Origin of the sequence: Cellulomonas sp. C5510, from assembly GCF_019797765.1 — a bacterium.
Classification (GTDB): Bacteria; Actinomycetota; Actinomycetes; order Actinomycetales; family Cellulomonadaceae; genus Cellulomonas.
This window is the reverse complement of the sequence record NZ_CP081862.1, coordinates 3,089,495-3,202,996: the sequence shown is the minus strand read 5'-3', so window position 1 is coordinate 3,202,996 and position 113,502 is coordinate 3,089,495. Positions and strand designations below refer to the sequence as shown.

At 76.0% G+C, this 113,502-nt stretch carries 100 protein-coding genes and 2 riboswitches (2 of these 102 only partly in view); of the genes, 55 read left to right on the top strand and 45 right to left on the bottom strand.

The genetic code is table 11. The features are described from left to right. Window positions 1-964: the 5' portion of an LLM class F420-dependent oxidoreductase gene (locus K5O09_RS14700; protein ID WP_222170219.1), read on the bottom strand. Its footprint begins 23 nt before the window's first position; 964 of the gene's 987 nt are visible here — the first part of the coding sequence; the start codon lies at window positions 962-964; its stop codon lies beyond the left edge, outside the window. A gap of 63 nt (window positions 965-1,027) precedes the next feature. Between K5O09_RS14700 and K5O09_RS14695 the strand changes: the two genes are divergently transcribed. From K5O09_RS14695 to rimI, 6 genes are all read left to right on the top strand, one after another. After that, on the top strand, window positions 1,028-2,668 hold the full coding sequence (locus K5O09_RS14695; protein WP_222170218.1) for a bifunctional ADP-dependent NAD(P)H-hydrate dehydratase/NAD(P)H-hydrate epimerase: 1,641 nt from the start codon (window positions 1,028-1,030) through the stop codon (window positions 2,666-2,668). A gap of 76 nt (window positions 2,669-2,744) precedes the next feature. Continuing rightward, the gene (locus tag K5O09_RS14690) at window positions 2,745-3,365 is read left to right on the top strand and encodes a nucleoside/nucleotide kinase family protein (protein WP_255596384.1); all 621 of its coding nucleotides are present in this window, start codon (window positions 2,745-2,747) and stop codon (window positions 3,363-3,365) included. Between the two features lie 83 nt (window positions 3,366-3,448). Further along, the gene (gene alr / locus K5O09_RS14685; protein ID WP_222170217.1) at window positions 3,449-4,627 is read left to right on the top strand and encodes an alanine racemase; all 1,179 of its coding nucleotides are present in this window, start codon (window positions 3,449-3,451) and stop codon (window positions 4,625-4,627) included. Continuing rightward, on the top strand, window positions 4,624-5,157 hold the full coding sequence (gene tsaE / locus K5O09_RS14680; protein ID WP_255595665.1) for a tRNA (adenosine(37)-N6)-threonylcarbamoyltransferase complex ATPase subunit type 1 TsaE: 534 nt from the start codon (window positions 4,624-4,626) through the stop codon (window positions 5,155-5,157). The genes alr and tsaE overlap by 4 nt, the downstream gene beginning before the upstream one ends. Window positions 5,158-5,270: 113 nt before the next feature. Then, complete coding sequence (gene tsaB, locus K5O09_RS14675; protein ID WP_222170216.1) at window positions 5,271-5,972, top strand: tRNA (adenosine(37)-N6)-threonylcarbamoyltransferase complex dimerization subunit type 1 TsaB; 702 nt, start codon at window positions 5,271-5,273, stop codon at window positions 5,970-5,972. Continuing rightward, a complete protein-coding gene (gene rimI, locus K5O09_RS14670) occupies window positions 5,969-6,484 on the top strand; it encodes a ribosomal protein S18-alanine N-acetyltransferase (protein ID WP_370635464.1) in 516 nt (171 codons plus the stop codon). Before tsaB ends, rimI begins: the two co-directional genes overlap by 4 nt. 34 nt (window positions 6,485-6,518) lie before the next feature. Here the strand turns inward: rimI and K5O09_RS14665 are convergent, their stop codons facing one another. Further along, complete coding sequence (locus K5O09_RS14665; protein WP_222170215.1) at window positions 6,519-7,154, bottom strand: malonic semialdehyde reductase; 636 nt, start codon at window positions 7,152-7,154, stop codon at window positions 6,519-6,521. Window positions 7,155-7,259: 105 nt separating this feature from the next. On the opposite strand from K5O09_RS14665, the gene tsaD reads away from it, so the two are divergent. After that, the gene (gene tsaD / locus K5O09_RS14660) at window positions 7,260-8,318 is read left to right on the top strand and encodes a tRNA (adenosine(37)-N6)-threonylcarbamoyltransferase complex transferase subunit TsaD (protein WP_222170214.1); all 1,059 of its coding nucleotides are present in this window, start codon (window positions 7,260-7,262) and stop codon (window positions 8,316-8,318) included. Between the two features lie 19 nt (window positions 8,319-8,337). Here tsaD and K5O09_RS14655 read toward each other — a convergent pair whose 3' ends face one another. Then, window positions 8,338-9,486: a glutamate--cysteine ligase gene (locus tag K5O09_RS14655; RefSeq protein ID WP_222170213.1), complete on the bottom strand. Its 1,149-nt coding sequence runs from the start codon at window positions 9,484-9,486 to the stop codon at window positions 8,338-8,340. Next, the gene (locus K5O09_RS14650) at window positions 9,483-10,682 is read right to left on the bottom strand and encodes a class I SAM-dependent methyltransferase (protein WP_222170212.1); all 1,200 of its coding nucleotides are present in this window, start codon (window positions 10,680-10,682) and stop codon (window positions 9,483-9,485) included. The genes K5O09_RS14655 and K5O09_RS14650 overlap by 4 nt, the downstream gene beginning before the upstream one ends. A gap of 224 nt (window positions 10,683-10,906) precedes the next feature. On the opposite strand from K5O09_RS14650, the gene groES reads away from it, so the two are divergent. Next, window positions 10,907-11,203, top strand: coding sequence for a co-chaperone GroES (groES, locus tag K5O09_RS14645; protein ID WP_222170211.1), 297 nt, complete (start codon window positions 10,907-10,909; stop codon window positions 11,201-11,203). 262 nt (window positions 11,204-11,465) lie between these two features. Here the strand turns inward: groES and K5O09_RS14640 are convergent, their stop codons facing one another. Then, on the bottom strand, window positions 11,466-11,762 hold the full coding sequence (locus K5O09_RS14640; protein WP_222170210.1) for a WhiB family transcriptional regulator: 297 nt from the start codon (window positions 11,760-11,762) through the stop codon (window positions 11,466-11,468). 325 nt (window positions 11,763-12,087) lie between these two features. Between K5O09_RS14640 and K5O09_RS14635 the strand changes: the two genes are divergently transcribed. From K5O09_RS14635 to guaB, 3 genes are all read left to right on the top strand, one after another. Beyond that, on the top strand, window positions 12,088-13,299 hold the full coding sequence (locus K5O09_RS14635) for a MerR family transcriptional regulator (RefSeq protein ID WP_255595660.1): 1,212 nt from the start codon (window positions 12,088-12,090) through the stop codon (window positions 13,297-13,299). Window positions 13,300-13,399: 100 nt separating this feature from the next. Beyond that, window positions 13,400-14,077 (top strand): response regulator transcription factor, encoded by a 678-nt coding sequence (locus K5O09_RS14630; RefSeq protein ID WP_222170209.1) that lies wholly within the window; start codon window positions 13,400-13,402, stop codon window positions 14,075-14,077. Between the two features lie 71 nt (window positions 14,078-14,148). Further along, window positions 14,149-15,678 (top strand): IMP dehydrogenase, encoded by a 1,530-nt coding sequence (gene guaB / locus K5O09_RS14625; protein ID WP_222170208.1) that lies wholly within the window; start codon window positions 14,149-14,151, stop codon window positions 15,676-15,678. Between the two features lie 109 nt (window positions 15,679-15,787). Here guaB and K5O09_RS14620 read toward each other — a convergent pair whose 3' ends face one another. Together K5O09_RS14620 and K5O09_RS14615 are read right to left on the bottom strand one after the other, a co-directional pair. Continuing rightward, the gene (locus K5O09_RS14620) at window positions 15,788-17,323 is read right to left on the bottom strand and encodes a UDP-N-acetylglucosamine 1-carboxyvinyltransferase (protein ID WP_255596383.1); all 1,536 of its coding nucleotides are present in this window, start codon (window positions 17,321-17,323) and stop codon (window positions 15,788-15,790) included. Window positions 17,324-17,499: 176 nt separating this feature from the next. Further along, window positions 17,500-18,285: an exonuclease domain-containing protein gene (locus K5O09_RS14615; protein ID WP_222170206.1), complete on the bottom strand. Its 786-nt coding sequence runs from the start codon at window positions 18,283-18,285 to the stop codon at window positions 17,500-17,502. Between the two features lie 190 nt (window positions 18,286-18,475). Between K5O09_RS14615 and K5O09_RS14610 the strand changes: the two genes are divergently transcribed. The 6 genes from K5O09_RS14610 to K5O09_RS14585 all read left to right on the top strand — a co-directional run bounded on the left by K5O09_RS14610 (window position 18,476) and on the right by K5O09_RS14585 (window position 25,736). Then, a complete protein-coding gene (locus K5O09_RS14610; protein ID WP_222170205.1) occupies window positions 18,476-19,030 on the top strand; it encodes a type 1 glutamine amidotransferase domain-containing protein in 555 nt (184 codons plus the stop codon). A 94-nt stretch (window positions 19,031-19,124) separates the two neighbouring features. Further along, window positions 19,125-20,249: a GuaB3 family IMP dehydrogenase-related protein gene (locus K5O09_RS14605; protein WP_222170204.1), complete on the top strand. Its 1,125-nt coding sequence runs from the start codon at window positions 19,125-19,127 to the stop codon at window positions 20,247-20,249. 164 nt (window positions 20,250-20,413) lie between these two features. Beyond that, window positions 20,414-21,175, top strand: coding sequence for a DeoR/GlpR family DNA-binding transcription regulator (locus tag K5O09_RS14600; RefSeq protein ID WP_222170203.1), 762 nt, complete (start codon window positions 20,414-20,416; stop codon window positions 21,173-21,175). Then, window positions 21,172-22,149 (top strand): 1-phosphofructokinase family hexose kinase, encoded by a 978-nt coding sequence (locus K5O09_RS14595; protein ID WP_255595638.1) that lies wholly within the window; start codon window positions 21,172-21,174, stop codon window positions 22,147-22,149. Before K5O09_RS14600 ends, K5O09_RS14595 begins: the two co-directional genes overlap by 4 nt. Before the next feature lie 65 nt (window positions 22,150-22,214). Beyond that, entirely contained in the window at window positions 22,215-23,948 is a 1,734-nt protein-coding gene (gene ptsP, locus K5O09_RS14590) for a phosphoenolpyruvate--protein phosphotransferase (protein WP_222170202.1), read from the top strand. Between the two features lie 150 nt (window positions 23,949-24,098). Further along, entirely contained in the window at window positions 24,099-25,736 is a 1,638-nt protein-coding gene (locus tag K5O09_RS14585) for a succinic semialdehyde dehydrogenase (RefSeq protein WP_222170201.1), read from the top strand. Between the two features lie 10 nt (window positions 25,737-25,746). Here the strand turns inward: K5O09_RS14585 and K5O09_RS14580 are convergent, their stop codons facing one another. From K5O09_RS14580 to K5O09_RS14565, 4 genes are all read right to left on the bottom strand, one after another. After that, the gene (locus tag K5O09_RS14580) at window positions 25,747-27,444 is read right to left on the bottom strand and encodes a diguanylate cyclase (RefSeq protein ID WP_222170200.1); all 1,698 of its coding nucleotides are present in this window, start codon (window positions 27,442-27,444) and stop codon (window positions 25,747-25,749) included. Window positions 27,445-27,607: 163 nt separating this feature from the next. Next, window positions 27,608-28,795 (bottom strand): acetate/propionate family kinase, encoded by a 1,188-nt coding sequence (locus K5O09_RS14575; RefSeq protein ID WP_222170199.1) that lies wholly within the window; start codon window positions 28,793-28,795, stop codon window positions 27,608-27,610. After that, entirely contained in the window at window positions 28,792-30,873 is a 2,082-nt protein-coding gene (gene pta / locus K5O09_RS14570; RefSeq protein ID WP_222170198.1) for a phosphate acetyltransferase, read from the bottom strand. Before pta ends, K5O09_RS14575 begins: the two co-directional genes overlap by 4 nt. Window positions 30,874-31,082: 209 nt before the next feature. Further along, window positions 31,083-33,569: a phosphoketolase gene (locus tag K5O09_RS14565; protein ID WP_222170197.1), complete on the bottom strand. Its 2,487-nt coding sequence runs from the start codon at window positions 33,567-33,569 to the stop codon at window positions 31,083-31,085. A gap of 261 nt (window positions 33,570-33,830) precedes the next feature. On the opposite strand from K5O09_RS14565, the gene K5O09_RS14560 reads away from it, so the two are divergent. Further along, a complete protein-coding gene (locus K5O09_RS14560; protein WP_255595633.1) occupies window positions 33,831-34,694 on the top strand; it encodes an SURF1 family protein in 864 nt (287 codons plus the stop codon). A 22-nt stretch (window positions 34,695-34,716) separates the two neighbouring features. Here K5O09_RS14560 and K5O09_RS14555 read toward each other — a convergent pair whose 3' ends face one another. Together K5O09_RS14555 and K5O09_RS14550 are read right to left on the bottom strand one after the other, a co-directional pair. After that, a complete protein-coding gene (locus K5O09_RS14555) occupies window positions 34,717-36,450 on the bottom strand; it encodes an ABC transporter ATP-binding protein (protein WP_222170196.1) in 1,734 nt (577 codons plus the stop codon). Continuing rightward, on the bottom strand, window positions 36,431-38,296 hold the full coding sequence (locus tag K5O09_RS14550) for an ABC transporter ATP-binding protein (RefSeq protein WP_222170195.1): 1,866 nt from the start codon (window positions 38,294-38,296) through the stop codon (window positions 36,431-36,433). The genes K5O09_RS14555 and K5O09_RS14550 overlap by 20 nt, the downstream gene beginning before the upstream one ends. Before the next feature lie 125 nt (window positions 38,297-38,421). Between K5O09_RS14550 and K5O09_RS14545 the strand changes: the two genes are divergently transcribed. Beyond that, entirely contained in the window at window positions 38,422-38,835 is a 414-nt protein-coding gene (locus K5O09_RS14545; protein ID WP_222170194.1) for a DUF3817 domain-containing protein, read from the top strand. Here K5O09_RS14545 and K5O09_RS14540 read toward each other — a convergent pair. Continuing rightward, entirely contained in the window at window positions 38,750-39,880 is a 1,131-nt protein-coding gene (locus K5O09_RS14540; protein WP_222170193.1) for an acyltransferase, read from the bottom strand. The genes K5O09_RS14545 and K5O09_RS14540 overlap by 86 nt on opposite strands. A gap of 213 nt (window positions 39,881-40,093) precedes the next feature. On the opposite strand from K5O09_RS14540, the gene K5O09_RS14535 reads away from it, so the two are divergent. Continuing rightward, window positions 40,094-40,513 carry a MerR family transcriptional regulator gene (locus tag K5O09_RS14535; protein WP_255595628.1) on the top strand — a complete coding sequence of 140 codons (420 nt, stop codon included), beginning with the start codon at window positions 40,094-40,096 and terminating at the stop codon, window positions 40,511-40,513. Between the two features lie 66 nt (window positions 40,514-40,579). Further along, window positions 40,580-42,172 (top strand): glutamine-hydrolyzing GMP synthase, encoded by a 1,593-nt coding sequence (gene guaA, locus K5O09_RS14530; RefSeq protein WP_222172818.1) that lies wholly within the window; start codon window positions 40,580-40,582, stop codon window positions 42,170-42,172. A gap of 78 nt (window positions 42,173-42,250) precedes the next feature. On the opposite strand, the gene aroD is transcribed toward guaA, so the two are convergent. Beyond that, window positions 42,251-43,096, bottom strand: a complete 846-nt coding sequence (gene aroD / locus K5O09_RS14525) for a type I 3-dehydroquinate dehydratase (protein WP_222170192.1) — start codon at window positions 43,094-43,096, stop codon at window positions 42,251-42,253. Window positions 43,097-43,377: 281 nt separating this feature from the next. On the opposite strand from aroD, the gene K5O09_RS14520 reads away from it, so the two are divergent. Then, a complete protein-coding gene (locus K5O09_RS14520) occupies window positions 43,378-43,869 on the top strand; it encodes an aromatic ring-opening dioxygenase LigA (RefSeq protein WP_222170191.1) in 492 nt (163 codons plus the stop codon). Between the two features lie 79 nt (window positions 43,870-43,948). Here K5O09_RS14520 and K5O09_RS14515 read toward each other — a convergent pair whose 3' ends face one another. After that, window positions 43,949-44,548 (bottom strand): hypothetical protein, encoded by a 600-nt coding sequence (locus tag K5O09_RS14515; protein ID WP_222170190.1) that lies wholly within the window; start codon window positions 44,546-44,548, stop codon window positions 43,949-43,951. Beyond that, window positions 44,548-45,954, bottom strand: a complete 1,407-nt coding sequence (locus tag K5O09_RS14510) for a PspC domain-containing protein (protein ID WP_222170189.1) — start codon at window positions 45,952-45,954, stop codon at window positions 44,548-44,550. Before K5O09_RS14510 ends, K5O09_RS14515 begins: the two co-directional genes overlap by 1 nt. Before the next feature lie 135 nt (window positions 45,955-46,089). On the opposite strand from K5O09_RS14510, the gene K5O09_RS14505 reads away from it, so the two are divergent. From K5O09_RS14505 to K5O09_RS14480, 6 genes are all read left to right on the top strand, one after another. Further along, window positions 46,090-47,430: an ATP-binding protein gene (locus K5O09_RS14505; protein ID WP_222170188.1), complete on the top strand. Its 1,341-nt coding sequence runs from the start codon at window positions 46,090-46,092 to the stop codon at window positions 47,428-47,430. Further along, entirely contained in the window at window positions 47,427-48,086 is a 660-nt protein-coding gene (locus K5O09_RS14500; RefSeq protein ID WP_222170187.1) for a response regulator transcription factor, read from the top strand. The genes K5O09_RS14505 and K5O09_RS14500 overlap by 4 nt, the downstream gene beginning before the upstream one ends. A 102-nt stretch (window positions 48,087-48,188) precedes the next feature. Continuing rightward, a complete protein-coding gene (locus K5O09_RS14495) occupies window positions 48,189-48,539 on the top strand; it encodes a hypothetical protein (protein ID WP_222170186.1) in 351 nt (116 codons plus the stop codon). A gap of 28 nt (window positions 48,540-48,567) precedes the next feature. Continuing rightward, complete coding sequence (locus K5O09_RS14490) at window positions 48,568-49,053, top strand: DUF456 domain-containing protein (RefSeq protein WP_222170185.1); 486 nt, start codon at window positions 48,568-48,570, stop codon at window positions 49,051-49,053. A 72-nt stretch (window positions 49,054-49,125) separates the two neighbouring features. Continuing rightward, window positions 49,126-51,654 carry a DNA helicase PcrA gene (pcrA, locus tag K5O09_RS14485; protein ID WP_222170184.1) on the top strand — a complete coding sequence of 843 codons (2,529 nt, stop codon included), beginning with the start codon at window positions 49,126-49,128 and terminating at the stop codon, window positions 51,652-51,654. 67 nt (window positions 51,655-51,721) lie between these two features. Beyond that, a complete protein-coding gene (locus K5O09_RS14480) occupies window positions 51,722-52,387 on the top strand; it encodes an AIM24 family protein (RefSeq protein WP_222170183.1) in 666 nt (221 codons plus the stop codon). Between the two features lie 46 nt (window positions 52,388-52,433). Here the strand turns inward: K5O09_RS14480 and K5O09_RS14475 are convergent, their stop codons facing one another. The 6 genes from K5O09_RS14475 to K5O09_RS14450 form a co-directional block, all read right to left on the bottom strand. After that, window positions 52,434-52,853 carry a hypothetical protein gene (locus K5O09_RS14475; RefSeq protein ID WP_222170182.1) on the bottom strand — a complete coding sequence of 140 codons (420 nt, stop codon included), beginning with the start codon at window positions 52,851-52,853 and terminating at the stop codon, window positions 52,434-52,436. Then, window positions 52,850-53,587, bottom strand: a complete 738-nt coding sequence (locus tag K5O09_RS14470) for a hypothetical protein (RefSeq protein WP_222170181.1) — start codon at window positions 53,585-53,587, stop codon at window positions 52,850-52,852. Before K5O09_RS14470 ends, K5O09_RS14475 begins: the two co-directional genes overlap by 4 nt. A gap of 12 nt (window positions 53,588-53,599) precedes the next feature. Then, on the bottom strand, window positions 53,600-53,899 hold the full coding sequence (locus K5O09_RS14465) for a type VII secretion target (RefSeq protein ID WP_222170180.1): 300 nt from the start codon (window positions 53,897-53,899) through the stop codon (window positions 53,600-53,602). Continuing rightward, window positions 53,896-54,591 (bottom strand): hypothetical protein, encoded by a 696-nt coding sequence (locus K5O09_RS14460; protein ID WP_222170179.1) that lies wholly within the window; start codon window positions 54,589-54,591, stop codon window positions 53,896-53,898. The genes K5O09_RS14465 and K5O09_RS14460 overlap by 4 nt, the downstream gene beginning before the upstream one ends. A gap of 89 nt (window positions 54,592-54,680) precedes the next feature. Continuing rightward, window positions 54,681-55,220, bottom strand: a complete 540-nt coding sequence (locus tag K5O09_RS14455) for a Clp protease N-terminal domain-containing protein (protein WP_222170178.1) — start codon at window positions 55,218-55,220, stop codon at window positions 54,681-54,683. Between the two features lie 22 nt (window positions 55,221-55,242). After that, entirely contained in the window at window positions 55,243-55,467 is a 225-nt protein-coding gene (locus K5O09_RS14450) for a helix-turn-helix domain-containing protein (RefSeq protein WP_222170177.1), read from the bottom strand. Between the two features lie 184 nt (window positions 55,468-55,651). Between K5O09_RS14450 and sucC the strand changes: the two genes are divergently transcribed. The 3 genes from sucC to K5O09_RS14435 all read left to right on the top strand — a co-directional run bounded on the left by sucC (window position 55,652) and on the right by K5O09_RS14435 (window position 59,266). After that, complete coding sequence (gene sucC, locus K5O09_RS14445) at window positions 55,652-56,836, top strand: ADP-forming succinate--CoA ligase subunit beta (RefSeq protein WP_222170176.1); 1,185 nt, start codon at window positions 55,652-55,654, stop codon at window positions 56,834-56,836. 44 nt (window positions 56,837-56,880) lie between these two features. Then, window positions 56,881-57,777 (top strand): succinate--CoA ligase subunit alpha, encoded by an 897-nt coding sequence (sucD, locus tag K5O09_RS14440; RefSeq protein ID WP_222170175.1) that lies wholly within the window; start codon window positions 56,881-56,883, stop codon window positions 57,775-57,777. A gap of 100 nt (window positions 57,778-57,877) precedes the next feature. Then, a complete protein-coding gene (locus K5O09_RS14435) occupies window positions 57,878-59,266 on the top strand; it encodes a DUF6350 family protein (protein ID WP_222170174.1) in 1,389 nt (462 codons plus the stop codon). A gap of 37 nt (window positions 59,267-59,303) precedes the next feature. On the opposite strand, the gene K5O09_RS14430 is transcribed toward K5O09_RS14435, so the two are convergent. After that, entirely contained in the window at window positions 59,304-59,711 is a 408-nt protein-coding gene (locus K5O09_RS14430) for a hypothetical protein (protein ID WP_222170173.1), read from the bottom strand. Between the two features lie 273 nt (window positions 59,712-59,984). Between K5O09_RS14430 and purN the strand changes: the two genes are divergently transcribed. From purN to K5O09_RS14415, 3 genes are all read left to right on the top strand, one after another. Then, complete coding sequence (purN, locus tag K5O09_RS14425) at window positions 59,985-60,677, top strand: phosphoribosylglycinamide formyltransferase (RefSeq protein WP_222170172.1); 693 nt, start codon at window positions 59,985-59,987, stop codon at window positions 60,675-60,677. A 3-nt stretch (window positions 60,678-60,680) separates the two neighbouring features. Further along, a riboswitch (ZMP/ZTP riboswitch) is annotated at window positions 60,681-60,769 on the top strand. A gap of 50 nt (window positions 60,770-60,819) precedes the next feature. After that, window positions 60,820-62,454, top strand: a complete 1,635-nt coding sequence (gene purH, locus K5O09_RS14420; RefSeq protein ID WP_222170171.1) for a bifunctional phosphoribosylaminoimidazolecarboxamide formyltransferase/IMP cyclohydrolase — start codon at window positions 60,820-60,822, stop codon at window positions 62,452-62,454. 153 nt (window positions 62,455-62,607) lie between these two features. After that, window positions 62,608-63,837: an ROK family protein gene (locus K5O09_RS14415; RefSeq protein WP_222170170.1), complete on the top strand. Its 1,230-nt coding sequence runs from the start codon at window positions 62,608-62,610 to the stop codon at window positions 63,835-63,837. Here K5O09_RS14415 and K5O09_RS14410 read toward each other — a convergent pair. From K5O09_RS14410 to K5O09_RS14400, 3 genes are read right to left on the bottom strand one after another with little or no spacing between them, the layout of a single operon-like run. Beyond that, window positions 63,800-64,798, bottom strand: a complete 999-nt coding sequence (locus K5O09_RS14410) for an NAD(P)-dependent alcohol dehydrogenase (protein ID WP_222170169.1) — start codon at window positions 64,796-64,798, stop codon at window positions 63,800-63,802. The two genes, K5O09_RS14415 and K5O09_RS14410, sit on opposite strands and share 38 nt — an antisense overlap. After that, window positions 64,795-65,022: a helix-turn-helix transcriptional regulator gene (locus K5O09_RS14405; RefSeq protein ID WP_222170168.1), complete on the bottom strand. Its 228-nt coding sequence runs from the start codon at window positions 65,020-65,022 to the stop codon at window positions 64,795-64,797. Before K5O09_RS14405 ends, K5O09_RS14410 begins: the two co-directional genes overlap by 4 nt. Next, window positions 65,016-65,441 carry a hypothetical protein gene (locus K5O09_RS14400; protein WP_222170167.1) on the bottom strand — a complete coding sequence of 142 codons (426 nt, stop codon included), beginning with the start codon at window positions 65,439-65,441 and terminating at the stop codon, window positions 65,016-65,018. The genes K5O09_RS14405 and K5O09_RS14400 overlap by 7 nt, the downstream gene beginning before the upstream one ends. A gap of 210 nt (window positions 65,442-65,651) precedes the next feature. On the opposite strand from K5O09_RS14400, the gene K5O09_RS14395 reads away from it, so the two are divergent. From K5O09_RS14395 to K5O09_RS14375, 5 genes are all read left to right on the top strand, one after another. Continuing rightward, window positions 65,652-67,010: an extracellular solute-binding protein gene (locus tag K5O09_RS14395; protein WP_222170166.1), complete on the top strand. Its 1,359-nt coding sequence runs from the start codon at window positions 65,652-65,654 to the stop codon at window positions 67,008-67,010. Then, a complete protein-coding gene (locus K5O09_RS14390) occupies window positions 67,010-67,942 on the top strand; it encodes a carbohydrate ABC transporter permease (protein WP_222170165.1) in 933 nt (310 codons plus the stop codon). The genes K5O09_RS14395 and K5O09_RS14390 overlap by 1 nt, the downstream gene beginning before the upstream one ends. After that, entirely contained in the window at window positions 67,942-68,847 is a 906-nt protein-coding gene (locus tag K5O09_RS14385; protein ID WP_222170164.1) for a carbohydrate ABC transporter permease, read from the top strand. The genes K5O09_RS14390 and K5O09_RS14385 overlap by 1 nt, the downstream gene beginning before the upstream one ends. 56 nt (window positions 68,848-68,903) lie before the next feature. Beyond that, window positions 68,904-72,008 (top strand): glycoside hydrolase family 38 C-terminal domain-containing protein, encoded by a 3,105-nt coding sequence (locus tag K5O09_RS14380; RefSeq protein WP_222170163.1) that lies wholly within the window; start codon window positions 68,904-68,906, stop codon window positions 72,006-72,008. Window positions 72,009-72,133: 125 nt separating this feature from the next. Further along, window positions 72,134-73,153, top strand: coding sequence for a thioredoxin domain-containing protein (locus tag K5O09_RS14375; RefSeq protein ID WP_222170162.1), 1,020 nt, complete (start codon window positions 72,134-72,136; stop codon window positions 73,151-73,153). 32 nt (window positions 73,154-73,185) lie between these two features. Here the strand turns inward: K5O09_RS14375 and K5O09_RS14370 are convergent, their stop codons facing one another. After that, window positions 73,186-74,511, bottom strand: coding sequence for an FAD-dependent oxidoreductase (locus tag K5O09_RS14370; protein WP_222170161.1), 1,326 nt, complete (start codon window positions 74,509-74,511; stop codon window positions 73,186-73,188). 98 nt (window positions 74,512-74,609) lie between these two features. Here K5O09_RS14370 and K5O09_RS14365 point away from each other — a divergent pair, with 98 nt between their 5' ends. Next, a complete protein-coding gene (locus tag K5O09_RS14365; protein ID WP_222170160.1) occupies window positions 74,610-75,245 on the top strand; it encodes a hypothetical protein in 636 nt (211 codons plus the stop codon). A 116-nt stretch (window positions 75,246-75,361) separates the two neighbouring features. Here the strand turns inward: K5O09_RS14365 and K5O09_RS14360 are convergent, their stop codons facing one another. Then, on the bottom strand, window positions 75,362-76,459 hold the full coding sequence (locus K5O09_RS14360; protein WP_255595607.1) for an aquaporin: 1,098 nt from the start codon (window positions 76,457-76,459) through the stop codon (window positions 75,362-75,364). 178 nt (window positions 76,460-76,637) lie between these two features. Here K5O09_RS14360 and K5O09_RS14355 point away from each other — a divergent pair, with 178 nt between their 5' ends. The 3 genes from K5O09_RS14355 (at window position 76,638) to K5O09_RS14345 (ending at window position 80,152) form a co-directional block, all read left to right on the top strand. Further along, window positions 76,638-77,855, top strand: a complete 1,218-nt coding sequence (locus K5O09_RS14355; RefSeq protein ID WP_222170159.1) for an NADP-dependent isocitrate dehydrogenase — start codon at window positions 76,638-76,640, stop codon at window positions 77,853-77,855. Window positions 77,856-78,210: 355 nt separating this feature from the next. After that, a complete protein-coding gene (locus tag K5O09_RS14350) occupies window positions 78,211-79,329 on the top strand; it encodes an ROK family transcriptional regulator (RefSeq protein WP_255595605.1) in 1,119 nt (372 codons plus the stop codon). Window positions 79,330-79,378: 49 nt separating this feature from the next. Continuing rightward, entirely contained in the window at window positions 79,379-80,152 is a 774-nt protein-coding gene (locus tag K5O09_RS14345; protein ID WP_222170157.1) for an ATP-binding cassette domain-containing protein, read from the top strand. Window positions 80,153-80,180: 28 nt separating this feature from the next. Here K5O09_RS14345 and purU read toward each other — a convergent pair whose 3' ends face one another. Next, a complete protein-coding gene (purU, locus tag K5O09_RS14340; protein WP_255595603.1) occupies window positions 80,181-81,035 on the bottom strand; it encodes a formyltetrahydrofolate deformylase in 855 nt (284 codons plus the stop codon). Window positions 81,036-81,156: 121 nt separating this feature from the next. On the opposite strand from purU, the gene K5O09_RS14335 reads away from it, so the two are divergent. Further along, on the top strand, window positions 81,157-81,663 hold the full coding sequence (locus tag K5O09_RS14335; protein ID WP_222170155.1) for a GNAT family N-acetyltransferase: 507 nt from the start codon (window positions 81,157-81,159) through the stop codon (window positions 81,661-81,663). A gap of 42 nt (window positions 81,664-81,705) precedes the next feature. Here K5O09_RS14335 and K5O09_RS14330 read toward each other — a convergent pair whose 3' ends face one another. Continuing rightward, complete coding sequence (locus K5O09_RS14330) at window positions 81,706-82,422, bottom strand: DUF1345 domain-containing protein (protein WP_222170154.1); 717 nt, start codon at window positions 82,420-82,422, stop codon at window positions 81,706-81,708. Between the two features lie 118 nt (window positions 82,423-82,540). Then, window positions 82,541-82,627: riboswitch (ZMP/ZTP riboswitch) on the top strand. 60 nt (window positions 82,628-82,687) lie between these two features. Here K5O09_RS14330 and glyA point away from each other — a divergent pair. After that, window positions 82,688-83,977 carry a serine hydroxymethyltransferase gene (glyA, locus tag K5O09_RS14325; protein ID WP_222170153.1) on the top strand — a complete coding sequence of 430 codons (1,290 nt, stop codon included), beginning with the start codon at window positions 82,688-82,690 and terminating at the stop codon, window positions 83,975-83,977. Window positions 83,978-83,990: 13 nt separating this feature from the next. Further along, entirely contained in the window at window positions 83,991-84,869 is an 879-nt protein-coding gene (locus tag K5O09_RS14320; protein ID WP_222170152.1) for a bifunctional methylenetetrahydrofolate dehydrogenase/methenyltetrahydrofolate cyclohydrolase, read from the top strand. A 210-nt stretch (window positions 84,870-85,079) separates the two neighbouring features. On the opposite strand, the gene K5O09_RS14315 is transcribed toward K5O09_RS14320, so the two are convergent. Genes K5O09_RS14315 through K5O09_RS14305 form a run of 3 tightly spaced genes read right to left on the bottom strand, consistent with a single transcriptional unit; the run spans window position 85,080 to window position 88,620 of the window. Beyond that, entirely contained in the window at window positions 85,080-85,853 is a 774-nt protein-coding gene (locus K5O09_RS14315; protein ID WP_370635460.1) for an isochorismatase family protein, read from the bottom strand. After that, window positions 85,850-87,403, bottom strand: a complete 1,554-nt coding sequence (locus K5O09_RS14310) for a cytosine permease (RefSeq protein ID WP_222170151.1) — start codon at window positions 87,401-87,403, stop codon at window positions 85,850-85,852. The genes K5O09_RS14315 and K5O09_RS14310 overlap by 4 nt, the downstream gene beginning before the upstream one ends. A 35-nt stretch (window positions 87,404-87,438) precedes the next feature. Next, window positions 87,439-88,620: a MalY/PatB family protein gene (locus tag K5O09_RS14305; protein ID WP_222170150.1), complete on the bottom strand. Its 1,182-nt coding sequence runs from the start codon at window positions 88,618-88,620 to the stop codon at window positions 87,439-87,441. Window positions 88,621-88,786: 166 nt separating this feature from the next. Here K5O09_RS14305 and K5O09_RS14300 point away from each other — a divergent pair, with 166 nt between their 5' ends. Further along, window positions 88,787-89,584: an exodeoxyribonuclease III gene (locus K5O09_RS14300; RefSeq protein WP_222170149.1), complete on the top strand. Its 798-nt coding sequence runs from the start codon at window positions 88,787-88,789 to the stop codon at window positions 89,582-89,584. Between the two features lie 153 nt (window positions 89,585-89,737). Here K5O09_RS14300 and galK read toward each other — a convergent pair whose 3' ends face one another. From galK to K5O09_RS14270, 6 genes are all read right to left on the bottom strand, one after another. Further along, window positions 89,738-90,985 (bottom strand): galactokinase, encoded by a 1,248-nt coding sequence (galK, locus tag K5O09_RS14295; protein ID WP_222170148.1) that lies wholly within the window; start codon window positions 90,983-90,985, stop codon window positions 89,738-89,740. Next, window positions 90,982-92,136 carry a galactose-1-phosphate uridylyltransferase gene (gene galT, locus K5O09_RS14290; protein ID WP_222172815.1) on the bottom strand — a complete coding sequence of 385 codons (1,155 nt, stop codon included), beginning with the start codon at window positions 92,134-92,136 and terminating at the stop codon, window positions 90,982-90,984. The genes galK and galT overlap by 4 nt, the downstream gene beginning before the upstream one ends. A 78-nt stretch (window positions 92,137-92,214) precedes the next feature. Beyond that, complete coding sequence (locus tag K5O09_RS14285) at window positions 92,215-93,024, bottom strand: DeoR/GlpR family DNA-binding transcription regulator (RefSeq protein WP_222170147.1); 810 nt, start codon at window positions 93,022-93,024, stop codon at window positions 92,215-92,217. A 70-nt stretch (window positions 93,025-93,094) separates the two neighbouring features. Then, window positions 93,095-94,261 carry an Mrp/NBP35 family ATP-binding protein gene (locus K5O09_RS14280; RefSeq protein ID WP_222170146.1) on the bottom strand — a complete coding sequence of 389 codons (1,167 nt, stop codon included), beginning with the start codon at window positions 94,259-94,261 and terminating at the stop codon, window positions 93,095-93,097. Between the two features lie 35 nt (window positions 94,262-94,296). Continuing rightward, window positions 94,297-94,848: a DUF1003 domain-containing protein gene (locus K5O09_RS14275; RefSeq protein WP_222170145.1), complete on the bottom strand. Its 552-nt coding sequence runs from the start codon at window positions 94,846-94,848 to the stop codon at window positions 94,297-94,299. Further along, window positions 94,841-96,175 carry a magnesium transporter MgtE N-terminal domain-containing protein gene (locus K5O09_RS14270; protein WP_222170144.1) on the bottom strand — a complete coding sequence of 445 codons (1,335 nt, stop codon included), beginning with the start codon at window positions 96,173-96,175 and terminating at the stop codon, window positions 94,841-94,843. The genes K5O09_RS14275 and K5O09_RS14270 overlap by 8 nt, the downstream gene beginning before the upstream one ends. Window positions 96,176-96,324: 149 nt before the next feature. On the opposite strand from K5O09_RS14270, the gene K5O09_RS14265 reads away from it, so the two are divergent. Then, window positions 96,325-97,134, top strand: coding sequence for a general stress protein (locus K5O09_RS14265; RefSeq protein WP_222170143.1), 810 nt, complete (start codon window positions 96,325-96,327; stop codon window positions 97,132-97,134). A gap of 59 nt (window positions 97,135-97,193) precedes the next feature. Here K5O09_RS14265 and K5O09_RS14260 read toward each other — a convergent pair whose 3' ends face one another. Next, window positions 97,194-98,750: an aminopeptidase P family protein gene (locus K5O09_RS14260; RefSeq protein ID WP_222170142.1), complete on the bottom strand. Its 1,557-nt coding sequence runs from the start codon at window positions 98,748-98,750 to the stop codon at window positions 97,194-97,196. 82 nt (window positions 98,751-98,832) lie between these two features. Here K5O09_RS14260 and K5O09_RS14255 point away from each other — a divergent pair, with 82 nt between their 5' ends. The 3 genes from K5O09_RS14255 (at window position 98,833) to K5O09_RS14245 (ending at window position 101,336) form a co-directional block, all read left to right on the top strand. Then, window positions 98,833-99,675, top strand: coding sequence for a PHP domain-containing protein (locus tag K5O09_RS14255; RefSeq protein WP_222170141.1), 843 nt, complete (start codon window positions 98,833-98,835; stop codon window positions 99,673-99,675). Beyond that, window positions 99,672-100,295: a MarC family protein gene (locus K5O09_RS14250; RefSeq protein ID WP_222170140.1), complete on the top strand. Its 624-nt coding sequence runs from the start codon at window positions 99,672-99,674 to the stop codon at window positions 100,293-100,295. The genes K5O09_RS14255 and K5O09_RS14250 overlap by 4 nt, the downstream gene beginning before the upstream one ends. 159 nt (window positions 100,296-100,454) lie before the next feature. After that, window positions 100,455-101,336 carry an oxygenase MpaB family protein gene (locus tag K5O09_RS14245; RefSeq protein WP_222170139.1) on the top strand — a complete coding sequence of 294 codons (882 nt, stop codon included), beginning with the start codon at window positions 100,455-100,457 and terminating at the stop codon, window positions 101,334-101,336. 166 nt (window positions 101,337-101,502) lie between these two features. Here the strand turns inward: K5O09_RS14245 and K5O09_RS14240 are convergent, their stop codons facing one another. Beyond that, entirely contained in the window at window positions 101,503-103,191 is a 1,689-nt protein-coding gene (locus K5O09_RS14240) for a DEAD/DEAH box helicase (RefSeq protein ID WP_222170138.1), read from the bottom strand. 266 nt (window positions 103,192-103,457) lie between these two features. After that, entirely contained in the window at window positions 103,458-104,789 is a 1,332-nt protein-coding gene (locus K5O09_RS14235) for an MFS transporter (protein ID WP_255595585.1), read from the bottom strand. Between the two features lie 102 nt (window positions 104,790-104,891). Between K5O09_RS14235 and K5O09_RS14230 the strand changes: the two genes are divergently transcribed. Further along, on the top strand, window positions 104,892-105,632 hold the full coding sequence (locus K5O09_RS14230) for a ferritin-like fold-containing protein (RefSeq protein ID WP_222170136.1): 741 nt from the start codon (window positions 104,892-104,894) through the stop codon (window positions 105,630-105,632). Window positions 105,633-105,728: 96 nt separating this feature from the next. Here K5O09_RS14230 and K5O09_RS14225 read toward each other — a convergent pair whose 3' ends face one another. Both K5O09_RS14225 and K5O09_RS14220 read right to left on the bottom strand, forming a co-directional pair. Beyond that, a complete protein-coding gene (locus K5O09_RS14225) occupies window positions 105,729-105,953 on the bottom strand; it encodes a DUF3107 domain-containing protein (RefSeq protein WP_222170135.1) in 225 nt (74 codons plus the stop codon). Between the two features lie 43 nt (window positions 105,954-105,996). Next, window positions 105,997-106,692, bottom strand: coding sequence for a TetR/AcrR family transcriptional regulator (locus K5O09_RS14220; protein ID WP_222170134.1), 696 nt, complete (start codon window positions 106,690-106,692; stop codon window positions 105,997-105,999). Between the two features lie 140 nt (window positions 106,693-106,832). Between K5O09_RS14220 and K5O09_RS19595 the strand changes: the two genes are divergently transcribed. The 3 genes in view from K5O09_RS19595 to K5O09_RS14205 are tightly spaced (each overlapping or abutting the next) and all read left to right on the top strand, a layout consistent with a single transcriptional unit that may run on beyond the window. Then, a complete protein-coding gene (locus K5O09_RS19595) occupies window positions 106,833-108,995 on the top strand; it encodes a UvrD-helicase domain-containing protein (RefSeq protein ID WP_370635459.1) in 2,163 nt (720 codons plus the stop codon). Then, a complete protein-coding gene (locus K5O09_RS19590; RefSeq protein WP_222170133.1) occupies window positions 108,890-110,326 on the top strand; it encodes a PD-(D/E)XK nuclease family protein in 1,437 nt (478 codons plus the stop codon). The genes K5O09_RS19595 and K5O09_RS19590 overlap by 106 nt, the downstream gene beginning before the upstream one ends. Further along, window positions 110,323-113,502 carry the 5' portion of an ATP-dependent DNA helicase gene (locus K5O09_RS14205; RefSeq protein WP_222170132.1) on the top strand. 303 nt of this gene lie beyond the right edge of the window, so only the first 3,180 of its 3,483 coding nucleotides appear in the window; its start codon is at window positions 110,323-110,325; the stop codon falls past the right edge of the window. Before K5O09_RS19590 ends, K5O09_RS14205 begins: the two co-directional genes overlap by 4 nt.

Here is a 113,502-nt window from a genome sequence, read left to right as displayed (position 1 = left end):
CTCGCTCGAACAGCTCGATGCCCGAGCGGTCGTAGGCCGCCTCGGCGAAGTACGTGATCGCGTACGTCATGCCCAGGGCCTCGAGCTCGCGCAGCTTCTCGACGATCTGCTCCGGCGTCCCGACCAGCGGGCCGTTGCGGAACTCCTCGGCGACGCCCGGGGCCTTGTCCGGGACCGTGCGGGCGTAGTGCTCCTCGACCCACGCGATGCGGTCGTCCACCTCGGCCTCGGTCGCCCCGATGACCACGTTGTAGTTGGCCGAGCGCGTGATCTCGTCGTAGTTGCGGCCGATCGCCGCGCAGTGCTCCTGCAGGACCTGCGACTTGTGGGCGAACCCGGCGGGCGTGCCGTCGAAGTTCGTGTACTGCGCGTGCTCGGCCGCGATGCGCAGCGTCTTGCGCTCGCCGCCGCCGGCGATCCACAGCGGCGGGCCGTCGACCTGCAGCGGGAGCGGCGAGAGCTGCGCGCCCTCGACCTGGTAGTGCGCGCCGTCGAGGGTCGCGACCCCGTTCGTCCAGAGCTGCTTCATGATCTGCACGCCCTCGTCCAGCATCGCGATCCGCTCACCGGCGCGCGGGAAGCCGTAGCCGTACGCGCGCCACTCGTGCTCGTACCAGCCGGCGCCGATGCCCATCTGGACGCGTCCGCCGGAGATGACGTCCGCCGTGGTCGCGACCTTCGCGAGGTAGGCGGGGTTCCGGTACGCCATGCAGGTGCACATCTGCCCGAGCTTCACGCGTCTCGTCGTGGCGGCGTACGCGTTCATGAGGCTCCAGGCCTCGTGCGTCGCCTCGCCGTTCGGCTCGGGGACGGCGTGGAAGTGGTCGTAGACCCAGATCGAGTCGAAGACGTCGCCGTCGTCGGCGTGCTGGGCGAGCCCGTTCATGACGGACCAGTGCTCGGCCGGCTCGATGCCGGTGAGGTCCTGCCGCCAGCCCTGGGGGATGAAGAGTCCGAAGCGCATGGGCCCGAACCTATCGCCGCTGGACCGTGAGCGCCGCGCGGCGCCGTCGGTCAGGATGGATGCATGATCCTCGGGTACCCGGCGGCCCAGGTGCGCGCGGCGGAGCAGCCGCTGCTCGCGCGTGGTGTGCCGCTCATGCAGCAGGCGGCGGGTGGGCTCGCGACGCGGGTCCTGGCGGAGCTGGCGGCGCGCCGGGGCGCGGTCCGCGGGGCGACCGTGGTGGCGCTGGTCGGCCTCGGGAACAACGGGGGTGACGCGCTGCACGCGGGCGCGGTGCTCGCGCGGCGGGGTGTGCGGGTGGTGGCGCTGTGCGCGACGGGGGCGCCGCACGTCGAGGGGCTGGCGGCGCTGCGACGCGCCGGCGGGCGGGCGGTGCGCGTCGAGGACCCGGGCGGCGGGGACGCGGCTCCGGGCGCGGGCGTGGACGCACCGGCGGGAGCGCCCGCGGACGCGCGACCGCCAGGCCCGCCGTCCGGATCCGCGACGGCGGCCGCGGACCTGCCGGTGGTCTGGGTCGGTGACGCGGTCGCCGAGGCGTACGTCGCGGACGTCGTGCTCGACGGTCTGCTGGGCATCGGGGGACGAGACGCGCCACGGGGCGTCGCGGGCCTGCTGACGGCGTTGCTCGGGGAGCTGCTCGCCGACGAGGGTGCACCGGACGCTCCCGGGCCGCTGGTCGTGGCGGTCGACGTCCCGAGCGGGATCGGGGTGGACGACGGATCCTTGCCGGACGGTCCGGTGCTCCCCGCGGGACTCACCGTCACGTTCGGGACGGCGAAGCCCGGCCTGCTGCTGCCTCCGGCGTCGCGGCTGGCGGGGCGCCTCGCCGTCGTCGACCTCGGGCTGCCGCTGCCGGCCGCTCCGGCCGTCGCGCGGCTGGAGCCAGCGGACGTCGCCGCGCTGTGGCCGGTGCCCGGGCCGGACGACCACAAGTACAGCCGCGGTGTGCTGGGCGTGGTGGCGGGGACCCCGACGTACCCCGGGGCGGCGGTGCTCTCGGTGTCCGCCGCGGTGCGCGCGGGCGTCGGGATGGTCCGGTACGTCGGGCCGGCCGCGGTGCGGCGCGCGGTCCTGGCGGCACGCCCCGAGGTCGTCGCCGGTGAGGGGCGGGTGCAGGCCTGGCTGCTCGGCCCCGGGGTCGACCCCGCGCACGCGAAGCAGGCCCGCCGGGTCGGGGACGCGCTCGAGCGCGCGCTGACCGAGGGGCAGCCGGCGGTGCTCGACGCCGGTGCCCTGGCCCTGGCTCCCGAGACGCTCGCCCCGTGGTGCGTCCTCACCCCTCACGCCGGGGAGCTGGCGGCGCTGCTCACCCGCCTCGGCGAGGACGTCGACCGCGCGGCGGTGACGGCGGAGCCGCTGCGGTGGGCCCGCCGCGCGCACGAGCACACCGGGGCGACCGTCCTGCTCAAGGGCAGCACCACCGTGGTCGCCGGGGCCGGCGGGGCGGTGTTCGCGCAGGCGGATGCGCCGGGGTGGCTCGCGACCGCCGGGTCGGGGGACGTGCTCTCCGGGCTGCTGGGCGCGCTGCTGGCGGGCCGGGCGGGCGACGTGCTCGCCGACCCGCCGCTCGCGGCGGCGCTCGCGGCGGCGGCCGCGCTCGTGCACGGTCGCGCCGCCTCTGCCGCGGTCCCGGGCGGCCCGGTCGCGGCGCTGGACGTCGCACACGCCCTGCCCGCGGTCGTGGCAGGGTTGCTCCGTGGCTGAGGACATCGACGTCGACCCGACCGGCACCAGCGGCACGACCCGCGCGACCCCCGCGCTCCCGCCCCTGCGCGAGGACCTGCACCGCCGGGTCGCCGCGCTGCTCGCCCCGGCACCGGGTGCCGACCGGCCGGTGCGCCGGCTGCTCGGCATCACGGGGCCGCCCGGAGCGGGCAAGTCGACGCTGTCGGCCCAGATCCTCGCTGCGTTCGCGGGCTCGTGCGTCGTCGCCCCGATGGACGGGTTCCACCTGGCGCAGACCGAGCTGGAGCGGCTCGGCCGGCAGGACCGCAAGGGCGCCCCGGACACGTTCGACGCGGCCGGCTACGTCGCGCTGCTCCGGCGGCTGCGCGCGGCGGTGCCCGGGGAGACGGTGTACGCGCCCGAGTACCGGCGCGACCTGCGCAACGGGATCGCCGGGGCGATCGCCGTGCCGGCCGACGTGCCGCTCGTCATCACCGAGGGCAACTACCTGCTGCTGGACGACCACGGGTTCGGTCCGGTCCGGGGTCTGCTCGACGAGTGCTGGTTCGCCGAGCTGCCGGAGTCCGTGCGGGCGGAGCGGCTCGTGGCACGCCACCGGCTGTTCGGCAAGGCCCCGGAGGCCGCGTACGCCTGGACCCACGGCCCGGACCAGCGCAACGCCGACCTCGTCGCGGGCACCCGCGACCGCGCGGACGTGGTGGTGACGGTCGACTGAGCGCCGGGCACGTCGCGCCGGGGCGAGCGACCGGGGCACGGGGTCGCACCGGCCGGCGCGCCCGCCGGTGCGAGACTGGGGGTGTGAGCCTGTTCCCCGCCCGCGCCGTGGTCGACCTCTCCGCGATCCGTGACAACGCCCGCACCCTCGGGGACCTCGCGCCGACCGCCCAGGTGATGGCGGTCGTCAAGGCCGACGCGTACGGGCACGGCCTGGTGCCGGTCGCGCGCGCGGCGGTCCAGGGCGGCGCGACCTGGCTGGGGGTGGCCCAGCTCGGCGAGGCCCTCGCGCTGCGCGAGGCGGGGATCACCGCCCGCGTCCTCACCTGGTTGTACGCCCCGGGCGCGCCGCTGACCGACGCGGTGGCGGCGGACGTGGACCTGTCGGTGGCCGCGCCGTGGGCGCTGCAGGAGGTCGCCGCGTCCGCCCGCGTCACCGGCAGGACGGCGCGCGTGCACCTCAAGCTCGACACCGGGCTGGGGCGCAACGGGCTGACCCCGGCGGACCTGCCCGAGGTGCTCGACGCGGCCCTGCGGATGGAGGCCGAGGGCGTGCTGCGGGTGGTCGGCCTGTGGTCGCACCTCGCGTTCGCCGACGAGCCGGGGCACCCGACGCTGCACCGCCAGGCGGAGGCGCTGCGGGCGGCGGCCGCGGACGCCGAGGCGCGCGGTGCTCGGCTCGAGGTGCGCCACATCGCTGCGTCGGCGTCGACGCTGACCGACCCCGACCTCCACCTGGACCTGGTCCGGCCCGGCATCGCGCTGTACGGGCTCACGCCCGTGCCGCAGCTCGGCGGGCCGGAGCGGTTCGGGCTGCGGCCGGCGATGACGGTCGAGGCCGAGCTGGCGACGGTGAAGCGGGTCCCCGCCGGGCACGGCGTCTCGTACGGGCACCACTACGTGACGGACCGCGAGACGACGCTCGGCGTGGTGCCGCTCGGGTACGCGGACGGCGTGCCGCGGCACGCCTCCGGCACCGACGGTGCGCCCGGGGCCCCGCTGGGCGTGCACGGGCGGCGGCTCGCGATCGCCGGCCGGGTCTGCATGGACCAGGTCGTGGTGGACCTGGGACCCGACGCCACCGAGTCCGCGGGCGACGTGGTCGAGCTGTTCGGCACGGGCGCCGACGGCGGGCCCACCGCGCAGGACTGGGCGGAGGCGTGCGGCACCATCTCGTACGAGATCGTGACGCGGCTCGGCGCCCGCGTCCCGCGCGTGCACGTGGACCCCGAGGCGCCGGGCGGCACGGGAGGAGAACGGTGAGCGGGCAGGACGGGACGACGACGGTGGCCGAGGTCGCGGTGGAGCTCGCGGACGCGGACGCGACGCGCGCGTACGGCGCGGCGCTCGCGGGGCTGCTGCGGCCGGGCGACCTGGTGGTGCTGACCGGCGACCTCGGCGCCGGCAAGACGACCCTCACGCAGGGGATCGGGCAGGGGCTGCACGTGCGGGGCGCGGTCGCGTCGCCGACGTTCGTCATCGCCCGGGTGCACCCGCCGCTGCCGCGCGACGACGGCACGACCGGGCCGGCCCTGGTGCACGTCGACGCGTACCGGCTCGGCTCGCTCGACGAGGTCGACGCGCTCGACCTGGACGCCTCCCTGGACGAGTCCGTGACCGTCGTGGAGTGGGGGGCGGGCCTCGTGGAGTCGCTGGCCGCCGACCGGCTCGAGGTCGCGCTGCGGCGCCCCCGCGGTGCGGTGGGGGACGCCGAGGACGCCGCCGCCGGGGTCCGGACCGTGACGGTCCGCGCCCACGGCGACCGCTGGCGCGGCGTGCCGCTGCCCGGCTGACGGCCGCCCCCGCCCGGCCGCCGCCGCCCGGCCGCCCGCCCCTCGCCGCCCCCGAACCCCCGACCACGCCCCGGGCCGACCCGCCCGGACCCCACCCGGAAGGAACCCCACCGGTGCCCGTCCTCGCGCTCGACACCTCCGCCGCCGCGTCCGCCGCCGTCGTCGACGACGCGGGCCGCACCCTCGCGACCCGCTCGTCCGGGGAGACGCGCCGGCACGCCGAGGCCCTCACCCCGCTGCTCGACGCGGTGCTGGCCGAGGCCGGCGTGGCGCGCACGGAGCTCACGGCGGTCGTCGCCGGGACCGGGCCGGCTCCCTTCACGGGGCTGCGCGTCGGGCTCGTCACGGCCCGGACGCTGGGGCTGGCGCTGGGGATCCCGGTGCACGGCGTGTCCTCCCTCGACGCCCTGGCGCTCGCGACGGTCCGCGCGCTGCAGCCGGCGGGGGAGGTGCTCGTGGTCACCGACGCGCGGCGCCGCGAGGTGTACTGGGCGCGCTACCGGGCGGCGGTGGGCGCAGGCACGGACGCGACCGTCGAGGTGGTCGACGGCCCGGGCGTGGACACGCCGGCGGACGTCGCGGCCCGGGGCGTCGAGGGGCTCGTGGTGGCGGGCGCCGGCACCGCGCTGTACCCGGAGCTGCTGCCGGCCACGCCCGGCACACCGGTGGGCGTCGACCCGGCGGACCTCGCGCGCGTCGCCCTGGCCCGGCTGGCGGTCGCGGGCCGGGGCACCGTCCTGCCGACGGAGCCGCTGTACCTGCGCCGGCCGGACGCGGTGCCGCCGGCCCCGGGCAAGCGGGTGCTGGGGTCGTGACCGTGCGGGTGCGGCCGCTGGTGCCCGCCGACCTGGACGACATGGAGGCGATGGAGCGCGCGCTGTTCGGCGCGGGCGCGTGGTCGCGGACGTCGCTCGCGGAGGAGCTGGACGGGCCGGGGCGCTGGTACGTGGGGGCCGAGGACGACGCGGGTCGGCTCGTCGGGTACGCGGGCCTGTGGTTCGACGGCTGGGACGCCCAGGTCATGACGATCGGCACCCGGCCGGACGCGCAGGGCCGCGGCGTGGGGCGCGCTCTGCTGGACGCGCTGCTGGGCCGGGCACGCGAGCTGCGCGCCGGGGACGTGCTGCTGGAGGTGCGGGTGGACAACGAGCCGGCGCTGCGGCTGTACGAGCGTGCGGGGTTCGAGCGGTTCGGCCGGCGCCGCGGCTACTACCAGCCGGAGAACGTGGACGCCTGGACGATGCGGCTGCGCCTGGCGGGCGCCGCGCCGGTCGGCGGGGACCACGCGGGCGGCGGCGACGCGGGCGGGCAGCCGGCGTCGGTGTGACGCGGCTGCCCGCCCGGTGCGGCGCGGGACCGGCTCAGACGGTGCGGGCGACGTCCTCGAAGTCGAGGCGCGCCTGGCGCGGGTGCGACGCGGGGACGCCGAGGCCCTCGCGGTCGGCGGGCTCGGTGCCGACGTTCATGACGATGATCGAGCGCCACGACGTGCCGGCGAACAGGTCGGCGTCGAGCCCGGGGGCGTCGAAGCCGGTCATCGGGCCGACGTGCAGCCCGGCGGCGCGCAGGCCGACGACGAGGTAGCCGGCCTGCAGGAACGCGTTGTCACGGGACATGCGCTCGCGGACCTCCTCGGCCCCGGCGAGCGTGTCGCGCGCGCCGGCCATGTGCGGCGCGAGCCGGGGCAGGTGCTCGTGGAAGTCGAGGTCGGCGGCCACGACGATGCTCAGCGGCGCGAGCTGGGTCTTGGCCTTGTTGCCGTCGGCCATGTGCGTCACGAGGCGCTCGCGGGCCTCCGGGGAGCGCACGAGGAGCAGCCGCAGCGGCAGGGTGTTCATCGCGGTGGGCCCCCAGCGGACGACGTCCCACACGGCGCGGACCTGCTCGTCGGTGACCTCGCCGTCCGCGAAGCTGTTGACGGTGCGGGCGGACCGGAACACGAGGTCGGCGATCTCGGCGGGGACGCGGAGCTCGCTCGGGGCGGTGTCGATGCTCATAACTGGTTGAATTCGCAACCAAACCGGAGCATTCCGGTTGCCTGGGTGAACCGTGTCACACGGCGCCCGCGGAACGCTCCGGCGGCCCGACCTAGGATGGTCCCCATGCCCGAAGCGCCGCTCGTCCTGGGGATCGAGACGTCCTGCGACGAGACCGGGGTCGCCCTGGTCCGCGCCCACCCCGACCGCAGCGAGCTGCTGGTCGACGCCGTCGCGTCGTCGATGGACGAGCACGCGCGGTTCGGCGGGATCATCCCCGAGATCGCCTCCCGCGCCCACCTCGAGGCGATGGTGCCGACCGTCGAGAGCGCCCTCGGCGAGGCAGGCGTCACGCTCGCGGACGTCGACGCGGTCGCCGTGACCGCCGGCCCGGGTCTCGTCGGGTCGCTGACCGTCGGCACCGCTGCCGCCAAGGCGCTCGCCTACGGCCTCGGCAAGCCGCTGTACGGCGTCAACCACGTCATCGGCCACGCCGCCGTCGACGAGCTCGTGCACGGCCTGTTCCCCGACCGGGTCATGGCGCTGGTCGTGTCCGGCGGGCACTCCAGCCTGCTGCTGGTCGACGACGTCGTCACCGGCGTGCACGAGCTGGGCTCCACGCTCGACGACGCCGCGGGCGAGGCGTTCGACAAGGTGGGGCGCCTGCTCGGCCTGCCGTACCCCGGCGGCCCCCACATCGACCACCTGGCGCGCGAGGGCGACCCGACGGCGATCCGGTTCCCGCGCGGGCTGACCGCCGCGAAGGACCAGGAGAAGCACGCGTACGACTTCTCGTTCTCCGGGCTGAAGACCGCCGTGGCCCGCTGGGTCGAGGCCCGGCAGGACGCCGGCGAGGAGATCCCGCTGGAGGACGTGTCCGCGTCGTTCGCGGCCGCGGTGGCCGACGTGCTCACCGCGAAGACCATCGCGGCGTGCCGGCGGCACGGTGTGGACACGCTCGTCGTCGGCGGCGGGTTCTCCGCCAACTCCCAGCTGCGCGGGATGGCGGCCGAGCGCTGCGCCGAGGCCGGCATCGAGCTGCGCATCCCGCCGATCCGGTACTGCACCGACAACGGCGCGATGATCGCCGCGCTCGGGGCGGCCGTGGTCCGTCGCGGGCTGCCCGCCTCGGACTTCGGCATCGGCGTGGACTCGACCATGCCGCTGGAGACCGTGACGGTCTGAGACCGGCGTCCCGGCCGGGCTACAGCGGCCGGCCGGCCCGCATCTCGGCCACCAGCGAGGCGACCACCGCGTCGAGCTCGCCGGCGTTCCGACGCGCCACCGCCCGCTGCCGCTGGTAGGACGCGCCCTTGCGGAGGATCACGCGCACGGCGTCCAGCTCGGCCGCGCAGCCCAGCCGGTCGGCCACCGGCTCCAGGTCGCGCAGCAGCCGGGCGACGGCGTCGGTGACGAGCTCCTCCTCGCCGGCGGCGTCCGTGATGATGATGGCGTCCATGCCGTAGCGGGCGGAGCGCCACTTGTTCTCCTGGGCGAACCACGGCGGGATCGTCGGCAGCTCCTCGCCGCCGTCCAGCAGCGTCGAGAAGTGCTCGACCAGGCAGTGCGTGAGGGCGGCGAGCGCCGTGACCTCCAGCAGGGTGGGGGAGCCGTCGCAGATGCGGGTCTCGACCGTCCCGAACCGCGGCGAGGGGCGCACGTCCCAGCGCACCTCGTCGAACGCGTCGATCACGCCGGTGTGCAGCATGTCGCCCACGTACGCCTCGAGCTGCTCCCACTGCTCGAACTGGAACGGCAGCCCTGCCGTGGGCAGCTGCTGGAACATCAGCGCCCGGTTGGACGCGTACCCGGTGTCCTTGCCGCCCCAGAACGGGCTGGAGGCCGACAGGGACTGCAGGTGCGCGAAGCAGGTCAGCAGCGCCCGGGAGATCGGCAGCACCTTGGCGCGGTCCTCGACGCCGACGTGCACGTGCACGCCGTAGATGAGCATCTGGCGGCCCCACCACTGCGTGCGGTCGATGAGCGTGGCGTAGCGCTCCTTGTCGGTGACCTTCTGCTGGGTCCAGCGGGCGAAGGGGTGCGTGCCGGCGCTCATCAGCTCGACGCGCAGCGGGTCCGTCACGGTGCGGACCTCGTCGATCGCGCGCTGCAGGTCGGCCCCCGCCTCGCCGACCGTGCGGCAGACGCCGGAGACGACCTCGACCGTGTTGAGCAGGAGCTCCTGCTTGATGGCGGGGTGCTCGTCGCCGTCGGCCGGTCGCACGGCGTCGAGCACGGTGCTGGCGACCTGTCGGAGGTCACCGGAGTCCGCGTCGACGAGCGCGAGCTCCCACTCGATGCCGACGGTGGACCGCTCCGACCGCGCGAACGGCAGCCGCGCCGGCGTCGTCATGCGCCGACCGGCTCGACGAGGAGCACCCGCTGCTGGCCGGCGACCCGCGTCAGCACGATCGTCGCCGGGACGGAGCCCCGCAGGTCGAGCTGCCGCCGGAGCTGCTCGGGCACCACCGCCGTGCCGCGCTTCTTGACGGTCAGCGCGCCGACGTCCCGTTCGCGCAGGTACGCCCGCAGTCGCTTCAGCCCGAACGGCAGGTCGTCCAGCACGCGGTACGCCGTGGCGGACGGCGTGGTGTGCAGCGCGTCCGAGGTCACGTACGCGATGGTGCGGTCCAGCAGGCGGCCCTGCACGTCGGCGACGACCTCGGCCACGAGCCCCGCGCGGATCACCGCACCGTCCGGTTCGTACAGGTAGGCGCCGACGGGCCCGACGGGCGGGTGCGGGTCGGTGGTCGCGGCACCGCCGCGCAGCAGCACCGACCCGCCGGAGCCCCCGAGCAGGAGCGCGGACCGTCCCGGCCCCTCCGGGGCGAGCGGGCCGAACCAGAGCCCGAGCTCGACCACGTCGCCGTCCACGGACACCCACTGCGCCTCGGCGTCGTCCGGCAGGGCGCTGTGCGGCACGCCGGGGCCGAGCTTGAGGCCCAGCGCGGGCACGCGCCCGCGCAGCGCCAGGACGGCGTCCAGCGGCGGGGCGTACGCCGACGGGTCGAACACGCGGCTGCCGCCCGCCGTGCGTCGGGCGGGGTCGGCGTACACGCCGTCGACGCCCTCGGCCTCCAGGTCGGTCGCCAGGCCGTCGCCGTGGCGCACCTCGGCCTCCGGGAAGTGGCGCAGGTTGACGGTCGCGAGCGCGGCGGTGGTCTCGTCCGCGTCGACGGCCAGCACCCGCAGCCCGACGCCCGCGAACGCCATCGCGTCCGCGCCGATCCCGGCCGTGAGGTCCGCGACGCGCTGCACGCCTGCGGCCTGGTACCGACGGGCGTGCTGCGCCGCGACGACCAGACGCGTGGCCTGCTCCAGGCCGGCGGGGGTGAACAGCATGCCGTCGGCGAACTCCCCGAGCTTGGCGTGCGCCCGCGCGCGCAGCCGGGACTGGGTGAGGGCGGCCGCGACGAGGTCGGCGGCGAACCCGTCACGCCGCAACCGCTCCGACAGCGCCATCGCGTGGTGCTCGTCGTACGGGGGCAGCGCCGACAGCAGGGCCCAGCCCTCGGGGCTGAGCAGCTTGGCGAGGCCGGACGCGTCCATGCCGCGATCCTCGCACGGCGCGCCCCCGCGGACCCGGCGCGGCCGGTCGGCGCTGGCACTCGCCTTGACCGAGTGCTAACGGGTTCCTAGAGTGCTGATCGGCACTCTCGTACCGGGAGTGCCAACCGCCCCGCACGGCCGCCGGCACCCGCGACGACGTCGGCCGTGAGCACGGTGCGGCAACGGACATCAGGCAGCACTCACACGCGAAGGGGAGGTCCGCTGTGTCGGTCTCCATCAAGCCGCTCGAGGACCGCATCGTCGTCAAGACGCTCGAGGCGGAGCAGACGACCGCCTCCGGTCTGGTCATCCCGGACAGCGCCAAGGAGAAGCCCCAGGAGGGCGAGGTCCTGGCGGTCGGCCCGGGCCGCGTCGACGACAACGGCAACCGCGTCCCGCTCGACGTGGCCGTCGGTGACAAGGTCATCTACAGCAAGTACGGCGGCACCGAGGTGAAGTACGACGGCGAGGAGTACCTGATCCTCTCCGCCCGCGACATCCTCGCGATCGTCACCAAGTGACACCGCGCCGGCCCTGAGCGGCCGGCCCGGTGACCAGGCCCCCCTCCGTCCGCGGAGGGGGGCCTCGTCGTGCACGGGCCGGTGGGCCGGCCGCGGCCGGCCCACCTCCCGGGCCGTGCGGTCGGCGTCCCGCCGTCGGCGGACGCGCGCGTCGGTCCCACGCGCACGACGAGGCCCCCTCCGCACGCGGATGGGGGCCTCGTCGTCGTGATCGGCGACCGGGCGGTATCGCACCGCGGCGGTCGCCACGTCAGGGGTGGGGTCAGACCACCTGGGTCCGGGTGCGCCCGGCGGCGAGGACGGCGGCGCGCTCGTCCTCGGACAGGCCGCCCCACACGCCGTACGGCTCGCGGACCGTGAGGGACTGCTCGCGGCACTCGTTGATGACCGGGCAGGTGGCGCAGATGGCCTTGGCCGCCTCGGCGCGGCGCCGACGGGCCGCCCCGCGCTCGCCCTCGGGGTGGAAGAACAGGTCCTGGTCGGCGTCCCGGCAGGCCCCCTCGTACTGCCACTCCCAGAGCTCCATCACGGGTCCCGGGAGGCGGGAGATCTCGGCCATGTGCTCCTCCATACCTCCGGCGGCGAGCCGCCGGGCTGATCGTGCGAGTGAGGCGGTTCGCCCGCCTCCTGGGACCTCGGTCCCTGGCGCGGCGTCGAACTGCACTGATGGAGACAGTACAACCGCGCCAGGAGTTGTTCAAGACCGTGTCGAGATCTCACGTGAAGCGATTTGTGGCTCACCTCACCTGCGATGACGCGATCCGGGCGCGAATCTCCCCGGGTGGGGCGCCTGCCGAACGCGTCAGCCGCCGGTGGAAACCGCGCCACATCCCCGGCACAATCGGCGGGGCGCGAAGACGACGGGCGCGGACGAGACGGACGAGATGCACAGCGACGACGGCGGCACGGCGGGGCAGGGACCGGTGGTGGGCCCGCACGCCACCGACGCGACGGATGCGGCCGACCCGTCCCACCCGGCCGAGCCGACCCACCCGGCCGAGCCGACCCACCCGGCCGAGCCGGCCGACCCGAGCCACCCGGCCGACGCGTCGCGACCGCCCGACCCGGCGGGGACGCCTGCCCCGACGCCGCCGACCGGGCTCCCGACCCCGGACGCCGGCGACGTCGCACCGACGCTGACCGTGGCCGCGGTCGCGGGTCGGCTCGGCGTCGCGCCCGCGACGCTGCGCACGTGGGACCGCCGGTACGGCCTCGGTCCGTCCGAGCACACCGCGGGCGCGCACCGCCGCTACAGCGCGGCCGACGTGGCCCGGCTGATGAGGATGCGGGCCCTCACGCTGGACGGCGTGCCGCCGTCGGACGCAGCGCGCCTCGCCCGGGAGGGCGTCGCCGCGGTGGAGCCTGCCGGGCGGCACCTGACCGCCGTGCCCGACGTCGGCGACGCCCCGGAGGGCACCCCGCCGGTCGCGGGCCTCGCCGGCGTGACGGCACTCGGCACCGTGCGGGTGCCGCCACGCGCCGGACGGCCCGCCACGCCCACCGCCGTGATCGACGCCGCGCTGCGGGCCGACGCCGGCGAGGTCGCCCGCCTGCTCGCCGTGCCCGCCGGCACCGACCTGACGCGGTGGTGGTCGGAGCTGGTCGCCCCGGCGCGCGCCGGGATCGCCTCCCGCACCGTGCTGGCGCGCCCCGGCGACGAGCCCGACGCGCTCGTGGTCGCCGCCGCGCTCGCGGTGCTCCGCGACCGGTCCGGGCGGGTGCCGGGGCACCCGTCCCGTCGGCGGATCGCGCTGCTGCTGGCCGCTCCCGGGGAGCCGAGGCCGCTGTCGCTGCACGTGCTGGCGGGGGCGCTGGCGGACGCGGGCGTGGACGCGCGCGTCGTCGCCGGGCCGACCGGGCGGCACCGGCTGCTGGAGATCACCGCGATGACGTCGCCGTCGGCGGTGGTGCTCACGAGCGAGCAGCCGGCCCCGGACCTCGCCACGCTGGCGGCGCTCGTGGAGCAGCACCCCGACCTGCCGGTCTTCGCGATGGTGCCCGACGAGGCGTCCCCGGCCGTCCCCCGCGGGCCGGAGGTGTACCGCGTCCGCACGGTCCCCGGTCTCGTGCACGAGGTGCTCGCGGTCTGCCGGTGACCGATCCGTGACCCGTTCGCGCTAACGTCGCGCCTGATCCGGCCGATACACCTAGAAGCCGGGTCCGTCAGGACCGGGCACAGGCGGAAGGCGGAGGTCGATGGCTGGCGTCGTGGTGTGCCACGGGTCGACGGCGGTGCGCGAGCGCATCGTCCTGACGGCACTGGGGGTCCCCGCGCTCGCTCCTGTCCGCGCCGCCGCCACGGTCGAGGAGCTCGTGACGCTCGCTCGCCGGGTGCCACCGACGATCGTGCTGCTCGACGCGCACCTGCCGTCGCCCGGCCCGGTCGAGGCGATCCGGCGGCTGCGCGCCGTGCCGTCCCAGTCGACGGTCGTCATGCTCGCGGTGCCGGGCGACGAGATCGCCCTGGACCGGGCGATCGCCCTCGGCGCGCGCGGCTACCTCGCCCCGGACGTCGGCCGGGCGGAGCTCGCCGCCGTCGCCGCCCACATCCTCGCCAGCCCGGCACTGCCCGCCGGCGTCCCGGACGCCGTGCCCGCGCACGGCGCCGTCGCCAGCGCACCCACGCCCGCCGTCGCCCGGGCGGACCTGCCGGTGCAGGCCGGCACCTCCCGGGACGAGGTCTCGCTCACCAAGCGCGAGGTCGAGGTGCTCGTCGGCATGAGCAACGGCAGGTCGAACGCGCAGATCGGCCAGGAGCTGTTCCTGTCCGAGGACACCATCAAGACCCACGCCCGCCGGCTGTTCCGCAAGCTCGGGGCGGCGGACCGGGCGCAGGCGGTCGCGATCGGGCTGCGGCGGGGCCTCATCCGCTGACCTGCCGGGGTCGCGCAGGTCCCGCCGGGAGGGCGTCGGGGTGCCGTCGCGAACCGCCGTATCATCGGGGGATGACCGACCTGGGTACCCCTGGATCCGCCGCGCCTGCCGACCCGTTCGGCTTCATCGGTCTCACCTACGACGACGTCCTGCTCCTCCCGGGCGAGACCGACGTCATCCCGAGCGAGGTCGACACCACGACCCGTCTCACGCGTGAGATCTCCCTGTCGATCCCGCTCGTGTCCGCCGCGATGGACACCGTCACCGAGTCGCGCATGGCCATCGCGCTCGCCCGCCAGGGCGGCATCGGCGTGCTGCACCGCAACCTGTCGATCGAGGCGCAGGCCCACCAGGTCGACCTGGTGAAGCGTTCCGAGTCCGGCATGGTGTCCGACCCCGTGACCGTGGGCCCCGACGCCACGCTCGCCGAGCTCGACGCCCTGTGCGCGAAGTACCGCGTGTCCGGGCTGCCGGTCGTGGACGAGGACCGCCGCCTGCTGGGCATCATCACCAACCGCGACCTGCGCTTCGTGCCGCCGGCCGAGTTCGCCACCCGCAGGGTGCGCGACACGATGACGTCGATGCCGCTGGTCACCGGACCGGTCGGCATCTCGAACGACGACGCCGCGGCGCTGCTCGGCAAGCACAAGGTCGAGAAGCTGCCGCTCGTGGACGCCGACGGGCGCCTCCAGGGCCTCATCACCGTCAAGGACTTCGTGAAGTCCGAGCAGTACCCGCTGGCCACCAAGGACGCGTCCGGCCGCCTGGTCGTCGCCGCGGCCGTCGGGTTCTTCGGTGACGCCTGGGACCGCGTGAGCGCCCTGGTCGAGGCCGGCGTGGACGCGCTCGTCGTCGACACCGCCAACGGCCACGCCCGGCTCATGCTCGACATGGTGCGCCGCATCAAGTCCGACCCGGCCACGAAGCACGTCCAGGTCATCGGCGGCAACATCGCGACCCGCGAGGGCGCGCAGGCGCTGGTCGACGCGGGTGTGGACGCGGTGAAGGTCGGTGTCGGACCGGGCTCCATCTGCACCACGCGCGTGGTCGCCGGCGTCGGCGTCCCGCAGGTCACCGCGGTCTACGAGGCCTCGCTGGCCGCGAAGCCCGCGGGCGTCCCGGTCATCGCCGACGGCGGCCTCCAGTACTCCGGCGACATCGCGAAGGCCCTCGTGGCGGGCGCGGACAGCGTCATGGTCGGTGGCCTCATCGCCGGCTGCGACGAGTCGCCCGGTGACCTGGTGTTCGTCAACGGCAAGCAGTTCAAGCGCTACCGCGGCATGGCGTCGCTCGGTGCGATGCAGAGCCGCGGCGACCGCCGGTCGTACTCCAAGGACCGCTACTTCCAGGGCGACCTCACCGACGACGAGATCATCACCGAGGGCATCGAGGGCCAGGTCCCGTACCGCGGCCCGCTCGCGGCCGTCGCGCACCAGCTGGTGGGCGGCCTGCACCAGTCGATGTTCTACGTCGGCGCGCGGACGGTTCCGGAGCTCCAGGCGCGCGGGAAGTTCGTCCGCATCACGCCGGCGGGCCTCAAGGAGAGCCACCCGCACGACGTCCAGATGATCTCGGAGTCCCCGAACTACACGGTCCGCTGACGGCACGGTCCGTTGACGGCACGGTCCGCCGACGGCGCCGTCCGCCGTCGGCGCGGACGTGCGGACGGGGGCCGGGTGCACGCGCACCCGGCCCCCGTCGCGTCGGCGGTCAGTCGCGGAACGTCTCGATCTGGGCGCCGAGCTCGACCAGCCGCTCCTGCAGCTGCTCGTACCCGCGGGCGATGATGTCGACGTTGCGCAGCACGCTCGTGCCCTTGGCGGCGAGCATCGCCAGCAGGATCACCACCGCGGGCCGGAGCGCCGGCGGGCAGGACACCTCGGCGCCGGACCAGTGGGTCGGGCCGGACACCTGCAGCCGGTGCGCGTCGAGCAGCCGCACGTCGGCGCCGAGCCGGGTGAGGTCCGTGAGGTGGATCGCGCGGCCCTCGTAGACCCAGTCGTGCACGAGCGTCGACCCGGTCGCGCATGCCGCGATGACCGCGAAGAACGGCAGGTTGTCGATGTTGAGGCCGGGGAACGGCATCGGGTGGATCTTGTCGAGCGGCGCGCGCAGGTCGCTCGGGTGCACGGTGATGTCCACGAGCCGGGTGCGGCCGTTGTGCGCGGTGTACTCCGGCGACAGCGTGTACCGCAGGCCCATCTCGGACAGCGTCGCGAGCTCGATCTCCATGAACTCGATCGGCACCCGGCCGACGGTGATCTCCGAGCCGGTGACGATGCCGGCGGTCAGCAGGCTCATCGCCTCGACCGGGTCCTCGGACACCGCGTACTCCACGTCCGCGTCGATCTCCGCCTTGCCGTGCACGGTGAGCGTGGTGGTCCCGATGCCGTCGACCCGCACGCCCAGCAGCTCCAGGTAGAAGCACAGGTCCTGGACCATGTAGTTGGGGCTGGCGTTCCGGATGGTCGTGACGCCGTCGCGGCGGGCGGCGGCCATGAGGGCGTTCTCGGTGACGGTGTCGCCGCGCTCGGTGAGCACGATCGACAGGTCGCGGCGGCCGGGGTCGGTGACGCGGGCGTGGTAGCGCCCTGCCGTGGCCGTCACGGACAGCCCGAACGGGCGCAGGGCGATCATGTGCGGCTCGACGGTGCGCGAGCCGAGGTCGCAGCCGCCGGCGTACGGCAGGTGGAACTCGTCGAGCTGGCCGAGCAGCGGGCCGAAGAACATGATGATCGACCGGGTCCGGCGTGCCGCGTCCACGTCGATGGCCTCGAGGTCGAGGTCCTTCGGCACGACGATCTCGAGGTCGTGGCCGTCGTTCGACCAGGTGGCGCGGACGCCGACGGACCGCAGCACGTCGACGATGCGGTCCACCTCGACGATCCGGGCGACGTTGCGCAGGCGCGTGGTGCCGCGGTTGAGCAGCGACGCGCACAGCAGCGCGACGGCGCCGTTCTTGGAGGTGTTGACGTCGAGCCGGCCCTCGAGGCGGACGCCGCCCTGCACGCGCAGGTGGGTGTGCTGGGGGCCGCCGAGGGTCACGATGGGGGCGTCGAGCGCCGCGCCGATGCGCGTGAGCATGTCGAGGCTGAGGTTCTGGGAGCCCTGCTCGATGCGGTGGACGGCGGACTGGCTGGTGCCGAGCAGCTCGGCGAGCTGGGTCTGCGTGAGGCCGCGGTGGCGGCGGGCGGACCGGACGAGCGAGCCCACGTGGGCGAGCTGCTCGGGGAGCGTGGGGGTCACGGGGGAGTTCGGCGCGTTGACGGCGGGGATCGTGCCGGTCGCGGTCTCGGAGGTCGTGGTCACCGAGCGAACGTATCTCATGGATGAGATATCTGCGCGGCGCAGAATGAGGAGATCCTGTGCGCGGGGCGTTCACGGGGTCGTCCCGACCTCACCGGTGAGGTCGGCGCCGCAGGTCAGGCGATCAGCGTGTCCTGGACGGGGTGCCCCGCGAACCGCAGGTCGCGCGCCGGGTCGTGGACGGGCGGGGCCGGCTGCCGGCGCCCGCGGCTGGGCCACGTGTGCTCCGCCCCGGGGCCGGGCAGGCCGCGCTCGTCGCGCCAGGCGTTGAACGCCTCCGCCCACGCCCGGTGCGCGGTCACCTGGTAGTCGTGCAGGGACACGAGGTCGAGGTCACCGAGGTGCGGGAACCGCCCGACGATCCGCTCGAGCACGTCGAGCGTGGCCACCACGTCGACGTCGGCGGTGTGCAGGCTGCCGGTGTCGACCACCTGGTACACGCCGCAGAGGTCGACGAGCTTGCGCTTGCCCCTGCGGTACCGGTCCTCCGCGCGGTCCAGCACCAGCGGGTCGATCACCGGGCGCAGCTCGCCGTCCAGGCGGTCCTCGACCGTGGGCAGGTGGTGGCGGCGCAGCTCGGCCTCCAGCAGGCACAGGTCGAACGACGCGTTGTAGGCGACCACCGGCACGCCGTCGCGGACGGCACCGGCGATGGCGTCCGCGATCTCGTCCAGCGCCGGCCGGGGCGCCCTGCCGTGGGCGCGCGCGTGCTCGGTGCTGATGCCGTGGATCGCGCTCGCGGCCTCCGGGATGGGCACGCCCGGGTCGATCAGCCACGTGCGGACGTGCGTGCCCGTGGCGTCCCTCCGCACCAGCGCCGCGGTGACGATGCGGTCGTGGTCCACGTCGACGCCGGTGGTCTCCGTGTCGAAGCCCAGCAGCGGCCCGTCCGTCCAGGTCATGCGTCGCACTCCTTCCTGCCCTGTCAGCATCGCACCGGCCACCCACGCGGCCGGGGAACCGGCCCCGGCCTGTCGCGGCCCGGACCGGCCGGCCGGCCCGCACCGCCCGGCGAGATGCGGCCGGGCACCGCCGGGGTGAGGGTGGGAGGAGCCCGCGGACAGCGGGGAGCACCCACCGAGAGGAGACGTCATGGCACGCCTGACCGGCCGGACCGTCGCGTTCCTGACCAGCAGCAAGGGGATCGAGGAGCCCGAGCTGACCGCGCCCTGGCAGGCCGTGGTCGACGAGGGCGGCACACCCGTGCTGGTGTCCGCGGAGGCGGGCACGGTGAGCGCCGTCAACAACGACCTCGACCCGGGCGGCGACTACCCGGTGGACCGCACGCTCGACCAGGTGTCGGCGGACGACGTCGACGCCCTCGTCATCCCGGGCGGCACCGTCAACGCCGACACCCTGCGCACGCAGGAGGGCGCGCAGGCGCTCGTGCGCGCGGTCGTCGGTGCGGGCAAGCCCGTCGCGGCGATCTGCCACGGCCCGTGGACGCTGATCGAGGCGGGCGTCGTGGACGGCGTCACGCTGACGTCCTACCCGAGCCTGGCGACCGACCTGCGCAACGCCGGTGCCGACTGGGTCGACCGGGAGGTCGTCGTGTCGCAGAGCGGCGCCAGCACGCTGATCACCTCGCGCAACCCCGACGACCTGCCCGCCTTCTGCGCGGCGGTCGTCGACGCGGTCGCGGGCTGAACCGCGGCCCGGCGCCGGCGGGTCGGCGCCGGGCCCGTCGCACCGGCGTGGGCGTCCCCGGCGACGGGGGCGTCCGCGCCGGTAGCCTGGGCCGGTGAGCAACGAGATCGAGATCGGCCGCGGCAAGCGGGGGCGGCGCGCGTACTCCTTCGACGACATCGCCGTGGTGCCCTCCCGGCGCACCCGGGACCCGGAGGAGGTCTCGGTCGGCTGGCAGATCGACGCCTACCACTTCGACCTGCCGGTGCTGGCGGCGCCGATGGACTCGGTCATGAGCCCGGCCACGGCCGTCGCGCTCGGCCGCGCGGGCGGCCTGGGCGTGCTCGACCTCGAGGGGCTGTGGACCCGCTACGAGGACCCCGAGCCGCTGCTCGCCCGGATCGCCGAGCTCCCGGCCGACGAGGCGACCGCCCGCATGCAGGAGATCTACGCGGCGCCGATCCAGCCGGAGCTCATCCGGCGCCGCATCGGCGAGATCCGCGACGCCGGCGTGACGGTCGCGGGCGCGCTGTCCCCGCAGCGCACGCAGGAGTTCTGGAAGGACGTCGTCGACGCCGGCGTCGACCTGTTCGTCATCCGCGGCACCACGGTGTCGGCCGAGCACGTCTCCGGCCGGGCCGAGCCGCTGAACCTCAAGCGCTTCATCTACGAGCTCGACGTGCCGGTGGTCGTCGGCGGCGCGTCCACGTACACCGCGGCGCTGCACCTCATGCGCACCGGGGCGGCGGGCGTGCTGGTCGGGTTCGGCGGCGGCGCGGCGCACACCACACGCGTCTCGCTCGGCATCCACGCCCCGATGGCCACGGCGGTCGCGGACGTCGCGGCCGCGCGCCGGGACTACCTGGACGAGTCCGGCGGCCGGTACGTGCACGTCATCGCGGACGGCGGGGTGGGCCGGTCGGGCGACCTGGTGAAGGCCGTCGCGTGCGGCGCGGACGCCGTCATGCTCGGGGCCGCGCTCGCCCGGGCGACGGACGCGCCGGGCGGCGGCTGGCACTGGGGCCCGGAGGCGCACCACCCGCACCTGCCGCGCGGGGAGCGCGTGCACGTCGGGCGGGCGGGGACGCTGCAGCAGGTGCTGTTCGGCCCCGGCTCGACCGCGGACGGCTCGCTCAACCTCATCGGGGCGCTCCGCCGGGCCATGGCGACCACCGGGTACTCGGACCTCAAGGAGTTCCAGCGCGTCGAGATCGTCGTCTCGCCGTACCAGCCGCGCTGAGCCCCACGGGAGCGCGGGGCCGCGATGCCCGTTCCTGCCCGGATCTGTGTGGATCTCGCCCCGGGTCGGTTTGTTTGCTTGCGTTTTGGGTCTGACCTGGGCCATGCTGGACCCGCACCGCCGCCGGGCGACACCCGGCGGCCCGGGACCTCGACGGAGCGGACGTGTACGCAACGGAGCGCCAGCAGCAGATCCTCGCCGCCGCGCGGCGGGACGGACGGGTCGACGTCGCGTCGCTGGCCACACGGCTCGACGTGACTCCCGAGACGGTGCGCCGCGACCTGACGGTGCTGGAGCGCCACGGCCTGGTCCGGCGGGTGCACGGCGGTGCCATCCCCGTCGAGCAGCTCGGGTTCGAGCCCGGGCTCGCCCAGCGCGAGGGGCTGCTCGCGGGGGAGAAGGACCGCATCGCGAAGGCCGCCCTCGACGAGCTGCCCGACGGCGGCTCGCTCATCCTCGACGCCGGCACCACCACCGTGCGGCTGGCGGAGCTGCTGCCGGCCGACCGCGAGCTCACCGTCGTGACGCACGCGCTGCCGGTCGCCACCGTGCTCGCCACCCGGCCCGGCGTCACGCTGCACCTGGTCGGCGGGACGGTCCGGGGCCGCACCCTCGCCGCGGTCGGCACCTGGGCGCTGCGCGAGCTCGCCGACATCCGCGCGGACGTGGCGTTCCTCGGCACCAACGGCCTGAGCGTCGAGCACGGCCTCACGACACCCGACCTCGCGGAGGCGGCGGTCAAGCGGGCGCTCGTGCAGGCCGCACGCCGGATCGTCGTGCTCGCCGACCACAGCAAGCTCGGCCGCGAGGACTTCGCGCACGTCGCGCCGCTGGCGGAGGTCGACACGCTGGTGACCGACGCCGGCGTGCAGCCCGAGGTCGCCGACGAGATCGAGGCCGCGGGCCCGCGGGTGGTGCGCGCGTGACCGGCTCGCGGGCGGCCGTGACGCCCCGGGTCGTCACCCTCACACCGAACCCCAGCCTGGACCGGGCGCTCGACCTCGACGTCCTGCTGCCCGGCGAGGTCAACCGGGCGGTCGGCACGCACCAGCACCCCGGCGGCAAGGCGATCAACGTGTCCCGGGCGCTCGCGGTGCACGGCGTCGCGACCTGCGCCGTGTTGCCGTCGGGCGGCGCGGACGGCGCCCAGCTCGTCGCGCTGCTGGCCGCCCAGGGGGTGACCGCCCGTCCCGTGCCGGTGGCGGGCGACACCCGGTCCAACATCACGCTCACGGAGTCGAGCGGTGCGACCACCAAGATCAACGCCCCCGGGCCGGCGCTGTCCGCCGCGGAGGTCGACGCCCTGCTCGCCGCCGTGGAGGCGGAGGTGCTCGCGGGGGCGACGGCGGTCGTCGCCGCCGGCAGCCTGCCCGCGGGGGTCGACGACGCGTTCTTCACCCGGGTCGCCGACCTCGGCGCGCGGCACGGCGTCCCGGTGGTGCTCGACACCTCCGGCGAGCCGTTGGCCGCCGCCGTGCGGCACGGGGGGCTCGCCCTGGTCAAGCCCAACGACGAGGAGCTCGCGGAGCTCGCCGGGCGGGACCTCGTGACGGTCGGGGACGTGCTGGCCGCCGCGGCGACCGTGCGGGCCGCGGGGACCGACGCGGTGCTCGTCAGCCTCGGGGCGCACGGCGCGCTGCTCGTGACCGGCGGCGGTTCCTGGTGGGCCGGCGGAGCGCCGCTGCAGCCCGTCTCCACGGTCGGCGCCGGGGACTCCACGCTCGCCGGGTACCTGGCCGCGCCGGGGGAACCGGCCGAGCGGCTGCGACGTGCCGTGGCCTGGGGGCGCGCCGCCGTCCTGCTGCCCGGCACCGAGGCCCCGTGCCCCGCCGACGTCCGCCCCGACGAGGTCGCCGTCGTCGCCGATCCCGACCCCGCCCTCGCGCTCCAGGAGCTCTGAGGGACCGCCCGGGCCCGCAGCCCCCGACACCCGCACCCGCTCGCCCCCACCTCGACGGAGAGACCATGAGCACGCGCACCGAGTCCGCCACCGCTCCCGCCCCCGGGACGCTCCTGCACGGCGTGGGGGTGGGCCGGCGTGTCGCCGTGGGCCCGGTCGTGCGGGTGCAGCCCGCCCCGGCCGTGCCCGGCGACGCGCCCGTGGTCCGGGACGGTGCACCCGTGCCGGAGGCCGACGTGCCCGACGCGGTCGTCGCGGCGTTCGCGGACGTCGCCGAGGCGCTGCGCGCGCAGGCCGACCGGGCGGGCGGGACCGTCGCCGAGGTGCTGGGCGCGACCGCGATGATGGCCGACGACCCGGCGCTGCGCGATCAGGTGCTCGCGCGCGTGCGCGGCGGCGAGCCGGCCGTCGGGGCCCTCGACGCGGTGGTCGGCCAGTTCGCCGCGATGTTCGAGCAGGCCGGCGGCTACCTCGCGGAGCGCGTGACCGACCTGCGCAGCGTCCGCGACCGCGTCGTCGCCCGCCTGGCCGGCCTGCCCGCCCCTGGCGTCCCCGAGCTGCGTGAACCGTCCGTCGTCGTGGCACGGGACCTGGCGCCGGCCGACACCGCCGCCCTGGACCTCGAGCGGGTGCTCGCGCTCGTCACCGAGGAGGGCGGCCCCACCGGGCACACGGCGATCATCGCGGGGCAGAACGGCATCCCGTGCGTGGTGCGCACCGCCGGTGCCGCGGGCCTGCCCGACGGGGTGGTGGTCGGGGTCGACGCCGCCGCCGGCACCGTCCTCGTGCAGCCCGACGACGACGCGCGCGCGGCGTTCGCGGCCCGCGCGGCGGCGGAGCGCGCGCTGGAGGAGGACACCGCCCCCGGCGCCACCGCCGACGGGCACGGGGTCGCGCTGCTCGCCAACATCGGCACCGCCGAGGACGCGGAGCGGCTGTCCGCGACCGCCGCGGAGGGCGTCGGGCTGTTCCGCACCGAGGTGCTGTTCCTGGGCCGGCAGCAGGCGCCGACGGTCGACGAGCAGGCCGAGGTCTACGCGCGGGTGCTCCGGGCCGTGGGGCCGGGACGCAAGGTCGTCGTGCGGACGCTCGACGCGGGCGCGGACAAGCCGCTGGCCTTCGCGAACCTCACGCCGGAGGAGAACCCGGCCCTCGGCGTCCGGGGCTACCGGCTCGTGCGGTCCGCCCCCGGGCTGCTCGCCGACCAGCTCACCGCGCTCGCGCGGGCGGGCCGCGAGACCGGCACGGACCCCTGGGTGATGGCCCCGATGATCGCGACCGCGGGGGAGGCGCGGGCGTTCGCCGCCGCCGCCCGGGACGCGGGCCTGCGCACGGTCGGGGTCATGGTCGAGGTCCCGGCCGCCGCCCTGCGCGCCGCCGGGGTGCTCGAGGAGGTGGACTTCGTCTCGCTCGGCACCAACGACCTGGCGCAGTACACGATGGCCGCCGACCGGCTGCGCGGCGAGCTCGTGGACCTGCTCGACGCGTGGCAGCCGGCCGTGCTGGAGCTGGTCGCCGCCACGGCGCGGGCGGGCGCCGGGCACGACCGGCCCGTGGGGGTGTGCGGGGAGTCGGCGTCGGACCCGCTCATGGCGCTCGTCCTCGCCGGGCTCGGCGTCACCAGCCTGTCGATGTCCCCGGCTGCGCTGCCCGCCGTGCGGTACGCGCTGCGCCGCCACACCCTCGCGCAGTGCCGGGAGATGGCGGACGCGGCGCTCGCGGCGGCGGACCCCGCGGCGGCGCGGGCGGCGGTCACCGCGCGGGTGACGCCCGAGGCCCGGGCGGCGCTCGGGCTCTGACGCGCCGGCCGCGCGGCGGGGCCCGGCGGCACCAGGGCGTGTCCCGACGTGGCCGGTGCGGCCCGGTGCGGCTCGGTGCGGCCGCGTGCGGCGGGTGCGGCCCGGTGCGGCCCGGCGACGCCCGCGGGGCGCGCGCGTACCCTGGCGCGCATGGTGCCCGACCACGGCGTCCTGGACCCGGAGACCGACCCGCTCGCCACCCTGGTGCTCGAGCCGGACGACCTGCGCGACCTCGCCCGGCGGGTGGTGACGTCGGCGGGCGCGGGCACGGTGACGCACCACGCGCCCTGGACCCGCGCGCCCCTCGCGACGCTGCCCGCGTCCACGCCCGCCGACGTGGCCCGCGCCGCCCGCGCCGCCCGGGCCGCGCAGCGCCGGTGGGCGGCGGTCCCGGCCCGGCGGCGGGCGGGGCTGCTGCTGCGCGTGCACGACCTGCTGCTGTCCCGGCAGAGCGACGTGCTGGACCTGGTGCAGCTGGAGAACGGCAAGGCGCGGGCCGCGGCGTTCGAGGAGGTCGCGGACGTCGCGCTCGTCGCCCGGCACCTGGGCCTGCGGGCGCCGGCGCTGCTCGCGCCCGAGCGGCGGCCGGGGCTCGTCCCGGGGCTGACGTCGGTGCGGGTCCGGCACGACCCGGTCGGGGTGGTCGGCGTCGTCGCACCGTGGAACTACCCGCTCAGCCTGACGCTCGGCGACGTGCTGCCGGCGCTCGCCGCCGGCGACGCCGTGCTGCTGCGTCCGGACCCCCAGACGCCGCTGACGGCGCTGTGGGCGGTGGAGCTGCTCGAGGACGCCGGGATGCCGCCCGGGCTGGTGCAGGTGGTGCTCGGCGACGGGCCGGTCGTGGGCGCCGCCGTCGCCGACCACGTCGACCACCTGGTCTTCACCGGCTCCACGGGCACCGGCCGGGTGGTCGCGGCGCGCGCGGGGGAGCGGCTGGTGCCCACCACGCTGGAGCTCGGCGGCAAGAACGCGCTGTACGTGGCGGACGACGTCGACGTGGAGGCAGCGGCGGAGGGGGCGGTGCGGGCGTGCTTCGGCGGGACGGGCCAGCTCTGCGTGTCGGTGGAGCGGCTGCTGGTGCACGAGGCCGTCGCGGACGCGTTCCTGGCGGCGTTCGTGCGGCGGACGCGCGCCCTGCGCGTCGGCGTGGGGCTGGACTACCGGTCGGACATCGGGTCCCTGACCTCCGCCGAGCAGCTCGCCCGCGTCGTGGAGCACGTCGAGGACGCGCTGTCGGGCGGGGCGCGGGTGCTGGCCGGGGGCCGGCACCGGACGGACCTGGGCCCGTACGTGTACGAGCCGACCGTGCTGGAGGGCGTCGGGGACGCGGCCCGCGCGTTCCGGGAGGAGACGTTCGGGCCGGTCGTGGCGGTGCAGCGGGTGGCGTCGGACGACGAGGCGGTCGCGGCGGCCGACGACTCGGCGTACGCGCTGCACGCGAGCATCTGGACGCGGTCCGCGCGCCGGGGGGAGGCGCTCGCGGCGCGGCTGCGGGCGGGCTCCGTCGCCGTCAACGACGGCTACCAGGCGTCGTGGGGCTCGGTCGCGGCTCCGCAGGGCGGCCGCGGGGACTCCGGCTGGGGCCGGCGGCACGGCCGCGAGGGCCTGCTGGCGCTGACAGCGACGCGCACGGTCGCGGTCCAGCGCGGCGTGCACGGCGTGCGCCTCGCGGGGCGCACCGTCGTGCCGCCGGCGGGTCCGGGACGGGTGCTCTCCGGGCCGCCCGAGCGGTGGACCGCCCAGGTGACGGCGGCGCTGCGTCTCGCGCGACGCCTCCGGCTGCGCTGACGCGGCGGGGTCAGCCGGCGCGCACCGCCTCCGGTGGCGGGGCGGGGGGCGTCGGCAGCGCGGTGGCCGGCTCCGGGTCCTCGGAGAAGTGCACGCGGTTGCGGCCCTGGCGCTTCGCGCGGTACAGCGCCGCGTCGGCGCGGGCGGCCAGGGCGTGGGCGGACTCGCCGGTCGCCGCCATCGCGCCGCCCAGGCTGAGCGTGACGCGCAGCTGCGGCGACAGCTCGTGCCACGGGTAGCCGGCGATGGTGCCGCGGATCCGCTCGCACACCGTCCGGGCCTGCTCGAGCGGCGAGTCGAGCAGCACCAGCGTGAACTCCTCGCCGCCGATCCGGGCCACGACGTCCCCGACCCGGACCGCCCCGGTCATGATCTGGGCGACGCGACGCAGCACCTCGTCGCCGACCGGGTGGGAGTGCTGGTCGTTGACGGACTTGAACAGGTCGATGTCCGCCACGACGTAGGCGACGCCCTCCTCCTGCCCGAGCCGCGCGGCGAGGATCGCGTCGAGGCCGCGGCGGTTGAGCAGCCCGGTCAGCGGGTCGTGAGCGGCGTCGTGCTGCAGGGTCTCGTTCAGCGCCGCGAGCTCCGCGAGCCGCTTGCGGGCCTGGTCCCGCGACCGGCGTACACGCTCCACCTCGAGCTGGGCGTTGACGACGATGCCGCGTCGCTCGGCGGCGGCGTCGCGCTGCAGCATCACGGCCTCGTGGTAGCGGCGGTGGGTCTGCAGCGCCGCGCGCAGGTCGCCGGTGTCCTCGTGCACCTGGACCAGCTCGAGCAGGAGGTCGGCGCGCTCCATCGGGCGCAGCGTCTGCTCGGTCAGCAGCAGGCCGGCGGAGAGCGTGGCGCGGGCCGCGGCGTGGTCCCCGCGCAGCCGCCGGAGACGTCCGTGGGCGGCGTGGTAGCGGATGGTCAGGTACCGGGCGGCGATCTCGGGGAGCACCACCGCGACGTCCTCGAGGGCCCGTTCGGCGGCGGCGAGGTCGCCGCGGGCCATGTGCGCTCGGGCGAGGCGGATCTGCGCCTCGGCGGCCATGCGCGGGTTGCCGTCCTGCGCGGCGAGCATGCCGCGGGTCGCGAGCGAGACGGCGCGGTCGGCCAGCACCCGGGCGCGCGCCGGGTCGGCCGACGCGAGGGCCTCGGACTCGTCGGTGTCGAGCTTGGCCAGGCCGGACAGCGTCGCGCACGTGCCGTCGGGGCGGTCGAGCAGCGGCCAGAGCGTCGCCGCCTCGTCCAGGAGCTCGCGGGCCTTCTCCGGGAACCGGCCCATGGAGATGTACGTGTCCGCGAGGTTGTTCAGCGCGGCGGCGAGGCCCTCGGTGTCGTCGAGCTCGCGGCGGATCGCCAGCGACCGCTCCAGGAACTCCAGGGCCGAGAGGTTGTCGCCGAAGCCGTTGTAGACCGCCGCGAGCCCCTGCAGCACCCGGCCCTCCCAGGAGCGCAGGCCGTGGGACGTCGCCAGCGCGAGGGCGCGCTCCATCGCGGCGAGTGCCAGCGCGTCGTCCCCTACGAGGTGGTGCGCCCAGCCGCCGTTGTACTCGAGCTCGACCTCCACCGGCACGGCGCCCTCCGCCTGCGCCCGGTCCAGCAGGTCGGGCAGGGCGGCGACGCAGAGTGCGGGGGCTGCGTCGCAGAGCCGGTCGATCCGGTCGAGCTCCGAGCGCCAGTCGGGCAGGCCACCCGGCTGCGCCGCTCGGGCAGTCGTCATACCGGAGGTATCGGGTACCCGGACGGGTGCCTGGAGGCATCGATCGGGTGAAGTCCGCACGGCGGACGGATGACGTCCGGAGTGCGGACGGCTTCGTGTCCCGACGCGCGAGGGCCCGGCACCGGACGGATCCGGTGCCGGGCCCTCGCGTCGGCGGGTGCCGTCAGGCGATCGTCGCGACCGCCTGCCGGGCGATCTCGAGCTCCTCGTTGGTGGGGATCACGAGCACGGTGACCTCCGCTCCGTCGGGGGAGATGACCGTCGGCTGCTTCTTGCGGCCCTCGTTGCGCTCCGGGTCGACCTGGATGCCCAGGCGCTCCAGGCCCTGCAGGGCGTTGAGGCGGACGATGTCGTCGTTCTCCCCGATGCCGGCGGTGAACGTGATGACGTCGACGTGGCCGAGCTCGGCGTAGTACTTGCCGACGTAGCCCTTGATGCGGTGGTAGTAGACGTCCAGGGCGGTCTTCACGCGCTCGTCGCCCGCCGCGACCGCGTCGTGCACGTCGCGCATGTCGGTGTAGCCGGACAGGCCGAGCATCCCGGACTTCCGGTTGAGCAGCTCGTCCAGGTCGTCGATGGTGTAGCCGCCGACACGGGCCAGGTGGAACAGCACGGCCGGGTCGATGTCCCCGGACCGCGTGCCCATGACCAGGCCCTCGAGCGGGGTCAGGCCCATCGAGGTGTCGATGCACTCCCCGCCGCGCACGGCCGACGCGGAGGCGCCGTTGCCGAGGTGCAGCACGATCGTGTTGAGCTCGGTGACGTCCTTGCCGAGGAACTCGGCGGTGGCACGGGACACGTACAGGTGCGACGTGCCGTGCGCCCCGTAGCGGCGGATCTTGTAGCGCTCGGCGACCTCCCGGTCGATGGCGTACGTGTACGCGGCCGGGGGCATGGTGCGGTGGAACGCCGTGTCGAAGACGGCCACGTGCGGGACGTTCGGGAACGCGTGCCGCGCCGCCTTGAGGCCCGCCACGTGCGCCGGGTTGTGCAGCGGGGCGAGGGGGGACAGGGCGTCGATCTGCGCGAGCACCTCGTCGTCCACGACGGCGGGGCCGTCGAAGACGTCGCCGCCCTGGACGACGCGGTGGCCGACGGCCGTCAGGTCCTCCTCGCGGAGCTGCGGCCCCTGCTGCTCGAACAGGTCCAGGACGACGCGCATGCCGGTCTCGTGGTCGGGCACCGGCTGCTCGAGCACCGTGGTGCCGGAGGGGCCCTCGTGCTTCACCTTGCCGACGTCGAGGCCGATGCGCTCCACGATCCCGGAGGCGAGGGCCTCGCCGCTGGTGACGTCGACCAGCTGGTACTTGATCGACGAGGAGCCGGAGTTGATGACGAGGACCGTGTTCACTTCGTGCCTTCCGAGGTCGCGCCCATGGCCTGGGCCTGGATCGCCGTGATGGCGACGGTGTTGACGATGTCCTGCACCAGGGCGCCCCGGGACAGGTCGTTCACGGGCTTGCGCAGGCCCTGGAGCACGGGCCCGACCGCGACGGCCCCGGCGGACCGCTGCACGGCCTTGTACGTGTTGTTGCCGGTGTTGAGGTCGGGGAACACGAACACGGTCGCCCGGCCGGCCACGTCGGAGTCGGGCATCTTCGTGCGGGCCACCGAGGCGTCCACCGCGGCGTCGTACTGGATCGGCCCCTCGACGTTGAGGTCGGGGCGGCGCTCGCGGACCAGCTCGGTCGCGGTGCGGACCTTGTCGACGTCGGCGCCCGAGCCGGACATGCCCGTGGAGTACGACAGCATCGCGATCCGCGGCTCGATCCCGAACTGCGCGGCGGTGGCGGCCGACGAGATCGCGATGTCCGCGAGCTGCTCGGCCGTCGGGTCCGGGTTCACGGCGCAGTCGCCGTAGACGAGCACGCGGTCCTCGAGGCACATGAGGAACACCGACGACACCACGGAGGTGCCGGGCACGGTCTTGATGATCTCGAAGGACGGCTTGATGGTGTGGGCCGTGGTGTGGGCGGCTCCGGACACCATGCCGTCCGCGAGGCCGAGCTGCACCATCATCGTGCCGAAGTACGACACCGAGGACACGATCTCCCGGGCGCGCTCCACCGTCATGCCCTTGTGCTTGCGCATCTCGGTGTACTCGGCGGCGAACCGCTCCAGCAGGTCGCCGGACTTCGGGTCGACGACCGTCGCGGCCGCGAGGTTGAGGCCGAGCTCGGTCGCGCGGGTCCGGATCGCGGTCTCGTCGCCGAGGATCGTCAGGTCCGCGACCTCGCGCTGGAGCAGCGTGGAGGCGGCCCGCAGGATGCGGTCGTCGTTGCCCTCGGGGAGCACGATGTGCTTGCGGTCCGACCGGGCCCGGTCGAGCAGCTCGTACTCGAACATCAGCGGCGTCACGACGTCGGGCGCCGGGACCTCGAGGGCCGCGAGCGCCTCCTCGGCGTCGGTGTACTTCTCGAACAGGGCGAGCGCGGTGTCGACCTTGCGCTGCGAGTCCGCGGAGAGGCGGCCGCGGGTGCCGGCTGCCTCGCTCGCCGAGCGGAACGTGCCCAGCTCGGTGCGGATCAGCGGCAGGCGGCTGCCCAGGCCGTCGACCAGGCGGGTGACGATGGCCGGCGGCTCGAACCCGCCGTTGAGGATGATGCCGGACAGCGACGGGAAGCCGTCGGCGGTGTGCGCCATGAGCAGGCCGAGCAGGATGTCCGAGCGGTCGCCGGGGACGATGACGACGACGCCGTCGGACAGGCGCTCCAGCAGGTGCTCGATGGACATCGCGCCGACGAGCACCTCGGTGGCCTCGCGGGACAGCAGCTGCTCGTCGCCGCCGACCAGGCGGCCGCCGACGGACTCCATGAGCTGGCGGACGGTCGGGGCCACGAGGAACGGGTCCTCCGGCAGCGCCCACGCGGTCGCGCGGGTGGCGAGCTCGGCGCGCACGGCGTCGACGTCCTCGGGGCGGCAGCGGTTCGCGACGATCGCGACCACCTGGGCGTGCCCGGCCTCGAGCTCCGCGGCGGCGACCTCGGCGACCTGGCGGACCTCCTCGGGGGTGCGGCCCTGGCCCTTGACGCACAGCAGCACCGGGGCGCCGAGGTTCGCGGCGATCCGGGCGTTGAACCCGAGCTCGGCGGGGCCGGCGATGTCGGTGTAGTCGGTGCCGACGATCACGACGACGTCGCAGGCCCGGGCGACCGCGTGGTACCGCTGGACGATGGTCGCGAGCGCGGCCTCCGGGTCGGCGTGCACGGACTCGTACGTGGTGCCGATGCAGTCCTCGTAGCTGAGGTCCACGCCGTCGTGGGCGAGCAGCAGCTCCAGCACGTAGTCGGGGGTCTCGGTGGACCGGGCGATGGGGCGGAACACGCCGACCCTCTGCACGGTGCGGGTCAGCAGGTCGACGAGGCCGAGTGCCACGGTCGACTTGCCGGTGTCCCCTTCCGGGGACGTGACGTAGATGCTGCGGGCCACGGGTGGGGCTTCTTCCTGGTCGGTGCGGTGTCGCCGGGTGGTGGGATGAATTCTGCCGGACGTCAGGGGCCGGGTGGGCCCGCAGGGCCGGTGACGGTCGCCACGGCGGGCCCTCCCGGGCCCGTGCGGGCCCCCGACGTGTGACCTAGGTCCCGGACGGCCGATGGCCCGCACCGAGGTGGTGCGGGCCATCGGCCGCGAGGGGGGTGCTACTCGTTGTCACCGCCGGTCGCGGCGGTGGCGTTCTGCTGGGGGCCGCCGACCTCGGTGCCGGTCTCGCCCGCGTCGGGCCAGACCCAGTCACGCACCTCCGGCAGGTCCTCGCCGTGCGCCCGCGTGTAGTCGTGGGCCCGGAGCCGGGCGTCCACCATGCGCTGGCGCAGGCCCGCGTACTTCGACCCCAGCGACGGCGTCTGGTCGATGACGTCGATGACCAGGTGGTACCGGTCGAGGTCGTTCAGCATCACCATGTCGAACGGCGTCGTGGTGGTGCCCTCCTCCTTGTACCCCCGCACGTGCAGGTTCTTGTGCCCCTTGCGGCGGTACGTCAGGCGGTGGATCAGCCACGGGTAGCCGTGGTACGCGAACACGATCGGCTTGTCCGTCGTGAACAGCGTGTTGAAGTCGCGGTCCGACAGGCCGTGCGGGTGCTCCCGCTCGTCCTGCAGGCGCATGAGGTCCACGACGTTGACCACCCGCACCTTGAGGTCGGGCAGCTCCTGGCGCAGGATGTGCGCCGCCGCCAGCACCTCCAGGGTCGGCACGTCGCCGGCGCAGCCCAGGACCACGTCCGGGTCCTCGCCCTCGACCTCGGTGCCGGCCCACTCCCAGATGCCCAGGCCGCGGGTGCAGTGCGCGACGGCCTCGTCCATCGTGAGGAAGTTCGGCGCAGGCTGCTTGCCGGACACCACGACGTTGACGTACTGCCGGCTGCGCAGGCAGTGGTCGTACGTCGACAGCAGGGTGTTCGCGTCCGGCGGCAGGTACACCCGGACGATCTCGGCCTTCTTGTTGACCACGTGGTCGATGAAGCCCGGGTCCTGGTGGCTGAACCCGTTGTGGTCCTGGCGCCAGACGTGGCTGGACAGCAGGTAGTTCAGCGACGCGATCGGCCGGCGCCACGGGATGTGGTTGGTGACCTTCAACCACTTCGCGTGCTGGTTGAACATCGAGTCGACGATGTGGATGAAGGCCTCGTAGCTGGTGATCAGGCCGTGCCGGCCCGTCAGCAGGTAGCCCTCGAGCCAGCCCTGGCACTGGTGCTCCGAGAGCATCTCGACCACGCGGCCCATCCGGGCCAGGTGGTCGTCGGCGTCCGTCGGCAGGTACTGGGCGTTCCACTGCTTGTCCGTCACGTCGAACACGGCCTGCAGCCGGTTGGACGCGGTCTCGTCCGGGCCGAAGATCCGGAAGTTGTCCGGGTTCCGCCGGATGACCTCGGTGAGGTACTTGCCGAGCTCGCGGGTGGCCTCGGAGATCGAACCGCCGGGCACCGGCACCTCGACGGCGAAGTCGCGGAAGTCCGGCAGCCGCAGGTCCTTGAGCAGCAGGCCGCCGTTGGCGTGCGGGTTGTCGCTCATCCGCAGCGTCCCGCCGGGCGCCAGGGCCGTGATGTCGGCCTTGACGGAGCCGTCCGCCTCGAACAGCTCCTCCGGCCGGTAGGACTTCAGCCAGTCCTCGAGGACGTGCAGGTGCTCGTCGGTGTCGCGGGCGCTGGCCAGCGGCACCTGGTGCGAGCGCCAGGAGTTCTCGACCTGCTTGCCGTCGATCACCGGCGGGCACGTCCAGCCCTTGGGCGTCTTGAAGATGATCATCGGCCACGCCGGGCGCGAGTCGTCGCCCGCGGCGGCGCGCGCCTTGATCTCGGAGATCTCGTCGAGCACGACGTCCAGCAGCTCCGCGAAGCGGGCGTGCACGGCCGCGTGGTCCTCGCCGTCGAAGCCGCCGACGAACAGGTGCGGCTTGTGGCCGTACCCGCGCATGAGGTCGAGCAGCTCCTCCTCCGGGATGCGCGCGAGGACGGTCGGGTTGGCGATCTTGTACCCGTTGAGGTGCAGGATCGGCAGCACCACGCCGTCCTTGGCCGGGTCGATGAACTTGTTGGAGTGCCAGGACGTCGCGAGCGGGCCGGTCTCGGCCTCGCCGTCGCCCACGACTGCCGCGACCAGCAGGTCGGGGTTGTCGAACGCCGCGCCGTACGCGTGGGACAGGGCGTAGCCCAGCTCGCCGCCCTCGTGGATGGAGCCGGGAGTCTCGGGGGCCACGTGGCTCGGGATGCCGCCGGGGAAGGAGAACTGCCGGAACAGCCGGCGCACGCCCTCCTCGTCGGGGGTGATGTCGGAGTAGACCTCGGAGTACGTGCCGTCGAGGTACGCGCTCGCCACGAGGCCGGGGCCGCCGTGGCCCGGGCCCGTCAGGTACAGCGTCGACTGCTCGCGCTCCGCGATGACGCGGTTCAGGTGCGCGTACAGGAAGTTCAGGCCGGGCGTCGTGCCCCAGTGGCCCAGCAGCCGCGGCTTGACGTGGTCGCGCGTCAGCGGCTCCCGCAGCAGCGGGTTGTCCAGCAGGTAGATCTGGCCCACCGACAGGTAGTTGGCCGTGCGCCACCAGGCGTCGATACGCCGGAGCGTCTCCTCGGAGACCGGCTGGCCGGACCCGGCCCGCCAGGTCTCGAGCGGCGCCGTCGTCGTCGTCATGTCTCTCCCCGTTTCGCAGAACCACGGATGAGCCGTGGGCCCGGACGAGCGCCCCCCGCCGGGCATCCCCCAGCCTTGCGGCGCCGGACGCCGCGAGCCGGGACGTCCGACCTAGCCGGTCGCCCCGTGGCCGTACCTCGGCCCCGACCCATCCAACCCCATCGGGTGACGGGCTGCACCCGCCCCCGCGGGCCGGGGGAGCAGGGGTCCCGGCCCTGGTCCCCCTCCGGTTCCGGGGCCCCGGCCGGGTACCGTGCTGAGGTGCCCGAGACCTCCCGCGCCGAGCGGCGCGCGACCCTGTGGCGGGTCGCGCGCACGCCGCGCATGATCGGCCTGCTCGTGGTCCTGCTGGCCGCGGCGGCCGTCTGCGGGCGGTTGGGTGCGTGGCAGCTCGAGCGCGCCGAGGTGCGCGGTGCCGCCGCCCAGGCCCAGCGGCTCGCGGAGGTCGAGGCGCAGCCGCCCGTGCCCCTCGAGCAGGTGCTGGCGCCGCAGTCGACGTTCGACGGGTCGCTCGTGGGACGCCGGATCGAGGTGACCGGGCGGTACGAGGCCGACGGGCAGCTCCTGGTGACCGACCGCGGGCTGGACGGGCGCACCGGCTCGCTCGTCCTGACACCGCTGCGCGTCGAGTCCGGCGACCCGGACGCCGACGGTGCGGTGCTGCCGGTCGTCCGCGGCTGGGTGCCGGCCGGCGTGCAGGACCCGGGCGCGCCCGAGCTGGCCGTGCCGGAGGGCCGCATGACCGTGACCGGCTACCTGCAGGCGTCCGAGGACTCCGGTGCGCTGCCGGCGGGCGACGGCACGAGCGACAGCGTGTCGTCCGCCGAGCTGCTGGGCGTGTGGGGAGGGCCCATCTGGACGGGGTACGCGGTGCTCACGACCTCCGACCCCGCGCAGCCCCCCGCCGTGGAGCTGCTGCCGCCGCCGACGCGGTCCGGCACCGGGCTGAACCTGCAGAACCTCGGCTACGCGGCGCAGTGGTTCATCTTCGGCGGGTTCGCGGTGGCGCTCTGGGTGCGGCTGCTCAAGGACGAGGTGCTGCGCGAGTCCGGCGAGCTCGGTCCGGCGGACGCCGGGACGGAGCCCGGCCCCGCCCCGCGCGACGTGCCGCCGCCGGGGGCCTGACCGCCGGCGCGTCGCGTCGGCCCTACTCCCGCTGCCAGGAGCTCCAGAGCGAGGCGTAGTCCCCGCCGGCGGCGACGAGCTCGTCGTGCGGCCCGATCTCGCTGATCCGGCCCGCGTCGACCACGGCCACCCGGTCGGCGTCGTGCGCGGTGTGCAGCCGGTGGGCGATCGCGACGACGGTGCGTCCCTCGAGCACCGCGGACAGCGACCGCTCCAGGTGCCGGGCGGCCCGCGGGTCGAGCAGCGAGGTCGCCTCGTCCAGCACGAGCGTGTGCGGGTCGAGCAGGACCAGGCGCGCGAGGGCGACCTGCTGCGCCTGCGCCGGGGTCAGCGCGACACCCCCGGACCCGACCTCGGTGGCCAGCCCGTCGGGCAGCGCCCCGGCCCACTCCCAGGCGTCGACCGCACGCAGCGCCCGCTCGAGCGCGGCGTCGTCGGCGTCCGGGGCGGCCAGCCGCAGGTTGTCGGCGAGCGGCCCGACGAACACGTGGTGCTCCTGCGTCACGAGCGCGACGTGCCCACGCAGCTCGTCGAGCGGCAGGTCCACGAGCGGGACCTCGCCGACCGTGACCGTGCCGCCCGTGGGCGGGTGGATGCCGGCGAGCATCCGCCCCAGCGTCGACTTGCCGGCGCCGGAGGGACCGACGACGGCGAGCCGCTCGCCGGTGCGCAGCTCCAGGTCCACCCCGTGCAGCACGTCCTGGCCCGGCCGGTACGCGTACCGGACGCCGTGGGCCTGCACCGTCTCGTCGGCCGGCCGCGCGTCGCGGGCGGTCCGGTCGGGGGCGACGTCGGCGACGCCGATGATGCGGGCCAGCGACGTCGCACCGACCTGGATCTCGTCGAGCCAGAAGATCAGCTCGCCGATGGGGTGGATGATCTGCGTCGCGTAGAGCGCGATCGTCGTCACCGCCCCGACCGTGGTCGCGCCCGTCGAGACGAGGTAGGCCCCCCAGGCGAGCACCGCGACCACCGGCAGGACGAACGCGGTGTCCACGCCCGGGAACAGCACGGTGCGCAGCCGGAGGGTGCGGGTCTCCGCCGCGAACGCCTCCCGGAGGTCGGCGTCGAGCCGCGCGCGCCGTCGGGCACCGAGGCCGAGCGCGTCGACCGTGCGCGCTCCCTCGACCGACTCGGTGATCGTGCCGTTGATCGTGGCGTACGCCGCGGACTCGCGCAGGTACGCCGGTGCGGCCCGGCGCAGGTACCACCGGGTCGTGCCGAGCAGCAGCGGCAGCCCGGCGAGCAGCCCGAGGGCGACCAGCGCGTCCGTCACGACCGCGGCCACCGCTGTGAGCGCGATCGTCGCGACGGTGACCAGGATGCGCGGCACGCCGAAGCGCACCGTGTACTGGACGCGGTCGATGTCGGTGGTCGTCCGGGCGACCAGGTCCCCGGTGCCCGCCCGCTCGACCGTGGACAGCGGCAGGCGCGTGACCGTGGCGACGAACTCCTCGCGCAGCTCGGCGAACACCGTCTCGCCCAGCACCATCGCGGCGCGCTGCGCGTACCGGATCAGCACCGTCTGGGCGAGCACGGCGCCGGCGAGCACCGCGACCGTACGGTCCACCGCGGCGGTCGTGGTCCCGGTGGCCACCGCGTCGACCAGCCGGCCGAGCAGCCACGGCCCGGCGAGACCGGCGGTCGCGGCGAGCACGTGCAGCACGACCACCACGGCGAGGCCGCGGCGGTGCCGGCGCAGCAGCGCCGCGGTGTGGCGGCGCAGGGCCGCCGGCTCAGCGACGGGCAGCTTCACGGCGGTCCTCCGTCCGGTCGGTGGTGCCGGGGTCGTCCTGCCCCGGGTCCTCGGTACGGGACACCACCGCCCGGTAGGCGGCTCCTGCGGCGTCCCGTGCGGCGACGAGCGCGCGGTGCGTCCCGGTGGCCACGACCCGGCCCCCGTCGACGAGCGCCACCTCGTCCGCGACGTCGAGCACGAGCGGGCTCGCGGTGACCACCACGGTGGTGGCTCCCTGCCGCGCGTCGGCGAGCCGGCGGGCGATGCGGGCCTCGGTGTGGGCGTCGACCGCGCTCGTCGGCTCCACGAGCACCAGCACCTCGGCGCCGGTGAGCAGGGCGCGGGCGAGGGCGACGCGCTGCCGCTGGCCGCCGGACAGCGACCGGCCCTTCTCCTCGACCTCGCCGTCCAGGCCGCCGGGCACGGAGTCCAGCACGTCCTGCGCGTCGGCCGTGGTCAGGGCGGCGAGCAGCTCGTCGCGGCCGGCGCCGCCGCGCACGTCGAGCTCGTCGGCGAGGCGCCCCGTGAACAGGTGCGGCGTCGACTCGGCGACGACGACGCGACCGCGCACCTCGGCGAGCCGGAGCTCGTGCAGCAGCGTGCGGCCCCAGCGCACCCGGGAGAGCGGCACGTCGCCGGCCCCCGCGGTGCGGCCGCCGTCGGCCGTCCCGGCGCCGTCGGGGCCCGGGACATGCTCGCGGGCGGACGGCCCCAGCCGCCCGAGCCGCAGGGCGATCCGCGCGGTCTCGTCCGGGTCCGCGCCGACCAGCGCGGTCATCCGCCCGGGACGGACCACCACGCCGCTGGCCTCGTCCACGAGCGGCTCGCCCGGGGCCGGGGGAGCCGCGGGTGCCACCGGGTCGTCGGAGCCGGCGACCGGCACCGCGAGCACGCGGATGATCCTGCGCGCCCCGACCACGGCCCGGGTCACGACGCGGATCGCCTCGCTCGCGGTCCACAGCGGCTGGGTGAGGAACGCGGCGAACCCGTAGAACGACACGAGCTGGCCCGCGGTGATGTCGCCGGCCAGCGCGAGACGCGCCCCCGCCCACACGACGACCGCGAGGAACATCCCCGGCAGCAGGGTCTGCAGCGCGTCGAGCAGCGACTGCGTCTGCGAGACCCGCACGCCGGCCTCGCGCACGACCTGCGACTGGCGGCGGTAGCGCTCGGCGAAGACGTCCTCGCCGCCGATGCCCCGCAGGATCCGCAGACCCGACACCGTGTCGGCACCCAGCGTGGTGAGCCGGCCGGTCGCCTCGCGCTGCGCGGCCTGCCGCCGCTGCAGCGCGGGCACCAGCAGCGACAGCACGCCGACGACGACCGGCAGCCCGAGCAGCACCAGCAGGCCCAGCGGCACCGACGTCCGCAGCAGCAGCGCGGTCAGCGTCAGGTAGGCCGCGACGCCCCCGACCAGCCGGGGGAGGATCGCGTAGACCTCGCCGAGCCGCAGGGCGTCCGTGGCGACGGTCGCCACGACCTCTCCCGTCGGCAGCTCGGCGGTCACCGCGTCGCCCGTACGCGTCACGTGGTGGCCGACCTGCTGCGACGCCGCGAACGCCGCGCGCAGCCAGTTCTCGACCTCGAGCCGGTGGCCCCAGACGTTCGCGCCGACCTGGACCATCCCGAGCGCGGCGAACCCGGCGCAGCCCAGCCAGAGCTCGCGGCCGAGGCCGGCGTCGAGCCCGTGGTCGACCACGCGCCCGAGCTGCCAGGGCAGCAGCGCGGCGGCCACGTTCCCCACGACCGAGACCGCGGTGGCGCCCGCGAGCACGCCGGCCTGCCGCCGCGCCTGCCGGAGCAGGAGCCGGCGGGGGCCCGTCAGCGGGGGGTGGCCGGGATCCGGCAGGGGAAGAGGTCGCACGACGGATCACGCTACGGGTGAGCCCTGACACACCGGCAAGCGAATTGGGCGGTCGCGCGCGACGGCTGCGCAGCCGCTGGGGGACAATCGCCCGGAGCACCCTGCCGGCCGCCGAGAGGACCCCCATGACCGAGCCCGCCCCCGCCGGACGGCCCGCGCCGGCGCCCGCCCTCGCGAGCGCCCCCGGCCGCCTCGCCCGCTACCGCGCGATGGCGTGGGTCACGGGCACGATGCTGCTGGTGCTCTGCCTCGAGATGGTGCTCAAGTACGTGGTGCACGCGGGCGGGGTCGACCCGGCGACCGGGGACCCCGAGCCCGTGCTGGGGACCTGGGTGGCGATCGCGCACGGCTGGATCTACGTCGTCTACCTGGCGACCGTCGTGCAGCTGTGGTCGGCCATGCGCTGGTCGCTCGGCCGGCTGGCGACGATGGCGCTCGCGGGCGTGGTGCCGGTCATGTCGTTCGTGCTGGAGCGGAGGGTGCACGCCGACGCCGTCGCGCGGATCGAGGGTCGTCCGGCGTCCGCCCCCGCCCGCTGACCGGACGTCCGCCGAGCAGCCGCGCGCGCAGCCGTCCCGCGGGACGCTCCACCAGCCACCAGCTCGCGGTGGCGGCGACGAGCGTCAACGCGATCGTGGCGAGCGCCCCCAGCAGGTCCTGCGGGTGGTGCAGCCACCGCACGATCGCCGCGTTCCACAGGTAGGCGGCGTAGGAGACCGTGCCGAGCGCGACCGCCGGGCGCAGCAGCCCGCTGGGCAGCACGGGCCAGCGCCCGGCGTACGACACGAGCACGACGGTCGCCGCCGCGACGGCCGGCACGCCCAGCAGGTACCACCAGGGGTGCGCGCCGGTCGGCCCGGACAGCGAGGCCGCGAGCAGCAGCGTGACCAGCACGACGAGGAGCCGGCGACGGGGACCGCGCTCGGGGGGCAGCAGCTGCAGCAGCGTGTCCTGCCCGAGCCGGCCCGCGCAGCCGACGAGCAGCGCAGCCGCCCAGGACGTGGGCAGGGCGTAGATGCGCGCGATGTCGGGGGCGACCAGCAGCATCGTCACCGTGCACGCCGCGAGGGTGCCCAGGACGCCGATCCCGACGGCCACCCGGAGCAGGCCGCGCCGCCACCCCCAGGCCAGGACGAGAGGCCACAGCAGGTAGAACTGCTCCTCGGTCGCCAGGGTCCAGAAGTGGTAGAGCGACTCGCTCCCGTGGGGGAGCAGCGGCAGGTTCATCGTGTAGGTCACGGCGGCCAGCAGCGACTCCGGGACCAGGTGGCGGTCGCCGAGGTGGTCCAGGGCGCCCTCGACCACGACGAACCCGGCGAGCATGAACAGCATCGGCGGGTACAGGCGCAGGGCCCGCGCGGCGGCGAAGCGCCCGTAGCGCACGCGGCCGTGCTGCTCGACGTCGCGGAGCAGCAGGCCGGTGATGAGCCAGCCGGAGAGGGCGAAGAAGATCGTCACGCCGACCACGCCGGCGGCGCCGAACGTCGCGGGCCAGGCGTGGTTGAGCAGGACCAGCGACACGGCGAGGCCGCGGAGCGCGTCGAGGCCGGGCAGGCGGCGGGGCGTCGCGTCGGCATCTCTCACGTAACGGAAGATATGTCCGAATTGCGCGTTTTGGGAAGTCCGCAGGCCGGGGACTCCCCCGACCGGCGGTGCGGGCCCGCCCCCGGGGTGTCGACGCTCACGTCACAGGAGGGTGGGAGCCGTGCCCGCACCCGGCCCCTCCGTCCGCGCAGGTCAGCGCGGCGCCCGGCGCGACTATGCTGTGCCGCGCCGAGCCGGAAGGAGGTGTCGCCCGTGTCCCTGCACCTGATGCAGATCGGCGAGGTCGCGGAGCGCACCGGCCTGTCCCTGCGCACCATCCGCTACTACGGCGAGGTCGGCCTGGTCCGGCCCTCGGCCCGCACGCACGGCGGCTTCCGCCTGTACACCGAGCCCGACATCGCACGGCTGGAGCTGATCAAGCGCATGAAGCCGCTCGACTTCTCCCTCGACGAGATGGGCGACCTGCTGGGCGTCCTCGACCGCATCAACGCCCCCGGCGTCAGCCAGGAGGACCACGACGAGCTGCTGGAGCGCCTCGCGATGTACCGGCTGGCCGCGGAGGAGCGCTCGCGGGCGCTGCGCGAGCAGCTCGCCGTCGCCGAGGACTTCCACGAGAGCCTCCGCCAGGAGATCTCCCGGCAGCGCCGCATCGGGGACCGCTCCGGCTCCTGAGCGCGCGGCCGTGGCCCTCCCGCGGAGCACTACCCTGGTCCGGTGACCGACGCCTCTCCCGTGCCCGTGCCACCGCCCCCCGGCTCCTCGCCCGCCGACCAGCACCGCCCGGTGCTCGTGGTCGACTTCGGGGCCCAGTACGCCCAGCTCATCGCGCGCCGCGTCCGCGAGGCCAGCGTGTACTCCGAGATCGTGCCGCACACCGCCTCCGTGCAGGACATGCTGGCCAAGGACCCGTCGGCGATCATCCTGTCCGGCGGGCCGTCCTCGGTGTACGCCGAGGGGGCGCCGTTCGTCGACCCGGCGCTGTTCGAGGCGGGCGTGCCGGTGCTGGGCATCTGCTACGGGTTCCAGGCCATGGCCAAGGCCCTCGGCGGCGAGGTCGCGCAGACCGGCAACCGCGAGTACGGCGGCACGCCGGTGGACGTCGTCAGCACGGGCACCGTCCTCGCGGACAGCCCCGAGCAGCAGACCGTCTGGATGAGCCACGGAGACGCCGTCCACGCCGCCCCCGAGGGGTTCGAGGTCCTGGCGACCTCCGCCGGCTCGCCGGTCGCGGCGTTCGAGGACCGCGCGCGCCGCCTGTTCGGCGTGCAGTGGCACCCGGAGGTCAAGCACTCGCCGCTCGGTCAGCGGACGCTCGAGCACTTCCTGTACGAGGGCGCCGGGCTGACCCCCGACTGGAACCCGGGCAACGTCATCGCCGACCAGGTCGAGCGGATCCGCGCCCAGGTCGGGACGGCCCGGGTGATCTGCGGGCTGTCCGGCGGCGTGGACTCCTCCGTCGCCGCGGCGCTGGTGCAGCGGGCCGTCGGCGACCAGCTCACGTGCGTGTTCGTCGACCACGGCCTGCTGCGCACCGGCGAGGCCGAGCAGGTCGAGCAGGACTTCGTCGCCTCCACCGGCGTGAACCTCAAGGTCGTCGACGCCCGCGAGCGGTTCCTCGCCGCGCTGGCCGGCCACACCGACCCGGAGACGAAGCGCAAGATCATCGGCCGCGAGTTCATCCGCGTGTTCGAGGACGCGGCGCGCGAGGTCGTCGAGGAGGCGGGCGCCCACGGCGAGGAGGTGCGGTTCCTCGTGCAGGGCACGCTGTACCCCGACGTCGTCGAGTCCGGCGGCGGCGAGGGCGCGGCGAACATCAAGAGCCACCACAACGTCGGCGGGCTGCCGGACGACCTGCAGTTCGAGCTGGTCGAGCCGCTGCGCGCCCTGTTCAAGGACGAGGTGCGGGCGGTCGGCCTGGAGCTCGGCGTCCCGGAGTCCATCGTGTGGCGGCAGCCGTTCCCCGGCCCGGGGCTCGGCATCCGCATCATCGGGGAGGTCACGGCCGAGCGCCTCGACGTGCTGCGCGCCGCCGACCTCATCGCCCGCGAGGAGCTGACCCGCGCCGGCCTGGACCGCGAGATCTGGCAGTGCCCCGTCGTGCTGCTCGCCGACGTGCGCTCGGTGGGCGTGCAGGGCGACGGCCGGACGTACGGGCACCCGGTGGTGCTGCGCCCGGTGTCCTCCGAGGACGCGATGACCGCCGACTGGACGCGGCTGCCCTACGACGTGCTCGCGACCATCTCGACCCGGATCACCAACGAGGTGCCCGAGGTCAACCGCGTGGTGCTCGACGTGACGAGCAAGCCGCCGGGCACCATCGAGTGGGAGTGACGCGCCGCTGAGGCGTGGTGGACGGCGGCCCGGGACCCCGAGGGGGTGCCGGGCCGCTGCGTCGCCCGGCGCGTCGCCTCAGGCCGGGCCGTGCACCACGTCGAGCGCCGCGCGCAGGGCGCCGAGCCGGACCTGACCGGGGGCGGACGCCGCCCCGACGGTGCCGAACGTCGCCGCGGAGCCGAACACGCCGCCGCCGACGCGGGACACCACGCCGAGCGGGCCCATGGCCATCGTGACGAGCGGGCGGTCGGTGCGCCGGCTCGCGTCCAGGGTCGCCGCGAGCAGCGTGAGCACGTCGTCCGGGTCGTGCGGGGTCACGGCGACCTTGAGGACGTCGGCACCCAGGTCGGCCATCGCGAGCAGCCGGCCGACGAGCGCGTCGCGGGACGGCGTGCCGGCGAAGTCGTGGCTGGACCCCACGACGGGGACGCCCGCGGCGTGCGCGGCGTCGAGCAGTCGTCGCACCGTGGCGGGGTCACGGGCCACCTCGACGTCCAGGAGGTCCGCCGCCCCGGTCGCCAGCACGGCGAGGAGGGGCGCGGCGTACGCGTCGCCCTCGACGTCGGCGTGCCCGCCCTCCGCGGTGGTCCGGACGGTGACGAGCAGGGGGAGGTCGCCGACGGCGTCGCGGACGACGAGGGCGGCCCGGGCGACGGCCGTGGGGTCCGCGACCCCGGCCGCGAGGTGGTCGGCGCGCCACTCGACGACGTCCGGGCGCGCTGCGGCGGCCGCGGCGGCCTCGGCCCGGAGCGTGTCCGGCTCCGTGGCGGTGACCGGGACGACGACGGCGGGCCTCGGCCCTCCGAGCGTCGTGCCGCGGACGGTCACCGGGCGCCGGGCGGGCAGGGCGGGTCGCTCCGCCGGCCCGTCGGCTCCGGCGCTGGGGCCGCCGCTCGGGGCTGCTCCGGGGGTCGTCGTCATGGGTCCTCCTGGTCCGCGCCGAGGCTAGCCGACGGGCCCGCCTCCCGGAGACCGGGACCTCTGTCCTAGGCCGGGCGGGCCACTCCGCGTGGGACGAAAGACCCGATCGGCGAGAATCCGGTGTTTGTGCGTGGCGTCACGAAGCCTCTCCGGGCGGCGCGCATGACCAACGTCCCACTCTCCGACCGCCGCGTGGGAGACGCTCTTCCCGTGGGGCTCACAGGTTCCACCGGGCCGGCAAGGGGTCGGTCCGCAACGGGGGTATCTGAAGGGATCACCACATGTCTACCGTGGCAGCGACGGGCGGCTCGAAGGCTGCGCGCGTCATCGGCATCATCTCGGCGGTCGCCGGTCTCGTCCTCATCATCGCCGGCGGTGTCACCTGGGGCTCGGTCTCCAGCCACCTCGCCGACGAGAACATCACCGTCTCCGAGGACGCGGCGAACTTCGGCGGGCAGCCGGTCACGACGCCGTGGACCGCGTTCGCCCAGGCGGACATCATCAACCACCACGCCCTCGACGCGACCGGCGGCAAGACCTACGCCGAGCTCGACCGCGAGGACCCGCTGCGCGACACCGCGATGAACGCGTCGTTCCTCCGGGCCTCGCTCTTCACCTCGGTCGTGGCGTTCGGCGTCGCGGCGCTGGTCATGGGCCTCGGCGTGATGTTCATCCTCGTCGGCTACGCGCTGTGGGCCATCGCCGGCCGCTCGGTCGCGACCGTCGCCGACACGCGCGGCACCACCCCGGCGGACGCGGGCCTCAAGGCCTGAACCACCCGCACGGCACGACGGAGGCCGGGACCCGATCGGGTCCCGGCCTCCGTCGTCGTACGAGGGGGTGGCGCGCCGGTCAGCGGCCGGCCCGCCCGTCGCGGCTGCGGCGGCGGGCGGTGGTGAGCACCGAGCCGACCAGCAGGGCGAGCCCCGCCCCGGCGAGCAGCACGATGAGCGCGAGCTGCACGTCGATCCGCGCGCCCGCGGCGGCGGCGAGGATGCCGATGCCGACCACCGTGACGATCAGACCCCACACGACGGTGGCGGACCGCGGGCCGCGGTCCTCGGGTGCGACCGGCGGCTGAGCGGGCGCGGGTGCACCGGCGGGCGCGGCGGTGCGGGCGGGCGCCGGTGCCCCGGGGGTCGGGCCGGTGCCGTACCCGGGTGCGGCGGCCGGGTACGGCCGGGGGGCGGGGCCGGGGGCGGGCTGCGCCGGCGCCGGGCCGGTCCCGCCCGCGGTGTCGGTCGTCGACCGCATCTCGCGCGTGGCGTCGACCGGCGCGATCTGCTCCGTCTCCGCCACGGGCTGGGCCGCGGCGAGCTTCACGGTCCCGTCGGCGGGCTCGACGTGGGCGATCTGCTCCGTCGGCCCGTCGGCCGCGGGGCGGTCGATCCGCTCGGTCACCGGCTCGGCCGCGTCGTCGGGCCGGGGGGTGCCGGGTCCGGTGCTGGTCATCAGTCCTCCTCGATGGTGATGCTGCCGACGCCGAGCTCGATGGTCAGCGCGATCTCCGCGTCGCGGCCGTCGGCCATGGCCTCGCTGCTGAAGCGCCGGTCGTTGCCGACGCCGTCGGCCCGCTGCCGGTTGCCGTCGACGCGCCAGTCGACCTCGCCGACCCCGGACGTGACCTCGGCGGTCACGGCGGTGCCCTCCGGGACGACGACGGTGATGTCGCCGAGACCGCCGCTGACGGGCACGACGAGCGTCTCGTCCGTCAGGGGGACGTCGGTGAGGTCCACGTGGGCGTCGCCGATGCCGAACGAGAAGCCCCGCTCGGCGGCCTCGCGGCTCGTCACCGCGACGTCGACGTCACGGAAGGCGTCGCGGTCCACCCGCCACTCGCCGCGCCCGTCGACCACGACCGCCGGCCCGGCGATCAGCATGCCGATGATCGCGAGGGCGGTCAGCCCCCCGGCGGTGCGGCCGCGCAGGCCGGACACGATGATCGCGACGCCGACGAGGACCACGCCGCCGCCGATGACGACGGGGCCGATCGGGCCGGTGTACCAGCCCGCGCGGTCGGCGGCGAGCAGGCCGGCGAGCCCGAGCAGGATGACCGCCACGACGACGCCCGTGAGGGCCGCGCCCGGCCCGCGACGCGGGGGCCGCGGCGGGGCGGGCGGCACCGGAGGCACCGGCGGGACCGGGGGAGCGGGGGGCGGCGGGTTCCAGCCGCGCGCCGGGGCGGGCGCGGCGGCCCACGTCGGCGGTGCGGACCACGTCGGGGCCGACGCGGGTGCCGGGCCGCGGCCGCCGGGGGCCGGTGGGACCGGTGCGCCCGCCGCCGGGGGTCCGGCGGGGGTGCCGGCCGGGCTGGTGCTGGTCATGGGGGTGTGTCCTTCCTGGGACGGGGGCTGCCACGCCGGCGGCCCCGGGTGGCGGTCCTTGCGCTGGCGGACGGCGCTGGCGACGATCACGATCCCGACGACCACCGCCGCCGCCCAGGCGAAGGCGCCGAGCCAGCCGGTCCCCCAGGGGCCCCAGCCGAACCACCGGTCGCCCCACGACAGTCCGATCACCACCAGGGCGATCGCGCCGAGCAGCGCGACGTCGAAGCTGCCGCGGATGGTCTCCTCGAGGTGGATGCGGCCGTCACCCTGCTCCGGCAGCAGCGCCCACGCGATGCCGTACAGCACGAAGCCGAAGCCCATGAGCAGGGTCACCCCCACGAGGCCGCGGACGAGCAGGGGGTCGAGGCCGAACCGTGCCGCGAGGCCGCCGGCGACGCCGCCGACCCAGCGGTCCTGGGAACGGACCAGGCCGGTCCGGCGGATCGCCGCGAAGAACCCGTTCGGGCCGGGTGCGGGCGGTGCCGGGGGAGGCACGGGGCCGGGCCCGCGGCCGGCGCTGTCGTTCGTCATGCCTCGATCCTGGCCGGGAGGCCACCACCGGGACATCGGGAACCCCCCTGAGCCACCCCTGAAAGACGTGCCGGGGCCCCTGATCCTGGGCCCTGAGGACCCCGCGCCGGGGTCGGGACGTGTGACGATCTCTGCATGGAGCCCCGTCCCCGCCTGCCGCTGCGCCGCCCGGACCGCGGCCGCGTCGTCGGCGGCGTCGCGGCCGGCCTCGCGCTGCACCTCGACCTGCCCGTGCGGCTCGTGCGGCTGCTGTTCGTGCTGCTGACGCCCGTCGGCGGCGTCGGCGTGCTGCTGTACGTCTTCTGGTGGGTGACCGTCCCCGTGGGCGACCCCCTGGCGGTGGCCGGTGCCGAGCGGCCGGCGAGCCTGCAGCGGCTGGCCCGCCCCCAGCAGGACGACCCCGTCGAGCGGCTGCGCCGGCTCCCCTGGACGGAGATCGCGGTCGGTGTCGCGCTGCTCGCGGGCGCCGCGGCCATGCTCCTGACCCGCACGGGCACCAGGAGCGTCAGCACGTGGGTCGTCCCGGTGCTGCTGCTGGTCGCCGGCGCGGCCCTCGCCTGGAGCCAGCTCGACGCGGTGCAGCGGGAGCGGCGGTCGGGCTCGCGGCGCCCGGTCAGCGGGCTCCGGCTCGCCGGCGGACTCGTGATCGCGGGCGTGGGCGTGCTGCTGCTCGTCGGGCAGGACGCGCCGCCCGGAGCGCTCGTGCAGTCGACCGTCGCGGCGGTGGCGGTGCTCGGCGGCGTCGCGCTGGTCCTCGCGCCCTGGTGGCTGCGCCTGGTGCGGGAGCTCGGGGACGAGCGGGCCGCCCGGGCGAGGGAGTCGGAGCGGGCGGACATCGCCGCGCACCTGCACGACTCCGTGCTCCAGACGCTCGCGCTGATCCGGTCCCGGGCCGACGACCCCACCGAGGTCGCGCGGATGGCCCGCGCCCAGGAGCGCGAGCTGCGGGCGTGGTTGTACGACGACCGACCGGCACCCGGGACGTCGGTCGCGGGGGCGCTCGCGGCGATCGTCGCCGAGATCGAGGACACCCGCACCGGGCCCGACGGCGAGGCGGTGACGATCGAGACCGTCGTGGTGGGGGACACCGAGCCCGACGCGAACACCGACGCCCTGCTGCAGGCCACCCGCGAGGCGCTGCTGAACGCCGTGCGCCACGGCCGCCCGCCCGTCTCGCTGTACCTGGAGGCCGGGCCCGAGGAGGTCGAGGTGTTCGTGCGGGACCGCGGCGACGGGTTCGACCCGGACGCCGTGCCGCCGGACCGCTTCGGCGTCCGGGAGTCCATCCTCGGGCGGGTGCGGCGTCGCGGCGGTCGGGCGTCGGTGGTGTGCAAGGACGGCGGTGGCACGGAGGTGCGGCTGCGGGTGCCGGTGCTGCGCGCCGCCCCGGAGGGGACGGGGCCGGGGACGGTCCCCGACGCCACGGCGCCGGACCGGGCCGCGGACGGCGACGACGAGAGGACGATGCAGGCATGAACGACGCTCCGGTCGACGTGGTGCTGGTCGACGACCACCTGATGTTCCGCGCGGGCGTGCGCGCCTCGCTGGACGGGCGCGTGCGCGTCGTCGGCGAGGCCGCGACGGTCGACGAGGCGGTCCAGGTAGTGCACGCGACGCGCCCGCCGGTGGTGCTCCTCGACGTGCACCTGCCGGGCGGCGACGGCGGCGGCGGGGCCGAGGTGATCCGGGCCTGCACGGACCTGCTCGGGGGCACGCGGTTCCTCGCCCTGTCGGTCTCGGACGCCGCGGAGGACGTCGTGGCGGTCATCCGCGCGGGTGCCCGCGGCTACGTGACGAAGGCGATCTCGGGGCCGGACCTGTGCGACGCGGTGCTGCGCGTGGCGGGTGGCGACGCGGTCTTCTCCCCGCGGCTGGCCGGCTTCGTGCTGGACGCGTTCGGCGCCGCGGCCGGCGATGTCGCGACCGGCGACGACGAGCTGGACCGGCTGTCCGCACGCGAGCGGGAGGTCATGCGGCTCATCGCGCGCGGGTACTCGTACCGGGAGGTCGCCGGCGAGCTGTTCATCTCGATCAAGACGGTCGAGACCCACGTGTCCGCGGTGCTGCGCAAGCTCCAGCTGTCCTCCCGCCACGAGCTCACCCGCTGGGCGGCCGCACGCCGGCTGCTGTGACGAGGCCCGCACCGTCCGTCGTCGCGCCCTGCGGGGCCCGGGTGCGCGCGCGTGCGATGCTCGGGGCTTACCGACGTCACCGAGGACAGGGGACCGCGAACCATGGACACCGTGTACGGCCTGCTGGTCGTGCTGCACCTCGTCGGCTGGGCGATCGTGCTGGGAGGGTGCCTCGTCACGCTCCGCCAGCCGGCCTTCCCGAAGGGGGCGCTGCACGGCGCGCTGACCGCGCTGGTCACCGGCATCGTCATGACCGGCCTGCGGGCCGCCGAGGTCGGCGACCTGGAGCCGCCGGACAACGCGAAGATCGCGGTCAAGCTCGTGGTCGCGCTGGTCGTGACGGGCCTGGTCTGGTTCGGGACCCGGCGTCCCGACCGTGTCTCGCGCGGGCTCGTCGGCGCGACCCTCGGGCTGACGCTGCTGAACGTGCTCGTCGCCGTCCTGTGGCGGTGACGCCCGCGCGGGTCCGCGCGGGGCGCGGGTGAGCGCGCTCGGCGAGGTCCTCGTCGGCCTCGCGATCGTCGTCGGGCTGGTCGGCGTCGTGGTGCAGGTGCTGCCCGGGGCGCTGCTGGTGCTCGGCGCGGTCGCGGTGTGGGCCGTGGTCACGGGCGGCACGACCGCCTGGGTGGTGCTCGCCGTGGCGACCGTCGCGACGGTCGTCGCCGGGGTCGTCAAGTACCTCCTGGCCGGGCGACACCTCGTGCGCACCGGCGTCCGGAACCGCGTGCTGGTGTGGGGCGGGGTGCTCGGCGTGGTCGGGTTCTTCGTGATCCCGGTCGTCGGGCTGCCCGTGGGCTTCGTCGGCGGCGTCTACCTGGCGGAGCGCGTCGTCGAGCAGCACCCCCACGACCAGGCCTGGCGCGCGACGCTGGCGGCGCTGCGCGCGACGGGGATCGCGATCCTCGTCGAGCTGGCCGGCGCGCTGGTCGCCACGGCGGCGTGGGTCGCGGGGCTGCTCGCGACGTGACGCGGGGCACCGCCGCGGGCGGTGGCCGGGCGGTCCCGGGTGTCGGTGGGGGCGCCTAGGCTGGGTCCCGCCATGACGTCGCTCTTCGAGAACCTGCCCCTGCCCGGCCTCGCCGACCTCGGACGGCTGCCCGCCGCCGTGCCGCCCCGCGCCGACGCCCGGGACGGTGACGCCCGGGACGGCGCCGACGACCGCGGCGGGCGCGGGCGCGCCCCGTCGGTCGACGCCGACGCCCTGCTGGTCGGGCTCAACCCGCAGCAGCGCGCCGCGGTGCTGCACCACGGCGGCCCGCTGCTCATCGTCGCGGGAGCCGGTTCCGGCAAGACCCGGGTGCTGACGCACCGCATCGCGCACCTGCTGGCCACCCGGCAGGCGCGCGCGGGGGAGATCCTCGCCATCACCTTCACCAACAAGGCCGCCGCGGAGATGCGCGAGCGGGTCGCCGCCCTGGTCGGGCCGTCGGCGCGCGCGATGTGGGTGTCGACGTTCCACTCGGCCTGCGTGCGCATCCTGCGCCGCGAGGCCCAGACGCTCGGGCTGCGCTCGTCGTTCTCGATCTACGACGCCGCCGACTCCCAGCGGCTGCTCACCCTGGTGGCGCGTGAGCTCGACCTGGACCCGAAGCGCTACCCGCCCAAGGCCCTGGGCGCGAAGATCTCGAACCTCAAGGACGAGCTGGTCGACCCCGAGTCGTTCGCCTCGACGTCGGGCGGGTCGTCGGGGAACGACGTCGACCAGGTGCTCGCGCAGGTCTACACCCGCTACCAGCAGCGGCTGCGGCAGGCGAACGCCCTCGACTTCGACGACCTCATCATGACGACCGTCAACCTGCTGCAGGCGTTCCCGGCCGTGGCGGAGCACTACCGCCGCCGGTTCCGGCACGTGCTGGTGGACGAGTACCAGGACACGAACCACGCGCAGTACGTGCTGGTGCGCGAGCTCGCCGGCGCGGGGACGGACGGCGACGACCTGCCTCGCGGCGAGCTGACGGTGGTCGGCGACGCCGACCAGTCCATCTACGCGTTCCGCGGCGCGAGCATCCGCAACATCATGGAGTTCGAGGCCGACTACCCGGACGCCACGACGATCCTGCTGGAGCAGAACTACCGCTCGACGCAGACCATCCTGTCCGCCGCGAACTCGGTCATCAGCAAGAACCCGGGCCGCAAGCCGAAGCGGCTGTGGACGGACTCCGGGTCGGGCCCGAAGATCGTCGCCTACGTCGCGGACAACGAGCACGAGGAGGCGCGGTTCGTCGCGGAGGAGATCGACCGCCTGGGCGACTCCGACGGCGTGCGCCCCGGCGACGTGGCGGTCTTCTACCGCGCCAACGCGCAGTCCCGGGCGCTGGAGGAGGTGCTGATCCGCGTCGGCCTGCCCTACAAGGTCGTCGGCGGCACGCGGTTCTACGAGCGGCGCGAGATCAAGGACGCCGTCGCGTACCTGCGGGCCGTGGCGAACCCGGACGACGACGTGAACCTGCGCCGGATCCTCAACGTGCCGAAGCGCGGGCTGGGCGACCGGTCGGAGGCGATGGTCGCCGGCTTCGCGGAGCGCGAGCGCATCTCGTTCGGGGCGGCGCTCGACCGCGTCGACGAGGTGCCGGGCCTGGGGACGCGGGCGATCACCGGCCTGCGCCAGTTCGCGGGCATGATGGCGGACCTGCGGGCGCTCGACGAGTCCGGTGCGGGGCCGTCCGAGGTGCTGGGCGCGGCGCTCGACCGTTCCGGCTACCTCGCCGAGCTGCGCGCCAGCGAGGACCCGCAGGACCAGACCCGCGTCGAGAACCTCGCGGAGCTGCACGCCGTGGCGAGCGAGTTCGAGCAGGCGGAGCCGGAGGGGAACCTCGCGGACTTCCTGGAGCGCGTCTCGCTGGTCGCGGACTCCGACCAGATCCCGTCCGACGACGGCGGCGACGAGGCGAAGCCCGACCAGGGCGTCGTCACGCTCATGACGCTGCACACCGCGAAGGGCCTGGAGTTCCCGGTCGTGTTCCTCACCGGCATGGAGGACGGGACGTTCCCGCACATGCGGTCGCTGGCGGACACCGACCAGCTCGCCGAGGAGCGCCGGCTCGCCTACGTGGGCCTGACCCGGGCGCGGCAGCGGCTGTACATCTCCCGTGCCGCGGTACGGACCGCGTGGGGCGTGCCGAACGAGTTCCCGCCGAGCCGGTTCCTCGACGACCTCCCGGAGGAGCTGCTGGACTGGCGGCGCCGCGAGTCCTCGACCGACCGGCTGCGGGGGCCCGGCGGGTTCCTCGGCGGCCGGTCCGGGTACGCCGCGGGCGGTGGCTACGGCTCCCGCGAGCGCACCGGGTCGGGCAGCCAGACGAGCTGGAAGAAGAGCTCGGCGGCCTCGCGCTCCGGCGACCGGCCCGCGCCGGGGGCGGGCGGCGCCACGTTCGGCTCCGCGACGCCGCGCAAGGACGCCGACATCCCGACCCTCGCCGTCGGGGACCGCGTGACGCACGACGCGTACGGCCTGGGGACCGTCGTCTCCATCGAGGGCGGCGGCCCGAACGCGGTGGCGAAGGTGGACTTCGGCACCGAGGGCACGAAGCGGCTGCTGCTGCGGTACTCGCCGGTCACGAAGCTCTGACGCAGGGGCGCGCACCGCGGGTGCGTCGTCGGTCACGGGCGTGCGGCGGCTCCGGCATGATCGGGGCATGCGCAGCCCCCTCTTCGACCAGGCCCACACCGAGGTCCAGTCCGCCGACCGCTTCGTCCTGCAGAGCGACAAGATGCTCAAGGTCACCCTCGGACCGGACGTGCTCGCCGCTAAGGGCGCGATGGTCGCCCACCAGGGCCAGGTGCAGTTCCACCACGAGTCGTCCGGGTCGCTCGCCCGGTTCGTGAAGCGCGCCGTCAGCTCCGACGACCAGGCGCTCATGCGGGTGTCCGGTCCCGGGGAGGTGTTCTTCGCGCGCGCCGCCGAGCACGTGTTCCTGCTGCAGCTCGAGGGCGACGCGATCAGCGTCGGCGGGGCGTCGCTGCTCGCGTTCGACGCCGCCCTGCAATGGGACATGCACCGCACCAAGGGCGCCGGGATGATGACCGCCGGCCTCTTCAACACGCTGATCCAGGGGCAGGGCACCGTCGCGCTCACCTCGCACGGGCAGCCGATGGTGCTCGACTGCTCGCAGCAGCCGACGTACGTGGACCCGAACGCGGCGGTGTGCTGGTCCGCGAACCTCACGCCCGGGGTCGTGTCGAGCATGAACATGACGTCGATGCTGCGCGGCGGCACCGGCGAGGCGTTCCAGTACGCGTTCCACGGCCCGGGCTTCGTGGTCGTGCAGCCGTCGGAGGGCTACCCGGTCCCGACGGCCTGAACCCGGCCCGCCCGGCCCGGGCGGGCCGACCCGGGCCGGCCCGCCGTCAGCCGAGCCGCTCCACCACCGCGGCGGCCTCCGCGAGGCTCAGCCAGGGCGCCTGGCGCCGGACCTCGCGGACCGCCGCGGCCGTGCCGCCCTGCGCGTGCTGCGCCCGCACCCGGTCGAGGTCGAGCGCCGGGGTGGCGCGCAGCGTCGGGTCGGCGGGCGCGGTCGCGGCGCGCCGCCGGCGGTCCGACCCGATGAGGAGCGCGGCCAGGGCTCCGATCACGACGACCAGCCCGAGCAGCACGACGACCGCGCCGGCACCGACGCTGCGCCCGAGGGCCCAGGCGATCGCGAGCAGTACCACGGCGGCGACACCGCCGATCACGCCGAGCGCCGTGCGCCGGCGACGCTCCTGCGCCCCGGGGGACAGCGGACCCCGCGGGTCCGGGACGCCGGGCGCGCCGGACGGCCCGGTCACGCGGCGCCCTCCGGCCACGCGCCGCCCGGGAACGCGGCGCCGGACGACACCGCGCCCTTGATCTGCACGATCGCGTTGCCCTGCGCGCCGAGCACGGCGACGAGGGTGGTCACGGCGGCGACGATGAGCCCGGTGTTCACGGCGGCCTCCTCGATGATGATGCCGACGCCCGCCCAGGAGAACACCACGGAGCCGAGCGCCGCGATGGCCGCGATCGTCGCGACGATGAGCTTGACGAGGATGACGCCGATCGCGACGTAGAACGCGAGGCCGGCGACCGCGCACGTGACCATCGACGTCGCCATGCTGGAGGAGACGCCCTGGATCGCGGCGGCGGCCGTCGTCTGCCCGGCGACCGAGCGGGAGTAGGACGTCGCCGCGTCACCGGTCCAGTCGCGGGTGGCGCGCAGCGCGTTCGGGTTGACCGACGCCGCCACGCCCGACGCCGGCCCGCCGACGTTCTCGTGCCAGTCGGACGCGCGGAAGAAGAACGCCACGGGTGCGGCCGCCCCGAGCAGCAGCTCGCCGATCTTGTCGAGCACCGCCTGCCCGATCTCCAGCAGCTTCTCGCCGCACCACACCAGCCCGTCCTTGACCCAGTCGGGCATCAGCGGGACCGACGTGGCGGAGCGGACGGCCGGGCCGACGCGCGCGAGCTGCCCGGACAGGTCGGAGAGCCCGGTCTGCAGGCCCTCGATGGTGGCCTGGAACGTGGCCGTGCTGAAGTCGCTCATCCGTCCCCCTCGTCAGTACGCGCCGTCGACGTGGTCGGCGACGTCGGCATCGCGGTCCTCGTAGGCCTGGGCGTTGGCGCGCAGCGCGGTGGCGATGTCGCGCATGGCGGTCGCCCCCTCGCGGCACCGCGCGGCGACCTGGTCCACCGCGGCCTCGTGGTCGGCCACCACGAGGGCGAAGATGCCGGCGGTCAGGTAGTTCAGCCGCAGCCCCTCGACGGACGCGGCGACCTGCCCGATGGCGTCGGCCTCCCCGTCCCACGTCTGCGCCTCCGAGCGCAGCGCGCTCGTGACGACGTCGATCTCGCTCATGCCCGCGCCTCCCCGTCGGCGGGGGCCGGTGCGAGGGCACGCAGGTGCGCGAACGCCTCCGCCAGCACGGTGTCCTGCTCCTGCCGGCGCTGGTCGAGGGCGGCCAGTGCCCGCGCCGCCTCGCCGAGCGCCTGGTTGACCGCGGTCGACAGCGCGACCCCGGACTGCGTCGCCGCCCACCGGCCGTCCACGTCGCAGCCGACGAGCCCGGCGTCGGCGAGCGTGACGGCCACGTGCGCGCCGGCCGAGCCGGTCGCGGTGGCGGGCGTCGCGGGCTGCGCGGTCGCGGCGCCGTCGAGCTGCGCGACGGCGAGCTCGGCCAGGTCGGCGAGCGGCCGCGGCGTGCCCTCGAACACGGGCACGGCCACCGGCTCGACGGGCAGCGCGTCGGACGCCCGGGCGGCGCCGCCGCGCAGCGCCTCGGACATCGCGCGGCCCAGGTCGGCGGAGGCGGCCCCGGCCGCGGCGAGCACCGCGCGGCCCAGCTCCTCCGGCGTCGTGCGCCGGTTCCAGTCGTCCGCGACGCGCACGCCCACGGGGCGCCCGCGCCGGTCCACGGCGACCGCGACGGCACCGCTGTCGTCGGTCGCGGTGGTCTCCTCCGGCGCCGCGGCGCGCACCGCCGCCAGCGTCGCGGCGGTCGAGTCCGCCGCCCGGCGCAGCCGCGCCAGCGTCTCGTCGATCGAAGTCATCTCGCCCCCGGGGTGTCTCGACGTCCGAGGGCACGCTAGCCGACGCGGGCGGATGACGTGCGGTGACGCGTCACCCGCCCGGGGACGCGTCAGGCCGCGGCGCCGTCCGCCAGGCGTGCGGTGACGTCGGCGGCGAGCGCGGCGGGGTCGACCCCGCACCGGAGCAGCAGGAGGTGCCCGTCGGTCCCGTGCAGCCGGATGACCGCGAGCAGGACGTGCCCGGCCTCGATGCGGCGGTGCCCCAGCCGGACGGCCTCCCGCAGCGCGACCTCGAGCGTCTTCTTCGCGTCCCGCGTGAACGGGACGTGCCCGGACGGGGCGTGGTGCCGGCGGCCGGCGCGCTCCAGGGCGCCGGCGCCGAAGACGGCGTCGGCCCGGCGCCGGACGGCCTCGAGGTCGATGCCGAGCGCGGCGAGCGCCGAGGCGTCCAGCCCGTCCGTGTCGAACCGGTCGAGCAGGGCCTGCCGGTCCGCGCCGTGCGCGGCGAGCGCCTCCGCGGCCGGGTCCGGGGCCGACGCGACCGCGACGACGAGGTGCGCGGGGGAGATCTGCGGGTCGCCGAGGTCGCGTGCGACCTCCTGCGCGGCGACGACGGCCTGCCGCGCGCCGGTGGTGAACCTCTCGAACATGTCGTCCTCCTCGTCGGGCGGGTCAGGCGGTCCGGCGGTGGTGCTTCTGGTGCACGGCTTGCCGGCTCACGCCGAGGGCGTCGGCGATGTCCTGCCACGACCAGCCGAGCTCGCGTGCCCGGAGCACCTGCAGCGTCTCGAGGCGGTCGGCGAGCGCGCGCAGGGACCGGACGGCGCGCAGGCCGGCGGCCGGGTCGGCGGCGGTGGCGTCGGCCAGAGCGCCGGTGGGATCGGGGGCCTCGGTCATGTGTCAACCATGCTTGACGGGCCGCTCGGGTGTCAACCGCGATTGACGCCGTCCGTCGCGACCCCTGCGACCCGGGTCACATATCTCGACGTAGAGATAAACCGCCGGCGCGGGGCTACCATCGTCCGCGGCAGAGCAGCCGGATCCCGCCACGGGACGCAGGGCGACGGAAGGACCGCAGCAGGTGGACCTGTTCGAGTACCAGGCACGTGACATGTTCGAGCGGCACGGGGTACCCGTCCTGGGAGGGATCGTCGCGACGACGCCCGCCGAGGCGCGGACCGCGGCCGAGACCCTGCTGGCCGCCGAGGGCGCCACGGGCGTGGTCGTCGTCAAGGCGCAGGTGAAGACCGGCGGCCGCGGCAAGGCCGGCGGCGTGAAGATCGCCCGCTCCGCCGACGAGGCCGAGGCGCGGGCCGCCGAGATCCTCGGCATGGACATCAAGGGCCACACGGTGCACCGCGTGATGGTCGCCGCGGGCGCGAGCATCGCGGAGGAGTACTACTTCTCCCTGCTGCTCGACCGCGCCGAGCGCCGGTACCTCGCCATGGCGAGCGTCGAGGGCGGCATGGAGATCGAGCAGCTCGCGGTGGAGCGCCCGGAGGCGCTCGCGCGCGTCCCGGTGGACCCGCGGACCGGCATCGACGCCGCGAAGGCCGACGAGATCGTCGCGGCCGCCGGCTTCGACGCCGCGGTGGCCCCGAAGGTCGCCGCCGTGCTGACCCGGCTGTGGGACGTCTACCGCGAGGAGGACGCCACGCTCGTCGAGGTGAACCCGCTCGTCCTGACCGAGGCGGGCGACGTGGTCGCGCTCGACGGCAAGGTCACGCTCGACGGCAACGCGGAGTTCCGTCACGAGGACCACGCGGCCCTCGAGGACGCCGCCGCGGCGGACCCGCTCGAGGCGAGGGCCAAGGCGAAGGACCTCAACTACGTGAAGCTCGACGGCGAGGTCGGCGTCATCGGCAACGGCGCCGGTCTGGTCATGAGCACGCTGGACGTGGTCGCGTACGCCGGCCGGGAGCACGGCGGCGTCAAGCCGGCGAACTTCCTCGACATCGGCGGCGGCGCCTCGGCGGAGGTCATGGCGGCCGGTCTCGACATCATCCTGTCGGACCCGCAGGTGAAGGCCGTGTTCGTCAACGTGTTCGGCGGCATCACGGCGTGCGACGCGGTCGCCAACGGCATCGTCGCGGCGCTGGGCATCCTGGGCGACCAGGCCACCAAGCCGCTCGTCGTGCGCCTCGACGGCAACAACGTGGTCGCGGGCCGGCGCATCCTGAGGGACGCGGCCCACCCGCTCGTCACGCTGGCCGAGACGATGGACGGGGGTGCGGCCGAGGCCGCCCGCCTGGCCGCGACCGCCTGACGACCGACCGAACGCAGCGACGCGAGAGACGAGAGACCAACCCCATGGCGATCTTCCTGACCGCGGACTCCAAGGTCATCGTGCAGGGCATGACCGGGTCCGAAGGCAGCAAGCACACCACCCGCATGCTCGCCGCCGGCACGACCATCGTCGGCGGCGTGAACCCGCGCAAGGCCGGCACCAGCGTGGAGTACCCGCGCGGCGACGGCTCCGGCCTCACCGTGGCGATCCCGGTGTTCGGCACGGTGCGCGACGCCGTCGAGGCGACCCGGGCCGACGTGTCCGTGATCTTCGTGCCGCCGGCCTTCACCAAGGCGGCCGTGATCGAGGCCGTCGACGCGGGCGTGCCGCTGATCGTGATCATCACCGAGGGTGTGCCGGTGGCCGACACCGCCGAGTTCTTCGCCTACGCGCAGGACAAGGGCGTGCGCCTCGTCGGCCCGAACTGCCCGGGTCTCATCAGCCCGGGGAAGTCGAACGTCGGCATCATCCCCGCGGACATCACGGGGCCCGGCCGTATCGGTCTGGTGTCGAAGTCCGGCACGCTGACCTACCAGATGATGTACGAGCTGCGGGACCTCGGGTTCTCCACGGCGGTCGGCATCGGCGGGGACCCGATCATCGGCACGACGCACATCGACGCGCTGGCGGCGTTCGAGGCCGACCCGGAGACCGACCTCGTCGTGCTCATCGGCGAGATCGGCGGCGACGCGGAGGAGCGTGCGGCGGCGTACATCGCCGAGCACGTCACGAAGCCGGTCGTCGCGTACGTCGCCGGGTTCACCGCGCCGGAGGGCAAGACGATGGGTCACGCCGGCGCCATCGTGTCTGGCTCGGCCGGCACCGCGCAGGCCAAGAAGGAGGCCCTCGAGGCCGCGGGAGTCAAGGTCGGGACCACCCCGACCGAGACCGCGGAGCTCGCCCGGGCGCTGCTGTCCTGACGCGCACGCCACGCCGGCCGCCCCGGCGCGCCCCGGGTCATCCCGCGGCGCGCCGGGGCGGTTCGGCGTCCGGGGCCGTGCGGGCGGCGACCATGGGGCGGTGAGCAGCGCGCCCGGAACCCGTCCCCGCCCGCGTCGCCGGGTGCTGGACGACTCGGCGCCGCCGCGGTTCTTCGTCAGCGACCTGGACGGCGCCCCGCGCTGGGTGGGCGGCCTGCTCGCCGGGCTGCAGGCGGCGCTGCTGTCGCTGCTCGTCGTGGTGCTGCCGTCCGTCGCGGCGTACGTCGCGACGTCCTCGGCGCCGGCCGCCTCCGACGTGCCGTGGACGCACGCCGTGTCGATCGCCACCGGGCTGTGGCTGCTCGCGCACGGCGTGCCGATGACGCTGGCACCGGGTGTCACGCTGGTGCCGCTCGGCCTCACCGCGCTCGCGCTGTTCGGCTGCTACGCCTCCGCGCGCCGGTCCGGCTACGCCACGCGGTCCGCGCTGGGCGCAGGCGTCGCCGCGTACACGGGCGTCGTGCTCGTCGCCGGACTCGCCACCGGGGTGCCCCTGCTGCACATCGGCGCCGGGGTGCTCGGCGCGGCCGTGCTCTCCGCCGTCGGGCTGGCGTCCGGGCTGCTGCGCCGGCCGGAGGCGCCACGGCTGCGGGACGTGCTCGAGCCGGTCCGTGCCCGGCTGCCCGAGCCGGTGGCCCACGGCGTCGCGGCCGGGACGACCGCCCTGGCCACGCTCGTGCTGGTCGCGACGCTGCTCGCCGCGCTGTGGGTGGTGACCGGCCGCACCGCCGTGGCGGAGGTGGTGCGCAGCCTGGACCTCGACCCCGTGGGCGGGGCCGTGCTCGCGGTGGCCGAGCTGGCCTACGTGCCGACGCTGGTGCTCTGGGCGCTGTCCTGGCTGGTCGGGCCGGGGTTCGCCGTCGGGACCGGCACGAGCGTCGGGATCGCCGCGGTCGACGCCGGTGCCCTGCCCGCCGTGCCGCTGCTCGGCGCCCTGCCTGCCCCCGACGTGACGGGCGGGGTGCTGCTGGCCGCGCCCGCGGTGACCGTGCTCGCCGGGGCCGTGACCGCCGCGGTGCTGCGGCGCCGGCTCGTCACGCAACGCGCCCGGGACCCGTTCGTGGCCGGCGCGACGGCCGCCGTGACCGCCGGGATCGGAGCGGTGCTCCTGGCGGCCCTGGCGCGCGGGGGCATCGGTCCGGGCCGGATGGCCGACCTCGGTCCGGACCCGCTGGCCGTCGGCCTCGCGGTGGCCGCCGGGGTCGCGGTCGGCGCGCTGGTGGTCCTCCTGCCCGGGGACCGGCACGTCCGTGCGGCCGTGGCGTCCGGGCTCCGGCGCTCCCGGGACGCGGTGTCCGGGACGGTGCGGCGCACGCAGGCGCCGGTCGCGGGCGGCGGGGCCGAGCGCGAGGCCTCCGCAGCGGGCGCGTCCGGAGCGGCGACCGGTGCGGGCAGCGCGTCCCGCCCGGACGGGGCCGACGGGGCCTGACGCACCCGGGACCGCGTGCCCCGGGGGAGCGGGGGTGTCACGGCCCGCCGGTGATCCCGCCGGTGAGGTCGTCCAGCGCGTCCTGGTAGGCGCGGTCGCACGTGGCCCGCGCCGAGACGGTGAGCGCTCCCGCGAGGCACTCCTGCCGGGCGGTCTCCGCGGGCCACAGGGCGAACGACCCGAGCGTCCCCGCGCCGAGCAGCCCCGTGAGCGCGAGGCCGGCGACCAGCAGCGGCAGCAGGCCGCCGCGCAGCCGCGCCGCCGCGACCGCCCGCAGGGCGCGGATCCCGGTGACCACCGCACCGGCCAGGAAGGCCGCGGTCGCGACGCGCCAGGGCAGCGGCAGCAGGCTGACCGCGACACCGGCGAGCAGCCAGACGCCGAAGTGCCGCACCAGTCGCCCGACCCGCAGCACCGCCTCGGGGTCGGGGGGCGGCGAGGGCAACGCGGGACGCGCGGCAGGGACCCCGGCGCGCGGGCCGGGGTGCGGGCCCGGGCGGTGCGTCCCGGCGCGCGGCCGGCCGGCGGTCGCGTCCCGTCCTCCGGCCGCGCGGTGCCGCGGTCGCCCGCGTCCCGGGCGCCGCGCGGTTCGTCGTCCTGCCCGGTGCGCACCGGGACGTCCTCCCGGGCGGGCGGGCGCTGCGGGCCGGCCGGCGGCGGCGCGTACGGGTTGCTCACCCCGGCATTCTCCCGCACCGCCCGGCTAGGGTGTCGCCCCGTGAGCCCCGCCCCTGCGAGCCCGTCCGGCCCCGCCTCCGTCCCGGCCGGCCCCGCGACGCCCCACCGGCCGGGCACCCGCGCGGCGGGACGCGTCGTCGTCCTGGTCTCCGGCGCGGGCACGAACCTCGCGGCCCTGCTCGCCGCGCACGACGCCCCCGGGTACCCGGCGCGCGTCGTCGGGGTGGTGTCCGACCGAGGGGCCGCCGGCGGCCTGGAGCTGGCCCGCGACGCCGGCGTGCCGACCGCTGTGGTGGCGCCGGGGGAGTTCGAGGACCGAGCCGCCTGGGACCGGGCCCTGGCGGACGCGATCGGCGTGTTCCGGCCGGACCTCGTGGTGTCGGCGGGGTTCATGCGCATCCTCGGGGCGCCGGTGCTCCAGCGCTGGGAGAACCGGGTCGTGAACACCCACCCCGCCCTGCTGCCGTCGTTCCCGGGGGCGCACGCCGTCCGCGACGCGCTGGCGTTCGGCGCGAAGGTCACGGGCTGCACGCTGCACGTGGTGGACGCCGGCGTCGACACCGGGCCCGTCGTGGCGCAGGTCGCCGTGCCGGTGCTCGACGGGGACGACGAGCCGACGCTGCACGAGCGGATCAAGGTCGCGGAGCGCGAGCTGCTCGTCACGTGGGTGGGCCGGCTCGTCGCCGAGGGGATGCGGGTGGAGGGCCGGTCGGTCACCGTCGGGCTCGGGTAGGCTCGTCCCGGCCGTGACTGGCGAGAGGTGGAATCGACCACCGGGGAGCGGCCGCAGTTCCCGCCGTCGCACCGTCCGCCTGGGTGCTCGGGTCCGATCACCGTGGCACCCGCCGTGGTGCCCGCCCGACCCGGAGGACCGCATGTCCCACGCCAGCCCGCCCCCCGTCGCACCCGTGGCCGACCCGACCGCCGACGCCACCCGACGGCCCGTCCGCCGTGCGCTGCTGTCCGTCTACGACAAGGCCGGCCTCGTCGAGCTCGCGACCGCGCTGCACGAGGCGGGCGTCGAGCTGGTGTCCACGGGCTCGACGGCGGCGACCGTCGCCGCGGCCGGCGTCCCCGTGACGCGCGTGGAGGACCTCACGGGCTTCCCGGAGTGCCTGGACGGGCGGGTGAAGACGCTGCACCCCCGCGTGCACGCCGGGATCCTCGCGGACACGCGCCGGCCGGAGCACCTCGCGCAGCTCGACGAGCTGGGCGTCGCCCCGTTCGAGCTGGTGGTGGTCAACCTGTACCCGTTCACGCAGACGGTGGCCTCCGGGGCGACGCCGGACGAGTGCGTCGAGCAGATCGACATCGGCGGCCCGTCGATGGTGCGCGCGGCCGCGAAGAACCACCCGAGCGTCGCGGTGGTCGTCGACCCTGCGGCCTACGGGGACGTCGCGGCCGCGGTCCGTGCGGGCGGCTTCACGCTGGCGGAGCGCACCCGGCTCGCCGCGCAGGCGTTCGTGCACACCGCCACGTACGACGTGGCCGTGGCCTCCTGGATGGGGAACGTCGCGACGACGACGGACGAGGTGGACGGCGTCAGCACCGGGTTCCCCGCCTGGGTGGGGGCGACGTGGGAGCGCTCGGACGTGCTGCGGTACGGCGAGAACCCGCACCAGCGCGCGGCCGTCTACACCTCGGCGCACGGCCCGGCCGGGCTCGCGCAGGCGACGCAGCTGCACGGCAAGGCCATGTCGTACAACAACTACGTCGACGCCGACGCCGCCTGGCGCGCGGCCCACGACCACGAGGGGCCGGCGGTCGCGATCATCAAGCACGCGAACCCGTGCGGCATCGCCGTCGGCACGGACATCGCGGACGCCCACGCCAAGGCGCACGCCTGCGACCCGGTCTCCGCGTTCGGCGGGGTCGTCGCCGCCAACGGGACGGTGACGCTCGCGGCGGCGCAGCAGATCGCCGACGTGTTCACGGAGGTCGTCGTCGCGCCGGCGTACGAGCCCGAGGCGCTCGAGGTGCTGCAGCGCAAGAAGAACATCCGGCTGCTGGTGGTCGAGGGCACCCCCTCCGGCGGCGTCGAGATGCGCCCGGTGAGCGGCGGGCTGCTCGTGCAGCAGGTCGACCGGGTCGACGCACCCGGCGACGACCCGGCGACGTGGACGCTCGCCGCCGGAGACGCCGCCGACGCGGCGACGCTGGCGGACCTGGCGTTCGCGTGGCGGGCGGTGCGCGCCGTGAAGTCGAACGCGATCCTGCTGGCCGACGGCGGCGCGTCGGTCGGCGTCGGGATGGGGCAGGTCAACCGGGTCGACTCCTGCCGGCTCGCGGTGGAGCGCGCGAACGCCGGCGACGCCGAGCGGGCGCGCGGCGCCGTGGCGGCCTCGGACGCGTTCTTCCCGTTCGCGGACGGCCTGCAGGTGCTGCTCGACGCGGGCGTGCGCGCGGTCGTGCAGCCCGGCGGCTCGGTGCGGGACGAGGAGGTCGTCGCGGCGGCGCAGGCCGCGGGTGTGACGCTGTACCTGACGGGCACCCGGCACTTCGCGCACTGAGCCGACCGGGCCGACCGGGCCGACCGGACCGCTCGGACCGCTCGGACCACGTGGCGGGACCACGGTCCGGCGGCCCGGCCCGGCCCGTCTGCCATGATGCAGCCGGGCGGGCGACGCAGGGCTGCGGCGCCGGTCGGTGCGAGGGGAGGCGGCATGCGGCGCGGGACCAACCTGCCCCGGATGGGGGACTTCAACCAGACGGTGGTCCTCGACGTCGTCCGGCGCGCCGGGGGCGGCCTCGCGCGCGCCGACGTCGCGCGGCGCACGGGGCTGTCGCCGCAGACGGTCACCAACGTCGCCCGGCGGCTGCTCGACCTGGGGCTCGTCGTGGAGGAGGGCGCCACCGCGCGCTCGGGACCCGGGCGGCCGGGCACGCTGCTGCGGCTGAACCCGGTCAGCCGGTTCGCCGTGGGCGTGCACCTGGACCCGGCGACGATGACGTTCGTGCTGCTGGACCTGTCGGGTGCCGTGGTCGCGCGGCGGCAGCGCCCCACGCCGGTGCCGGAGGACCCGGGGGCCGTCGTGGACGGTCTGGTGGGGGAGATCGAGGGGCTCCTGGCATCGGCGGGCGTCGACCGCGACCGGGTCCTCGGGGTGGGCATCGCGACTCCGGGCCCGATCGACGTGGACGCCGGCGTGGTGCTGGACCCGCCGCACCTGCCGGGCTGGCACGACGTCCCGCTGCGGGACGCGGTCGCCGAGCGGACGGGCCTGCGGGCGGTGCTCGACAAGGACGTGACCGCCGCGGCGTGCGCCCACCTGTGGCACCCGCAGGAGCGGTCGTCGGACTTCGTGTTCTTCTACCTCGGGACGGGCGTCGCGGTGTCGACGGTGCTGCACGACGAGGTCGTGCGCGGCGTGTCGGGCAACGCGGGGGAGTCCGGCCACCTGGTCGCCGACCCGGACGGGGCGCCCTGCTGGTGCGGTCGCCGGGGCTGCCTGGGCGCGGTGCTGCGGGCGGAGGCGCTGGCGGAGCAGGGGCGCGCGGCGGGCGTCGTCCTGCCGGACTGGGGCGACGGCAGCGACCCGCGCGCGGTCGACGAGGCGGTCTCCGCACTCTGCGCCGCGGCGGCGTCCGGCCACGCCGGCGCGCGGGACGTGCTGCGCCTCGCGGGACGCCGCGTCGGCATGGCGGCCGGCGTGCTGACGGACCTGCTGGACGTGCCGGCGATCCTGGTCGGCGGGCCGCTGTGGGACCGCATCGCCCCGTTCGCGGGGGACGCGCTTGCCGCGGAGATCGCCGCGCACCCCGTGCCCGGCGGGCACCCGCTCACCGTGGCGTCGTCCGAGTTCGGGCCGCAGGTCGGCGCGGTCGGCGCCGGCTGCATCCTGCTGGGCCGGGCGTTCACCCCGCGGCCGACGGACCTGCTGCTGGTGAGCTGACCCCGAGCAGCACCTTCCCGCGGGCGGCACCCGACGCCAGGTGGTCGATCGCCTCGGCGACTCCCTCGAGCGGCAGCACGCGCTCCACGGCGGGCACGAGCGAGCCGTCGGCGAGCAGCTCGCACAACCGGGCCAGAGCGGCCGGGTCGTCGCGGGAGACGACGCCGACCAGCCGCTGCCGCACGAACGGCGACAGCAGCGCGGCCCGCAGCTGGCGGGTGGTGCCGCCGCCGAGCACGTCGCCGCCACCCTCGGCCCCGACGAGGGCGAGCGCGCCGCGCGGGGCGAGCAGGCGGCGCAGGTCGCGCAGCGGGTCCAGCCCGCCGGTGACGACCACGCCGTCGTACCCCGTGCCCCACGCGGACCGGTCGGACCGGTCCACCACCGACTCCGGCCCCAGCGCACGGACCGTCGCGGCCTTGCCCGGGGAGGTCGCCGCCGTGACCCGGGCCCCCGCGAGGACCGCCAGCCGCACCGCGAGCGACCCCACCCCGCCGCCGGCCCCCAGGACCAGGAGCCGCGAGCCCTGGCCCACCCGCGCCGCCCGCAGGGCGTGCAGGGCCGTCGCCCCCGCGGTCGGGACTGCGGCGGCGTGCTCGGGACGGACCCCGTCCGGGATCCGGGCCAGGGCGCGCTCACGGGTCAGCGCCAGCTCCGCGAACGCGGCCGGCGCCGTGCCGAGCACGGCGTCGCCGGGCCGCAGCGACGCGACCTCGGGACCGACCGCCCGGACGACGCCGGCGAGGTCACGGCCCAGCCCGTGCTCGCGAGGGGCCCGCACGCCGAACACCAGCCGGGCCACCGACGGCAGCCCCGTCATGAGGTGCCAGTCCGCCATGTTCACGCCCGCGGTCCCCACCTCGACGAGCACCTGGTCGCGCACCGGCGCCGGCGGGTCGGCCCGCTGCACCACCTGCAGCACCGACGAGTCCCCGTACCGCTCCCGCACCACCGCCCTCATGCCCGGTCTCCCTCCGGCTCGTACGTGAACACCTGGTCGATCGGTCGCCCCAGCGCGCGGGCGATCTGGAACGCCAGCTCGAGCGAGGGCGAGTACCGCCCCTGCTCGACGGCGATGACGGTCTGGCGCGTGACGCCGAGGGTCGCGGCCAGCTGCGCCTGCGTGAGTCCCCGCTCCGTGCGCAGCGCGCGGATCCGGTTGGTCACCGACGTGGACCTCACCACGGGCCGACCCCGCGCCGGAACGCCACGAGCCGCGCGGCGGCGGACAGCACCGCCGACAGCACGAAGCCGAGGTACAGCGTGTTGGCGATCCAGAAGTGGTCCGCCTCCCGCAGGGCGAGCAGGAGGGCCCCGACCCCGCCGAGCACGAGGAACGCCTGGCCGACGTGCTCGCCGAGCCGCTCGATCTCCCGCTCCCGCTCGTCCCGGACCGCGCGGTCGGGCGACAGGGCGCCGAGCACGATCCCCGCGAGGATCCCGGCGGCCACCGCGGCGCCGACAGTGGCGAGCAGCGGGCCGGCGTACGCGACGTCCGCCAGCGGTCCGCCGTCCGCCCGCCGCAGCACCACGGCGAGGTAGGTGACGTACCCGAGCACGGCGACGACGCCGTACGCCCAGGTGTTCTTCTCCTGGTAGGACATGGCCCCTCGCTCTCCGGCGTGTCAAAGATGTTTGACATCACCACGGTAGGGGCGCGGTGCGAGCCGTGTCAAACATCTTTGACATCACTCGACGGCCCCGGTCGGCGCCGTGCGGGGGCGACCTCTTGACAGCAATTCATCCAGACGTTGTAGTTATCGGGGTCCTGGCAGCGCCGCCACGGACCGTGCCCGTGGAGCAAAGGAGCATCCATGCGTCTGCAGAAGCCCGTCCTCGCGTCCGGAGCCGTCCTCGCCCTCGGCCTCGTGGCCGCCTGCGGGAGCGGCGGGGGCGACAGCGCCGGCGACGACACCACCATCACCGTCGCCTACCAGAAGACCGCGCAGTTCGTGCAGCTCGACGACGTCCTGAAGAAGGCCAAGGACGAGTACGAGGCCGCCCACGAGGGCATGACCGTCGACCTGGTGGCCATCGAGGCCGAGCAGGACCAGTACTTCACCAAGCTCGCCCTCATGAACGGCTCCGCCGGCACCGCGCCCGACGTGATCTACGAGGACACGTTCCAGATCCGCTCCGACGCCGCGGCCGGGTACCTCCAGCCGATCGACGAGTACGTCGAGGCGTGGGAGGACTGGGACCAGTTCCCCGAGAACGCCCGGCAGGCCGGCCTCGGCGACGACGGGCAGGTGTACGGCGTCTCGATGGGCACCGACACCCGCGGCATCTTCTACAACAAGGACCTCTTCGAGCAGGCGGGCCTGCCGACCGACTGGCAGCCCGAGACCTGGGACGACGTGCTCGAGGCCGCCCGCACCATCAAGGCCGAGCTGCCCGACGTGACGCCGCTCAACGTCTACGCCGGCAAGGCCGCCGGCGAGGCCACCACGATGCAGGGCTTCGAGATGCTGCTCTACGGCACGGACGACGAGCTGTACGACGCCGACTCCCAGAAGTGGATCACCGGCTCGCAGGGCTTCGTCGACTCGCTCGGGTTCCTGCAGACCATCTACTCGGAGGGCCTCGCGCCGTCGCTCGACATCGCGCTCGACGCGTCCGTCGGGGCCCGCGTCGCCACCGAGCTGCTGCCCCAGGGCACGCTCGCCATGGCCGTCGACGGCTCCTGGCTGCCCGGCGGGTGGATCACCGGTGACAACGCGTGGCCCGAGTGGGAGGACACGCTGGGCATGGCCGCGATGCCCACCCAGGACGGCCAGGACCCGGGCTTCACGTCGATGTCCGGCGGCTGGACGCTCGCCGTCGGCGCGCACGCGAACGACCCGCAGGCCGCGTTCGACTTCATCGCCACCGCCCTGAACCGCGAGAACTCGCTGAAGTACGACACCGAGAACTCCCAGATCGCGGTGCGGACCGACGTGGCGGAGGACCCCGAGTACCTGGACTTCAACCCGTCGTTCGAGTTCTTCAGCTCGTTGGTCCCGTACACGCACTTCCGGCCCGCGACCCCCGACTACTCGCAGATCTCGTCCAACATCCAGGTCGCGGCCGAGTCCGTGGCCACCGGGCAGGCGACGCCCGAGGAAGCCGCCGCCGCGTACGACGAGGGGCTGGTGTCCATCGTCGGCGAGGACGCGACGCAGGCCGCCGGCTGATGTCGGCCGTCACGCTCGACCGGGCGGCGGCGGACCGGGGGCCCGGCTCCCGGCCCCGCCGACGCCCCGGGCGCACCGCGCTGCGGCTGGCGCCCCTGCTGCCGGCCGTCGCGCTCATGGCGGTGTTCCTCGCCGGGCCGGTGCTGTGGTCGTTCTACGGCTCGCTCACCAACCAGGCCCTGACCGGGTACCGCGCCGCGAACCCCGAGTTCGTCGGGCTCGACAACTACGCGTCGCTGGTCGCGGACGGGGACTTCTGGAAGGCCGTCGTGCTCACGGTCGTGTTCGTCGGAGCGTCGGCGGTGGTCGGGCAGAACGTGCTCGGCATGGCGCTCGCGCTGCTGCTGCGGGCGGCGGCCCGGCCGCTGCGCGCGGTGGTGTCGGCGCTGGTCGTGGTCGCGTGGGTGCTGCCGGAGATCGTGGCGGCGTTCGCGCTCTACGCGTTCTTCTCCACCGACGGCACGCTCAACCAGGTGCTCGGGTGGGTCGGGCTGACCGGGCCGACGTGGCTCATCACGTTCCCGATGCTCGCCGTGGTCCTCGCGAACGTCTGGCGCGGCACGGCGTTCTCGATGATGGTCTACGGCGCCGCGCTGTCGGAGGTGCCGCCCGACGTCACCGAGGCCGCCGCGATCGACGGCGCCACCGGGCCGCAGCGGTTCTTCCGCATCACGCTGCCGATGATCCGGCGGTCGGTGTCGACGAACCTCATGCTCACCACGCTCCAGACGCTGGCGGTCTTCACGCTCATCTGGGTGATGACCGGCGGCGGGCCGGGCACCGACTCCTCGACGCTGCCGGTGCTGGCGTACCAGGAGGCGTTCAAGTTCGCCCAGGTCGGCTACGGCACCGCCATCGCGACCGTGACGCTGCTGGTCGGGGCCGTGTTCTCGATCGTGTACATCCGCGTGCTCAAGCCGGAGGTCGACTGATGGCCGCGCTCACCGCCCCGACCGCCCCCGTCGCACCGCCCGGCCGCCCGCGCCGCTCCCGGCCCGCGCCGTCCGTCGCCTCCCCCCGGCGGCGCAGCGGCCGCGTGCTCGTCGCGGCGGCGCTGGTGCTCGTCGGCGTCGCGTTCCTGGTGCCGCTCGCGTGGATCCTGCTGGCGTCCCTCGACCCCGCGGCGACCGTCTCGGTGCGGGTGCCGGACTCCCTCACGACAGAGAACTTCGCGCAGATCCTCACGTGGGACGCGACGTTCCGGCCGCTGTGGAACTCCACGCTGATCTCCGGCGGGACGGCGGTCCTCACGGTGCTCGCGTCCGTGCTGGCCGCCTACCCGCTGTCGCGCTACCAGATGCGGTTCCGCAAGCCGTTCCTCTACGCCATCCTGTTCGGCACCTGCCTGCCGGTCACCGCGATGATGGTCCCGGTCTACGCCCTGTTCGTGTACCTCGGGCTGCTCGACTCGGTGCCCGGCACGGTGCTCTTCCTCGCGGCGACGTCCCTGCCGATGGCCATCTGGATGACCAAGAACTTCATGGACTCCGTCCCGGTGTCCCTGGAGGAGGCCGCGTGGGTGGACGGCGCCGGGTCGATGACCGCCCTGCGGCGCATCGTCGTCCCGCTCATGCGGCCCGGCATCGCGGTGGTGTTCATCTTCGTGTTCACGCAGGCGTGGGGGAACTTCTTCGTCCCGTTCGTCCTGCTGTTCTCGCCCGACCACCAGCCGGCAGCCGTGGCGATCTACAGCTTCTTCGGCACGTACGGCACGGTCGCCTACGGCCGGCTCGCCGCGTTCTCGATCCTGTACTCCGTGCCGGTGCTCGTGCTGTACCTGCTGGTGCAGCGGTTCTCCGGCAGCTCGTTCGCCATGTCCGGCGCCGTCAAGGGCTGACCGGCCCGTCTCCCCGTCCCGCACCCCAGCCCCGCACCCCACCGGAAGGTCCTGCCATGCCCGTCGACGCCGCCGCCACCGTCCTGCAGCGCGTGCAGCGGTTCCTGCACGAGCGCCTCGCCCCCGCCCTGGTCGCCGGCCGGGCGCCGCTCACCGTCACCGCCTGGACCGCGCCGGGGGAGCCCGTGCCGTTCACGGAGGCGGTCGCGCAGGAGTACGCGGCCGCGCCCCCGGGGACCGCGTGGGGCGCGCCGTGGAGCACCACGTGGTTCCGGATGACCGGCGCCGTGCCGGAGGGCTGGCTGGCCTCCGACGCCGTGCGGGACGGGCGGCACGCCGTCGAGCTCGCGATCGACCTCGGGTTCACGACCACGCAGCCCGGCTTCCAGGCGGAGGGCCTCGTGCTGCGGCCCGACGGCGTCGCCGTGAAGGGCCTGTCGCCGCGCAACCAGGCGGTGCCGTGGACCGACCCGCGCGTGGACGTGTACGTCGAGGCCGCCGGCAACCCCGACGTCGGCAGCAGCACCTGGTACGGGCCGACGCCGCTCGGCGACCCGCTGACCGCCGGCTCGGACCCGCTGTACGCGCTGCGGTCCGCCGACGTGGTGCTGCGCGACGTCGAGGTGTGGGAGCTGTGGCAGGACCTGCTGGTGGTGCAGGGGCTCGTCGAGACCGGGGACCGCGGGACCACCCGCTGGGCGCGCGCGCTGCGGGCGCTGGACCTCGTGGTCGACGCGGTCGACCCGCGGGACGTCGCCGGCACCGTGGCCGCCGGCCGGGCGGTGCTGCGACCTGTGCTCGACGTGCCCGCGGCGCCGGGCGGGCACCGCGTGCTCGCCACCGGGCACGCGCACATCGACTCCGCGTGGCTGTGGCCCGCCCGGGAGACCGTGCGCAAGTGCTCTCGGACGTTCGCCAGCGTGGTCGCGCTCATGGACGAGCGGCCGGACTTCGTGTTCGCCTGCTCGTCCGCGCAGCAGTACGCGTGGGTCGCCGAGCGGCACCCCGAGCTGTTCGAGCGGATCCGCGCGAAGGTCGCGGCGGGGCAGTTCGTCCCGGTCGGCGGGATGTGGGTCGAGTCGGACACGAACATGCCCGGCGGCGAGGCGCTCGCCCGGCAGATGGTCGAGGGCAAGCGGTACTTCCTCGAGGAGCTCGGCGTCGAGACGCAGGACGTCTGGCTGCCGGACTCCTTCGGGTACACCGGCGCGCTGCCGCAGATCGTCCGCGCCGCCGGCTCGCGGTGGTTCCTGTCGCAGAAGCTGTCCTGGAACGACACCAACCGGATGCCGCACCACACGTTCGCGTGGGAGGGCATCGACGGCTCCCGGGTGCTCGCGCACTTCCCGCCGGTCGACACGTACAACTCCGACCTGTCCCCGCGCGAGCTCGTGCACGCGGAGCGGAACTTCGCGGACAAGGACGTCGCGTCCGAGTCGCTCGTGCCGTTCGGCTGGGGAGACGGGGGCGGTGGCCCGACGCGGGAGATGCTCGCCGCCGCCGACCGGGCGCGGTCCCTCGGCGGGCTGCCCGAGGTGGAGCTGGGCTCGCCGAACGCGTTCTTCGAGCGCGCCGAGGCCGAGCTGGCCGCCGCCGGTCCCGGGGCGCCGGCCGTCTGGTCCGGGGAGATGTACCTGGAGTACCACCGCGGCACGTACACGTCGCAGGCGCGGACCAAGCGGGGCAACCGGCGCAGCGAGCACCTGCTGCGCGAGGCGGAGCTGTGGGCGGCGACCGCCGCGGTGCGGACCGGGGCGGACTACCCGGCCGACGAGCTGCGCGCGCTGTGGCGGGTGGTCCTGCTGCACCAGTTCCACGACATCCTGCCGGGGTCGTCGATCGGCTGGGTGTACCGGCAGGCGGAGGAGGCGTACGCCGACGTCGAGCGGCGGGCGGAGGCCGTGATCGGGGCGGCGCTCGCGGTCCTCGTCGGCGACGGCGACGCGACCGTCCGGCTCAACGCGGCGCCGCACGCGCGCGACGGGCTGCCCGCGCTGGGCGGCGCGGTCGCGGCCGACGGCTCGGTGGGGGCGACCGACGCGGTGGCGGGCGGCGGGCCGGGCGCCGACGGGCCGGGCTCCGTGCAGGTGCTGCGCAGCGACGACGGCACGCTGCGGGTGCGGACCGGCGTGCTGGACGTCCGGCTGACCGCGGGCGGCCAGCTCGCCTCCGTGCGGGACCTGGTGGCCGACCGGGAGGCGGTCCCGCCGGGTGCCGTGGCGAACCTGCTGCAGCTGCACCGGGACGTGCCCCGGCAGTGGGACGCGTGGGACATCGACGCCGAGTACCGCCGGACCGTGCAGGACCTCGTCGACGCCGACGTGGTCGAGGTGGTGGCCGAGAAGCCGGACCGGGCGGTCGTCCGCACCTCCCGGCGGGTCGGGGAGTCCACGATCGTGCAGGAGCTGACCTTCCGCCCGGGCACGCGTGCCGTCGAGATCGACACCGAGGTCGACTGGCACGAGCGGCAGCGCCTGCTCAAGCTGGCGTTCCCGCTGGACGTGCACGCCGACCGCTCGGCGGCCGAGACGCAGTTCGGCCACGTCGTCCGGCCGACGCACACGAACACGTCGTGGGACGCGGCGCGGTACGAGATCTGCGCGCACCGCTGGGTGCACGTCGGCGAGCCCGGCTACGGCGTCTCCGTCGCGAACGACGCCACCTACGGCCACGACGTGACGCGCGCCGCGCTGCCCGGGGGCGGCACCGCCACCGTGGTGCGCCAGTCGCTGCTGCGGGCGCCGCTGTTCCCCGACCCGGAGGCCGACCAGGGCGCGCACCGGTTCCGCACGGTGCTGCACGTCGGGGCGGGCATCCCCGAGGCGGTGGTGGACGGCTACCGGACGAACCTGCCGGTCCGCGAGGTCCGGGGCGCGGTGGCCGTCGAGCCCCTGGTCGCCGTCGCGGGCGAAGGGGCCGTCGTGGAGGCCGTGAAGCTGGCGGACGACGGCTCCGGGGACGTGGTCGTGCGGCTGTACGAGGCGCACGGGACCCGCGGGCGGGCGGTCGTGACGCCGCGGTTCGCCGCGTCCGGCGTGACGGAGGTGGACCTCCTGGAGCGGGAGGTGGAGCCGCGCGCCCTGACCGGGACGGACGGGGCTGCTGCCGCGCTCGAGGTGCGGCCGTTCCAGCTGGTGACGCTGCGGTTCGCGCGGGGGTGACGCGCCTCCCCACGCACAGGTTCCCCGCAGCCCCGGCCCAGGTCCCGGCCAGGTGACCGCGGGAGCCTCGGTCCGGTGACGGCGCGCCCGTCACCGGACCGTCGCCCCCGTCCAGGAAGCCACCGATGACCGCGCGCCCCGCCGACCAGCAGAAGCTGCCCAAGAAGGAGCGCAAGGCGCTCGCCCGCGAGCTCGCCCGCCTCGAGCGGGAGCGGCAGGCGCGCCGCCGGCGCCGGAACAGGCGGCTCGGCTGGGCCGGGGCGGGGACCGGGGCGGTCGCCGCGGGCGTCGTCGCCGTGCTGCTCGTCCAGGCGTCGGTGCGCGCCGGGCAGGTCGGGCCGCTCGGCATGCTGTCCGACGGCGTGGTGCTGGCCGGCGACGGCTCCACGGTCTCTCCGGTCTCGACCGGCGGGATCCCCGCCGGCGGTGCCCCGGTGGCCACGGCGGTCGACCGCACGTCCGGCGTGCTCGACCTCGTCCTGTACGTCGACTACCGCTCGCCGGAGGCCGCGGCGCTCTGGCAGGCGGACGGGTCGGTGCTGGCGCAGTGGGTGACGGCCGGGAACGCCACGCTGGAGGTGCACCCGCTCGCCCTGCTGGACGGCACCACGGTGGCGGCGCCCACGTCCTCGGCGTCGCCGTCCGCGTCCGCGTCCCCGGAGCCGTCCCCGTCGGCCACCGCCACCACCGGCGACTACTCCCTGCGCGCCGCCGGGGCGCTCGCCTGCGTCGTGGACGGGCAGCCCGACGCGGTGCTCGCCGTGCACCAGGCGCTGCTGACCGCCCAGCCGGGGCTCGACGCGGACGGGCTGGACGACGACGAGCTCGTCGCGCTCGTGCAGGACGCCGGAGCCCGGGACGACGCCGTGGCGGACTGCGTGCGCGCCGGCGACTTCACGGACTGGGCGCGCGAGGCGACCGACCGGGCGGCGGACTCCGTCCCGTTCGACGTGGGCAGCGTGACGACCAGCCCGGTGCTGCTGGTCGGCGGGCGCGAGTACACGGGGGCGCTCGACGACCCGGCGGCGCTGAGCGCGTTCGTCACGGAGGTGGCGGGGCAGCTCGCCGCGGCGGCCCAGGCGAGCGCGTCCCCGAGCCCGTCGCCGAGCGCGTCGCCCACGCCGAGCGCCTCACCGGCCGGCTGACCGCGCCGCCGCCGTGGCGTGGTCGGCCGCCGTCAGCCCGCGAGCGCCCGGGCGAGCGGCACGGCGGGGTCCGCGGCCCGCCCGCGGTCGAGCACCGGCAGCACCGCGCCCGAGAACAGCCGGCGCGCCCCGCCGACGTCGCGCGGCCGGTCGACGCAGAACACGGCCGTGAGCCGATCCGTCCCGGGCTCGAACCACAGCGCGGACCAGCCGTCGGCCGCCGCTGGGTCGCCGCGCAGCAGCACCTCGTCGGCCGCCCCGGGCACGCCGTGCAGCGCCAGCTCGTGCCCGAGCTGCGTCGAGAACACGTAGGGCGCGACGTCCGGCTCGGCGGGTTCCCGCCCGAGCAGGCCGGCCACCGCGACCGCCGGCCCGCGCAGCGCGGCGTCCCAGTGACCGCCCGGCACCCAGCCGTGCCGGGCGGAGCGGCGCGTCGCCGCGTCGCCGACCACCCGGACGCGCGCCGGGCCGCCGATCGGGGCGTAGAGCTCGTCGACCGGCACGGCGCCGTCCGGCCCGGTGGCCAGCGCCCCGCCGAGCCAGGCCGTCGCGGGCCGCGCGCCGACGGCCACGAGCACCGCGTCCGCCGGCAGCACGGTGCCGTCCGCCAGCGTGACGGCATCGGGGGCGACGGCCGCGACCGGGACGCCGGCGCGCAGCCGCACGCCCGCGGCCGCGTACCAGGGCGCGGTCAGCGAGCCGACCCGCGGACCGAGCACGGCGCCGAGCGGCTCGGGCCGGGCCTCGACCACGGTGACGTCGGCCCCGGCCGCCGCGGCGACGGTCGCGACCTCGGCACCGACCCACCCGGCGCCGACCACGACGAGCCGCCGCCCGGCGGGGACGCCGCGCGCGTCGGCCGGCGCCGCGGACGACGCGGGGACGGCGACCCCGAGCGCCGCCCGCAGCCGCTCGGCGTCCCGCGCGGTGTGCAGGGTGAGCGCCGCGTCCCAGCCCGGCGGCCGCACCGCTGCCGCGCCGGTCGCGACGACGACGGCGTCCCCGGCCACGCCGCCGTCCGCGGTCCGCACGACCACCCCCGGTCCCGTCAGGTCCAGGCCCGTCGCCGGCGTGCCGAGCCGCACCTCGTCCGCGAGCTCCAGGGCGTCCGCGCCGAGCTCGTCCGCCAGCCACGCGGGCGCGGGCCGGTCCAGCAGGTGCTTCGACAGCGGGGGCCGGTCGTACGGGGCGACGGGCTCCGCCCCCAGCACGGTCACCCGCCCGGTGAACCCCTGCGCCCGCAGCTCCAGCACCGTCCGCGCACCGGCCAGGCCGGCCCCGACGACGACGACCGAACCGGGGGGCGCCGGCGGCCCCTCGTGCGGCGGGACGGCGGCGGGACGGTCGGAGACGGGCACGTCGTCACCGTAGCCGGGGCCGCTCCCGGTGCGTCGCACGGCCCGGGTACGCTCGGGATCCGGCGCGCCCCCGGTGCGCGCACCGGAGGGAGCACCAGGTGAGCGGCGAGACCCGCGGCGACGGCGGCACCGGGTCCGACGACCCGGCAGGGCCCCCGCTGGACGGGGCGGGCACCCTCGGCGCGGGCAGCTCCGGCGCGGGCAGCTCCGGCGCGGGCAGCTCCGGCGCCGGCGTTCCCGGGACGGTCGGCCCGGGCGCCGACGGCCCCGGCACCACCACCGGGCCCGGGACCTGGCCCGCCCTCCCCGGCGGGGCGCCGCCGGACCACGCGGCGGGGACGTCGCCCGTCCCCGCCGTCCCGACGCCGGACGCCGCGCCGGTCGGCCCCGGTGCACCCGACCACGCGGAGCAGGAGCGGTTCGACGCCGACGGCCGGCCCCTCGACCCGCGCGCGATCGCCCGGGCCTCGCTCGACGCCGACCGCAACTGGTCGCTGTGGGTCATCTCCCTCGCGGTGGTGCTGTCCGTCTCGCTCGCCGTGGTGGCCGGCACCGCCGTCGGTGCCCTGGCGCTCGCGGCGTTCCTCGCGTGCTGCGCGGTCGTGCGGGGGGTGGTGCGCGGCGGGCCGGCCGCGCTGGTGGTGCGGAGCCGGGCCACCGACGTGACGGTCCTGGCCGGCCTCGCGGTGACCATCGCCGTGCTGTCGCAGGTCGTGCCCGTCCCGGCGCCCTGACGCCCGGGGACGCACGAGCCCCGGGGACGCACGAACCCCGGGACGCACGAGCCCCGGGACGCACGAGGGGCGGCGACCCGACCGGGTCACCGCCCCTCGGCGTCGCGTCGCGCAGGTCAGCGCAGCGGCTCGACGTCCAGGGCCGCGATCTCGAGCTCCTCGTCGAGCAGCTCGTCGTCCTGCGGTGCGGGAGCGAACGCGCGGTACAGCACGCCCGCGACGAGCGCGCCCACGAGCGGGCCGACCCAGAAGACCCACACCTGGCCCCACGCCCACGACTCGGCGAAGATCGCCGCCGCGGTGGCGCGGGCCGGGTTGAGGGCGGCGTTGGTGACCGGCAGCGCCACGAGCGTCGCGAAGCCGACCGTGAGGCCGATGGCGACACCGGCCTGGCCCCGGGACGCGCGCCGGCCGGTCGCGGCGAGGTAGACGCCCACGAGGACCGCGACGAGCACGGCCTCGATGAGTAGGGCCGCGACCACGCTGAAGCCCTCGGTGCTGCTGGTCTGCAGCGCGAGCGGCGAGTGGGCGTCGAAGCCGTTCGCGGCGCCGCCGAAGAACTCGCGCTCACGGCCGTCGAGCAGCGGGAACGACGAGGCGACGACGAACAGCACGGCCGCGGCCAGTGCGCCGCCGAGCAGCTGGGCGGCCCAGTAGGGCAGCACGTGCGACCACGGCGTGCGGCCGGCGACCGCCGAGCCGAGGGTCACCGCCGGGTTGACGTGCCCGCCGGAGACGTGCGCGACGGCGACGAACGCCGCGATCACGCCGAAGCCGTACGCGAGCGCCACGGCCAGCGTCTGACCGGTGAACTGCGCGAACAGCCCGGCGCCGATCACCGCGAGCATGACGACGAACGAGCCGAACAGCTCCGCGCCGAGCCGCGCGGCCAGCGAGGGGCCGGTGAGCGTCGCGGCCACGGCCTCGACCTCCACGTCGTCCTCCGCGTCGGCCGTGGCCGTGCCGTAGCCGGCCGCGGCGCCGTAGCCCACGGGCACGGCGGCCGGGGCGGGCGCCGCGGCGGGGGAGGGAGCGGCGGTCGGTCCGTCGGCGGCCGCTGCGCCCGCCGTCGGCGCTGCGCCCGCCGTCGGCGCTGCGGCGGTCGGTGCCGCGGCGGAGGCGTCGGTCGACGGCGCGGGCGTCCCGTCCTGGGGTCGGCCGGTCGCCTCGGGGGCGTCCGGGACCTCGGCGGGGTTGTCCTTCGACATGGTCATCCGTTTCGTCCGGGTGCGGGTGGGTGCCGGCCGTCGCCGGCGGGTGCACGCGGCGGACGTGGTCCGCGGTGTGCACCGGGCACGTCCACCCAGCATGCCAGCGTTCCCTGTGCAGCGCGGGGCCCCGGGCTGCCGCCGCGCTCCGCGAAGTCTCTCGACGTCAAGTAATCTGGCGCCCATGGCGAAGATCAAGGTGGTTGGACCGGTCGTCGAGCTCGACGGTGACGAGATGACGCGGATCATCTGGCAGTTCATCAAGGACCGCCTGATCCATCCGTACCTCGACATCGACCTGCGCTACTACGACCTGTCGATCGAGAACCGTGACGCGACGGACGACCAGGTCACGATCGACGCGGCGCACGCGATCAAGGAGCACGGCGTCGGCGTGAAGTGCGCGACCATCACGCCGGACGAGGCGCGCGTCGAGGAGTTCGGCCTCAAGAAGATGTGGCGCTCCCCGAACGGCACGATCCGCAACATCCTCGGCGGCGTCGTGTTCCGCGAGCCGATCATCATCAGCAACATCCCGCGCCTGGTCCCGGGGTGGAACAAGCCGATCATCATCGGCCGCCACGCCCACGGCGACCAGTACAAGGCGACCGACTTCCGCGTGCAGGGCGCCGGAACGCTGACCCTGACGTTCACCCCGGCTGACGGCTCCGAGCCGATCCAGCAGGAGGTCGTGACGTACCCCGAGGGCGGGGGCGTCGCGATGGCGATGTACAACTTCGACGAGTCGATCCGCGACTTCGCGCGCGCCTCGTTCGCGTACGGCCTGCAGCGGCAGTACCCGGTGTACCTGTCGACCAAGAACACGATCCTCAAGGCCTACGACGGCCGGTTCAAGGACCTGTTCCAGGAGGTGTTCGACGCCGAGTTCGCCGCCGCGTTCGCCGAGGCCGGCCTGACGTACGAGCACCGCCTCATCGACGACATGGTGGCCTCCGCCATGAAGTGGGAGGGCGGCTACGTCTGGGCCTGCAAGAACTACGACGGCGACGTGCAGTCCGACACCGTCGCGCAGGGCTTCGGCTCGCTCGGCCTCATGACCTCGGTCCTCATGACCCCCGACGGCCGGACCGTCGAGGCGGAGGCCGCGCACGGCACCGTCACCCGGCACTACCGCCAGCACCAGGCGGGCAAGCCGACGTCGACCAACCCGATCGCGTCGATCTTCGCCTGGACCGGCGGCCTCAAGCACCGCGGGAAGCTGGACGGCACCCCCGAGGTCACGCAGTTCGCGGAGACTCTCGAGGACGTCGTGGTCAAGACGGTCGAGAGCGGCAAGATGACCAAGGACCTCGCGCTGCTCGTCGGTCCCGAGCAGGCGTGGCTGACCACCGAGGAGTTCCTCGCGGCGCTCGACGAGAACCTCGCCGCCCGCCTCGGCTGACCCCGCACCGGCGCCCGCCGGCCCGCTGCCCGCCACGACGGGCCGGGCGGCGGGCGTCGTCGTGAGCGGCCGGGCGCCGCGGCGGGTCGCCGGTGGCGGCTGAGCGCACCCGCGACGAGCGGCACGTCGCGCACGGTGCCGTCCGCGACCGCCGGCACCAGGGGCACCGCGGCCCACCGGGGACGGCCCGCGCCGCGGCGAGCAGGGTCTGGCGTCACGTCGTGAAGGCACCCGTGGCAGGCCCGGCGCGCGTCACGGCGCGGGTCGTCGCGGCTGTATCCTCGACGCCGTGGGCACTGATCGGGTGACCCCGGGCTCGCAGTCTTCACTCCGTGAAGCCAACCGTGCCCGGATCGTGAGTGCCGTCCAGCAGCGTGGCTCGATCACGCAGGTCGAGCTGGCCGGTGTCACGGGGCTATCGCCGGCCACCGTGTCGAACATCGTCAAGGAGCTCACGGGCGCCGGCGTCCTGCACACCACGCCGACCTCCCGCAGCGGCCGCCGCGCCCAGCAGGTCACCCTCGCGCGCAACCTCGGCCTCGTCGGCGGCGTGCACTTCGGCGCCCGCTCCCTGCGCGTCGCCGTCGCGGACGTCGCGCACCGCGTCGTCGCCGACCAGCGCATGCCGCTGCCCCCGGACCACCGCGCCGACGCGGGCCTGGAGCGCGCGTCGCTGCTCCTGACCGAGCTCGTCGACTCCGTCGAGGCCACGATGTCCGAGGTCCTCGCCGTCGGCGTCGGCGTGCCCGCCCCGGTCGACCCGGCGTCGGGGCGCATCGTGTCCGTCGGCGTGCTGCGCGGCTGGGACGGCGTCTCCGTGACCGAGGTGCTCGAGCGCCGGCTCGGCGTGCCGGTGCAGGTCGACAACGACTCGAACCTCGGCGCCCTGGCGGAGGTGCGGCTCGGGGCCGCGCGCGGCAAGCGGCACGTGCTGTACCTGCGTCTGTCGCACGGTGTCGGCAGCGGCCTGGTCCTCGACGGCCGCGTCTACCACGGCCGGTCGGGTGCGGCGGGGGAGTTCGGGCACATCACCATCGACGACAACGGCCCGATCTGCCGCTGCGGCAACCGCGGCTGCCTGGAGACCTTCATCGGCGCGCCCGCGCTGCTCTCGATGCTCGAGGCCAGCCACGGGCACCTCACGCTGCCGGACGTGATCTCCCGCGCGCAGGAGGGGGACCCGGGCTGCCGGCGCGTCATCTCGGACGCGGGCCGGGCGCTCGCCGTCGCCGCGGCCAACACCTGCAACCTGTTCGACCCCGAGCTCGTCGTCGTCGGCGGGCGCCTGGCGGAGGCGGGGCCGATCCTGCTCGACACGTTCCGCGGCGTCCTCGCCCAGCGCACGCTGCCGAGCACCGCGGGGCCCGTCGAGGTGGTCGTCTCCGAGCTCGGCACGGCGGCGGAGGTCCGCGGGGCGCTGGCCCTGGCGCTCGACCACGCCGGTATTGCCCGCTCGGTGGCAGTGGCAGGATGACCCGGTGCAGCACGGCGCAGGGGAGCGACGCAGCGGAGGAGGACGTCCGATGACGACGACACCCGTCCTGTCGGTGCGGGGCGTGTCCCGCAACTACGGCGCCGTGCGCGCACTCGTCGACGTCGACCTCGACATCCACGCGCACGAGGTGGTCGCCATCGTCGGCGACATCGGGGCCGGCAAGTCCACGCTCGCGCGCGTCATGTCCGGTGCGTTGGCCCCGGACTCCGGCCACATCGAGGTGGACGGCACGCCGGTCGCGATCCCGTCGACGCGCCAGGCCCGCGAGCTCGGCATCGCCACCGTGTTCCAGGACCTCGCGCTCTGCGAGAACCTCGACGTGGTCCAGAACCTGTTCCTCGGGCAGGAGCTCCGGCGCGGCGGCATGCTCGACGAGCGGCAGATGGAGCGGCGCGCGTGGGAGGTGCTGAGCCAGCTCGCGGCCCGGGTGCCCTCCGTGCGGGCGCCCGTCCGGGCCCTGTCGGGCGGGCAGCGGCAGGCCGTCGCGGTCGCCCGGGCCCTGGTCGGCAACCCGCGGGTCGTCGTCCTGGACGAGCCGCTGGCGTCGCTCGGCATCTCGCAGACCGCCGAGGTGCTCAACATGGTCGAGCGGCTGCGGGAGAGCGGCCTCGGGGTCGTCATGATCAGCCACTCGATGGTGGACGTGCAGGCGGTGGCCGACCGGATCGTCGTGCTGCGCCTCGGGCGGATCAACGGGGACTTCGACGCGCAGCACGCGTCCTACGAGGACCTCATCGCGGCGATCACCGGCATCACGCCGACGGGTCGGATGGCCCGGCCGCACCGCCCCGCCGCGATCTGACCCCGAGCGGCGGGTCCCGCGCTGACGGTCAGCGGAAGACGATCGTCCGGTGCCCGTCGAGCAGCACCCGGTGCTCCGCGTGCCAGCGCACCGCGCGCGCCAGCGCCCGGCGCTCCACGTCCTGGCCGAGTGCGACCAGGTCCGCGACGGCGCGGGTGTGGTCCACGCGCTCGACGTCCTGCTCGATGATCGGGCCCTCGTCGAGGTCGCCCGTCACGTAGTGCGCGGTCGCCCCGATGAGCTTCACGCCGCGGTCGTGGGCCTGCGCGTACGGGCGGGCGCCCTTGAACGACGGCAGGAACGAGTGGTGGATGTTGATGACCCGCCCGGCGAGCGCCCGGCACAGGTCGTCGGACAGGATCTGCATGTAGCGGGCCAGCACCACCAGCTCGACGTCGAGCTCGTCCACCAGGCGCAGCAGCTCCGCCTCGGCCGCCGCCTTCGTCTCCTTCGTGACCGGCACGTGGTGGAACGGGATGCCGTAGAACGCCGCGAGGTCCGCCAGCGCCGTGTGGTTCGACACCAGGCCGACGATGTCGATCGGCAGCCCCTCGGACCGCTGCCGGAACGCCAGGTCGTTCACGCAGTGCGCGGCCGTCGACCCGAGCAGCAGGGTGCGCACGCGGCGACCCGCGACGTCGAGCGACCAGTCCATCGAGAACCGCGGCGCGAGGGAGCCGAGCGCGTGCTCCAGCTCGTCGCGGGTGCTGTCGGCGGCGACCTCCACCCGCATGAAGAACAGGCCCGACAGCGGGTCGCCGAACTGCTGCGACTCCGTGATGTTCCCCCCGTGCTCCGCGAGCAGCCCCGCGACCGCGGCGACGATGCCCGGCTGGTCGGGGCAGGACAGCGACAGCACCCAGGAGGTCGTGGTGGTGGACACGAGACGGGAGGGTACCCGCGGCCCGCCCCGCGGGGCAGCGGCGCCCGGGATGCGGCCGTTCACCCGCGCGTCGGGACCTGTGGGTGGTCCGGGTCGCGCGCGGCCTGAGACGATGGGGTGCATGAGCGAGACCGAGGTGACCATCCGGCCCGTCGCCGACGCCGAGGCGGGTGAGCTGCTGACCCTGCGCCGCGCCGCGTTCGTCACCGAGGCGCAGCAGTACGACGACCCGCACATCCCCCCGCTCACGCAGACCCTGTCGGAGCTGCGCGCGGACCTGGCGGCCGAGGGCGTCGTCACCCTGGGCGCGTGGGCCGGGCACCGCCTGGTCGGGTCCATCCGCGTCGTCATCGAGGGTCGTAAGGCCACGCTCGGCCGGTTCGCGGTGGCCCCCGACCAGCAGGGGCACGGAATCGGGACGCAGCTGCTGCTCGCGATCCTCCCGCACCTGCCCGAGGACGTGGAGGAGATCTGGGTGTTCACCGGCCGCGACTCCGTCCAGAACCTCGCGCTCTACGAGAAGCACGGCTACACCCACGAGCACGACCAGACCGTCGGTGACCTCACGTACGCGTACCTGCGGCGGATCCTCGGGGACGACGACGCGGAGGCGCCCGCCTCCGTCTGACGCCCGGCCGTGCCCCGAGCGGAGGCCGGGGCCGTCGCGGCGTCAGAGGATCGCGACCACGAGGCCGACGATCACGGCGTTGAACGCGAACGCGACGACGGCGTGCCCGGACAGGGTGCGACGCATCGCCCGGCAGGTGACCACGACGTCGTTCGGGGCGAAGGTCGTGCCGACCGCCACCGCGAGGTACACGTAGTCGGAGAACGCGCGCTCGCCCGAGCCGGGGAACTCCATCCCGCCCTGCGTGGCGTCCCGGCGGGCGTAGTGCACGGCGTAGGCGGCGACCATCGTCAGCCACGCCGAGGCGACCAGGAGCAGGCCGAGCACCAGCCCGCCGGTGCCGCCGACCCACGCCGAGCCGCGGGCGAGCGACACCCCGGTGACGAGCGCGCCGGCCGACGTCACGAGCGACCAGCCGACCGCCCCCGTCCCGAGCTCGATCCAGGGGCGGCGCGAGCCGGGTGTGCCGCGCCCCGCCCGCAGCGCCTCCTGCAGCCGCGGGCCGGCCAGCCCGCCGAATGCCAGCACGGTCAGGACGCCGTACCCGATCGAGGCCCCGGTGAGGACGACGAGCATCGAGCGCGCGTACGCCTCCCAGAACGACCAGCGGTCGTCCGCCGTGTCCGCCCACGACAGGGCGAGACCGGGGACCAGGCCCGCACCGATGGCGATGGTCGACCGCGTCAGGTCCCGGGCGAGCACGAGCCGGAGCCGCGCACGGGCCGGGAGGCCCGGGGTGCTCCGCGCCGGTGCGGTCACGGTCCTCGTCCTCCTGTCGTCGGTCGGGCGACCGTAGCCCGGGAACCGCCGCACGGGGTGGGACCTTGGTTCCGCGCTGCGGACTGCGGCCGCACCGCGCGCCCGGACGTTGCTAGGCTGGCCCGGTCGCGACTGGCGCAGGTGGGTCACCACCGGGGAGCGACAGAGCTTGAGCGACGTCGGGTCGGACGCCTGGGCCCCGCGGTCACCCCACACCACCGGTGTGCGGTCGACAGACCGCGCACGCCGACTGCCGAGGAGACGCATGAGCGCCGAGACCACGCCCCTGCTCGACCAGAACCTGTCCCAGGTGGACCCGGAGATCGCGGCGGTCCTGGACGGGGAGCTCGCCCGCCAGCAGGGCACGCTCGAGATGATCGCGTCCGAGAACTTCGTCCCGCGTGCCGTCCTGCAGGCCCAGGGCTCCGTGCTGACCAACAAGTACGCCGAGGGCTACCCGGGCCGCCGCTACTACGGCGGCTGCGAGCAGGTCGACATCGCCGAGAACCTCGCGATCGCCCGCGCGAAGGACCTGTTCGGCGCCGAGCACGCCAACGTCCAGCCGCACTCCGGCGCCACCGCGAACGCGGCCGTGCTGCACGCCCTCGCCAGCGCCGGCGACCGCATCCTCGGCCTCGAGCTCGCGCACGGCGGTCACCTGACGCACGGCATGAAGATCAACTTCTCCGGCAAGCTCTACGACGTCGGCGCGTACGGCGTGAACCCGGACACGTTCCTCATCGAGCCGGAGGCGATCCGCGAGGCCGCCCTCAAGCACCGCCCGCAGGTCATCATCGGCGGCTGGTCCGCCTACCCGCGGCACCTCGACTTCGCCGCGATGCGCGAGATCGCCGACGAGGTCGGCGCGAGGCTCTGGGTCGACATGGCGCACTTCGCCGGCCTCGTGGCCGCGGGGCTGCACCCGTCGCCCGTGCCGTACGCGGACGTCGTGTCGTCCACCGTGCACAAGACGATCGGCGGCCCGCGCTCGGGCTTCATCCTGAGCCGCGAGGAGTACGCGAAGAAGATCGACTCCGCGGTGTTCCCGGGCCAGCAGGGCGGCCCGCTCATGCACGTCATCGCCGCGAAGGCCGTGTCGTTCAAGATCGCCGCTGGCGACGACTTCAAGGACCGCCAGCAGCGCACCATCGACGGCGCGCGGATCATCGCCGACCGGCTGGTCTCGCCCGAGGTCGCCGCCGCGGGCGTGTCCGTGCTGACCGGTGGCACCGACGTGCACCTGGTGCTGGTGGACCTGCGGAGCTCGTCGCTGGACGGCCAGCAGGCCGAGGACCTCCTGCACGACGTCGGCATCACGGTGAACCGCAACGCGGTGCCGTTCGACCCGCGCCCCCCGCGAGTCACCTCCGGCCTGCGCATCGGCACCCCGGCGCTCGCGACCCGCGGGTTCGGCGACGCCGAGTTCACCGAGGTCGCGGACATCATCGCGACCGCGCTGACCGCCGGTGCCGCCGCCGACGTCGAGGCGCTGCGGGCGCGCGTGGCGAAGCTGGCCGACGCGTTCCCGCTGTACCCCGGCCTGCAGCAGTACTGATCGGGGCCGCGACATGACGGCGAAGACGCTCGACGGCAAGGCCACGGCCGCCGCGATCAAGACGGAGCTCGCGGCGCGCGTGCGGGTGCTGGCGGAGCGCGGCGTCACGCCCGGGCTCGGCACCCTGCTGGTGGGGGAGGACCCGGGGTCGGTGTCCTACGTCGCCGGCAAGCACCGCGACTGCGCGGAGGTCGGCATCGCCTCGATCCGCGAGGACCTGCCCGCCGACGCCACGCAGGAGCAGATCGAGGCCGCCGTGCAGCGGCTGAACGAGGACCCGGCGTGCACCGGGTTCATCGTGCAGCTCCCGCTGCCGCGCGGCATCGACACCAACCGGGTGCTCGAGCTCGTCGACCCCGACAAGGACGCCGACGGCCTGCACCCGACCAACCTCGGGCGCCTGGTGCTGCGGGTCAACGAGGAGATCGACTCCCCGCTGCCCTGCACGCCGCGCGGCATCATCGAGCTGCTGACGCGGCACGGGGTCTCCCTCGCGGGGGCGGACGTCACGGTCATCGGGCGCGGCACCACGGTCGGGCGGTCCATCGGGCTGCTGCTGACCCGCCGCGCCGTGAACGCGACGGTGACCCTCACGCACACGGGGACCGCCGACCTCGCGGAGCACACCCGGAACGCCGACGTGATCGTGGCCGCCGCCGGCGTGCCGGGGATCCTCACGGCCGACCTGGTGAAGCCGGGCGCCGTGGTGGTCGACGTGGGCGTCTCCCGGGTGTCCGACCCGGAGACGGGCAGGAGCCGGATCGCCGGTGACGTCGACGCCGGCGTGGCCGAGGTGGCCGCGTGGGTGAGCCCGAACCCCGGCGGCGTCGGGCCGATGACCCGCGCGATGCTGCTCGCGAACGTCGTCGAGGCGGCCGAGCGCCAGGCCTGACGCCCCCGCCGCACGTCGGGGCGGGCAACCCGTCCGCCCCGACGCCCTCGGCTGCGCCCGCGCGCGCGGACCGCGCTCACCGAGAGTCCAGGACACGCCCGGGTTCGCGGCCGCGCGCCGGCGTGTCCTGGACTCTCGGCGTCTGCGTGTGCCCGGAGGGCGCGGGTGCGGGGTGCGGAAGGCGTGGCGGGGTGGGGCCGGGGCGCGCGGTCAGGCGGGTGTCGTCGCCAGGACCGCGCGGGCCGTGGTCGCGTCGATCACGTCGGCCAGCGGGGCGTAGAGCCGCATCGCGTCGAGCGCGCGGGCGTGAGCCGCGTCGTCGGCGCCCGCGCACGCCTGCGCGACCACGCGGACCGCCACGCCGGCGTCCGCGGCGGCGAGCGCGGTGGACAGCACGCAGCAGTCGGTGGAGACGCCGGCCAGCAGCATCGTGTCCCCGGGGCCGACGTGGGCCGCGAGGTCGGGACCCCACTTGCCGAACGTCGTGGCGGTCACGACCGGGGCGCGCGCCGCCAGGTCGGCGAGCTCCGGGACGACCGCGTACGCGGGGGCGTCCTCCGGCTGGAGGGCGAACGGCCAGTCGGCGTAGTACGCCACCCACGCGCCGGTGGGACGCTCGGGCGCGACGAACCGCGTGAACACCGTCCGCTCGGCGCCGGCGGCCTCGGCGAGCGACCGCACGACGGGCAGGGCCTCGGCGAACCGCGGTGCCGCCCACGGGCTGCCCGGGTCGGCGAACACCGGCTGCATGTCGACGACGACGAGGACCGCCCGCCCCGGCGTCGCGCCGGACCCGGCCGTCGGGGCGTGCGCGCCCGGCGATGTGGTGTCGTGCGCGCCTGGCGATGTGGTGTCGTGCGCGCCTGGCGACGTGGTGTCGTGCCCGCCCGGCGACGGGGCGTCGTGCCCGCCGGGCGACGTGGTGTCCCGCCCGCCCGGCGACGGGGCGTCGTCCGCGGCGGCCCGCCCGATCCCGGCCGTCACCGCGCTGCCCCCGCGCCGGAGCCCGCGTCCGCTCCCGCCCCCGACGGCCGCAGCGCCTCCTGCCGGCGCACGGCACCGCGGCGCAGCAGCAGCGTCCCGCCGAACCCGACGACCAGCGCCACGAGCACGCCGAGGTTCGCGTACGCCCACGCGCCGTCCTTGCCGCCGAGGCCCACCGCACCGAGCAGGTAGCCCTGCCAGGACAGCCACGCCGCGGACGCGTTGGTGACGAGCCCCCAGCCCAGCACGGTCCCGACCGCGAGCAGGGCCAGCGGCACGCCGGCGGCCCGGCCGTAGCGGCCGCGCGGGTCGTACAGGTCGAGGTCGTCGTAGTCGCTCCGGCGCAGCAGGACGTCGGCGAGCATGATCCCGGCCCATGCGGCGATCGGGACGCCGAGCGTGATGAGGAAGCCCTGGAAGACGCCGAAGAACGTGTCGGATCCGAACACGATGTAGACCGTGCCGAGCACCATGATGACGCCGTCGATCCCGGCGGCGACGGGCCGGGACACGGGCAGGCCGGTGGAGACCAGCGCGAGGCCGGACGAGTAGATGTCGAGCACCGCCCCGCCGACGAGGCCGAGCACCGCCACCACCGCGAACGGCACCAGGTACCAGGTCGGCAGGATCGTGGTGAGCGCGCCGATCGGGTCGGCGGAGATCGCCGTCCGCAGCTCCGGGTCGGAGCCCGCGAGCAGCAGGCCGAACACGAGCAGGACCACCGGGGCGAGCGAGGCGCCGAACGTGGTCCACCCGACGACGCCGCGGCCGGAGGTGTGCCGGGGCAGGTACCGGGAGTAGTCGGCGGCCATGTTGACCCAGCCCAGCCCGAACCCGGTCATCATGAACACGAGCGCCCCGATGAACGCCTGAGCGGTGCCTGCGGGCAACGCGGTGACCGCGGCGGTGTCGATGTGGTCGAGCACCAGCAGCACGTACCCGACCGTGAGCACGGCGGTGACGACCGTGATGACCGTCTGCATCCGCATGATGAGGTCGAACCCGAACACGCCGCCCGCGATGATGAGCGCCGCCACCACGACGAGGGCCACCACCTGCACGCCGCTGCCGCCGCCCCAGCCGAGCGCCTCGACGACGGTGGCGGTGGCCAGCGTCGCGAGCGCGGTGAGGATGGTCTCCCAGCCGACCGTGAGCAGCCAGGACAGCACCGCGGCGACCCGGTTGCCCTGGACGCCGAGCGCTGCGCGGGACAGGACCATCGTCGGGGCGGACCCGCGCTTGCCGGCCAGGGCGACGACCCCGCACAGCAGGAACGAGAACACGATGCCGACGACGCTCGCCACGAGCGCCTGCGTGAAGGAGACACCGAAGTCGAGCACCCAGGCGCCGTAGGACAGGCCGAGCACGGACACGTTCGCCGCGAACCACGGCCAGAACAGCTGGCGCGGGGTCCCCTTGCGGTCGCGGTCGGCGATGATGTCGACGCCGGCCGACTCCACGGTCAGGGCGCCGCCGGACGGGGCGCCGCCGGACGGGGCGAGGCCGGGCGCCGCGTCGGGCGCGGGACCGGCCGGGGGCGGGACGGACATCGGGCCTCCTCGGGCCTCGGGGGAGCGGTGCGGGGTCAGGCGGGCGGCGGGACGGACGCGGCGAGCCGCGCGACGGTCTCCCGCAGCACCGGGCGCGGCGTGGCGAGCGTGTACCGGGCGAACCCGTGGCCGGCGCGCCCGCACGCCGGGCCGTCGGTCAGCGCGACGCCCGCGTCGGCGAAGTGCCGGCCGGGGTGGTCGCCGAGGCCGAGGCCGCGGCAGTCGAGCCACGCCAGGTAGGTGCCCTCGGGCGGGGTGTACCGGACGGCGGGGAGCTGCTCGGCCAGCAGGTCGGCGAGCAGGCGCCGGTTGCCGTCGAGGTACGCCAGCAGGTCGTCGAGCCACGGGCCACCGTCGGTGTAGGCGGCGGTGCTCGCCAGGACGCCGGGGGTCGACGCACCGTGCTCGTACTCCTCGCCGACCTCCCTCCAGCGGGCGGCGTCCGCGTCGGACCCGAGCACCACCTGGGCGCACTTCAGCCCCGGGATGTTCCACGCCTTCGACGCCGACGTCGCGGTGACGGCGTGCGCCGCGGCGACCGGGTCGACCGACGTGTACGGCACGTGCCGCCGGCCGGCGTAGACGAGCGGGGCGTGGATCTCGTCCGCGAACACCCGGGCGCCGTGCGCGTCGGCCACGCGGGCGATGCCCAGCAGCTCCTCGCGGTCGAGCACCCGGCCGGTCGGGTTGTGCGGGTTGCAGAGCACGAGCAGACCGCCGCCGTCGGCGAGCGCCCGCCCGATCGCGTCCAGGTCGTGCACCAGCCGGTCGCCGTCCGGGACGAGCGGGACCTCGACGACCCGCCGGCCGAGCGTCGCGGGCACGGTGAGGAACGGCATGTACGCGGGGGTCGGCAGGACGATGGTCGATCCCGGCGCGGTGAGGTGCCGGACGGTGGCCCGGAACGCCGCCATGACGTCGCCGACCGGCCGCACGCGCGCCGGGTCGGGCGCCCAGCCGTACCGGGCGGCGGACCACCCGGCGTACGCCGCGGCGAGGTCGTCGGCCAGCGCCGGCGGCAGGTAGCCGAACCGCTCGCGCTCGACGGCCTCCCGCAGCGCCTCCCGGACGGCCGGCGCGGTCCCCAGGTCGGACTCGGCGACGAACGCCCCGATGCTGTCCGGGAACAGCGACCACTTCAGCCCGCCGGCGGCGCGCAGGTCCGCCACCGTGCGGCGGTCCACGGCGGGGTCGAGGCCGGTGCGTGCGCTGTCCATCGTCCGTCCCCTCGGGTGGTTGCGGAGGTCCCGGGCCATCCCACCACCGTGCGGCCGGGCCCACCAGGGACGAGGCCCCGGACGAGACGAACGCGACACCCGGGGCAGGCCGCGCGACCCCGTCCAGCCGGCGGGCGTGTCGGTGGCATGGGGTTGGATGGTCCGCGTGCTGACGGTAGCGACTGCGAACGTGAACGGGATCCGGGCCGCCTTCAGGCGGGGCATGGGCGACTGGCTGGCCACCCGCCGGCCGGACGTGCTGCTGCTGCAGGAGGTGCGCGCGTCGGACGAGATCCTCGCCGACCACCTGGCCGCGGACGGCTGGGACCTGGCGCACGAGGCCAGCGAGACGAAGGGCCGGGCGGGCGTGGCGATCGCGTCCCGGCTGCCGATGAGCGCGGTGCGGATCGGCATCGGCACGGGCGTGCCGGCCGACTCGGGGCGCTGGGTGGAGGCCGACCTCGAGCTGCCCGGGGGCGGTCTGCTCACCGTCGTGTCCGCCTACGTCCACTCCGGGCAGGCCGGGACGCCGAAGATGGACGAGAAGTTCGCGTTCCTCGACGTCATGACCAAGCGCCTCGCGGAGCTCGCCGGCGGGGAGCACGACGTGGTCGTCGCCGGGGACCTCAACATCGCGCACCGCGAGGTGGACATCAAGAACTGGCGCGGCAACCGCAAGGCCGCCGGGTTCCTCCCGGAGGAGCGGGCGTACCTGGACGTGTGGTTCGACGAGCAGGGCTGGCGGGACCTCGGCCGCGAGCACGGCGGGGAGGGGCCCGGGCCGTACACGTGGTGGTCGTGGCGCGGGCAGGCGTTCGACAACGACTCCGGCTGGCGGATCGACTACCAGCTCGCGACGCCGGGGCTGGCGGACCGCGTGCGGTCGGTGGAGATCGACCGCGCCGCGACGTACGACGCCCGGTTCAGCGACCACGCGCCGGTGGTCGTGGCCTACGACGTCTGACGGGCTGCGGGGCGCCTCGGCCCGCCTGCTCGGGCGTCCGGGTCGCCGACGCCGGGCCGGTGGACGCCCCCGCGCACCTCGCTGCCCGAGGAAGCCGTGCGGGCGCCGCCCGCTGACGTCGCGGGAACCCCCGCGCGCCCGCGGATCGGCGCGTCAGGCGGCCGGGCCGCTCGCGGTCGCGACGAGGAACGCGGGCGCGTGCAGGTCGGCGTCCGCGAACGCGCCTGCCACGGCCGCCGCCACGTCGTCCACCGCGTCCGTGGCCACGAGGGCGATGGCCGACCCGCCGAACCCGCCGCCGGTCATGCGGGCCCCGAGCGCCCCCGCGTCGCGGGCGGCCTCCACGGCGAGGTCGAGCTCCCGGCAGGACACCTCGTAGTCGTCCCGGAGGGAGGCGTGCGAGGCGTCCATGACCGGGCCGACCTCGGCGACGCGGTCGGCGTCCAGCAGCGCCACGAACTCCTCGACGCGCGCGATCTCCGTGACGACGTGCCGCACCCGGCGCACGAGCACCTCGGCGTCGTCCGAGCCCGCACCGACGGGGCCGGTGCCGTGCGCGAGCGTCGCCAGCGCGTCGCCGAGCCCGTCCGGGCCGATCTCGCGCAGCGTGGGCACACCGAGCACCGCGGCGGCCTGCTCGCACGCGGCGCGGCGGGCGGCGTACTGCCCGTCCACCAGGGCGTGCTCGGCCTTGGTGTCGATCACGAGCAGGGCGAGCCCGTGCGCGGCGAGGTCGAACGGCACGTGCCGCACGGCGCCGTCCCGGCAGTCCAGCAGCAGCGCGTGGCCGTCGCGCGCCCGCAGCGACACGGACTGGTCCATGCCGCCCGTCATGGCGCCGGCGATCTCGTTCTCCGCGCGGATGCACGCCTGGGCGAGCGCGGTGCGCCCGGCGTCGTCCGGCTGCGCGGCGGACCCGGCGAGGCCCAGCGCGAAGACGGCGTCGAGCGCGACCGCGGCCGAGCACTCCAGGGCGGCGGACGACGACAGCCCGGCGCCGTACGGCACGCAGGAGTCCACGGCGATGTCGAATCCGCCGAGGTCCTCGCCGGCCTGGCGCAGCGCCCACGCGACCCCGGCCACGTAGGCGGGCCAGCCGTCGACGGTGCCGGGGGCCACGTCGTCCAGCGTGACCTCGCGGACGTCGGCCGACTCCTGCGCGGACACCAGCCGCACGGTCGCGCGGTCCGTACGGCGCACCGCCACGTACGTGCGGTGGGGGAGCGCGAACGGCAGGCACAGGCCGCCGTTGTAGTCCGTGTGCTCGCCGATCAGGTTCACGCGGCCGGGCGCCGACCACGTGCCGTCCGGCTCGCCGCCGAACGCCTCCGCGAACAGCGCCCGCACCCGCTCGGCGCCGTCCGCGGGCTCCCACGCGGGAACCTGCACCGGGCCGGTCACCGGGCCACCTCCTGCAGGCGGGCGGCGATCCGCTCGGGCGTCGTGTCGCTGATCCAGGCGGCCATGGCCGACTCCACTCCTGCGAGGTACTTGAGCTTGCCCGGCGCGCGCAGCACCGAGAACACCTGCAGGTGCAGGCGGCACAGGTCGCGGCCCTCGCGCACGGGGGCCTGGTGCCAGCCGGAGATGTACGGCAGGGCGATCGGGCTCCCGTCGTCCGGGTCGACGAAGAACAGGTCGAGCCGCCGCAGCAGCTCCAGGTAGGTCGTCGCGAGGTCGTCACGCTCGGCGTCGGTGAGGGCCGGCAGGTCGGGCACGTCCCGGCGCGGGGCGAGGTGCACCTCGACGGGCCACCGCGCCGCGAACGGCACGTACGCCACCCAGTGCTCGGACTCGAGCACGACGCGGGTGCCGTGCCGCAGCTCCGCGTCCAGCACGTCGCGGCCCAGCAGGCCACCGGTCCGCTCGGCGTGCACGCGCGCCTGCTCGAGCATCGTCCGGGTGCGCGGGGTGAGGTACGGGAAGGCGTAGATCTGCCCGTGCGGGTGGTGCAGCGTGACGCCGATCTCCTTGCCGCGGTTCTCGAACGCGAACACCTGCTCGATGCCGGGCAGCGCGCCGAGCGTGCGGGTGCGGTCCGCCCACGCCTCGACGACGGTGCGCATCCGCCGCGGCGACACCGTGCGCAGCGACGCCGTGGGGTCCGAGGAGAAGCAGATGACCTCGCAGCGACCGGCGGCGGGGCGGGTGGGCCACAGCTCCTCGCCGTCCGCCCGGGTCACGACGTCCGGGACGCCGGGGACCGCCATCAGCGACGGGAACCGGTTCTCGAAGACGACCACGTCGTAGTCCGTGTCCGGCACCTCGCCGTCCTGGTACGCCGCGCCGGGCCGCGCCGGGGCCAGCGGGTTCGCGTCGGCCGGCGGCAGGAACGTCCGGTTCATGCGGTGGGCCGCCATGGGGATCCAGTCCCCGGTGAGCGGGTCGCGGCGCAGCTCCGGGCCGGTCACCGGCCGCGCCACCCCGTCGGGGCCGACGACGGGCGCGAACCGGTCCGGCAGGGGCCGCGGGTCGTCGAGCCGGCGCGTGGCCGCCCCGGAGACGTACGGCTCCGAGTCGTCGAAGTAGAGCAGCTCCCGGCCGTCCGCCATCGAGGTGCGGGTGCGGCGGACGCCGGGCGTCAGCAGCTCGGTGTCCACGGTCGGCGCGGGGTCGGTCACGGTCACGCGTCAGGTCTCCTTCGACGGGGCGGGGGTCGGCACGAGCAGGGTGCAGCCGGAGTCCGCGAGGACGGCGCGGGCGGGTGCGGGCAGGGCGTCGTCGCTGACCAGCACGTCCACCTCGGTGAGCGAGGCGATCCGCGCGAGCCCGACGACGCCCCACTTGGTGTGGTCCGCCAGCACGGTCACCGCGGCGGCGCACCGCAGCAGCGCGCGGTCGGTCGCGGCCTCCGCGAGGTTCGGCGTCATGAGCCCGGACTCGTCCAGGCCGTGCACCCCGAGGAACAGCCGGTCCACCCGCAGGGTCGCCAGCGCCGCGTCCGCGACGGGGCCGACGAGCGCGTCCGACGGGGTGCGGCTGCCGCCGGTGAGGATGACGTCGAGGGGGCCGGCGCCCGGGGACGCCTGGTGGAGGGTCTGCGCGACGGGCAGCGAGTTCGTCACCACCGTGAGGGGCCGCAGGGCCGGGTCGGCGGCGAGGTGCTGCGCCAGCAGGTGCGTGGTGGTGCCGGCCGACAGCGCGACGGCCTGGCCGGGCTCGACCGTCCGGGCGGCGAGCCGCGCGATCGACTCCTTCTCGGCGGTCGCCCAGCCGGACTTCGCCTCGAACCCGGGCTCGTCGGTCGGGCGTCCGGGGCTGTCCGGCGCGACGGCGCCGCCGTGCACCCGGCGCACCAGGCCGGCGCGGTCGAGCTCGGTGATGTCGCGCCGGACCGTCATCTCGGAGACGTCGAGGCTCTCCACGAGGTCCGCGACGCGGACGGCGCCGTGGGCGCGCACCTCCGCGACGATGCGGTCCTGGCGTTGGCTGGCGAGCATGGCGACAGTATCCACCAGATCCGCACACGAACCAACAGACCCCCGCCCGGGTGCGACGGGCCCGTCGGCGCTACCGCCCGACCGGGGTCAGCCCCAGCGAGCGTCCCGCGAGCCCGCGCGACCGCGCCGTGAGGGACCGGGCGACGCCCCGCAGCGCCAGCGCGGCGGGGGAGTCCGGTGCCGTCAGCACCACCGGGGTCCCGCCGTCGCCGGCCTCACGCAGCCGCACGTCGAGCGGCACCTGGCCGAGCACCGGCACGTCCCCGCCCGTGGAGCGCGACAGCCCCTCGGCGACGCGCGCGCCGCCACCGGCGCCGAACAGCTCCAGCCGCGACCCGTCCGGCTGCTCCAGCCATGCCATGTTCTCCACGACACCGACCACGCCCTGGCGGGTCTGCGTCGCGATGGACCCGGCCCGCTCCGCGACCTCGGCCGCGGCGGGCTGGGGCGTGGTGACGACGACGAGCTCCGAGCCCGGCAGGAGCTGCGCCACCGAGATCGCGATGTCGCCGGTCCCGGGCGGCAGGTCCAGCAGCAGCACGTCCAGGTCGCCCCAGAACACGTCCGCGAGGAACTGCTGCAGGGCGCGGTGCAGCATCGGCCCCCGCCACACCACCGGCTGGCCCGGCGGGACGAACATGCCGATGGAGATCACCTTGACGTCGTGGGCGATCGGCGGGAGCAGCATCTCGTCGACCCGCGTCGGCGGCTGCGTCACGCCGAGCATGCGGGGGATCGAGAAGCCGTAGATGTCGGCGTCCACGACGCCCACCCGCAGCCCGTCGGCCGCCATCGCGACCGCGAGGTTCGCCGTGACCGACGACTTGCCCACGCCGCCCTTGCCGGACGCGACCGCGAACACCTTCGTCAGCGACGTGGGCTTGCTGAACGGGATGACCGGCTCCGGCCCGCCGCGCAGGCGCTCCGTCAGGGCGGCGCGCTGCTCGGGGCTCATGACGCCGAGCGCCATCCGGACGTCCGCGACGCCCTCGACCGCCAGCACGGCGGACGTGACGTCCTTCGTGATCGTGTCCTTGAGCGGGCACCCGGCCGTCGTCAGGTCGATCCCCACGGTGACGCGCGTGCCGCCCGGGGCGGCCGTGTCCACGTCCACCGAGCGCACCATCCCGAGCTCGGTGACGGGGCGGCGGATCTCGGGGTCGACCACCCGCGTCAGCGCCTCGCGCACGGCGGCGGCGACGGCCTCGGGGTCTCGGGTGTCCAGGACGGGTGGCATGCCGTCCATCGTAGGTGCGGCGGGCCTCGGGGTCGTCAGGGCGTCGGGCCGGGGGCGGGCCGGGCGTCCGCGGGCGCGGTCTCCCGGACGGACCCCGGCTCGTCCTCGTCCGCCGTCGCGCGCTCCTCGGCCAGGTCCTCCAGCAGGTTGCGCAGCTCCGAGCGCACGAAGTCACGCGTCGCGACCTCGGAGAGCGCGATGCGCAGCGCCGCCATCTCCCGCGCCAGGAACTCGGTGTCCGCCAGGTTCCGCTCCGCGCGCTGCCGGTCCTGCTCGGCCTGCACGCGGTCCCGGTCGGTCTGCCGGTTCTGCGCGAGCAGGATGAGCGGCGCGGAGTACGACGCCTGGAGCGACAGCATGAGGGTCAGGGCGGTGAACCCGTTGGCGGCGGAGTCGAACCGCAGGTCCTCCGGGCCCCACGCGTTCCACACCAGCCACGCGACGCAGAACAGGCTCAGCCACAGCAGGAACCGCGGGGTGCCCATGAACCGGGCGATCCCCTCGGAGACCTTGCCGAACGCGTCCTCCTGCAGGCGGGGGAGGATCTGGCGCCGGGACGCCTTGGGTGTGTCGAGGCGCTCAGGCATGACGGCCTCCCTTCCGTGCCGGGGCGGGACTCAGGTCCCCGGGGACGACGACGGGCACCGCACCGGACGGTGGCTGCACCTCCTCGTCGGTCTCGCGCCAGTCCTCGGGCAGCAGGTGGTCGAGCACGTCGTCGACGCTCACCGCGCCGAGCAGCCGGCGGTCGGCGTCGACCACGGGGATCGCCAGCAGGTCGTAGGTGGCCAGCCGCCGCGTGACGGCCAGCAGGGGGGCGTCGGCCGCGACGGGCTCGATGTCGGTGTCGACCGCCGTGCCGATCGCCTCGTGCGGGGGCTCGCGCAGCAGCCGCTGCAGGTGCACGACGCCGATGAACCGGCCGGTGGGGGTCTCCAGGGGAGGCCGCACGACGAACACCATCGACGCGAGCGCGGGCGTGAGGTCGCGCCGCCGCACGTGCGCCAGGGCCGAGGCGATCGGGGTCTCCGGGCCCAGGATCACCGGCTCGGTGGTCATGAGACCGCCCGCGGTGTTGTCCTCGTAGGCCAGCAGCCGCCGGACGTCGCGCGCCTCCTCGGGCTCCATGAGCTCCAGCAGCTCCGCCGCCTGGTCGTCCGGCAGCTCGCCGAGCAGGTCGGCCGCGTCGTCCGGCTGCATCGCCTCGAGGACGTCCGCGGCGCGGGCGCGCTCCAGGCCCGACAGGATCGCGACCTGGTCGTCCTCGGGCAGCTCCTCGAGCACGTCGGCCAGGCGCTCGTTGTCCAGCGCCGCCGCGACCTCGAGCCGGCGCCGCGTGCCCAGGTCGTGGAGCACGTCCGCGAGGTCGGCCGGCTTCAGCTCGTCGTACTGGGCGAGCAGCAGCGCAGCGCCCTGCTGGTCGGTGGTGCGGGCCAGCCCGGTGATCTCCTCGATGTCGAGCAGCTCCGGCTCGCCGCGCCGGCGCAGCAGACCGGCGCGGCCCGCACGGTGACGGCGCACGAACACCTTCGTCGCCACCCAGTCGCCGTTGCGCTGGCGCTCGATGGCGAGGTCCTCGACGGTCGCCTCCCCGGAGCCGTCCGCCAGCTGCACGGTGCGGTCGAACAGCTCGCCGACCACGAGCGTCTCGAACGGGCGCTGCTCGAACCGCCGCATGTTCACGAGCCCGGTCGAGATGACCTGGCCGGCGTCAACCGCCGTCACCCGGGTCAGGGGCACGAACACCCGCCGGCGCCCCGGGACCTCCACGACCAGGCCGACCGCGCGCGGCGCGCCCTTGGGCCGGAGCAGCACGACGACGTCGCGCACACGCCCGACCTGGTCGCCGATGGGGTCGAAGACAGAGGTCCCGGCGAGCCGCGCGACGAACACCCGGGTCGCGGATCCGCTCACGGGGCCAGAGTAGACGCCGGGTCGGCGGGCGCGCGCCACGACCGCGCCCCGCAGCGGGGCTGAGCAGGACCTGGACGTCGGCCATGAAGTGCCTGCGCATCCGCCCGCACACCTGGCGGGTCGGGCCCGCGCTGGGCGAGGATGGGCGCATGTCGTTCTCCGGAGCCACCCGCGTCCCTCGCACGCCCACGCCGCCGCAGGGCGAGACGGTCGCGTCCTACGGCACCTACCTCGAGGCGCAGAAGGCGGTCGACCACCTCTCGGACCGCCAGTTCCCGGTCCAGCTCGTCACCATCGTGGGCACCGACCTCAAGATGGTCGAGCGTGTCACCGGGCGGCTGACGTACGCCCGCGTCGCGATGGGCGGCTTCGGCTCGGGGGCGTGGTTCGGCGTCTTCGTCGGCCTGCTGTTCCTGCTCACCAGCAACAACGCCGGCATCCTGCTGACGTCCGTGCTGGTCGGCGGCGGCTTCGGCCTGCTGTTCTCGGTGATCTTCTACTCGTTCACCGGCGGCAAGCGGGACTTCACCTCGCAGAGCCAGATCGTGGCGTCCCAGTACGCGGTGCTCTGCCAGTCCGAGAAGGCGGCGGACGCGCGGCAGCTGCTCCGCGAGGTCGGTGCCGTGCGCGTCGGCGAGGGCCGGACGCCGGTCCCGCCCGCCGCCCCGCTCGGTGCACCGCCGTCGGACCCGTCGGCGAGCCACCCGGCCCCCGGCCACGCCGGGCCGGTGCCGCCGGTGCCGCCCGCCCCCGGCGCGCCGACCCAGCCCGCCGAGCCGCGGTACGGGCAGTACGCGCCCGGTGCCGGCGCCCCGCCGGCGGAGCCGCGCTACGGCCAGTACGCCCCGCAGCCGCCGACCGCACAGCCGCCGACCGCGCAGCCCCCGGCCGCGCAGCCCGAGGGCGAGCAGCAGCCGCCGGCACCCGACGTCCCGCCCTCGCGCGGCACGTCGGACTGACGCGACGACGGCCCGGCACCCCCGCGGGGGAGCCGGGCCGTCGTGCGTGGCCGTGCGGGTCAGCGGCCGAGCAGGCCCGCCATCCACGCCTCGACGTCCTCCGGGCGCCGGGGCAGCGCGGCCGACAGGTTCTCGTTGCCGTCGGCGGTGACCAGCACGTCGTCCTCGATCCGCACGCCGATGCCCCGCAGCTCCTCCGGGACCCGCAGGTCGTCGGACTGGAAGTAGAGACCGGGCTCGATCGTGAACACCATGCCGGGCTCGATCACCGCGTCCAGGTACATCTCCCGGCGCGCCTGCGCGCAGTCGTGGACGTCGAGACCGAGGTGGTGGCTCGTGCCGTGCACCATCCAGCGGCGGTGCTGCTGGCCCTCGGGGGCGAGCGACTCGGCGGCGGGGACGGGCAGCATGCCCCACTCGTCCAGGCGGGCGGCGATGACCTCCATGGCGGCCGCGTGCACGTCCCGGAACCGGTTGCCGGGCACCGCGACCGCGAACGCCGCGTCGGCCGCGTCGAGCACCGCCTGGTAGACGCGGCGCTGGGCCTCGGTGAACGTGCCCGTCACCGGCAGCGTGCGCGTCACGTCCGCGGTGTAGAGCGAGTCGACCTCGACGCCGGCGTCGATGAGGACGAGCTCGCCCTCGCGCACCTCGCCGTCGTTGTCGGTCCAGTGCAGCGTCGTGGCGTGCGCCCCCGCGGCGGCGATCGTCTCGTACCCCACGGAGTTGCCCTCGACGCGGGCCTGCGACAGGAACGTGCCCTCGATGACGCGCTCGCCGCGCCGGTGCGCCACGGCCTCCGGCAGCCGCCGCACGACCTGCTCGAAGCCGGCGGCGGTCGCCGCGACGGCCGCGCGGAGCTCGCCGACCTCGTGCTCGTCCTTGACCAGCCGCAGCTCGGACAGCGCCTCGACCAGGGCGGCGTCCCGCTCGCCCGCGTCCTCGGTCGCCCGGATCTCCTCGACCACGGCCTCGACGGCCTCGTCGACCTCCGGCACCACCAGCAGCCGGATGCCGTCGGTGCCGACGTCCTTGGCCAGCGCGTCCCGCAGCTCGTCGCTGTGGGCGGTGCTGATGCCCGTCACCGTCTGCATGTCCTCCAGGGTCGGGCGCGGGCCCACCCAGAACTCGCCGTACCGGGAGTCGGAGAAGAACTCCTCGGTGTCCCGGCCGGCGAGCGGGCGCATGTACAGCACGGCGCGGTGCGTCGACCGGCTGCCGTCGGGCAGCTCGTCACCCTCGCCGTCCGCGGCGGGGTGCAGCACCAGCACCGCGTCCGGCTCCTGCTCCCCGCCCAGCCCCGTGAGGTGGGCGAAGGCCGAGTGGGGGCGGAACCGGTAGTCGGTGTCGTTGGACCGCACCTTGTACGCGCCTGCCGGCACCACCAGGCGCTCGCCGGGGAACTGCGCGGCCAGCCGGGCGCGGCGCGCCGCGGCGAACGGCGCCACGGCCGCCGGCGTGGCGGTGCTCGCGGGACGCTCCGCCCAGCCCGAGGTCACCCAGTCCAGGAACGCCGCCGAGGACGGGCGCTGGCTGCGGTTCTGGCCGCGGTCGGCGAGCGTCTGCTCCGACGGGGCGGCGACGGGCGAGGACTCGGGAGCGGGTTCGGTGGCCATGCCCTCCAGTCTGGCACCGTGGGCGGGCCGGCGGGCACGGCCCCGGGCACGGCCACCGGGCACGGGTGAGTAGGCTTCCGCGGTGCGCATCGACCTCCACACCCACTCGACGGCCTCGGACGGGACCGAGCCGCCGGCCGGGGTGGTGGCGTCCGCGGTGGCCGCCGGGCTCGACGTCGTGGCTCTCACCGACCACGACACCACGGCGGGCTGGGCCGAGGCGGCCGGTGCCGCGCAGCGGCTCGGGATCGCGCTGGTGCCCGGCACCGAGGTCTCGGCGCTGCGCGGGGGAGTCAGCATCCACCTGCTGTCCTACCTCCAGGACCCCGCCCACCCGGCGCTCGCCGGCGTGGTCGCGCGCACGCGGGAGGCGCGGCTCCACCGCGGGCGGGCGATCGTCGAGCGGCTGTCGCGCGACCTGCCGATCACCTGGGAGGACGTGGTCGCGCAGCAGGCGCCCGGCACGGTCGTCGGCCGCCCGCACATCGCGGACGCCCTCGTCGCGCTCGGCGTGGTGCCCGACCGGACGGCCGCGTTCGCCGACCTGCTGTCGGCGCGGGGCCGCTACTACGTGCCGTACTACGCCCCGGAGGCCGGCGAGGCGGTCGAGGCGATCCGGGCGTCCGGCGGGGTCCCGGTCTTCGCGCACCCCGGGGCTGACGGCCGCGGGCGGATCGTGCCGGACGCCGTGATCACCGAGCTCGCCGAGGCGGGGCTGGCGGGACTCGAGGTGCACCACCGCGACCACACGCCCGAGCAGCGTGCCCGCCTGGCGGAGCTCGCGGACCGGCTCGGCCTGCTGGTCACCGGGTCGAGCGACTACCACGGGGCGGGCAAGGAGAACCTCCTGGGGGAGAACACCACCGCCCCGGAGGTCCTCGCGGAGATCGAGTGCCAGGGCACCACCCCGGTGGTGCGACCATGAGCACCGTGCTCGACTGGCGACTCCTCTCCGAGGTCTTCATCACCCTGTTCGTCATCATGGACCCGCCCGGGACGGTGCCGATCTTCCTGGGCCTCACCGGGGCGATGACCCGGCAGCAGCGCAACCGCGCCGCCCGGCAGGCGATCGTCGTGGCCTTCGGCGTCATCCTCGTGTTCGCCGTCTTCGGTCAGAGCCTGCTGTCGTACATGCACATCTCGCTGCCCGCACTGCAGGCGTCCGGCGGCCTGCTGCTGCTGCTCGTGGCGATGGAGCTGCTGACCGGCAAGGCCGAGGAGCCGCAGCCGTCCGGCAACTCCAAGGTGAACGTCGCGCTGGTCCCGCTCGGCACCCCGCTGCTCGCCGGGCCCGGAGCGATCGTCGCGGTGATGGTGTTCGTCCAGCAGTCCGACGGCACGATCGCGGACTGGTCCGCGATCGCGCTCGGCATCGTGCTGGTGCACCTCTGCCTGTGGCTCGCGATGCGGTTCGCCGGCGTCATCCACCGGCTGCTGGGGGAGTCGGGCACGACGCTCGTCACGCGCATCGCGGGGCTGCTGCTCGCCGCCATCGCCGTGCAGCTCGTCGCCGACGCGGTCGTCGCGTTCGTCCAGGCGGCCTGACCGCGCGTCCCGACCGGGCGTCCCGGGCGTCCCGCGCGTCCCGATCGGGCGGTCCGACGGGGCCGGCGCCCGACCGCCGGCCCGGTGCCGCGGAGGTGCGCGCACCGCGGCCGGGCTGCCGCCGTGGCGCCGGGCGGCGGTCCGTACGAGGATCGGCGCGTGACCACCTCCACGACGACCCTGCGCGGGCGGCTCGGCGACGAGCTGTTCGCGCGCGTCGCGGGTCCGCGCGGCGCGCAGGTCCGTGAGCGCATCCACGCCACGCCCGGCCCGCGCTGGTTCGGGCCCGACGACGCGATCCGCCGGGTGCACGCCGACGCGTCGATGTTCGTCGGCGGGCTGACGGCCCTGCTGCTGCAGTCCTGGCACCCGCTGGCGATGGCGGCGGTCGCCGCGCACTCCGGCTACCGGTCCGACCCGTGGGGGCGGCTGCAGCGCACGAGCACGTTCCTGGCGGTGACGACCTTCGGCACGGCGGAGCACGCCCAGCAGGCGGTGGACGCCGTCCGCCGCATCCACGACCGCGTCTCCGGCACGACGTCCGACGGCCTGCCGTACGCCGCCTCCGACCCGCACCTGCTGCGGTGGGTGCACGTCACGGAGGCCCACGCGTTCCTCACGGCGCACCAGCGGTACGGGGCGAGGCCGCTCGACGCCGCCGGCTGCGACGCGTACGTGGCGCAGGGCGCCCGGGTCGCACGGGCGCTCGGCGCCACCGACGTGCCCGAGACGGTGGCAGGGCTGCGGGCGACGCTCGACGCGTACGTCCCCGAGCTGCGCGGCACGCCCGAGGCGAGGGAGGCCGCGGAGTTCCTGCTCGCACGGCCGCCGGTGCCCGCCGCCGCGCTGCCGCCGTACCGGGTGCTGTCCGCTGCGGCGATCGGGCTCCTGCCCCGCGCCGCGCGCGCACCGCTCGGTCTGCCCGACCGCGCGTGGCGCGACGCGACGCTCGCCGACGCGGGCGGCCGGGTCGTCACCCGGCTGGTGCGGTGGGCGCTCGCGACGACACCGCCGCCGCCGACGGCCGACACCTCGCGCTGAGAGCGACGCCGGGCGGCGGCGCCCGGGCGCGCGCCGGGCGCCGATGACGCGGCTCCGCGCGCAGGCCCCCGCGCCTGCCGGTCCCGCACAGGTGCGGAGCCCCGACGACGCGAGGGCGCCCCGCCGTGCCGGCGGGGCGCCCTCGTCCGTGCGCGTCCTCGGGTTCTCAGCCCTCGCTCGGGGCCGCGGCCCCCTGCTCGCCCGCCGGGCGGCCGCCACGGGTGCGGCGGCGGTTGCGGCGCCGGCGGGGGCCGGTGCCCTCCTCGCCGTGGCCTTCCGGGCGGTCGCCCGCAGGACGGCCACCGGCCGGGGTCTCACCGGCAGCAGTGGCGTCGGCTGCGGCACCCTCGGGGGCCCGCTCGCCCGAGCCGTGCCGGCGGGTGCGCTGCCGCCCGCCGTCCCGGTCGCCCTCGCGCCGGCCGTCCCGTCCGCCGTCGCGGCCACGGCCGCCCGCGTCGCCACGGCCCGGCGTGTGGCGCTTGCCGGTCTCGCCCAGGTCCTCGAGCACCTCGGCGTCGAGGCCCTCGCGCGTCCGCTTCGAGCGCGGCAGACGACCGGTCGTGCCCTCGGGGATGCCGAGGTCGGTGTACAGGTGCGGCGAGCTGGAGTACGTCTCCTGGGGCTCCGGGAAGCCGAGCTCCAGCGCCTTGTCGATGAGCGACCAGCGCGGCAGGTCGTCCCAGTCGACGAACGTCACCGCGGTGCCCTTGTGCCCGGCGCGGCCGGTGCGGCCGGTCCGGTGCAGGTAGGTCTTCTCGTCCTCGGGGCACTGGTAGTTCACGACGTGCGTGACGTCGTCCACGTCGATGCCGCGCGCCGCGACGTCCGTGGCGACCAGCACGTCGACCTTGCCGTTGCGGAACGCCCGCAGCGCCTGCTCGCGCGCGCCCTGGCCGAGGTCGCCGTGCAGCGCGCCGGCGGCGAACCCCCGCTCGATGAGCTCGTCGGCCACCTTCGCGGCGGTGCGCTTGGTGCGGGCGAACACGATGGTCAGCCCGCGGCCCTCGGCCTGCAGCAGCCGCGCGAGCACCTCGACCTTGTCGAGCGCGTGCGCGCGGTACACGACCTGCTTGATGTTCTTGACGGTCTTGCCGACGTCGTCCGGCTCGCTCGCCCGGATGTGCGTCGGCTGCGTCATGTAGCGGCGGGCCATCGCGACGACGGCACCCGGCATGGTCGCAGAGAACAGCATCGTGTGCCGCGAGGCGGGCGTGCGGGCCAGCAGCTTCTCGACGTCGGGCAGGAACCCGAGGTCCAGCATCTCGTCGGCCTCGTCCAGCACGACGCAGCGCACGCGCGTCAGGTCCAGGTGGCCCTGGTTCATCAGGTCGATCATGCGGCCCGGCGTGCCGACGACGACCTCGACGCCGCGCTGCAGCATCTCGATCTGCGGCTCGTACGCGCGGCCGCCGTACAGCAGCGCGATCCGCACGGAGCGGCGCTTGGACGCCGTCTCCAGGTCGCCCGCCACCTGCACGGCGAGCTCGCGGGTCGGGACGACGACGAGGGCCTGCGGCTTGCCGGGCGCGGGCAGGGTGTCGAAGCCCTCCTCGTCGGGGGCGACGACGCGGTGCAGCAGGGGGACGCCGAAGCCCAGCGTCTTGCCGGTGCCGGTCTTGGCCTGGCCGATGATGTCGTGGCCGGACAGCGCGACCGGCAGGGTCATCGCCTGGATCGGGAACGGCGCGGTGATGCCGGCGTCCGCCAGGGCCGCCACGATCTCGGGGCGGACGTCGAAGTCGGCGAACGTCACGTCCTGGGCCTGGACGGACGCGGCGGTGGGGGTGTCGATGGTCTCCACCGCGACGTCCTCGGGCGCGAGGCCGGCGTCGGTGGTGGGTTCGGTCGAGGTCACGGACTGCTCTTCACTCGTGAAGGTGGCGTGCCGCGCGCCGCACCCGGGACCGGGCAGCGGCGGGCATCGCCACGGATGGTCCGGCAGCCGATCGTGCAGGTCAGTCGAGGGCGGTCCGGACGCCCGGGGGGCGTCACGTCGCGCTCGGAGCACCGAGGTCGAGACGACCGGGCAACCGATGTACACCCCGATGATACGCACCCGCCCCCGTGGCGTGCCGGAGCGGGCCCGGACGCGGCGCGTCCTGGCCCGCCCCGGTCCTGCCGTCAGGGGGACGCGGGTGCGGCGGCCGTGGTGGGCGCGGCGGTGCCGTCCGTCGTGCCGCCGGAGGACGCGGCGGCCGCACCCGCGACGGGGACAGCCTCCGGGCCGGTCGCGTCGGCCTCCTCGGCCGCCGCGTCGAGCGCGGTCGTGAGCCGGCCCTGCTGCGTCGCGGCCAGCACGAGCGCGACGACGGTCGCCGCCACCGTCACCGCGAACGCCGCCCGGTGGCCGTGCGTGTCGGCGAGCCGGCCGGCGACCGTCGAGCCGAGGGCGTACCCGATGCCGGTCGCCGACGCGAGCGCCGTCATCGCCGCCCCCGTCCGCCCGGGCGGGACGACCCGCTCGCCCAGCGAGAACACCGCGATCATGTAGGGCGCGATGGCGCAGCCCAGCACCGCCACCGCGGCGGTGAGCGCCGGCAGGGTGCCGACCAGCAGCAGCGGCCAGGACAGCAGGACCATCGCGGCGGCCGCGGCGAGCACCCGCCGCTGCTGCCCGACGCGGGCCGGGATGAACGCGGTGCCGATGCCGGCCAGCGCGCTGCCGATGCCGAGCACCGCGTGCACGAGGCCCGCGAGCCCGGGCTGCCCGGCCTGCGTCGCGAGGACGGTGGTGCCGGTCTGCGTGGCGCCGAACAGGACCCCGACCGCGGACTGCGCGACGACGAGGACGGTGAACGCCGCGGTGAGCAGGCGCCCGGTGGGCCGCGCGTGCGGGCCGGACGTCGTGCGGCGCGCCGTCGGGTGCAGGGCGAACGCCGTGCCGAACACCGCGAGCAGCGCCGCGGCGGTCAGCAGCGCGCCGGCCGGGGACAGCGCGACGGCCACCAGGCCGACCAGGGCCGGGCCGATCGCGAAGGAGGCCTCGTCGGCCGCGCCCTCGTAGGAGAACGCCGCGTCGACCAGCCGGCGTCGCTCCGGACCCGCGTCGGCCGTGATCGGCCGCCACCGCACGCGCGCCAGCGGTCCCACCTGCGGCAGGGCCAGCCCGGTGAGGGCGGCGACCACGGCCAGCAGGGGCCCGTCCGCACCGCCGTCGGCGAGCAGCGTCAGGCCCGTCAGCGCGGCGGCCCCCGCCAGGGACTGCACGAGCACGACGGGTCGCTGCCCGTACCGGTCGGCGAGGCCGCCGGCCACCGGCGCGCCCGCGGCGTTGGCGACGGCGAGGCAGCCGGCGGCGAGGCCACCGAGGCCGTACCGGCCGGTCGCGGTCGAGACGAGCAGGAGGGTGCCCAGCTGGGCCATCGCCATCGGCAGCCGGCCCAGGAAGGCGACGGCCACGTAGGCGGGCCCGGCGAGCCGGAGCAGGCGGGCGTAGGAGGACAGGGCGGTCACGGGGGCCTCTCGGGGTACGTCGGTCCGACGCGCCTCCCCGCCACCAGGTCGCGTCACAGCCCTCATCTGCGCCCAGTCTAGCCGCGGCGTTACGATGCCCGGATGACCGAGGTCGTTCACGACGCCCACCCGATCGCCGACGCCGCCGACACCGTCGAGCTGCTCGGCCTGGTCGCCCACCTGCAGCACGTGGCCTTCGGCCGGCTCGCGGAGGACGCCCGCGTCGCGCCCTCCACCGCGCAGCAGCTCGAGCTCAGCCGCCTCGCCGCGGCGGCCGTCGCCCGCCGGGACGCGGTCCTGGAGCGGGTGGTCGAGCTGGGCGGCGACCCCGAGCGGTGCCTGGGGGCGTACGCGCGCCTCATGGAGGACTTCGACTCGCGCACGCAGCCGAGCACCTGGTGGGAGCGGCTGCTCCGGTCCTACGTCGCCGACGGGGTGTCCGACGACTTCTGCCGGATCGCGGCCGCGGCCGTCGACCCGCGCTCCCGCGCCCTGCTCCTCGAGGTGCTCGACGACGCCGCCCACGAGGACCTCGCCGTCGGCGAGCTCGAGGCCGCGGGCGCCCAGGACGAGGTGCTCGTGTCGCGGCTCGCGCTGTGGGGGCGGCGGCTCGTCGGCGAGGCGCTCGGCGTCGTGCAGCAGGCCATGGCCGCGCACCCGGGCCTCGGGCGCCTGGTGACCCGGCGCGCGTCCGGCGGGGCGGCCGTCGACGCGTCGGCGGGCGACGGGCACGACGCCACGCCGGCGACGTCCGAGGAGGACGCCGCGGCACCCGCCCGGCTGTTCGGCGAGCTGACGGCGGAGCACACCCGCCGGATGTCGCGGCTCGGTCTGACGGCCTGACGCCGCGCTCGCGGCGCCCGCGACGACGACGCCCCCGGCACCTCACGCGGAGGTGCCGGGGGCGTCGTGCGGCGGGGCCGGTGCGCCCGCGCCGGGTCAGAGGGCGCCGAAGCCGACGCGGCCCTTCGACTCCGTGCCGATCTCGACGTAGCCGATCGACGCCGACGGCACGACGACGCGCCGCCCGCGGGTGTCGACGAGCTCCAGGACGGGCTTGCCGGTGAGGGCCTCGGTGACGGCGGCCGTGACCTCGTCGGCGGTCTGGTCCGACTCGATCACCAGCTCGCGCGGCAGGTTCTGCACCCCGATCGTGATGTCCACGCTGGTCGTCTCCTCGCTCGTCCGGTTGTGCTGCCCCGTCATCCTAGGCCGGGCGGGCGTCGCCGCCGTCCTGCTGCGGCTCCCGTTCGCCCTCGGCCGAGAGGCCCGGGACGAACCCGGACACCCCGCCCCACGCGAGCCGGGCGACCAGCGACGCCGTCTCGCGGGCCGGCAGCGGGCCGGCCGCGCGCAGCCGCCGCGTCGCGGCCTCCTGCGCCATCGCCGCGACGCTGGGGGCCAGCAGCGCGGCGGTCGCGTGCGGGACCCCGGCCACGCCGGACAGCACGGACTCGACACGGCGCGTGACGACCGCCGTGGCCCGCTCGACGCGCGCCCGGACGCCGTCGTCGTGCCGGACGTCCGACTCGAACAGCAGCGCGGAGGACTCCCCGGCACGGTCCACGAAGTCGAGGTAGGCCCGCACGACGCCGGTGATCACGGCCCGCGCGTCGTGCGGCCGCACCTCGCCCGGCGGGTGCTCGGCGACCGCGGCGTCGACGGCGGACAGCAGCTCCTCGCCGCGGGCGTCGACGACCGTCAGGTACAGGTCGAGCTTGGAGGGGAAGTGCCGGTAGAGCACGGGCTTGCTGACCTCGGCCCGCTCGGCGATGTCGTCCATGGAGACGTGGTGGAAGCCCTCGGACGTGAACAGCTCCTGGGCGATGCGCAGCACCTGCGCGCGGCGCAGGGCCCGGGGCATGCGCACCGGTCGGCCGCGGCCGGTCGGGGGCTGGTCCATCGGGTGATGATAGCCAGCGGCCCCGCGCGGGTCCCGGGTGTCTCGCTCCGGTCCGGCCGTGCCCGGGCGGGGTCCGTGCGGTCTGCTCCGGGGCACCGCTGCTGCCCGCTGCTGTCGGTGGCGTGTGATGGGATCGAGCCGTGACCGTGACACCCGCCGCCCCGCCCGGCCCCGCCGGCCTGCGCCTGGTGCGGCCGGTGCTGGCGGACGTGCCGCCCCCGGTCCGGCTCGGCGCCGACCAGCGCGCGGTGGTGGAGCGGCTGCTCGCGCGCGAGGACCGCGCCCTGCTCGTCGTGGGCGCCGCGGGCACGGGCAAGACGCTGCTGGCGGTCGAGGCCGTGGCCGCCGCGCTCGGCGCCGACGACGACGCCCTGCTCCCGTCACCCGGCACGCCGTCGCCCGACGAGGTGCTCGTGCTCGCGTCGGGGAGGCGCGCGGCGGCCGAGCTGCGCGACCGGATCGGTGCGCGGGTCCGCCGCACCACCGGCCAGGCCATGGTGCGCACCGCCGCCTCGGCCGCGTTCGCCGTGCTGCGCTCGCGGGCGGCGCTGCTCGGCGAGCCCGCACCCACGCTGATCTCCGGACCGGAGCAGGACCTGGCGCTGGCCGAGCTGCTCGCCGGGCACGCGGCCGGGGAGGGCGTGCCGCTGCGGTGGCCCGCGGGCGTCCCCGACGACGCGCTCACGCTGCGGGCGTTCCGCGGTGAGCTGCGCGACCTCCTCATGCGCGCCGCGGAGCGCGGTGTCGGGCCGGTCGAGCTCGCGGCGCTCGGAGATCGGCACGGGCGCCCCGAGTGGGTCGCCGCGGCGACGCTGTACGCCGAGTACCTGGACGTCACGACCCTGCGCGCCGGCACGCCCGACGCGGGTGCGCGGCACGACCCGGCGACGGTCGTCGAGGAGGCCGCGGAGGCGCTGCGGGCGTGGGACCAGGAGCTGCCGGGTCGGCCGCGGCCGCGGTGGCGCCTCGTCGTCGTGGACGACTACCAGGAGGCGACCGAGGCCACCGCCCGGCTGCTGCGCGTGCTGCAGGACGACGGGGCGACGGTGCTGCTGCTCGCCGACCCCGACGAGGCGGTGCAGACGTTCCGCGGGGCCACCCCCGCGCTCGTCGGTCGCGCCGACGCCCACGGGGACGGGCCGGGGGAGCTCGGCGCGCACCGCATGGTGCTGGAGACGGTCCGCCGCCACGGACCGGCCCTGCGCCAGGTGGCCGGGCGGGTGTCGCAGCGCGTGGCCGTCGTGGGAGGCGCGGCGCACCGGCGTGCACGGCCGGCCTCCCTCCCGGGCGCGGTCGGGCCGGGCCGAGGGGGCGGCACCGAGGCGGGCGCCGGTGTGCCGCGGGCCGGCGGCGGGCCCGACGCACCTCGCGACCTGGTGCGCACCGCGGTGCTCCCCAGCGCCGCGCAGGAGGCCGCCTGGATCGCCCACGCGCTGCGCCGCGCGCACCTCGAGGACGGCACGCCGTGGGCCGAGATGGCCGTGGTCACCCGGTCGGGTGCGCAGGTGACAGCGCTGCGCCGGGCGCTCGGGTCGGCGTCCGTGCCGGTCGCCGTGGTGGGCAGCGACGTCCCGCTGCGCGACGAGCCCGCGGTGCGGCCGCTGCTCGACGCGCTGCGCTGCGTGCTCGGCGGGGACCGCCCGGGCGGTGGGGTCGGTGCGGGAGGCCTCCCCACGCCGGCCCCGCCGGGCCGGCTGTCGACGCCGGGGGAGCCCCGGCCGTGGACGGTCTCGCGACGCGGGTCCCGGCACCGGACGGGGCGGCCACCGGCGGGCTCGCGCTCGACGCGGCGCTCGCCGCGCGCCTGTGCTGCTCGCCGCTGGGCGGCATGGACGCCGTGGGCCTGCGGCGGCTGCGGCGTGCGCTGCGCCAGGAGGAGGTCGGCGCGGGGGGCGGCCGGCCGAGCGACGACCTGCTGGTCGAGGCGCTCGCGTTCCCCGGGCGGGCGGCCACGCTGCCGCAGGCCGTGCGCCGCCCGGTCGTCCGGCTCGCCGGCGTGCTGGCCGCCGGCCGCGCGGCCGCCGCCGACCCGGGCGCCGACGCGCAGACCGTCCTGTGGGCGCTCTGGGAGGCCTCCGGGCTCGCGGACCCGTGGCGCCGGGCGGCGCTCGCAGGCGGACCGGGCGGTGCGCGAGCGGACCGGGACCTGGACGCGGTCCTCGCGCTGTTCCGGGCCGCCGAGACCTTCGTGGACCGGATGCCGCAGGCCCGTGCCGCCGCGTTCCTCGAGTGGGTGGAGGCGCAGGAGCTGCCGTCCGACACCATCGCGGCGCGGGCCCGCCGGGACGCGGTGGCCGTGCTGACGCCGGCCGGAGCAGCCGGCCGCGAGTGGGACGTGGTCGCCGTCGCGGGCGTGCAGGAGGGCGTCTGGCCGGACCTCCGGCTGCGCGACTCGCTGCTCGGCTCGCAGGCCCTCGTCGACGTGCTGGCCGGCCGCGTGGCACCGGAGGGCGACGGCGTCGCCCCCGCCGACGGTGCCGCCGCACGCGCCGCGGTGCTCGCCGACGAGCTGCGCTCCTTCCACGTCGCGGTGACCCGGGCGCGCCGCGTGCTGCTGGTCACCGCCGTGTCCGACGAGGACGACCAGCCGTCGCCGTTCCTCGACCTCGTGGAGCCCTGCGACGAGGACGACGACCCGCGGCGGACGACAGCACCGGCCCCGTTGGACCTGCGCGGGCTCGTGGCCGGGCTGCGTGCGCGGCTGGAGGACGCCACCCGGCGGGGCGAGCCGGACGACGGGGCAGCGGCGGTGCTCGCGCGGCTCGCCGACGCCGGCGTACCCGGGGCCGACCCGGACCAGTGGCACGGGCTGGCCGGGCCGTCGAGCGACGCCCCGCTGTGGCCCGAGGGGCAGCGTGTCCCGGTGTCCCCGTCCCGCGTCGAGACGGCGGGCACGTGCACCCTGCGCTGGGCCCTCGAGGCCGCCGGCGGCACCGCGCCGAGCAGCACGCGGCAGTCGCTGGGGACGCTCGTGCACGCCCTCGCCCAGACGTTCCCGCGCGGCGGCCGGGAGGAGATGCTGGCGGAGCTCGACCGCCGCTGGCCGGAGCTCGGGCTCGGCTCCGGGTGGCCCGCGACGCTCGAGAGGCGGCGCGCGGAGGCGATGGTGGCGCGGCTCGCCGGCTACCTGGCGACCGCGGGGGAGCCGCTGGCCGTGGAGGCGCGGTTCGAGCTGCAGCTCGACCGCGCGGTCGTGCGGGGCACGCTCGACCGCGTGGAGCGCGCCGAGGACGGCCCGGGCGACGCGGACGGCACACCGGTCCGGGTGGTCGACCTCAAGACCGGTCGCACGGCACCGTCCGCGCAGGAGTCGACGACCAACCCCCAGCTCGGGGCGTACCAGCTCGCCGTGGACGCCGGCGCCGTCGAGGGGCTGCCGCCCGGGTCGCGGAGCGCCGGGGCGCAGCTCGTCTACGTGTCCGACGTCAACAGGTCCCAGGCGGCCGTGCGGCAGCAGCCGGCGCTCGGGCCGGACAGCCCCGCGGAGCCCTCGTGGGCCCGCAGCCACATCGAGGAGGTCGCCGAGCGGATGGCCGCGTCGTCCTTCGCCGCGACGGCGAACGCGCTCTGCGACCGGTGCCCCGTGCGCCGGTCCTGCCCGCTGCGGGACGAGGGCGGGCAGGTGGTCGGATGACGACGACGACGGTGCGGCCGGCGCTCTCCGCGCACGACGTCGCCCGGCTGCTGCGGCGCGACCTGCCGACCGACGAGCAGGTCGCCGTCATCGAGTCCCCGCTCCGCCCCGCCCTGGTGGTGGCGGGAGCGGGCTCGGGGAAGACCGAGACGATGGCCGCGCGCGTCGTGTGGCTGCTCGCGAACGGGATGGTCGCGCCGGAGGAGGTGCTCGGGCTCACGTTCACCCGCAAGGCGGCCGGCGAGCTCGCGGAGCGCGTGCGCCGCAGGCTGCGCCACCTCGCGCGCGCGGCGGCGGCCGAGGGCGTGCACCTGCCGGGGCTGTCGGCTGCGGAGGACGCGGCCGACGGCGGCGCGGGCCTGCTGACGGTCGCACGGCCCACCATCTCGACGTACAACGCGTACGCCGCGTCGCTCGTCTCCGACCACGGGCTGCGCCTCGGCGTCGAACCGGCCGCGCGTCTGCTCGGGGAGGCCGCGCAGTGGCAGCTCGCCAGCGAGGTCGTCGAGTCGTGGACGGCCGACCTGGACTCGGCAGCGGCCGTGTCCACGGTCGTCGAGGCGGTGCTCACCCTCTCGGGCGCGCTCGACGAGCACCTGCTGGCGCCGGAGGAGGCGCGCCGGCGGATCGAGGGCATCGTCGACGACATCGAGGCGACACCGCCCGGCGTGCCGCCGCGAGCCCCGTACGCCAAGGTCCGCGACCTCGTCGCCTCCCTGCGGGAACGGCAGCGGATGCTCGACCTCGTCGCCGCGTACCGGGAGCGCAAGCGCGCCGTCGACGCGCTGGACTTCGGCGACCAGGTCGCCGTCGCCGCGCGGCTGGCCCGCGACGTGCCCGAGGTCGCGGCGGGGGAGCGTGCCCGGTTCCGTGTGGTGCTGCTCGACGAGTACCAGGACACCTCGTACGCCCAGCTGGTCCTGCTGTCCGCGCTGTTCGGCGACGGCCACCCGGTCACCGCCGTCGGCGACCCGCACCAGTCGATCTACGGCTGGCGCGGCGCGAGCGCCGGCGGGCTCGAGCGGTTCCCGACGGACTTCCCCGACGTGGCGCCGGACGGCGACCGCCGCCCGTCCGCCGTGTACGCGCTGTCCACCTCCTGGCGCAACGACGTGCGCGTGCTCGACGCGGCCAACCACGTCGCCGAGCCCCTGCGACGGCCGGACCGCGTCCGCGTCGCGCTGCCGACGCTCGCGCCCCGCCCCGGAGCCGGCCCCGGCGACGTGGTCGCGCACCTCGCGCCGACCCTCGAGGAGGAGGCCCAGGCCGTCGCGGACTTCGTGGCCGCACGGTGGCGTCCCGAGGGTGGTCGCGGCGTGCTGCCGGGCGCCGACGGCGTGCCGTCGCCCGACGGGTCGCGGGTCACCGCCGCGGTGCTGTGCCGCAAGCGCGCGCAGTTCCCGGTCCTCCACCGGGCTCTGCGCGCGGCCGGTCTCCCGGTCGAGGTCGTCGGCCTCGGCGGCCTGCTCGCGACCCCGGAGGTCGTCGACGTGGTCGCTCTGCTCCAGGCTGCGCACGACCCGTCCCGCGGCGACGCCCTCATGCGCCTCCTCACCGGCGCCCGGACGCGGCTCGGTGCGGCGGACCTGCACGCGCTCGCCGACTGGTCCGCCCACCTCGCCCGGGGGCTGGACCGGCGGTCGGCCGCGGCGGGCGGGGCCCCGACGGCAGCGCCCGCGGCGCGGGCCGACGCCGCCGACCCCGCCGAGCCGGCCGCCGCCGCCGCTCCCGCCGGCGCACGGCCCGACGCCGACACCCCGTCCGCCCCGGTCGTCGCCGACGTGGTGGACGAGCGCAGCATCGTCGACGCGGTCGACTCCCCGCCCCCGCCCGGCTGGACCGGTCCCTCGGGCCGGCGGCTCACCGCAACCGGCCTGGCCCGCGTCGTCGACCTCGGCGCCGTGCTGCGCGCGGTGCGCCAGCACACGTACCTGTCGCTGCCGGAGCTCGTCGGGCACGCCGAGCGGCTCTGGGGCCTCGACATCGAGGTGGCCGCCCGACCCGGCCTCACCCCGGGCCGCGCCCGCGCGCACCTCGACGCGTTCCGCGAGGTGGCCGTGCGGTACGCCGACGCCACCGACGACCCGAGCCTGGGTGGGTTCCTCGCCTGGCTGGAGTCCGCGGACGCCCACGAGCACGGGCTCGACATGCCGGTCGCCGAGCCCGACCCCGACGCGGTGCAGCTGATCACCGTGCACGCGGCGAAGGGTCTGGAGTGGGACGTCGTCGTCGTGGCCGGCCTGGTGGACGGCGGCCTGCCGGCGACGCGCACGCAGGGCAAGGACGGACCGACCGACTCCGCGTGGCTGACCGGGCTCGGCGAGCTGCCCTACCCGCTGCGCGGCGACCGGGCAGACCTGCCCGAGCTCGCCTACGCCGGCGCCGCCGACCCGAAGGGCCTGGAGGAGCGGCGCCGGCAGTTCCTGCGCGACGCCGGCGACCACCAGGTCGCCGAGGAACGGCGGCTCGCGTACGTGGCGTTCACGCGCGCGCGCTCGGCGCTGCTGCTCACCGGCGCGTGGTGGGGCGACGGCAGCCGGCCGCGGCCGCCCTCGCTGTTCCTCACGGAGGTGGTCGAAGCCGGGCTCGCGCGCGTCGCGGGTTGGGCGACCGCGCCGGACGACGACCACGCGAACCCGCGCACCGAGGAGGTCGCGTCGGCCACGTGGCCAGCGGATCCGTTCGCGGGCACCGGCGACGGCGCCCGGTCGCGCCGCCCGGCGGTCGAGGCGGCGGCGGCCGCGGTCCGGGCGGCACGTGCCGCGTCCCGTCCCGCGTCGCCGACGCCCTGGGACCGCACCGTCGAGCTGCTCCTCGCGGAGCAGGAGGCGGAGTCGCGACCCCGGCCCGAGGTGGAGCTGCCCGCGCACCTGTCGGCGTCAGCGGTCGTGCGGCTCGCGGCGGACCGGGCGGAGTTCGCGCGGGCCCTGCGCCGGCCGGTGCCCCAGCGCCCGTCCCCGCAGGCTCGCCGGGGCACGCAGTTCCACGCCTGGGTGGAGGGGTTCTTCGGGGCGCCCGCGCTGGTCGACCTGGACGACCTGCCCGGCGCGGACGACGACTCGGTGGCCGTGGACGCCGACGAGGCGGCCCTGCGGGCCGCCTTCCTGTCCACCCCGTGGGCGGCTCTCGAGCCGGTCGCCGTGGAGGTGGACGTGGAGACGACCGTCGCCGGCTAC

Excerpts from the sequence above, each read along its gene's own strand:
- glyA (WP_222170153.1), top strand. The coding sequence starts at position 82,688 with ATGAGCGCCGAGACCACGCCCCTGCTCGACCAGAACCTGTCCCAGGTG.
- K5O09_RS14665 (WP_222170215.1), bottom strand. The coding sequence starts at position 7,154 with ATGAGCATCGACACCGCCCCGAGCGAGCTCCGCGTCCCCGCCGAGATC.
- K5O09_RS14400 (WP_222170167.1), bottom strand. The coding sequence starts at position 65,441 with ATGTCCTACCAGGAGAAGAACACCTGGGCGTACGGCGTCGTCGCCGTG.
- K5O09_RS14500 (WP_222170187.1), top strand. The coding sequence starts at position 47,427 with ATGAACGACGCTCCGGTCGACGTGGTGCTGGTCGACGACCACCTGATG.
- K5O09_RS14470 (WP_222170181.1), bottom strand. The coding sequence starts at position 53,587 with ATGAGCGACTTCAGCACGGCCACGTTCCAGGCCACCATCGAGGGCCTG.
- K5O09_RS14355 (WP_222170159.1), top strand. The coding sequence starts at position 76,638 with ATGGCGAAGATCAAGGTGGTTGGACCGGTCGTCGAGCTCGACGGTGAC.
- aroD (WP_222170192.1), bottom strand. The coding sequence starts at position 43,096 with ATGACGACGACCCCCGGAGCAGCCCCGAGCGGCGGCCCCAGCGCCGGA.
- K5O09_RS14630 (WP_222170209.1), top strand. The coding sequence starts at position 13,400 with ATGGCTGGCGTCGTGGTGTGCCACGGGTCGACGGCGGTGCGCGAGCGC.
- K5O09_RS14505 (WP_222170188.1), top strand. The coding sequence starts at position 46,090 with ATGGAGCCCCGTCCCCGCCTGCCGCTGCGCCGCCCGGACCGCGGCCGC.
- K5O09_RS14580 (WP_222170200.1), bottom strand. The coding sequence starts at position 27,444 with ATGACGACTGCCCGAGCGGCGCAGCCGGGTGGCCTGCCCGACTGGCGC.
- K5O09_RS14640 (WP_222170210.1), bottom strand. The coding sequence starts at position 11,762 with ATGGCCGAGATCTCCCGCCTCCCGGGACCCGTGATGGAGCTCTGGGAG.
- K5O09_RS14335 (WP_222170155.1), top strand. The coding sequence starts at position 81,157 with ATGAGCGAGACCGAGGTGACCATCCGGCCCGTCGCCGACGCCGAGGCG.
- K5O09_RS14585 (WP_222170201.1), top strand. The coding sequence starts at position 24,099 with ATGGTGCCCGACCACGGCGTCCTGGACCCGGAGACCGACCCGCTCGCC.
- K5O09_RS14390 (WP_222170165.1), top strand. The coding sequence starts at position 67,010 with ATGTCGGCCGTCACGCTCGACCGGGCGGCGGCGGACCGGGGGCCCGGC.
- K5O09_RS14380 (WP_222170163.1), top strand. The coding sequence starts at position 68,904 with ATGCCCGTCGACGCCGCCGCCACCGTCCTGCAGCGCGTGCAGCGGTTC.
- K5O09_RS14320 (WP_222170152.1), top strand. The coding sequence starts at position 83,991 with ATGACGGCGAAGACGCTCGACGGCAAGGCCACGGCCGCCGCGATCAAG.
- K5O09_RS14415 (WP_222170170.1), top strand. The coding sequence starts at position 62,608 with ATGCGGCGCGGGACCAACCTGCCCCGGATGGGGGACTTCAACCAGACG.
- K5O09_RS14515 (WP_222170190.1), bottom strand. The coding sequence starts at position 44,548 with ATGACCAGCACCGGACCCGGCACCCCCCGGCCCGACGACGCGGCCGAG.
- K5O09_RS14280 (WP_222170146.1), bottom strand. The coding sequence starts at position 94,261 with ATGCCACCCGTCCTGGACACCCGAGACCCCGAGGCCGTCGCCGCCGCC.
- K5O09_RS14310 (WP_222170151.1), bottom strand. The coding sequence starts at position 87,403 with ATGTCCGTCCCGCCCCCGGCCGGTCCCGCGCCCGACGCGGCGCCCGGC.
- K5O09_RS14520 (WP_222170191.1), top strand. The coding sequence starts at position 43,378 with ATGTCTACCGTGGCAGCGACGGGCGGCTCGAAGGCTGCGCGCGTCATC.
- purH (WP_222170171.1), top strand. The coding sequence starts at position 60,820 with ATGTCCCACGCCAGCCCGCCCCCCGTCGCACCCGTGGCCGACCCGACC.
- pcrA (WP_222170184.1), top strand. The coding sequence starts at position 49,126 with ATGACGTCGCTCTTCGAGAACCTGCCCCTGCCCGGCCTCGCCGACCTC.
- K5O09_RS19590 (WP_222170133.1), top strand. The coding sequence starts at position 108,890 with ATGCCGCAGGCCCGTGCCGCCGCGTTCCTCGAGTGGGTGGAGGCGCAG.
- K5O09_RS14510 (WP_222170189.1), bottom strand. The coding sequence starts at position 45,954 with ATGACGAACGACAGCGCCGGCCGCGGGCCCGGCCCCGTGCCTCCCCCG.
- K5O09_RS14565 (WP_222170197.1), bottom strand. The coding sequence starts at position 33,569 with ATGACGACGACGACGGCGCCGCTCGAGACCTGGCGGGCCGGGTCCGGC.
- K5O09_RS14450 (WP_222170177.1), bottom strand. The coding sequence starts at position 55,467 with ATGACCGAGGCCCCCGATCCCACCGGCGCTCTGGCCGACGCCACCGCC.
- K5O09_RS14395 (WP_222170166.1), top strand. The coding sequence starts at position 65,652 with ATGCGTCTGCAGAAGCCCGTCCTCGCGTCCGGAGCCGTCCTCGCCCTC.
- K5O09_RS14635 (WP_255595660.1), top strand. The coding sequence starts at position 12,088 with ATGCACAGCGACGACGGCGGCACGGCGGGGCAGGGACCGGTGGTGGGC.
- K5O09_RS14285 (WP_222170147.1), bottom strand. The coding sequence starts at position 93,024 with ATGCTCGCCAGCCAACGCCAGGACCGCATCGTCGCGGAGGTGCGCGCC.
- K5O09_RS14250 (WP_222170140.1), top strand. The coding sequence starts at position 99,672 with ATGAGCACCGTGCTCGACTGGCGACTCCTCTCCGAGGTCTTCATCACC.
- K5O09_RS14610 (WP_222170205.1), top strand. The coding sequence starts at position 18,476 with ATGGCACGCCTGACCGGCCGGACCGTCGCGTTCCTGACCAGCAGCAAG.
- K5O09_RS14375 (WP_222170162.1), top strand. The coding sequence starts at position 72,134 with ATGACCGCGCGCCCCGCCGACCAGCAGAAGCTGCCCAAGAAGGAGCGC.
- K5O09_RS14385 (WP_222170164.1), top strand. The coding sequence starts at position 67,942 with ATGGCCGCGCTCACCGCCCCGACCGCCCCCGTCGCACCGCCCGGCCGC.
- K5O09_RS14480 (WP_222170183.1), top strand. The coding sequence starts at position 51,722 with ATGCGCAGCCCCCTCTTCGACCAGGCCCACACCGAGGTCCAGTCCGCC.
- K5O09_RS14655 (WP_222170213.1), bottom strand. The coding sequence starts at position 9,486 with ATGACGACGCCGGCGCGGCTGCCGTTCGCGCGGTCGGAGCGGTCCACC.
- K5O09_RS14220 (WP_222170134.1), bottom strand. The coding sequence starts at position 106,692 with ATGGACCAGCCCCCGACCGGCCGCGGCCGACCGGTGCGCATGCCCCGG.
- guaB (WP_222170208.1), top strand. The coding sequence starts at position 14,149 with ATGACCGACCTGGGTACCCCTGGATCCGCCGCGCCTGCCGACCCGTTC.
- K5O09_RS14545 (WP_222170194.1), top strand. The coding sequence starts at position 38,422 with ATGACCGAGCCCGCCCCCGCCGGACGGCCCGCGCCGGCGCCCGCCCTC.
- K5O09_RS14345 (WP_222170157.1), top strand. The coding sequence starts at position 79,379 with ATGACGACGACACCCGTCCTGTCGGTGCGGGGCGTGTCCCGCAACTAC.
- K5O09_RS14360 (WP_255595607.1), bottom strand. The coding sequence starts at position 76,459 with ATGACCATGTCGAAGGACAACCCCGCCGAGGTCCCGGACGCCCCCGAG.
- K5O09_RS14455 (WP_222170178.1), bottom strand. The coding sequence starts at position 55,220 with ATGTTCGAGAGGTTCACCACCGGCGCGCGGCAGGCCGTCGTCGCCGCG.
- K5O09_RS14650 (WP_222170212.1), bottom strand. The coding sequence starts at position 10,682 with ATGGACGCGTCCGGCCTCGCCAAGCTGCTCAGCCCCGAGGGCTGGGCC.
- K5O09_RS14305 (WP_222170150.1), bottom strand. The coding sequence starts at position 88,620 with ATGGACAGCGCACGCACCGGCCTCGACCCCGCCGTGGACCGCCGCACG.
- K5O09_RS14230 (WP_222170136.1), top strand. The coding sequence starts at position 104,892 with ATGACCGAGGTCGTTCACGACGCCCACCCGATCGCCGACGCCGCCGAC.
- K5O09_RS14410 (WP_222170169.1), bottom strand. The coding sequence starts at position 64,798 with ATGAGGGCGGTGGTGCGGGAGCGGTACGGGGACTCGTCGGTGCTGCAG.
- K5O09_RS14460 (WP_222170179.1), bottom strand. The coding sequence starts at position 54,591 with ATGACTTCGATCGACGAGACGCTGGCGCGGCTGCGCCGGGCGGCGGAC.
- K5O09_RS14275 (WP_222170145.1), bottom strand. The coding sequence starts at position 94,848 with ATGCCTGAGCGCCTCGACACACCCAAGGCGTCCCGGCGCCAGATCCTC.
- K5O09_RS14695 (WP_222170218.1), top strand. The coding sequence starts at position 1,028 with ATGATCCTCGGGTACCCGGCGGCCCAGGTGCGCGCGGCGGAGCAGCCG.
- K5O09_RS14495 (WP_222170186.1), top strand. The coding sequence starts at position 48,189 with ATGGACACCGTGTACGGCCTGCTGGTCGTGCTGCACCTCGTCGGCTGG.
- galT (WP_222172815.1), bottom strand. The coding sequence starts at position 92,136 with ATGGCGGACGGCCGGGAGCTGCTCTACTTCGACGACTCGGAGCCGTAC.
- K5O09_RS14615 (WP_222170206.1), bottom strand. The coding sequence starts at position 18,285 with ATGACCTGGACGGACGGGCCGCTGCTGGGCTTCGACACGGAGACCACC.
- ptsP (WP_222170202.1), top strand. The coding sequence starts at position 22,215 with ATGAGCACGCGCACCGAGTCCGCCACCGCTCCCGCCCCCGGGACGCTC.
- K5O09_RS14265 (WP_222170143.1), top strand. The coding sequence starts at position 96,325 with ATGTCGTTCTCCGGAGCCACCCGCGTCCCTCGCACGCCCACGCCGCCG.
- sucD (WP_222170175.1), top strand. The coding sequence starts at position 56,881 with ATGGCGATCTTCCTGACCGCGGACTCCAAGGTCATCGTGCAGGGCATG.
- K5O09_RS14465 (WP_222170180.1), bottom strand. The coding sequence starts at position 53,899 with ATGAGCGAGATCGACGTCGTCACGAGCGCGCTGCGCTCGGAGGCGCAG.
- K5O09_RS14260 (WP_222170142.1), bottom strand. The coding sequence starts at position 98,750 with ATGGCCACCGAACCCGCTCCCGAGTCCTCGCCCGTCGCCGCCCCGTCG.
- tsaD (WP_222170214.1), top strand. The coding sequence starts at position 7,260 with ATGCCCGAAGCGCCGCTCGTCCTGGGGATCGAGACGTCCTGCGACGAG.